General features: G+C 39.2%; 110 protein-coding genes (2 of these 110 running past the window's edge). 66 read left to right on the forward strand and 44 right to left on the reverse strand.

Features of this window, described 5'->3' with window-relative positions; genetic code table 11:
- Together betB and betI are read right to left on the reverse strand one after the other, a co-directional pair.
- Positions 1-815, reverse strand: the 5' portion of a protein-coding gene (gene betB / locus ACLBWE_RS07590) for a betaine-aldehyde dehydrogenase (RefSeq protein ID WP_447602070.1). Its footprint begins 658 nt before the window's first position; 815 of the gene's 1,473 nt are visible here — the first part of the coding sequence; the start codon lies at positions 813-815; the stop codon falls past the left edge of the window.
- Positions 808-1,431 (reverse strand): transcriptional regulator BetI, encoded by a 624-nt coding sequence (gene betI / locus ACLBWE_RS07595; protein ID WP_003653164.1) that lies wholly within the window; start codon positions 1,429-1,431, stop codon positions 808-810. Before betI ends, betB begins: the two co-directional genes overlap by 8 nt.
- Before the next feature lie 265 nt (positions 1,432-1,696).
- Here betI and ACLBWE_RS07600 point away from each other — a divergent pair, with 265 nt between their 5' ends.
- The 4 genes from ACLBWE_RS07600 to ACLBWE_RS07615 all read left to right on the forward strand — a co-directional run bounded on the left by ACLBWE_RS07600 (position 1,697) and on the right by ACLBWE_RS07615 (position 6,901).
- Entirely contained in the window at positions 1,697-3,319 is a 1,623-nt protein-coding gene (locus ACLBWE_RS07600) for a BCCT family transporter (protein WP_447602072.1), read from the forward strand.
- Positions 3,320-3,440: 121 nt separating this feature from the next.
- The gene (locus ACLBWE_RS07605; RefSeq protein WP_005048485.1) at positions 3,441-5,507 is read left to right on the forward strand and encodes a choline transporter; all 2,067 of its coding nucleotides are present in this window, start codon (positions 3,441-3,443) and stop codon (positions 5,505-5,507) included.
- 11 nt (positions 5,508-5,518) lie between these two features.
- The gene (locus tag ACLBWE_RS07610; protein WP_003653161.1) at positions 5,519-6,133 is read left to right on the forward strand and encodes a MarC family protein; all 615 of its coding nucleotides are present in this window, start codon (positions 5,519-5,521) and stop codon (positions 6,131-6,133) included.
- A gap of 252 nt (positions 6,134-6,385) precedes the next feature.
- A complete protein-coding gene (locus ACLBWE_RS07615; protein WP_003653152.1) occupies positions 6,386-6,901 on the forward strand; it encodes an acyl-CoA thioesterase in 516 nt (171 codons plus the stop codon).
- A gap of 114 nt (positions 6,902-7,015) precedes the next feature.
- Here ACLBWE_RS07615 and ACLBWE_RS07620 read toward each other — a convergent pair whose 3' ends face one another.
- Entirely contained in the window at positions 7,016-7,216 is a 201-nt protein-coding gene (locus ACLBWE_RS07620) for a hypothetical protein (RefSeq protein ID WP_209734852.1), read from the reverse strand.
- Positions 7,217-7,711: 495 nt separating this feature from the next.
- On the opposite strand from ACLBWE_RS07620, the gene ACLBWE_RS07625 reads away from it, so the two are divergent.
- Complete coding sequence (locus tag ACLBWE_RS07625; RefSeq protein ID WP_447602076.1) at positions 7,712-8,710, forward strand: CobW family GTP-binding protein; 999 nt, start codon at positions 7,712-7,714, stop codon at positions 8,708-8,710.
- A 44-nt stretch (positions 8,711-8,754) separates the two neighbouring features.
- Here the strand turns inward: ACLBWE_RS07625 and dctA are convergent, their stop codons facing one another.
- On the reverse strand, positions 8,755-10,017 hold the full coding sequence (dctA, locus tag ACLBWE_RS07630; protein WP_127494071.1) for a C4-dicarboxylate transporter DctA: 1,263 nt from the start codon (positions 10,015-10,017) through the stop codon (positions 8,755-8,757).
- Positions 10,018-10,204: 187 nt separating this feature from the next.
- Between dctA and ACLBWE_RS07635 the strand changes: the two genes are divergently transcribed.
- The 5 genes from ACLBWE_RS07635 to pgaD all read left to right on the forward strand — a co-directional run bounded on the left by ACLBWE_RS07635 (position 10,205) and on the right by pgaD (position 15,177).
- The gene (locus ACLBWE_RS07635; protein ID WP_127494073.1) at positions 10,205-10,735 is read left to right on the forward strand and encodes a YaeQ family protein; all 531 of its coding nucleotides are present in this window, start codon (positions 10,205-10,207) and stop codon (positions 10,733-10,735) included.
- Between the two features lie 86 nt (positions 10,736-10,821).
- Complete coding sequence (locus ACLBWE_RS07640; protein ID WP_016138973.1) at positions 10,822-11,160, forward strand: FKBP-type peptidyl-prolyl cis-trans isomerase; 339 nt, start codon at positions 10,822-10,824, stop codon at positions 11,158-11,160.
- A gap of 244 nt (positions 11,161-11,404) precedes the next feature.
- Positions 11,405-13,399: a poly-beta-1,6-N-acetyl-D-glucosamine N-deacetylase PgaB gene (pgaB, locus tag ACLBWE_RS07645; RefSeq protein WP_045434670.1), complete on the forward strand. Its 1,995-nt coding sequence runs from the start codon at positions 11,405-11,407 to the stop codon at positions 13,397-13,399.
- Positions 13,400-13,412: 13 nt separating this feature from the next.
- The gene (gene pgaC, locus ACLBWE_RS07650) at positions 13,413-14,669 is read left to right on the forward strand and encodes a poly-beta-1,6-N-acetyl-D-glucosamine synthase (protein ID WP_035364400.1); all 1,257 of its coding nucleotides are present in this window, start codon (positions 13,413-13,415) and stop codon (positions 14,667-14,669) included.
- A gap of 88 nt (positions 14,670-14,757) precedes the next feature.
- Complete coding sequence (gene pgaD / locus ACLBWE_RS07655; RefSeq protein WP_005042345.1) at positions 14,758-15,177, forward strand: poly-beta-1,6-N-acetyl-D-glucosamine biosynthesis protein PgaD; 420 nt, start codon at positions 14,758-14,760, stop codon at positions 15,175-15,177.
- A gap of 44 nt (positions 15,178-15,221) precedes the next feature.
- Here pgaD and ACLBWE_RS07660 read toward each other — a convergent pair whose 3' ends face one another.
- The 4 genes from ACLBWE_RS07660 to ACLBWE_RS07675 form a co-directional block, all read right to left on the reverse strand.
- A complete protein-coding gene (locus tag ACLBWE_RS07660) occupies positions 15,222-15,782 on the reverse strand; it encodes a TetR/AcrR family transcriptional regulator (RefSeq protein ID WP_447602080.1) in 561 nt (186 codons plus the stop codon).
- A 22-nt stretch (positions 15,783-15,804) separates the two neighbouring features.
- Positions 15,805-16,689 (reverse strand): alpha/beta hydrolase family protein, encoded by an 885-nt coding sequence (locus ACLBWE_RS07665; protein ID WP_447602082.1) that lies wholly within the window; start codon positions 16,687-16,689, stop codon positions 15,805-15,807.
- A 35-nt stretch (positions 16,690-16,724) separates the two neighbouring features.
- Positions 16,725-17,513, reverse strand: a complete 789-nt coding sequence (locus tag ACLBWE_RS07670; protein WP_447602084.1) for a crotonase/enoyl-CoA hydratase family protein — start codon at positions 17,511-17,513, stop codon at positions 16,725-16,727.
- Positions 17,514-17,709: 196 nt separating this feature from the next.
- Positions 17,710-18,654 carry a DMT family transporter gene (locus ACLBWE_RS07675; protein ID WP_447602086.1) on the reverse strand — a complete coding sequence of 315 codons (945 nt, stop codon included), beginning with the start codon at positions 18,652-18,654 and terminating at the stop codon, positions 17,710-17,712.
- A gap of 402 nt (positions 18,655-19,056) precedes the next feature.
- Between ACLBWE_RS07675 and pnuC the strand changes: the two genes are divergently transcribed.
- Both pnuC and ACLBWE_RS07685 read left to right on the forward strand, forming a co-directional pair.
- Positions 19,057-19,638 (forward strand): nicotinamide riboside transporter PnuC, encoded by a 582-nt coding sequence (gene pnuC, locus ACLBWE_RS07680; RefSeq protein ID WP_003653131.1) that lies wholly within the window; start codon positions 19,057-19,059, stop codon positions 19,636-19,638.
- 14 nt (positions 19,639-19,652) lie between these two features.
- Positions 19,653-19,952, forward strand: coding sequence for a hypothetical protein (locus ACLBWE_RS07685; RefSeq protein WP_447602089.1), 300 nt, complete (start codon positions 19,653-19,655; stop codon positions 19,950-19,952).
- 46 nt (positions 19,953-19,998) lie between these two features.
- On the opposite strand, the gene ACLBWE_RS07690 is transcribed toward ACLBWE_RS07685, so the two are convergent.
- Positions 19,999-20,811: an IclR family transcriptional regulator gene (locus ACLBWE_RS07690; RefSeq protein ID WP_003653128.1), complete on the reverse strand. Its 813-nt coding sequence runs from the start codon at positions 20,809-20,811 to the stop codon at positions 19,999-20,001.
- A gap of 273 nt (positions 20,812-21,084) precedes the next feature.
- Between ACLBWE_RS07690 and ACLBWE_RS07695 the strand changes: the two genes are divergently transcribed.
- From ACLBWE_RS07695 to ACLBWE_RS07760, 14 genes are all read left to right on the forward strand, one after another.
- Entirely contained in the window at positions 21,085-21,390 is a 306-nt protein-coding gene (locus ACLBWE_RS07695) for a non-heme iron oxygenase ferredoxin subunit (protein ID WP_003653126.1), read from the forward strand.
- A gap of 27 nt (positions 21,391-21,417) precedes the next feature.
- Positions 21,418-21,717: a recombinase-like helix-turn-helix domain-containing protein gene (locus ACLBWE_RS07700; RefSeq protein ID WP_004641721.1), complete on the forward strand. Its 300-nt coding sequence runs from the start codon at positions 21,418-21,420 to the stop codon at positions 21,715-21,717.
- 16 nt (positions 21,718-21,733) lie between these two features.
- On the forward strand, positions 21,734-22,801 hold the full coding sequence (locus ACLBWE_RS07705) for an aromatic ring-hydroxylating oxygenase subunit alpha (RefSeq protein WP_017388716.1): 1,068 nt from the start codon (positions 21,734-21,736) through the stop codon (positions 22,799-22,801).
- Positions 22,794-23,558, forward strand: coding sequence for an SDR family oxidoreductase (locus ACLBWE_RS07710; protein WP_069122453.1), 765 nt, complete (start codon positions 22,794-22,796; stop codon positions 23,556-23,558). Before ACLBWE_RS07705 ends, ACLBWE_RS07710 begins: the two co-directional genes overlap by 8 nt.
- Positions 23,559-23,569: 11 nt before the next feature.
- Positions 23,570-24,499: a VOC family protein gene (locus tag ACLBWE_RS07715; protein ID WP_447602093.1), complete on the forward strand. Its 930-nt coding sequence runs from the start codon at positions 23,570-23,572 to the stop codon at positions 24,497-24,499.
- A gap of 28 nt (positions 24,500-24,527) precedes the next feature.
- On the forward strand, positions 24,528-25,739 hold the full coding sequence (locus ACLBWE_RS07720; RefSeq protein WP_447602095.1) for an NAD(P)/FAD-dependent oxidoreductase: 1,212 nt from the start codon (positions 24,528-24,530) through the stop codon (positions 25,737-25,739).
- A gap of 42 nt (positions 25,740-25,781) precedes the next feature.
- Complete coding sequence (locus tag ACLBWE_RS07725; protein ID WP_005042319.1) at positions 25,782-27,005, forward strand: MFS transporter; 1,224 nt, start codon at positions 25,782-25,784, stop codon at positions 27,003-27,005.
- A 23-nt stretch (positions 27,006-27,028) separates the two neighbouring features.
- Positions 27,029-27,550: a cupin domain-containing protein gene (locus tag ACLBWE_RS07730; RefSeq protein WP_013198649.1), complete on the forward strand. Its 522-nt coding sequence runs from the start codon at positions 27,029-27,031 to the stop codon at positions 27,548-27,550.
- A gap of 36 nt (positions 27,551-27,586) precedes the next feature.
- Entirely contained in the window at positions 27,587-28,411 is an 825-nt protein-coding gene (locus ACLBWE_RS07735) for an alpha/beta fold hydrolase (RefSeq protein WP_447602098.1), read from the forward strand.
- Positions 28,412-28,426: 15 nt separating this feature from the next.
- Positions 28,427-29,221, forward strand: coding sequence for an SDR family oxidoreductase (locus ACLBWE_RS07740; RefSeq protein WP_447602100.1), 795 nt, complete (start codon positions 28,427-28,429; stop codon positions 29,219-29,221).
- 15 nt (positions 29,222-29,236) lie between these two features.
- Positions 29,237-30,028, forward strand: a complete 792-nt coding sequence (locus tag ACLBWE_RS07745) for an aspartate dehydrogenase (RefSeq protein WP_447602102.1) — start codon at positions 29,237-29,239, stop codon at positions 30,026-30,028.
- Positions 30,029-30,041: 13 nt separating this feature from the next.
- Positions 30,042-31,508, forward strand: a complete 1,467-nt coding sequence (locus ACLBWE_RS07750) for an aldehyde dehydrogenase (protein ID WP_447602104.1) — start codon at positions 30,042-30,044, stop codon at positions 31,506-31,508.
- 38 nt (positions 31,509-31,546) lie between these two features.
- Positions 31,547-33,187: a thiamine pyrophosphate-binding protein gene (locus ACLBWE_RS07755; RefSeq protein ID WP_017388723.1), complete on the forward strand. Its 1,641-nt coding sequence runs from the start codon at positions 31,547-31,549 to the stop codon at positions 33,185-33,187.
- A 155-nt stretch (positions 33,188-33,342) separates the two neighbouring features.
- The gene (locus ACLBWE_RS07760) at positions 33,343-34,509 is read left to right on the forward strand and encodes a hypothetical protein (RefSeq protein ID WP_447602106.1); all 1,167 of its coding nucleotides are present in this window, start codon (positions 33,343-33,345) and stop codon (positions 34,507-34,509) included.
- 91 nt (positions 34,510-34,600) lie between these two features.
- Here the strand turns inward: ACLBWE_RS07760 and ACLBWE_RS07765 are convergent, their stop codons facing one another.
- The gene (locus ACLBWE_RS07765) at positions 34,601-35,899 is read right to left on the reverse strand and encodes an MFS transporter (protein ID WP_017391718.1); all 1,299 of its coding nucleotides are present in this window, start codon (positions 35,897-35,899) and stop codon (positions 34,601-34,603) included.
- A gap of 238 nt (positions 35,900-36,137) precedes the next feature.
- Here ACLBWE_RS07765 and def point away from each other — a divergent pair, with 238 nt between their 5' ends.
- Positions 36,138-36,620 carry a peptide deformylase gene (def, locus tag ACLBWE_RS07770; RefSeq protein WP_447602108.1) on the forward strand — a complete coding sequence of 161 codons (483 nt, stop codon included), beginning with the start codon at positions 36,138-36,140 and terminating at the stop codon, positions 36,618-36,620.
- Positions 36,621-36,797: 177 nt separating this feature from the next.
- Complete coding sequence (locus tag ACLBWE_RS07775; RefSeq protein WP_004641747.1) at positions 36,798-38,120, forward strand: glutaminase; 1,323 nt, start codon at positions 36,798-36,800, stop codon at positions 38,118-38,120.
- On the opposite strand, the gene ACLBWE_RS07780 is transcribed toward ACLBWE_RS07775, so the two are convergent.
- Entirely contained in the window at positions 38,087-38,875 is a 789-nt protein-coding gene (locus ACLBWE_RS07780; protein ID WP_447602111.1) for an AraC family transcriptional regulator, read from the reverse strand. The genes ACLBWE_RS07775 and ACLBWE_RS07780 overlap by 34 nt on opposite strands.
- 105 nt (positions 38,876-38,980) lie before the next feature.
- On the opposite strand from ACLBWE_RS07780, the gene ACLBWE_RS07785 reads away from it, so the two are divergent.
- The gene (locus ACLBWE_RS07785; protein WP_017388728.1) at positions 38,981-40,201 is read left to right on the forward strand and encodes an MFS transporter; all 1,221 of its coding nucleotides are present in this window, start codon (positions 38,981-38,983) and stop codon (positions 40,199-40,201) included.
- A gap of 68 nt (positions 40,202-40,269) precedes the next feature.
- Here ACLBWE_RS07785 and ACLBWE_RS07790 read toward each other — a convergent pair whose 3' ends face one another.
- Positions 40,270-41,415 (reverse strand): aldose epimerase family protein, encoded by a 1,146-nt coding sequence (locus ACLBWE_RS07790; RefSeq protein ID WP_447602113.1) that lies wholly within the window; start codon positions 41,413-41,415, stop codon positions 40,270-40,272.
- 191 nt (positions 41,416-41,606) lie between these two features.
- Here ACLBWE_RS07790 and ACLBWE_RS07795 point away from each other — a divergent pair, with 191 nt between their 5' ends.
- Positions 41,607-41,993 carry a hypothetical protein gene (locus tag ACLBWE_RS07795; RefSeq protein WP_447602115.1) on the forward strand — a complete coding sequence of 129 codons (387 nt, stop codon included), beginning with the start codon at positions 41,607-41,609 and terminating at the stop codon, positions 41,991-41,993.
- A gap of 72 nt (positions 41,994-42,065) precedes the next feature.
- On the opposite strand, the gene ACLBWE_RS07800 is transcribed toward ACLBWE_RS07795, so the two are convergent.
- The gene (locus tag ACLBWE_RS07800) at positions 42,066-42,941 is read right to left on the reverse strand and encodes a LysR substrate-binding domain-containing protein (RefSeq protein ID WP_447602367.1); all 876 of its coding nucleotides are present in this window, start codon (positions 42,939-42,941) and stop codon (positions 42,066-42,068) included.
- Positions 42,942-43,125: 184 nt separating this feature from the next.
- Between ACLBWE_RS07800 and ACLBWE_RS07805 the strand changes: the two genes are divergently transcribed.
- From ACLBWE_RS07805 to ACLBWE_RS07820, 4 genes are all read left to right on the forward strand, one after another.
- Positions 43,126-43,875, forward strand: coding sequence for an SDR family NAD(P)-dependent oxidoreductase (locus tag ACLBWE_RS07805; protein ID WP_447602117.1), 750 nt, complete (start codon positions 43,126-43,128; stop codon positions 43,873-43,875).
- A gap of 77 nt (positions 43,876-43,952) precedes the next feature.
- Positions 43,953-45,254 (forward strand): MFS transporter, encoded by a 1,302-nt coding sequence (locus ACLBWE_RS07810; protein WP_447602369.1) that lies wholly within the window; start codon positions 43,953-43,955, stop codon positions 45,252-45,254.
- Positions 45,255-45,273: 19 nt separating this feature from the next.
- Positions 45,274-46,119, forward strand: a complete 846-nt coding sequence (locus ACLBWE_RS07815) for a transketolase (protein WP_312821588.1) — start codon at positions 45,274-45,276, stop codon at positions 46,117-46,119.
- Positions 46,120-46,129: 10 nt separating this feature from the next.
- A complete protein-coding gene (locus ACLBWE_RS07820) occupies positions 46,130-47,134 on the forward strand; it encodes a transketolase family protein (RefSeq protein ID WP_447602119.1) in 1,005 nt (334 codons plus the stop codon).
- 134 nt (positions 47,135-47,268) lie between these two features.
- Here the strand turns inward: ACLBWE_RS07820 and ACLBWE_RS07825 are convergent, their stop codons facing one another.
- The 3 genes from ACLBWE_RS07825 to metH all read right to left on the reverse strand — a co-directional run bounded on the left by ACLBWE_RS07825 (position 47,269) and on the right by metH (position 53,394).
- Positions 47,269-48,885 carry a hypothetical protein gene (locus ACLBWE_RS07825; RefSeq protein ID WP_213031214.1) on the reverse strand — a complete coding sequence of 539 codons (1,617 nt, stop codon included), beginning with the start codon at positions 48,883-48,885 and terminating at the stop codon, positions 47,269-47,271.
- Entirely contained in the window at positions 48,882-49,589 is a 708-nt protein-coding gene (locus ACLBWE_RS07830) for a hypothetical protein (protein ID WP_068930648.1), read from the reverse strand. Before ACLBWE_RS07830 ends, ACLBWE_RS07825 begins: the two co-directional genes overlap by 4 nt.
- A 118-nt stretch (positions 49,590-49,707) precedes the next feature.
- Positions 49,708-53,394, reverse strand: coding sequence for a methionine synthase (gene metH / locus ACLBWE_RS07835; RefSeq protein WP_447602122.1), 3,687 nt, complete (start codon positions 53,392-53,394; stop codon positions 49,708-49,710).
- A 464-nt stretch (positions 53,395-53,858) separates the two neighbouring features.
- Between metH and ACLBWE_RS07840 the strand changes: the two genes are divergently transcribed.
- Positions 53,859-55,490, forward strand: a complete 1,632-nt coding sequence (locus ACLBWE_RS07840; protein WP_003653086.1) for an inorganic phosphate transporter — start codon at positions 53,859-53,861, stop codon at positions 55,488-55,490.
- A gap of 164 nt (positions 55,491-55,654) precedes the next feature.
- Positions 55,655-56,989 (forward strand): D-serine ammonia-lyase, encoded by a 1,335-nt coding sequence (locus ACLBWE_RS07845; RefSeq protein ID WP_447602125.1) that lies wholly within the window; start codon positions 55,655-55,657, stop codon positions 56,987-56,989.
- A 46-nt stretch (positions 56,990-57,035) separates the two neighbouring features.
- Here the strand turns inward: ACLBWE_RS07845 and ACLBWE_RS07850 are convergent, their stop codons facing one another.
- The 5 genes from ACLBWE_RS07850 to ACLBWE_RS07870 form a co-directional block, all read right to left on the reverse strand.
- Positions 57,036-58,583: a hypothetical protein gene (locus tag ACLBWE_RS07850; protein ID WP_017391704.1), complete on the reverse strand. Its 1,548-nt coding sequence runs from the start codon at positions 58,581-58,583 to the stop codon at positions 57,036-57,038.
- A 554-nt stretch (positions 58,584-59,137) separates the two neighbouring features.
- On the reverse strand, positions 59,138-59,302 hold the full coding sequence (locus ACLBWE_RS07855) for a hypothetical protein (RefSeq protein WP_045434600.1): 165 nt from the start codon (positions 59,300-59,302) through the stop codon (positions 59,138-59,140).
- A gap of 107 nt (positions 59,303-59,409) precedes the next feature.
- Positions 59,410-60,414 (reverse strand): SUMF1/EgtB/PvdO family nonheme iron enzyme, encoded by a 1,005-nt coding sequence (locus ACLBWE_RS07860; protein WP_447602128.1) that lies wholly within the window; start codon positions 60,412-60,414, stop codon positions 59,410-59,412.
- Positions 60,411-62,087, reverse strand: a complete 1,677-nt coding sequence (locus tag ACLBWE_RS07865) for an arylsulfatase (RefSeq protein ID WP_447602130.1) — start codon at positions 62,085-62,087, stop codon at positions 60,411-60,413. Before ACLBWE_RS07865 ends, ACLBWE_RS07860 begins: the two co-directional genes overlap by 4 nt.
- Positions 62,088-62,255: 168 nt before the next feature.
- Positions 62,256-62,873: a rhomboid family intramembrane serine protease gene (locus ACLBWE_RS07870; protein ID WP_003653076.1), complete on the reverse strand. Its 618-nt coding sequence runs from the start codon at positions 62,871-62,873 to the stop codon at positions 62,256-62,258.
- Positions 62,874-63,031: 158 nt separating this feature from the next.
- On the opposite strand from ACLBWE_RS07870, the gene nfuA reads away from it, so the two are divergent.
- Together nfuA and ACLBWE_RS07880 are read left to right on the forward strand one after the other, a co-directional pair.
- Positions 63,032-63,670, forward strand: coding sequence for a Fe-S biogenesis protein NfuA (gene nfuA / locus ACLBWE_RS07875; protein ID WP_003653074.1), 639 nt, complete (start codon positions 63,032-63,034; stop codon positions 63,668-63,670).
- Between the two features lie 169 nt (positions 63,671-63,839).
- The gene (locus ACLBWE_RS07880; protein ID WP_447602133.1) at positions 63,840-66,104 is read left to right on the forward strand and encodes a TonB-dependent siderophore receptor; all 2,265 of its coding nucleotides are present in this window, start codon (positions 63,840-63,842) and stop codon (positions 66,102-66,104) included.
- 23 nt (positions 66,105-66,127) lie between these two features.
- Here the strand turns inward: ACLBWE_RS07880 and ACLBWE_RS07885 are convergent, their stop codons facing one another.
- Both ACLBWE_RS07885 and ACLBWE_RS07890 read right to left on the reverse strand, forming a co-directional pair.
- Positions 66,128-67,135, reverse strand: coding sequence for a hypothetical protein (locus ACLBWE_RS07885; RefSeq protein WP_447602135.1), 1,008 nt, complete (start codon positions 67,133-67,135; stop codon positions 66,128-66,130).
- Positions 67,136-67,161: 26 nt separating this feature from the next.
- Entirely contained in the window at positions 67,162-68,187 is a 1,026-nt protein-coding gene (locus ACLBWE_RS07890) for an alpha/beta fold hydrolase (protein ID WP_447602137.1), read from the reverse strand.
- A gap of 285 nt (positions 68,188-68,472) precedes the next feature.
- Between ACLBWE_RS07890 and ACLBWE_RS07895 the strand changes: the two genes are divergently transcribed.
- Positions 68,473-69,087, forward strand: a complete 615-nt coding sequence (locus tag ACLBWE_RS07895; RefSeq protein WP_003653067.1) for a carbonic anhydrase — start codon at positions 68,473-68,475, stop codon at positions 69,085-69,087.
- A gap of 32 nt (positions 69,088-69,119) precedes the next feature.
- Here the strand turns inward: ACLBWE_RS07895 and ACLBWE_RS07900 are convergent, their stop codons facing one another.
- Positions 69,120-69,743 carry an arylesterase gene (locus ACLBWE_RS07900; protein WP_447602140.1) on the reverse strand — a complete coding sequence of 208 codons (624 nt, stop codon included), beginning with the start codon at positions 69,741-69,743 and terminating at the stop codon, positions 69,120-69,122.
- A 44-nt stretch (positions 69,744-69,787) separates the two neighbouring features.
- Between ACLBWE_RS07900 and ACLBWE_RS07905 the strand changes: the two genes are divergently transcribed.
- Both ACLBWE_RS07905 and ACLBWE_RS07910 read left to right on the forward strand, forming a co-directional pair.
- The gene (locus ACLBWE_RS07905) at positions 69,788-70,480 is read left to right on the forward strand and encodes an ABC transporter ATP-binding protein (RefSeq protein WP_045434585.1); all 693 of its coding nucleotides are present in this window, start codon (positions 69,788-69,790) and stop codon (positions 70,478-70,480) included.
- Between the two features lie 3 nt (positions 70,481-70,483).
- Positions 70,484-72,943 carry an ABC transporter permease gene (locus tag ACLBWE_RS07910; RefSeq protein ID WP_447602372.1) on the forward strand — a complete coding sequence of 820 codons (2,460 nt, stop codon included), beginning with the start codon at positions 70,484-70,486 and terminating at the stop codon, positions 72,941-72,943.
- Position 72,944: 1 nt separating this feature from the next.
- On the opposite strand, the gene ACLBWE_RS07915 is transcribed toward ACLBWE_RS07910, so the two are convergent.
- Entirely contained in the window at positions 72,945-73,754 is an 810-nt protein-coding gene (locus tag ACLBWE_RS07915) for a rhomboid family intramembrane serine protease (RefSeq protein WP_447602142.1), read from the reverse strand.
- 76 nt (positions 73,755-73,830) lie between these two features.
- Here ACLBWE_RS07915 and mtgA point away from each other — a divergent pair, with 76 nt between their 5' ends.
- Positions 73,831-74,508: a monofunctional biosynthetic peptidoglycan transglycosylase gene (mtgA, locus tag ACLBWE_RS07920; RefSeq protein WP_447602144.1), complete on the forward strand. Its 678-nt coding sequence runs from the start codon at positions 73,831-73,833 to the stop codon at positions 74,506-74,508.
- A 105-nt stretch (positions 74,509-74,613) separates the two neighbouring features.
- Complete coding sequence (gene ppk1, locus ACLBWE_RS07925) at positions 74,614-76,695, forward strand: polyphosphate kinase 1 (protein ID WP_004641788.1); 2,082 nt, start codon at positions 74,614-74,616, stop codon at positions 76,693-76,695.
- A 59-nt stretch (positions 76,696-76,754) separates the two neighbouring features.
- Here the strand turns inward: ppk1 and ACLBWE_RS07930 are convergent, their stop codons facing one another.
- Positions 76,755-76,883: a hypothetical protein gene (locus ACLBWE_RS07930; protein WP_080026496.1), complete on the reverse strand. Its 129-nt coding sequence runs from the start codon at positions 76,881-76,883 to the stop codon at positions 76,755-76,757.
- A 57-nt stretch (positions 76,884-76,940) separates the two neighbouring features.
- Here ACLBWE_RS07930 and ACLBWE_RS07935 point away from each other — a divergent pair, with 57 nt between their 5' ends.
- Positions 76,941-77,531 carry an SPOR domain-containing protein gene (locus tag ACLBWE_RS07935; protein ID WP_447602374.1) on the forward strand — a complete coding sequence of 197 codons (591 nt, stop codon included), beginning with the start codon at positions 76,941-76,943 and terminating at the stop codon, positions 77,529-77,531.
- A gap of 29 nt (positions 77,532-77,560) precedes the next feature.
- Here ACLBWE_RS07935 and oxyR read toward each other — a convergent pair whose 3' ends face one another.
- The 4 genes from oxyR to rubA form a co-directional block, all read right to left on the reverse strand.
- Entirely contained in the window at positions 77,561-78,469 is a 909-nt protein-coding gene (gene oxyR / locus ACLBWE_RS07940) for a LysR family transcriptional regulator OxyR (protein WP_447602147.1), read from the reverse strand.
- A gap of 6 nt (positions 78,470-78,475) precedes the next feature.
- Positions 78,476-79,420: an esterase EstB gene (gene estB, locus ACLBWE_RS07945; protein ID WP_005042235.1), complete on the reverse strand. Its 945-nt coding sequence runs from the start codon at positions 79,418-79,420 to the stop codon at positions 78,476-78,478.
- A gap of 53 nt (positions 79,421-79,473) precedes the next feature.
- On the reverse strand, positions 79,474-80,655 hold the full coding sequence (gene rubB / locus ACLBWE_RS07950; protein ID WP_003653048.1) for a rubredoxin reductase RubB: 1,182 nt from the start codon (positions 80,653-80,655) through the stop codon (positions 79,474-79,476).
- A 94-nt stretch (positions 80,656-80,749) separates the two neighbouring features.
- Positions 80,750-80,914, reverse strand: a complete 165-nt coding sequence (gene rubA / locus ACLBWE_RS07955; RefSeq protein WP_000760495.1) for a rubredoxin RubA — start codon at positions 80,912-80,914, stop codon at positions 80,750-80,752.
- 435 nt (positions 80,915-81,349) lie between these two features.
- On the opposite strand from rubA, the gene ACLBWE_RS07960 reads away from it, so the two are divergent.
- Positions 81,350-81,790, forward strand: a complete 441-nt coding sequence (locus ACLBWE_RS07960) for an SRPBCC family protein (RefSeq protein ID WP_003653046.1) — start codon at positions 81,350-81,352, stop codon at positions 81,788-81,790.
- A 54-nt stretch (positions 81,791-81,844) separates the two neighbouring features.
- Here ACLBWE_RS07960 and ACLBWE_RS07965 read toward each other — a convergent pair whose 3' ends face one another.
- A complete protein-coding gene (locus tag ACLBWE_RS07965; RefSeq protein WP_045434567.1) occupies positions 81,845-82,333 on the reverse strand; it encodes a YqiA/YcfP family alpha/beta fold hydrolase in 489 nt (162 codons plus the stop codon).
- A 258-nt stretch (positions 82,334-82,591) separates the two neighbouring features.
- Between ACLBWE_RS07965 and lysS the strand changes: the two genes are divergently transcribed.
- The 5 genes from lysS (at position 82,592) to cysN (ending at position 88,685) form a co-directional block, all read left to right on the forward strand.
- Positions 82,592-84,121, forward strand: a complete 1,530-nt coding sequence (lysS, locus tag ACLBWE_RS07970; RefSeq protein WP_003653042.1) for a lysine--tRNA ligase — start codon at positions 82,592-82,594, stop codon at positions 84,119-84,121.
- 188 nt (positions 84,122-84,309) lie between these two features.
- Positions 84,310-85,755, forward strand: coding sequence for a capsule assembly Wzi family protein (locus ACLBWE_RS07975; RefSeq protein ID WP_447602151.1), 1,446 nt, complete (start codon positions 84,310-84,312; stop codon positions 85,753-85,755).
- 253 nt (positions 85,756-86,008) lie between these two features.
- Positions 86,009-86,140, forward strand: a complete 132-nt coding sequence (locus ACLBWE_RS07980; protein ID WP_080026499.1) for a hypothetical protein — start codon at positions 86,009-86,011, stop codon at positions 86,138-86,140.
- The gene (cysD, locus tag ACLBWE_RS07985) at positions 86,133-87,041 is read left to right on the forward strand and encodes a sulfate adenylyltransferase subunit CysD (protein WP_133746568.1); all 909 of its coding nucleotides are present in this window, start codon (positions 86,133-86,135) and stop codon (positions 87,039-87,041) included. Before ACLBWE_RS07980 ends, cysD begins: the two co-directional genes overlap by 8 nt.
- A gap of 30 nt (positions 87,042-87,071) precedes the next feature.
- Entirely contained in the window at positions 87,072-88,685 is a 1,614-nt protein-coding gene (cysN, locus tag ACLBWE_RS07990) for a sulfate adenylyltransferase subunit CysN (protein WP_348950280.1), read from the forward strand.
- 52 nt (positions 88,686-88,737) lie between these two features.
- Here cysN and ACLBWE_RS07995 read toward each other — a convergent pair whose 3' ends face one another.
- Entirely contained in the window at positions 88,738-89,286 is a 549-nt protein-coding gene (locus tag ACLBWE_RS07995) for a DUF2239 family protein (RefSeq protein ID WP_005042221.1), read from the reverse strand.
- Positions 89,287-89,508: 222 nt separating this feature from the next.
- On the opposite strand from ACLBWE_RS07995, the gene ACLBWE_RS08000 reads away from it, so the two are divergent.
- Entirely contained in the window at positions 89,509-90,021 is a 513-nt protein-coding gene (locus tag ACLBWE_RS08000; RefSeq protein ID WP_005042220.1) for a hypothetical protein, read from the forward strand.
- 40 nt (positions 90,022-90,061) lie between these two features.
- On the opposite strand, the gene ACLBWE_RS08005 is transcribed toward ACLBWE_RS08000, so the two are convergent.
- The 3 genes from ACLBWE_RS08005 to ACLBWE_RS08015 form a co-directional block, all read right to left on the reverse strand.
- Positions 90,062-91,399, reverse strand: a complete 1,338-nt coding sequence (locus tag ACLBWE_RS08005) for a CitMHS family transporter (protein WP_017391687.1) — start codon at positions 91,397-91,399, stop codon at positions 90,062-90,064.
- Between the two features lie 570 nt (positions 91,400-91,969).
- Positions 91,970-93,295, reverse strand: a complete 1,326-nt coding sequence (locus tag ACLBWE_RS08010; RefSeq protein ID WP_003653027.1) for a hemolysin family protein — start codon at positions 93,293-93,295, stop codon at positions 91,970-91,972.
- A gap of 110 nt (positions 93,296-93,405) precedes the next feature.
- On the reverse strand, positions 93,406-94,395 hold the full coding sequence (locus tag ACLBWE_RS08015; RefSeq protein WP_003653025.1) for a LysR family transcriptional regulator: 990 nt from the start codon (positions 94,393-94,395) through the stop codon (positions 93,406-93,408).
- Positions 94,396-94,982: 587 nt separating this feature from the next.
- On the opposite strand from ACLBWE_RS08015, the gene ACLBWE_RS08020 reads away from it, so the two are divergent.
- Positions 94,983-96,587 carry an isocitrate lyase gene (locus ACLBWE_RS08020; RefSeq protein WP_003653024.1) on the forward strand — a complete coding sequence of 535 codons (1,605 nt, stop codon included), beginning with the start codon at positions 94,983-94,985 and terminating at the stop codon, positions 96,585-96,587.
- 59 nt (positions 96,588-96,646) lie between these two features.
- On the opposite strand, the gene ACLBWE_RS08025 is transcribed toward ACLBWE_RS08020, so the two are convergent.
- Together ACLBWE_RS08025 and ACLBWE_RS08030 are read right to left on the reverse strand one after the other, a co-directional pair.
- Positions 96,647-97,117, reverse strand: a complete 471-nt coding sequence (locus tag ACLBWE_RS08025) for a copper resistance protein NlpE (RefSeq protein WP_375036995.1) — start codon at positions 97,115-97,117, stop codon at positions 96,647-96,649.
- 186 nt (positions 97,118-97,303) lie between these two features.
- Positions 97,304-97,627, reverse strand: a complete 324-nt coding sequence (locus tag ACLBWE_RS08030; RefSeq protein WP_005042208.1) for a hypothetical protein — start codon at positions 97,625-97,627, stop codon at positions 97,304-97,306.
- A 201-nt stretch (positions 97,628-97,828) separates the two neighbouring features.
- Between ACLBWE_RS08030 and ACLBWE_RS08035 the strand changes: the two genes are divergently transcribed.
- The 9 genes from ACLBWE_RS08035 (at position 97,829) to ACLBWE_RS08075 (ending at position 104,103) form a co-directional block, all read left to right on the forward strand.
- Entirely contained in the window at positions 97,829-98,704 is an 876-nt protein-coding gene (locus tag ACLBWE_RS08035) for an urease accessory protein UreD (protein WP_447602158.1), read from the forward strand.
- A gap of 100 nt (positions 98,705-98,804) precedes the next feature.
- Entirely contained in the window at positions 98,805-99,107 is a 303-nt protein-coding gene (gene ureA, locus ACLBWE_RS08040) for an urease subunit gamma (protein WP_002117495.1), read from the forward strand.
- Positions 99,108-99,118: 11 nt separating this feature from the next.
- Complete coding sequence (locus ACLBWE_RS08045; protein WP_447602160.1) at positions 99,119-99,427, forward strand: urease subunit beta; 309 nt, start codon at positions 99,119-99,121, stop codon at positions 99,425-99,427.
- 37 nt (positions 99,428-99,464) lie between these two features.
- Positions 99,465-101,165, forward strand: a complete 1,701-nt coding sequence (gene ureC / locus ACLBWE_RS08050) for an urease subunit alpha (protein WP_348950287.1) — start codon at positions 99,465-99,467, stop codon at positions 101,163-101,165.
- 72 nt (positions 101,166-101,237) lie between these two features.
- Positions 101,238-101,720: an urease accessory protein UreE gene (gene ureE / locus ACLBWE_RS08055; RefSeq protein WP_231763894.1), complete on the forward strand. Its 483-nt coding sequence runs from the start codon at positions 101,238-101,240 to the stop codon at positions 101,718-101,720.
- The gene (locus ACLBWE_RS08060) at positions 101,707-102,372 is read left to right on the forward strand and encodes an urease accessory UreF family protein (RefSeq protein ID WP_133746561.1); all 666 of its coding nucleotides are present in this window, start codon (positions 101,707-101,709) and stop codon (positions 102,370-102,372) included. Before ureE ends, ACLBWE_RS08060 begins: the two co-directional genes overlap by 14 nt.
- A 24-nt stretch (positions 102,373-102,396) precedes the next feature.
- Entirely contained in the window at positions 102,397-103,011 is a 615-nt protein-coding gene (gene ureG, locus ACLBWE_RS08065; protein WP_002117800.1) for an urease accessory protein UreG, read from the forward strand.
- Between the two features lie 9 nt (positions 103,012-103,020).
- Positions 103,021-103,590, forward strand: coding sequence for a HupE/UreJ family protein (locus ACLBWE_RS08070; protein WP_447602164.1), 570 nt, complete (start codon positions 103,021-103,023; stop codon positions 103,588-103,590).
- 57 nt (positions 103,591-103,647) lie between these two features.
- Positions 103,648-104,103: a hypothetical protein gene (locus tag ACLBWE_RS08075; protein ID WP_424613325.1), complete on the forward strand. Its 456-nt coding sequence runs from the start codon at positions 103,648-103,650 to the stop codon at positions 104,101-104,103.
- Between the two features lie 73 nt (positions 104,104-104,176).
- Here the strand turns inward: ACLBWE_RS08075 and rsmD are convergent, their stop codons facing one another.
- Entirely contained in the window at positions 104,177-104,722 is a 546-nt protein-coding gene (gene rsmD, locus ACLBWE_RS08080) for a 16S rRNA (guanine(966)-N(2))-methyltransferase RsmD (RefSeq protein ID WP_347018722.1), read from the reverse strand.
- The gene (gene mrdA, locus ACLBWE_RS08085; protein WP_347018721.1) at positions 104,722-106,734 is read right to left on the reverse strand and encodes a penicillin-binding protein 2; all 2,013 of its coding nucleotides are present in this window, start codon (positions 106,732-106,734) and stop codon (positions 104,722-104,724) included. The genes rsmD and mrdA overlap by 1 nt, the downstream gene beginning before the upstream one ends.
- A gap of 235 nt (positions 106,735-106,969) precedes the next feature.
- On the opposite strand from mrdA, the gene ACLBWE_RS08090 reads away from it, so the two are divergent.
- From ACLBWE_RS08090 to ACLBWE_RS08105, 4 genes are all read left to right on the forward strand, one after another.
- Positions 106,970-107,488 carry a hypothetical protein gene (locus ACLBWE_RS08090; RefSeq protein ID WP_447602167.1) on the forward strand — a complete coding sequence of 173 codons (519 nt, stop codon included), beginning with the start codon at positions 106,970-106,972 and terminating at the stop codon, positions 107,486-107,488.
- 59 nt (positions 107,489-107,547) lie between these two features.
- Positions 107,548-108,861, forward strand: a complete 1,314-nt coding sequence (locus ACLBWE_RS08095; RefSeq protein WP_133746558.1) for a hypothetical protein — start codon at positions 107,548-107,550, stop codon at positions 108,859-108,861.
- 86 nt (positions 108,862-108,947) lie between these two features.
- The gene (adk, locus tag ACLBWE_RS08100; RefSeq protein WP_003652994.1) at positions 108,948-109,601 is read left to right on the forward strand and encodes an adenylate kinase; all 654 of its coding nucleotides are present in this window, start codon (positions 108,948-108,950) and stop codon (positions 109,599-109,601) included.
- A 72-nt stretch (positions 109,602-109,673) separates the two neighbouring features.
- Positions 109,674-109,811 carry a hypothetical protein gene (locus ACLBWE_RS08105; RefSeq protein WP_003652992.1) on the forward strand — a complete coding sequence of 46 codons (138 nt, stop codon included), beginning with the start codon at positions 109,674-109,676 and terminating at the stop codon, positions 109,809-109,811.
- Between the two features lie 37 nt (positions 109,812-109,848).
- Here ACLBWE_RS08105 and nth read toward each other — a convergent pair whose 3' ends face one another.
- Positions 109,849-110,538: an endonuclease III gene (nth, locus tag ACLBWE_RS08110; protein WP_017391676.1), complete on the reverse strand. Its 690-nt coding sequence runs from the start codon at positions 110,536-110,538 to the stop codon at positions 109,849-109,851.
- Positions 110,539-111,330, reverse strand: coding sequence for an RnfABCDGE type electron transport complex subunit B (locus tag ACLBWE_RS08115; RefSeq protein WP_447602171.1), 792 nt, complete (start codon positions 111,328-111,330; stop codon positions 110,539-110,541).
- A gap of 272 nt (positions 111,331-111,602) precedes the next feature.
- Between ACLBWE_RS08115 and gdhA the strand changes: the two genes are divergently transcribed.
- Entirely contained in the window at positions 111,603-113,006 is a 1,404-nt protein-coding gene (gdhA, locus tag ACLBWE_RS08120) for an NADP-specific glutamate dehydrogenase (protein ID WP_447602173.1), read from the forward strand.
- Between the two features lie 55 nt (positions 113,007-113,061).
- Here gdhA and ACLBWE_RS08125 read toward each other — a convergent pair whose 3' ends face one another.
- From ACLBWE_RS08125 to rlmH, 3 genes are all read right to left on the reverse strand, one after another.
- Positions 113,062-114,171, reverse strand: a complete 1,110-nt coding sequence (locus ACLBWE_RS08125; RefSeq protein ID WP_447602175.1) for an META domain-containing protein — start codon at positions 114,169-114,171, stop codon at positions 113,062-113,064.
- A 168-nt stretch (positions 114,172-114,339) separates the two neighbouring features.
- Positions 114,340-115,116 carry a DODA-type extradiol aromatic ring-opening family dioxygenase gene (locus tag ACLBWE_RS08130; protein WP_270902927.1) on the reverse strand — a complete coding sequence of 259 codons (777 nt, stop codon included), beginning with the start codon at positions 115,114-115,116 and terminating at the stop codon, positions 114,340-114,342.
- A 116-nt stretch (positions 115,117-115,232) separates the two neighbouring features.
- Positions 115,233-115,343: the 3' portion of a 23S rRNA (pseudouridine(1915)-N(3))-methyltransferase RlmH gene (rlmH, locus tag ACLBWE_RS08135; RefSeq protein ID WP_003652981.1), read on the reverse strand. The gene runs 369 nt beyond the window's last position; only the last 111 of its 480 coding nucleotides appear in the window; the start codon falls outside the window, past its right edge; the stop codon is at positions 115,233-115,235.

A 115,343-nucleotide genomic window follows, 5' to 3' on the forward strand; every position in this document is an offset into this window, starting at 1 on the left:
TCTGCTGCGCGATTAAGGTTGGCATCTTCACAAATAATCAGTGGAGACTTACCACCAAGTTCCATCGTCACTTCTTTTAGCGTAGAACCAGCAGCGCTTGCCATGACTTTTTTGCCAGTTTCAACACCACCAGTGAATGAGATTTTTTCAATCACAGGATGTTCAGTTAACCACTGACCAATTTCACGGCCTGGCCCTTGAACTACGTTGAATACGCCGTCTGGTAAGCCAGCTTCTGTATAGATTTCTGCAAGTTTGAATGCAGTAAGAGGGGTGGTTTCACTAGGTTTGAAAATCATGGCATTGCCGGCAGCAAGGGCAGGGGCAGATTTCCATAAAGCGATTTGAATTGGATAGTTCCAGGCACCAATACCTGCAACCACGCCTAAAGGTTCACGGCGTGTATAAAAGAAACTTGATTCGCGAAGCGGAACTTGTTCACCCTGAATGGCAGTTGCAAGTCCTGCATAATATTCTAGTACATCTGCACCAGTCACAATGTCGACGGTAGATGTTTCGCTGTAGGCTTTACCAGTGTCTAGCGTTTCAAGACGGGCAAGTTCATCATTACGGTCACGTAAAATGTCGACTGCGCGACGTAAAATACGAGAGCGTTCCATGGCAGTCATGGCAGCCCAGATTTTTTGTCCTTGTTGTGCGCTTTGTACAGCAGCTTCAATATCTTGTTCAGATGCTTGCTGAAGAGTTGCGATCGTTTCGCCGTTGGCAGGGTTAATACTATTAAATGTTTTACCACTGGTTGCTTTAACGTAGCGTCCATGGATATACAGTTGTTGAACTTGTACATCACTCATTTTGTCTCTCCTGCAAAGGCTTGTTCGCAAATTGAACTTGCGTTTGTACATAATCGTAAGCAATGGAACGAGCAAGATTGCTGTCAAATTCGTTATGACGGCTTAAACTGCCTCGTAACCATAATCCATCAATCAATGCTGCCAACCCTCTAGCGGCAACACTGGCCTGTTGTTCATTCATTAACTTGAGAAAATAAAATTTCAAGTTGGAGTACAGACGTTGATCATTAATCTTTTGCAAGCGGCTTAAGTCTGGTACATGCATACTTGCAGACCAAAAGTCTAACCAGACCCGCATTGCTTTTTCATTTACCTGACTAATGTCAAAGTTAGAGTCGATAATCGCCTTAATCTGGCTCTCTGGATGCGAATCTGCTTCTGCTCTGTACTGTTCGGTTTTATGACGCAGAACATTCAGCATTTCTTGCATACAGGTATTGATCAACCCTTGTTTGTCGCCAAAATAATGGCTGACAATGCCGGTCGACAGCTCGGCTTTTTTTGCAATTTGTGCAATGGTGGTATTGGATAACCCCACTTCATAAATTACGTCGAGTGCAGCGTTCATAATTTCTTCACGTCGCACGTGCTCTGGTTTTACTCTGCGTTTTGTCATGTTTTTCCACATCAGCACTTTTAGTGGTGCTTTAAATTCAGCATGTTAACTTGCAGAGCATCATAGCACTTTTTTTATCATACTTGTTATTGATTGAACGTTCAATCAATAACAAGTATGATATGTAAAAATCAATGAATTTTTGAAGATTACCTCTAGGAATAAAGAGGTACAATCAAAGATTCTTAAGGATAGGATGATGCGCATAAGTACATTACTTATCACGTTATTTTGAGAAAATACACCGATTGCAAGGAGCAATAAGATGGTGTTGAAAAGTGATAGATATTCTTCAGACCATATTCGGTTAAATCGTTTTGTATTTTGGAGTTCGGCCATCAGTATTGGCATTTTTGGCCTACTTTTTGTGCTGTTTCCAGAAAAAAGTCAGTTTTGGTTGACCTATATACAAGAGCAAGTAAATCACTTTTTCGGGTGGTATTACATGCTGGTGATTGTGCTTTGTCTAGGTTTTGTGGCTTGGCTCGCTTTTTCAAAAGTAGGGCAGATTCCCCTAGGAAAAGACGACGACAAACCTGAGTTTAGTTATTTGGCATGGACTTCAATGTTGTTCTCGGCCGGCATTGGGATTGCGTTACTTTATTATGGCGTTGCCGAACCTGTTGATCACTTCTTGAGGCCACCAGAAGGTGAGGCTGGAACCATTCAAGCTGCACGAAATGCCATGACCTATAGCTTTTTGCATTGGGGAATTCATGGCTGGGTACTCTATGCATTGCTTGGAGTCACTCTAGGTTACTTCGCTTTTAGACAAGACCTGCCCTTAGCATTACGTTCAGCGCTTTATCCAATTTTTGGAGAGCGTGTTCATGGCTTGGTGGGAGATTTTGTTGATGGTTTTGGAATTTTAGCAACGGTTATTTCCTTGGTCACCAATTTAGGAATTGGTGCTTTGGTACTCGTATCTGGTATTTGTTATTTACTGCCGCAAATTCCTGATAACTCTGTGACCTTAATTGCTGCTGTTCTCATCATGATGTTTGTTGCCACGATTACGACAGTGGTCGGCATTGAAAAAGGTCTGGCATGGTTATCTCGTATTAATTTACGTCTACTGTATGCCTTACTTTTATTTGTATTTTTAACAGGTCCTACAAATCATTTATTAAATGGTCTTGTGCAAAATACGGGTGATTATCTAAGCAATTTTATTGGTAAAAGCTTTGATATGTATTTATACAACCAGAAGGCAAGTGGCTGGTTAGGTTCGTGGACAGTATTTTATTGGGCATGGTGGATTGCTTGGGCACCTTTTGTAGGCATGTTTATTGCCCGTATTTCAAAAGGACGTACGATTCGGGAAGTTATTCTGGGTGTATGCCTGATTCCATTAGGCTTTACGCTGGCTTGGATCTCGGTTTTTGGAAATACGGCAATTTACTTTATCTTGAACCAAAAACAGAAAGTTTTGGGTGATATGGTCTTAACTGATCCAGCATTATCTTTATTTAAGCTACTCGAATATCTGCCATTTAATCCTTATGTTGCTGGCATTGTTGTTGTAATTTGTTTCGTTTTATTTTTGACACCAGTTGGCTCTGGTACACTAATGATCGCTAATTTGTCCTCAAAAGGGGGCACCAATGATAGTGATTCACCGATCTGGTTACGCGTCTTTTGGTCTGTGGTAATTACCATTGTAAGTATTGGCTTGTTACTAGCCGGTAGTTTTAACTCCATGCAAAGTGCTGTGGTGTTATGTGGTTTACCATTTTCAGTCATTATTTTGCTTTATATGTTTGGCTTAGCCAAAGCGCTAAAGCAAGATGATTTTGACCCTCAATTAGTGAAAAAGCAGTTAGCTGTTTCAAAAGACATTTCGGTCCCATCGAACTGTGACCAGAATAAAGTGACTGAGGTTTTATAACCTCAACCGATCACATCTATATATTATTTTTTGCGTTTAAAGTCGTCTTTTCATTGTTTTAAATAAGAGTGAAAAGACGAAATTAAATATTTTGTTTTTATTTTTATTCCTTGAGGATTGTATGGCAACAGATAATCCAAGAGCAGTTGATGATTTAACATTATCTAAATCTAAAAAAGACCCGCTCAACCGTGTGGTTTTTTATTTTTCAGCTGTACTTATTCTAATTTTTTCTCTCGTCACGTTTTTGTTCAACGATTTTTCAAACCGAATCATGAACACCGTACTTCAGTGGGTAACTTCAACCTTTGGTTGGTATTACCTGCTTGCCGCAACACTATATATGGCGTTTGTGATTTTTATTGCCTGTTCAAGATATGGCAATATTAAGCTAGGACCTAAGCATTCAAAACCTGAGTTTAGTTTACTGAGTTGGTCTGCCATGCTGTTTTCGGCCGGTATCGGTATCGATTTAATGTTCTTCTCGGTCGCTGAGCCTTTATCTCATTATATGCAACCACCAGTAGGTGCAGCTCAGACTTATGAAGCTGCACGTCAAAGTATGGTCTGGACATTGTTCCACTATGGTTTAACTGGTTGGTGTATGTATGCCTTGATTGGCATGTCATTGGGATATTTTAGCTATCGTTATAATCTGCCGCTTACCATACGCTCTGCGCTCTACCCAATTTTTGGTCAAAGAATTAATGGTGTAATCGGGCATAGTGTTGATACGGCTGCCGTTATCGGGACAATTTTTGGTATTGCAACGACCTGCGGGATTGGGGTGGTACAGCTAAATTATGGACTACATGTGTTATTGGGGCTGCCAGAGAATATCTGGATGCAGTTTGCCCTGATTGCCATCGCAGTTGGTATTAGTATTATTTCGGTGACATCAGGCGTGAATAAAGGCCTGCGGATTTTATCTGAAATCAATATTTATGTTTCGATTGGCCTTTTACTGTTTATCTTGTTCTTGGGAAATACTGAGTTTTTACTCAATGCCCTTGTTCAAAATGTTGGTGATTACTTAAGTCGTTTCCCGTCTTTGGCCTTACAAAGTTTTGCGTTTGAACAGCCTAAAGAGTGGATGAGTAGCTGGACCTTGTTCTTCTGGGCATGGTGGATTGCGTGGTCTCCATTTGTAGGACTTTTTCTGGCGCGTATCTCAAGAGGGCGTACCATTCGTGAGTTTGTGTCTGGTACTTTAATTATCCCGCTTTTATTTACGATCACGTGGTTATCTATTTTCGGTAATAGTGCGTTGCACAGCGTTATTTTTGAAGGGAACCAAACCTTAGCTGCCACTGTGTTGGCGAATCCAGCTCATGGTTTTTATGATTTGTTAGCACAATATCCGGGCTTTACGTTTATTGCTTCAATTGCCACCGTAACAGGGCTTTTGTTCTATGTGACTTCTGCCGATTCGGGAGCGCTGGTTCTAGGGAACTTCACCACCAAGTTAACGCATATTGATAATGATGCTCCGCGTTGGTTGAGTGTGTTCTGGGCAATTGCGATTGGTTTGCTCACACTGGCAATGCTGATGACCAACGGGATTACAGCTTTGCAAAATGCAACCATCATTATGGGATTGCCTTTTAGTTTTGTGATGTTCCTTGTTATGGCCGGACTTTATAAGTCCTTAAGGCTTGAAGATTATAGGCAGGCCAGCCGTAGCATGAATGCAGCTCCAGTGGTTGGTAACGTTGATATTTTGAATTGGAAACAGCGTTTAACTCGAGTGATGCATCATCCGGGAACCACTGAAACTCTGCGCATGTTGGATACAGTTTGTCGACCGGCTGTTCAGGCCGTTGCTGATGAACTTATTAAGCAGGGAATGAATGTGGATGTGCAGCAAACGCTACTCGAAGATGAAGATACGCTTTACCATCTGGACTTCACAATTCATTTGGAAGAAGAACAAAACTTCGTTTACCAGATCTGGCCCGTACGCTATAGCGCACCGAATTTCAGTCAACGTGTGAAACGCGGTAAACAGTTCTATTACCGACTAGAAACGTATCTTTATGATGGTTCTCAAGATAACGACCTCGTTGGTTACGGTAAGGAACAGGTTATTAATGACATTTTAGATAAATATGAAAGACATATGACGTTCTTACATATTAATCGTATTAGCCCAGGGAACCGACCTTTGTTCCCAGATCCACAAGCTTAAGAGGACAATGCATGGCTTCTCCTTATCTACATTCTTTTGCTTTATTTTTCTCTTTGCTCAATCCATTTTTAATGAGCATTTATATGATTGGCCTAATCCGCCATTCAGAAACAAAGGTGTTTAATAAAGCACTGATTCAGGGAAGCTTGATTGCTTTTGTTGTGTTCATGCTATTTGCATGGGGCGGCGAAACAATTTTTAGTAAATATCTGAATGTACGTTTTGAAGCCTTCCAGATTTTTGGAGGCCTTATCTTTTTGGTCATTGGCTATCGCTATGTTTTTCAGGGTGCCGATACGATTGGTGAAATGCGAGGAGCGCCAGAACATCTGGCTGGCACCATTGCAATGCCATTTATGATTGGTCCGGGAACTATTAGTGCCGCTGTGGTTACAGGCATTGAAATGTCAATTGGTGAGGCAGCCTTAGTGATTGCCTTCACCTTATTTTTAACCTGTAGTATTTTGATTTTGATGAAATTTTCACATGATCATTTACGCTATAAACATGCCAAGCATATCGACCGCTATTTTGACATTGTGGGACGTTTATCTGCTTTATTAATCGGAACGATCGCCATTGATATGATTATTAATGGTGTGACAGGCGTTATTACTAAAGTATAGCGAGTGATCTGTAAGACCCTGCTATGCCATTAAGCGTGGAATAAAATGGCATAGCATGTTCTATAAAACTTTAAAATAAATGATGTAGCTATAAAAAATAACTTTAAAAATAATGCTTTAAAAAATTAGATTTTAAAAAACAATCAGAGATATTAAAAAATACAATGCCATGTTGTGGATTTAATCATGTTTTTTTTGTGAATTATCAACCATAATGTTGACTGAGCTTGTTTTAAGACACAGAGTTGAGCTATGCCTACATTAGATGAAATAACCACAGCAACTGATGATCAGTCTGAATTGACGATGTCAGTTTTGATGACGCCTGATATGGCAAATTTTTCAGGTAATGTTCATGGTGGTACGATTCTAAAACTACTAGACCAAGTCGCTTACGCTTGTGCGAGTCGTTATTCGGGTGGCTACGTGGTGACGTTATCTGTAGATAAGGTGAATTTTAAAGAACCTATTTATGTGGGGGAGCTGGTAACCTTCTTGGCAAGTGTTAACCATGTAGGCCGTACCTCAATGGAAGTGGGAATACGCGTTGAAGCCCAAAATATCCAGAAGCGTACAGTGCGCCATACCAATAGCTGTTATTTCACCATGGTTGCTGTTGATGAACAGAGCAAGCCATGTGAAGTGCCTCAATTAAATCTAAATACTGAGTGGAAACGTTGCCGCTTTGAAGCAGCCGAGCACCGTAAGGTTTTACGTCTACAAGAAAATCACAACCCATCTTGTAGTATGTATAAAAAATCTTCTTAAAAAAAAGGATCGAACCGCAGCATGGTTCGATCCTTTTCTTCTTTACTGAAATTCAGCATCCATTTTTCATTTCAGTAAAATTATCTCTGAGCTTGGAGGAGAGTGCTGAGAGAATTAACGAGCTGCAGGAGCAGCTTCAGAAGCAGAACCTACAGCATCAGATGCAGCATTTGCTGTGTTTGCTTGTTCTTGAGTTGAAACAACAACTTTCTCTTCACCAGCAGTGCTGTGTGCTTGTTCATGTTTAGAAGCAGCGAAAGTTGAAGCAGCAGTTAAAGCTAAAGTTGTTGCAAGTAGAGTCTTAGCTAATTTCATTTTATGGCATCCTTAAATTCATTAAAAAAGTAAATCAAACCTAATCGTTCATACCTACATGAAACGTGTATGGCTGAATGACTAAGCTAGGACACATGCTAAGCCGAGGTTTGGATTACATCAATTAACTTAACAATCTATTACGCCTATCTTAACAATATGAAATATACGGGCCGTTTATGTGCGGAATCTGTAAAATTAAAGGGCTTAATTACACCTTAAAATGTGTAAAAATATTTCTTCTTGAATGAAAAAAAACCAATTGTGTTACGTAAACCTAACACTCTGGCATGAATTGTGAATGCATATAAATAGAATATTCCGTTTGAGTTGTAATTATTAAAAGTTAATTTAGATTTTAAATGAGATGTAAGTCTCATTATTGGTTTGTTAAGTAAAAATTAAAAAATCATCAGCCAACTTTAAAAATCATTTACATGACAAAAAAGAGTGATATACCTAAAATGTTTTAGACCGTTCCAATTTGAGTGACTCGTGAAATTTATTGCCCAAAAAACTGTTCCTACCCATATTATTTCTGGTTTTTTAGGGGCGGGGAAAACCACGTTATTGCAGCATTTATTAAGTCAGAAGCCTAAAGATGAGGTCTGGGCTGTATTAATGAATGAGTTTGGGCAGATTGGAGTAGATCAACAACTCTTACCTCAAGATGAAGGATATGCAGTCAAAGAATTATTAGGTGGTTGCTTATGTTGTAGCAGTCAATTGCCTATGCATATTGCTTTAGCCCGTCTATTGAGTGAACAAAAGCCAGACCGACTATTTATTGAACCGACTGGTCTTGGGCACCCTTCGCAGTTATTTGATCAACTGACAGAGCCACATTGGCAAAGTAGTTTAGCTATGCGAGCATTAATTACTGTTGTAGATGGTAGCCGTTTACATGATACAAACTGGGTCAAGCAAAACCTTTATGAAGATCAGTTAAAAGCTGCTCAGATTGTTGTAGTCTCACATACTGATGTAATGACTTTTGAAGATGATCAGGCACTTGAGTTATTAAAAGAAGAATATCAGCCTTATCAACAAGAGTGGATTAAAACTGAACATGGTCAGTTAGCGTTAAATAAAATTGATGTGGTTGCTCGTTTAACCGAACGCTCTATTCAACCTTTACTTAAACTTCAAAAACAAATGACTGAAACTGAGGTCGTTAAAGAAATTCAGCAGTTACCTTATCATTATGTCGAGTCGGCACAAGGTTATATTGTCGCGGGTTGGAAATTGCCTAAACGCTGGAAGTTTGAGTTTTATGCTTTGCTCGATGTGTTATGTGCACAAAAAGATTGGCTACGAATTAAGGGAATTTTTAATACGGATCAAGGTTGGAAAACCTTTAACTTTAATCCGCAGCAATTTAATTATAAGTCTGGCGAAGAGGGCATTGATAACCGGATTGAAATGATTAGCCAACATGAACACGATTGGTTGGCATTTGAAACTGATTTATTGAATTGCCGAATTGAAGATTAGAGAACATTGAGAAAAAGATGATTCAATGTTCTCTAGAACGAATTTTAAGGTTTAGTATTTAGCACGGCTTTAGCTTGAGCATGGTCAATATCTTTTTCCCAATGCGCAATGACTACGGCCGCAACACAGTTACCAATCAAGTTGGTGCAGGCACGAATAATGCCAATGAACCAGTCGACTGAAAGTAGAAGTACTAGACCAATCGCAGGGAGGCTTGGAATCACTGAAAGTGTTGCTGCAAGAATAACTAAAGCCGAACCGGGAATACCGTGTGCACCTTTAGAAGTAATCAGTGAAACCAGCAAGATAGCCAATAGGTCGTGCGTAGATAAATCAATATTGCAGGCTTGCGCAATAAAAATTACCCCTAAAGTTAAGTAAATTGAAAACCCATCTAAGTTAAAAGAATAACCCGTAGGGATGACGAGACCGACGGTTGAATCCTTGATTCCCAGATTTCTGAGTTTTTTCATAATTTGGGGTAAAACAGAGTCAGAAGATGCTGTACCTAAAACAATCGCTAACTCATCTTTAAAATAAGCTACAAATTTGAAGATGTTGAGACCGGCAAGTTTTAAAATTGAACCTAAAACAACCACAACAAATAAAATGCACGTTGCATAAAACAGTAAAACCAAATAGCCCAATTGTAAGAGTGAGTCTAAACCAAACTTGGCAGTGGTATAGGCCACTGAACCAAAAACACCAATAGGCGCTAAACGAATAATCAGCCCCATAATTTTAAAGAAGACTTCAGAAAAAGCTTCAAGGGCCTGACGTACCAGCTCTGCCAAATGTTTAGGAATTAAAAGTAGTGCTACACCAAATAAAATAGCGATTAATAAAACTTGTAAAATATCGCCGTTTGCAAAAGCAGCAGTGAATGTTTTCGGAATAATATTAAGTAGAAATTCCGAACCTGTGTGCATTTCATGAGCACGTTCGGTATAGGTGCTTAAATCTTTTGCATCTAAATGGCTGATATCGATGTTCATGCCAACACCAGGTTTAAATACATAGGCCACAATAATGCCTAAAACTAAAGCAATACTGGTGACCACTTCAAAATAGAGAATAGTTTTTGCACCGACTTTGCCCATTTTTTTGATGTCGTTTGCACCATAAATACCGAGTACAACCACACAAAACACAATTGGTGCAATCAGCATCTTAATTAAAGAAATAAAACCATCGCCCAAGGGCTTTAAAGATAAGGAGAAATCATGAAAACCAGCTCCAACTGCAACACCAAGGAAGAGAGCACAAAGAACCTGTAAAAATAAACTACGCTTGAGCTTTTGCCACATAAGTCATCAATTTTAGGAAGAGGAGAATATCTCTTTTAAGCAAAAAGCCAGCCAACTCTAAAATAAGTGGAGCGTTTTGGAAGAATATGCAAATTTCACCATCGCGATGTTTTGCATTACTCAGTTTTTTTATAATTTTTAGCTAAAATCGAGTATCCTTAGCGCCAAATTTTGGAACATATTAATCATGGCGCTTAAAGCAACAATTTATAAGGCAGACTTGAATATTGCCAATATGGATGACCATATTTATGGTGATTACCAGTTGACGCTTGCCTTGCATCCTTCGGAAACTTTAGAACGTTTAATGGTTCGTTTAATGGCCTTTGCTCGTTTTGCAAGTGATGAGCTTGAGTTTACAAAAGACCTTTTTGAAACTGACGAGCCAGCGTTATGGCAAAAAGATTTAACGGGTCAATTAGAAACATGGATTGAAGTGGGCTTACCTTCAGAAGATAAAGTTAAAAAAGCGAGTGCACGCTGTAAAAAAGTTGCGATTGTTGTGTATGGCACACAAGTCGAAGAGTGGTGGAAGAGAAATAGCAAAATTAAAACGTTAAGTAACGTTCAGGTTTGGCAAATCGCACCTGCAAGCACAGCTGAGCTAGAACAACTCTGTGAACGTACCATGCAGCTACAGTTAAATGTGATGGATACAGAGTGGACTCTTTTAGGTGAAAAGGGTCAGGCAAATGTTGTGTGGACGCAGTTACAGTAAAATAGAAAAGCGCAACAAATTCTACAGATTCAATTGGTACACTAAGCACCAGTTGCTATTTAAAGATTCTGTTTAAGGGGTAAACCATGTCAAATGAATTAGAAATTATCGATTTAAAAGTAGGTGAAGGTAAAGAAGCTGTTAAAGGTGCTTTGATTACGACTCACTATACAGGTTGGTTAGAAGACGGTACAAAATTTGACTCTTCAATTGATCGCGGTAATTATTTTGAATGCGTGATTGGAACAGGCCGTGTCATTAAAGGCTGGGACCAAGGCATTATGGGAATGAAGGTTGGTGGTAAACGTAAATTAATCGTGCCTTCTCATTTAGCTTATGGTGAGCGTAAAATGGGTAAGATTATTCCAGCTAATTCTAATTTAATTTTTGAAATTGAATTGTTTGATGTCAAAACTCGTGACTAGCGAAAAACTTAAAGCCCTTTAGGGGGCTTTCTTGTTTATATGAGCTTTAAATATAAATACATTCATAATTTATATTTTAGCTTTTTGAATATTTAAGCTTATTTTCAGATTATTTGATTATAAATGCTGACTGAAAAACTGTTCATTTGTGGGCAGTGTGATATTAAGACCAAATTTCAGAAAGTTTGCGTCTTAACATCAACTTTCACATAAATAATCTATATTGTTATTGAGACGCTATTTCATGATTATCCGCTTTGCATCTCCTTTGTTGAATCTTACGCTTGGATTGGCCCTTACTGGCATGTCTGGTATGGCATTGGCTAAACCACAAAAAATTGATGCTTCAACACTTACGGTCATTGGCTATCATGAAATTACTGATACAAAAAATGCAATGATTCCTGAGTATGCGGTTACTACTCAACAATTTACTCAGCACGTTGAATGGTTGCAAAAGAATGGTTTCCATTTTATTACCGTTGATCAATTAATTCGTGCGCATCAAGGCAAATATCAACTGCCGACTAAGCCAGTATTATTGACCGTAGATGATGGTTATCAGTCTTTTTATCAAAATGCATATCCTGTTATTAAAGCAAAAAAGATTCCGGTTGTTTTGGCTGTAGTCGGTTCATGGTTAGAACCAAAAGCTGGTCAAAAAGTTGACTTCTCTGGCGAAGAAATCTCTCGCGATAAGATCTTAAGCTGGAATGAGCTTAAAGAGATGCAAGACAGCGGTTTAGTCGAAATCGCTAATCATAGCTATCATTTGCATCGTGGTATTACAGGAAACCCACAAGGCAACTCTGAACCTGCTGCGACCACACGTTTTTATGATGTTAAAACTCAAACATATGAGAACGATGCACAATATCAGGCACGAATCTATAACGACCTGAAAAAGAATAATGACTTATTAAAAGCGCATGGCTTACGTTCACCACGTATTATGGTATGGCCATATGGTCGCTATAATATGCAGACTGTTCAAATTGCAAAAAAATTAGGCATGCCAGTGACCATTACGCTTGATGATGGGGCGGACCATGCAAAACAATCTCTACAAAATATGAGCCGTATTTTGGTAGAAGGCGGAATGACAACTGATGATTTGGCTCAAGAAATTAAAAACCGTGAATTAAATTTAACGGATAATAATCGTCCGCAAAAAATCATGCATATTGATCTGGACTATATTTATGACCCAGACCCGAAACAACAAGAGCGTAATTTAGGACACTTGTTAGATCGAATTAATGGCATGGGTGTAAATACAGTTTATTTACAGGCATTTTCAGATCCGGATGCGAATGGTTCTGCTGATATGGTTTATTTCCCAAACCGTCATATTCCAATGCGTGCAGACTTGTTTAACCGTGTTGCATGGCAAATTCAAACGCGCACATCTGTAAGCCGTATTTATGCATGGATGCCGTTATTGGCGTGGGAACTACCAAAAACTGATCCTGTTTCTAAGGACTTGGTGGTGACTCAGCAGGAAAAAGCAGGTGAACACCTTAATATGGGGTATATCCGTTTAAGCCCGTTCTCAGCCGATGCACGTCAAACGATTCGTGAAATTTATCAGGATTTGGCAAAATCAACGCCATTTAATGGCCTCTTGTTCCATGATGACGTGACATTATCTGATTATGAAGATGCAAGCCCTGATGCTTTAAAAGCTTATGCGAAGCAAGGTTTGCCAACAGATTTAGCAAAAATCCGTGAAAACGATCAAGACTTGCAAAAGTGGACTGCATATAAGACAAAATATCTAGATGATTTTGCGATGCAACTCGTTGATGACGTGCGACAATATGAACCGTTCTTGGTGACTGCACGCAATTTATATGCTCAAGTTGCTTTAAAACCATATGCGGAAAATTGGTACTCTCAATCTCTTGAAGAGTCATTAAAACGTTATGATTTTACAGCTATTATGGCAATGCCTTATATGGAACAGGTCGATAATGCTGATCAATTCTATAAAGATATGGTTGATCGGGTAAAACAATACCCGAATGGCATCAAGAAAACCGTTTTTGAATTACAGGCAACCGACTGGCGTAAAAACGAAAAGGTACCTTCAACTGAAATGGCAGCAACAATTCATTCTCTTTATCAGCAAGGTGTAATGCATGTGGGATATTACCCTGATGACCCAATTAAAGATCATCCGGATGTTGACGTAATGCATAAAGCATTTGCTGAAAAATCATCTCGTCTTGTGCCGTAGTCGAGGCTGAAACATGACAATCTTTGCTGCAATATGGTCGCATGCCTTAAAATTCGTTTTTTATTACCCATTATTCATGTCGTATTTATGGATGATGGGCGCGATCATTTTCTATTGGAGAGAACGTCAGGCTCCGCCTTACGATCAACCAGCGCCATTAGAAAGTTATCCAAAAGTCGCTGTATTAGTTCCTTGTTTTAATGAAGGGGATAATGCAGAAGAAACCATTAGCCATGCTTTAAAACTGGACTATCCTCACTTTGAAGTCATCGCGATTAATGATGGTAGCTCAGACAATACCGGCGAAGTACTCGACCGTTTAGCAGAACAACATGAAAAACTTCGTGTTGTTCATTTGGCTCAAAACCAAGGTAAAGCCATGGGGTTGCAAGCCGGAAGCTTAATGACCGATGCCGAGTTTTTAATTGGTATTGATGGTGATGCTTTACTTGATCCACATGCAGCAAAGTGGATGATTCGTCATTTTCTTGAAAATCCGACTGTTGCAGCGGTGACAGGAAACCCACGTATCCGTACTCGCTCAACTTTATTAGGGCGTATTCAGGTCGGTGAGTTTTCTTCGATTGTAGGCATGATTAAACGTGCACAACGTACCTTTGGTCGTTTGTTTACCGTATCAGGCGTGATTACCGCTTTTCGTAAAAGTGCCGTTCACCAAGTCGACTATTGGTCACCAAATATGTTGACTGAAGATATCGATATTACTTGGAAGTTACAGCGTGCAGGTTGGGATATTGAGTTTGAACCGAATGCCTTGGTTTGGATTTTAATGCCTGAAACCTTAAATGGGTTGTGGAAACAACGTTTACGTTGGGCAATGGGTGGCGCACAAGTATTAATTAAAAATATTGATGTGTTCACCAAGCCAAAATTGAATTTTTTATGGCCTTTAATGTTTGAGCTTTGCTTAACATTAGTTTGGTCATATTTAATGCTAGCGATGGCTGTATTGTGGTTGGCACATTTTATTTTACCAGTACCAGCACTAGCCGTTGTGAGCTCTCCATTTTTACCGTATGGTAGCGGTATTTTATTGGGGGCAACTTGTCTAATTCAGTTTGCTTTAAGCAAATGGATGGATAGTCGTTATGAACCAAACCTAGGAAAAAATTATTTCTGGATGATTTGGTACCCGCTAGTCTTTTGGTTAATTACGATTTCGGCAACCATTGTGGCATTTCCAAAAGTCTTACGACGTGGAGATGAGAAACGAGCACGTTGGGTGAGCCCGGATCGGGGCATTCGTTAGATGAAATGCAAGAGTCATGAGATTTTAAAGATCGTGCTGTATTGATGTCTGGGGAAAAACCACAGCACTCCGTTAGGTAAAGAGAGAAATGAAGACAGATTCGTTGATTATTGATTTACGCCGTCAATTACCATGGCATAAACGCTATGCTTCTACAACAAGCACAGCCATGATGTGGGCGGTTTGGTTGTTGTTGTGGCGTCCGTTCGTGTTTGTATGGCTATTGGTTGAACTACAAAAAACTCATTTGGTACACCGCTTATTTAGTGCCTTTGGTTTAGGAATTGAACATGGCCTTACAGCATTAATTGCTTGTGCAATTTGTTTATTGTTGTGGAGCCATGTGCTACCTGAGCGTCGTGTCGGTGGTAGTGCGCTTAAAATGAAACAGACTGATGATTATGCACGCTATTTTGATTTACCTGAACATGAAATTGAACAGGGACGTAGCCAAAAAATTACAGTCGTTCACCACGATGAACTAGGTAAAATCGTTAGAGTTGAATAAGCCTTATTAATCAAATAAAGCCCACTTGAAGTGGGCTTTATTTTTTATGAACAGAGACATCCAAGAATACGTTGTTTGACTTGATTGATATAAAACTCATCATGGGTGACACGGTACATCAAGATCGCACCTTCATAATCAGCAATACTTTGTTTTGCTAAAATCTCTGCTTTATCTTCGGTCATGCACTTTGCAAAAATGGACTGGATTGAAAGTTGCCAGTCCTCAAAAATGCTGCGTATTTTGGCTAAAATTTCAGGTGAGCCATATGCTGCTTCCATAGAAATAATACCTATTAAGCAACCATTCACTCCTTGTGTAAAAAAATGAATAGCACGCTCATGCATTTGCTCAAAACGTTCAATTGCAGAGAGTTCAGAATTTACCGTATTTCCAAATAAAGAATGAATCAAATACTGATGAGTGCTATTGAGCACTTCAAGCAATAGTGCTTCCTTGTTTGGATAATAATAATAAAAAGAAGCTTTGGTTAGACCGCAAGCCTTTGCCAGCATGTCCATACTGGTGCCTGCGTAACCATAGGTTTTAAACTGCAAAGCACAGTGCTTGAGCAATTCTTCTTTCGCAAGTTTTTGCGGTCTCATCTTAAATTATCCAAAACATAAATCAGGCTTGTACCAAATCATCAAAAGTAGTACGGATTTTACTCCAGATCTGTTCGGCACCTTTTTTAAAGTAGCCCATGTGCCCAATTGTTTTCATAGAAACATCTTGAGGTTGAAGGCTGATGTATGTGACGGGAGCTTGTCGATAATGCTGCATAAATGCGCGACAAGAAGTGGGTAAAGCCCAATCATCATCAAGTGCCGATACTGCATAAATTGGTGTTTTGACAGAAGCATATTGTTCAATTAAATATTGCTGTTCGGGGTCAGCAAAAAAATACTTAGGATTTTTACACCACTTGCGCCACTGTTTATAAACATTTAGAGGTAGGTCAGAACCCATATTAAATTTGCTCCAAGGCAAATAACCTGTCACAGCAACGATAGGTGGAAACACAATATTCCAGACCACTTGAACTTTAAAACGTTCTTTAAGCGGCATATAGCCATGCCAGCCAGCCCCAGTGCCAAATGTGTAGCAGGCCAATAATTTATCATGATTAGGTAGTAACCCTAGCGCATGGCCACCATAGGAATGACCAACCATTAAAAGGGGTAGGGGTTCTTGTGATAAATATTCAATAGCACCTGCTAAGTCATATTGTCCCCAGTCTAAATAAGACATATCAAATCCTTTTAAAGATTTGGGACTCGATTTCCCCACACCTCGATAATCGAAGGTGAATACTTGATAACCATATTGCGTTATATATTCAGCAAAGCGACGGTAAAATTCATGTGGTACGCCAGTAGCTCCAGCAACGACAATATTGGCTTTAGCTGGTGTCGTCGTAAAGTAACGTGTGCCCTTGAGTTGATAGCCATCTAAAGCTGAAAATTGTACATTTTGGCTAAGCTGTTCGTTTGTTTGAGTTGCTAATTTCATTGCTTTTCTCTTTATTTTTCTTGCTTGATTAAGCCTTATTTACCTTTAAAAACAGGAGGTCTTTTTTGCAACATGGCAAAAACTCCTTCTTGCACATCTTCAGTTTTTAATAAGGGATGGAGATGACTTTGTAACTTGCTAAATGCAGCTTGATAACCTTCATTGATGGCTTCACGTGCAGAGGCAAGGGTGGCTTTCACCGCTAGAGGAGCCGCTTGAGCAATATGTTCAGCTAACTCGATGGCACGGTTGAGCTCCGTACCTTCAGGACAAATTTCTGTAATCAGGTTCATATCCAAGGCAGCTTTTGCATCAAAAGGGTCACCCGTAAGCAAGTAACGCATGGCCTTGGCCCAACCTGCGGCTTGAGTAAAACGTGCTGTTGCCCCACCAAAAGGTAAGATGCCGCGTTGAACTTCCATTTGCGCAAACTGAGTGTTTTCACTTGCTAAAGCAATATCTGCATTTAGAAAGAGTTCAATACCAGCGGTATAACAATAGCCTTGTACCGCAACAATTAAAGGTTTACTCAGTTTTCGACCCACAGTGCCCCAAGGGTTTACTTCTTCATCACTAAAATCAAAAACACCTGTAGCAAGCTTAGGTTGTAACTCTACGAGATCTAAACCAGCCGTAAAATGGTCGCCATGAGCAAATATTACTGCACAGCGCAGCTCATCATTATTTTCATATTCGGTGAGCGCTAGTGATAAATCTTTAATCAGGTGGCTATCAAAGGCATTACGTTTTGCTGCCCGATCTAGCCCAATTAAAAAAATATGTCCGCGAGTTTCACGGCTGACTTTTCCTTCTTGATTTGACATATCGTGATGTCCTTTATTTGTCTTTAATAAGTTTTTAAACGATCGTTTAAAAAGTGTCAAATACAATTTATAGACTACTTCGTAAACAAAAATAGAAGGAAGGGTCAAAATAAAACTAAACTTTTATTCTTAAGATTAATATAAATATGAGGGGGGAGAATAACCTGATCAGTGGCCTCAATCAGGTTATAAAACATTATGTTGGACGACGTGAATACATCAGTAATCCTAAGCATAACAGCGTTAAACCTAAAATAAGATGTGAGCTGAGCTGTTCATGGTTGAACCATGTCCCCCAAAATGTAGCTAAAACTGGGGTAATAATGGTAATGAGTAACACAGTGGTCGGTTGTAGGACTTTAATGAGTTGATAATAAAAAATCATGGCAAGCACAGATGAAAAGACTGCACTGTAGAGCACCGCTATTGAAATTTTAAGGCTCGGAAATTCATTTGGAAGATGTGACCAAAAGAAAGGTAACAGGCATATATAACCGACCCATGAAACAAGAGTAGCACCTGTCATTTGTGTAATTGGCGGAATATGTGCTCCGACAGATTTTACGGCAAAAGTCGACAATACATAAAACAGCATCGCAATCAGCTCTAACATAATACCAATGCGGTTGAGCTGAAAACCTGATGAAGACAGTCCTAAAGTAAAGCCCATCCCGATAAGAGCGATACCCAGCCCAAGCCACTGCCATGCCGAAAAACGTTCACGTCCCAATAAAAAAGAGCTGATGAGTCCAGACACTAACGGAGAAGTACCGTAAATAATTGAAATAATGGCAGAGGGGACTTTATCTGCACCCATATAGCAAAAGGCCATGGAACCAAATAAACCAATGGCTCCGGCACAATAACTTAAAATTGCTTTTTTACTAAAGATGAGTTTTAAACGAAAAAATCGTAGACAGAGTAAGGCGATTGGAATCGCCAAACTGAATCGAATAAATAACCCCCATGCCCAGTGAATTTCTTGTACTGTCCAGACTGCCGCGAGTGGAGTAAGCGACCAAATAATGACAACAGCAATAAATTGGCCGGCTGTAGCGAGGCGAGTTGGAGTTAAAGAGGGTGCTACAGCCGGCTGATTCTGCGGGGTAGAAATACTCTGTTGTTCAAATAACGGCTTCATATAAAGCTCCAGAAAGTTAGGTTTTTGTGTTTTAAAAGGGCATAAAAAAAGCCGCGTTTTATGGCGGCTTGTTATGAAAATCAGGGGGTATATTACAAATGGAATATCTTGATTTTCTCATCCAAAGCGCCAAATTGTCCAAAATATGGACGTCGCCAATCGGCCATAGAGACATTGACCTCTAAGGCATATAATTGGTGAGCCAGACATAGATGGGCGTTAGATAAAAACATGATAAGTATATTAAAATATAGATGATATTTTTATAACACAGAAATAGAAAAGTACAAATTATATTCAAGCATGAACCACAGATTTTTTGATTTCAAATTAGCAGTTTGCTTAACCTGATATTTTTCTCATAATACCCCGTCGAATTGATCTCTATAAGAAGCTGTTCTTATGTCACCTTTAGAAATTTTTGCAGTCTTGATTAGCCTAATTGGAGTTGGATTAACTGTTATTAGGAACATGTGGTGTTGGCTGTTTAATTTCTTTGCCTTTGTTTTATATGCTTATTTGTTCTACGAATTTAAGCTTTATGGTGAAACGATTTTGCAGTTCTTTTTCATGGTCGTAAATTTTTATGGTTTTTACTACTGGTTCAAGGGAAAGCAGCAAGATCATGACATTCGTATTGAACCGATTGCAGTTCAAAAAGCAATTTTTCAAATGATTATTGCAGCGGTAGGTGGTTTGCTCTTTGGTTTGATTCTTAAAAACTTTACCGATGCGGCTGTGCCAATGCTTGATTCGCAACTTGCAGCGTTTAGTTTACTCGCAACCTATTGGACTAGTCGCAAGCATATTGCAACATGGGTACTTTGGGTGTTCGTTGATATTATTTATGTAGGCATGTTTATCTATAAAGATTTATTTTTAACAGCCGCTTTATATGCAGCCTTTGTTCTAATGGCCGCTTATGGTTGGTATCAATGGGAAAAGGTTAAAAAGAAACAGAATTTATCTTCTGAGCCGATTTAGTTTGGAGAATGGTCATGTTGTTGAGCTTAGATGGTTATAAACAGCAACAGTTTGATCAAATTGCCGCCAAAATAATGGCAGAGCCAGAAAAATATATAGAATTTAATTCAGTGTCAGATTTTTATAATGCTGAATGGCTCAAGGATTTTCCACAAGGCACTCAGGTGTCTGCTACAGGGTTAGATGACGGTGCTGAAGAGTTTTATGCCGTTGTACAATTTAAACAGCAGTATTTAAAGTTTGATATTAAAGAAAACCATTCGACAGTTATTTTTCAAGATATGAATGGGAACGTATTTAAGCGTAATTTTTAATTTGTGAAATAAAATTGCAAAAAAAAGCGACTTAACGTCGCTTTTTTTAATAAATAAATTTTGAAATTTTGTTTGCTGTTTCAACGACTAGGCTTGCGATATCTTCTTTAAACGTTCTTTCATCATAAGTTGTAATTGGGCAACTCACAGAGATAACCGCTACCATTTTGCCATTTGACTGTTTAAAGATAGGTGCCGCACAGGCTGCCATATCATGATTATAATGACCCCAGCTCACCATCGTTTTTTGTGTTTTTACATAAACTAATCTTTGCAATAAGGTTTTTAAATTGGTTGGAGTCAGTTCAGAAAAACTATCCCAATCATCAAAGTTACGGTAACGCTGACGTACTTCAGTTTCAGGTAAATCGGACAATAGCATTTGACCAATCACGGTTGCATGAGCAGGCCAGCGAGTACCTAAGCTAATGTTGCTCGTGAAGGTTCCCATCGACTGAATATTATTTACAAAGACAATATGTGTGCCTTCTAAAATAGAAAGATGCACGGCAAGTTTGGTTTGATCACGTAGTTCTTTCATTAAAGGCGTCGATAAATCGAGCAATGAAAGTTTAGATAAACTGTTAAAACCTAATTCCATGACTTTTGAATCAAGTGCATAAGTTTTTTGAGAAGCTTTTCTTAAATAGCCACAAGATTCGAGTGTATAGATTAGACGAAATGCACTAGAACGGTTCACTTCTAAAATTTCAGCGATTTCTGTAATCGTCATTTCTTGTGCTTGTTGGTTAAATGCTTGCAAGATGGCTAAACCCCGTACAAGGCCGGGTACTAAATATCGATCATCATTTTTTGTTGTTTCTGATTCTTGCGAATCTTCTTCAATAGTTAGGCTCATTCGTGTCATTTTCCTATAAATAAAACAAGGTTCAATTTGGGGCATGCTGCTTTATTTTAGAACTATTGTAATTGTTAAAAATGCATAAAACAATTTTTATATTTAAAACTTTGTTTCTTGTTTGAAACGTAACAAAATATTTAAATTTTATTAAACCAATGAATTATCTATTTATTTTTACTTTGACAAAAAATGATCAAGGGTATTATGCTTAGCTCATGTTTTGAAAATCAAATTATGTTTTGTATATAAAACAAAATGAGGACGCAAGGTATGAGTTGGATCTCAATTTGTCAGCAGGGTGACGTTAGCGAAGATGAGCCGAAAGCCATCGAAATTGAAGGGAAGAAAATTGGCGTATTTTTCGTCGATGAAAATTACTTTGCGATTGAAAATGTTTGCCCTCATGCATATGCCTTATTAACCGAAGGATTTATCGAAGATCAAACTGTTGAATGTCCATTGCACGAAGCAATTTTTGACATTCAGACAGGTGAGCTAAAAAGTGGACCGGGATGTAGAAACCTATGTACGTACCCAGTTCGTGTTGAAGGACAAGATATTCAAATTCAACTCTAGTCCTCACAGGTACAAGGAAGCAGAACAATGAAGACATTTAATGAAAAGTTGGCTAGCTGGGTTCATGCAACGCCAGCAACCGATGCAGGTATCAACAATATTCAAATTCCTGGTCAATCTGAATTGTTGGTTTGGCAAACACGTTATAAAGAACCAACTGTTTACGAACAAGACTTTGTAAAGAACTTGATTCAGGCATTTTCTGCGGGCGCAACAGCATTAGATGACGTTGTTTCTGCACTGAATCAGCAGGGTTTCCGCTGTGAATCTGGTGATGAATGGACTTCTGCGAGCTTTACAGAAGAAATGCAACGTTTAGGTTATTAATTCAAGGAAGAATAAAATGAACGCAATCGTATCAGCTTCACAAAGCGCTGAAGAATATTTAGAACTCGGTTTACGTGATCAATGGCATCCGGTTTTAGCAAGTTGGGAAGTGGCTGCCAATCCGGTCGGAATTACCCGTTTGGGTGAAAACATTGTGGTTTGGCGTGATGCCGAAGGTCAGGTACACGCACTTGAAGACCGCTGTCCGCACCGTGGTGCTCGTCTTTCATTAGGCTGGAACTTAGGTGATCGAGTTGCTTGTTGGTATCACGGTGTTGAAGTTCGTGCTGATGGTGTGGTTGCAGATGTACCAGCCGTTCACGAATGTCCAATGACAGGAACCAAATGCTTAAAAAGCTATCCAGTTAGTGAACAGCATGGCGCAATTTTTATTTGGTTTGGTATCGACGCAAATGAACAGCCAAAACCGCTTGAGTTCCCAGAACAACTTGCAAGCGAAGAGTGGAGTGCGTTCCTTTGCCAAGCCGACTGGAAAGTAAACCATCAATACGCGATTGATAACGTGATGGACCCAATGCACGGTACATATTTACACGCGACATCACACTCGATGGCAGATGGTGAACGTACCGCAGAGATGAAGCACCGTACTACAGATAATGGCTTTGTTTTTGAAAAAGAAGGCCAAACTGGTGTGAACTTCGACTGGGTTGAATATGGTTCGACAGGTGCAAGTTGGTTACGTCTTTCAATTCCGTATCGTAAACAATTTGGTCCAGGTGGCGAGTTCTGGATCGTGGGATATGCAACTCCAATTGATGCCAACAATACCCGCGTATTTTTCTGGCGCTGCCGTAAAGTAAGTGGCTGGCAACGCAATGTATGGCGTTTCTTATATCGCAATCACTTAGAACAGTTGCATTGGGATGTGTTGGAACAAGACCGCATTATTTTAGAAAACCTCGCACCAAATGCTCGTGAAAGAGAATTCTTATATCAACACGATGTGGGTCTTGCACGTTTACGCCGTTTAATGAAGAAAGAAGCTGAGAAGCAATTAAAGAAAATTGCTGCACTAAATGCATCAAACCGTATCGAGATGCAGGAAGAAGCTCATGGCTAATGTAGCGTTGCTGCAAGGCAAAAAAGTTTTAGTGACTGGTGCTGCACGTGGTTTAGGGCGAGATTTCGCTCAAGCGATTGCTGAAGCTGGTGCTGAGGTTGTAATGGCAGATATTTTGTCTGAGCTCGTTCAGCAAGAAGCACAAGAGTTACAGAAACAAGGACTTCATGTTCATGCGGTCACCGTTGACCTTGCCGATGCGACCTCGATTGAAAATGCGGTAGCAAAAAGTGTTGAGCTGTTAAAAGGGTTAGATGGCCTTGTGAACTGTGCAGCGCTTGCAACCAATGTAGGTGGAAAAAATATGATTGATTATGATCCTGAACTTTGGGATCGGGTCATGAATATTAATGTAAAAGGCACATGGCTAATCAGTAAGGCATGCGTTCCACACCTAAAGCAGTCGGCTGCTGGCAAAATTATTAATGTTGCATCAGATACTGCTTTATGGGGTGCACCGAACCTGATGGCTTATGTGGCAAGTAAAGGTGCAATTTTTGCCATGACACGTTCGATGGCAAGAGAGTTAGGACAGTTCAATATCTGTGTCAACACATTGTCTCCAGGTCTGACTTTGGTTGAAGCAACCGAATATGTACCGCAGGAACGTCACGATTTATATGTCAACGGAAGAGCGATTCAGCGTCAGCAACTTCCACAAGATTTAAATGGAACAGCATTGTATCTACTGTCGGATTTGTCCTCTTTTGTTACAGGTCAAAATATTCCGGTCAATGGCGGTTTTGTCTTTAACTAAGGAGTAGTCAAATGATTACAGGGATTGAGATTTTAAAGTTTGGAGTTGAAGATAGAGCCGCTTCAAACAAGTTTTTAGCAGATTTTGGTTTAAACCAAAGTGCTTCTGATATTGAAGGCACTGATTTATATCAGACTCAAAATGGTAGCAAGATTTATCTATTTAATTGTGATGATGACCGTTTGCCACCTGCGATTGAACAAGGTTCAACTTTACGTGAAGTCACGTGGGGTGTTGATCATGCTCAAGACCTTGAAGACTTAGCAGGTCGCCTAGCCGATGTAAATGGTTTTAAGCGTTCTGAAAATACAGTTCAGTGCCTTGACCCAAATGGTATGACCATTCGTTTTGAACAAAGTTTTGTGAAAGATGTATCTGAACTTAAAACGGAAGGCATTAACCAATACGGCAATATTCAACGTGTGAATGCGGCAAGTCCTGTATATGAAAAAGGTCAACCTGTTGCGATTGGACATGTCGTGTTCTTCACACCAGATTTAGCAGCCACGGAAAATTTCTATATTGAAAAAGTAGGCTTTCATTTGTCTGATGCCTATAAAAATCGCGGTGCATTCTTACGTTGCCGCGGTAAAGGTTATCACCATGATTTATTCTTGCTCAGTGTTCCAAATAAACCTGCTGGCCTAAATCATGTTGCTTTTGTCGTACGTGATATCCATGAGGTGATTGGGGGCGGTTTAAATATGAATCGTTCGGAATGGTCAACCTTTATTGGACCAGGACGTCACCCAATTTCTTCAGCTTATTTTTGGTACGTCAACTCACCATTAGGCGGTGCATTTGAATATTACACCAACGATGATTATTTGACAGAAGAATGGCAGCCACGTGTAGAAGAACATCGTCTAGAGCTTTTCACCGAGTGGGCGATTGAGGGTGGTCTTGATGACACAACCCGCCGTCAGGTGAAGCCTGTTTAACAGGTATTGCTTTACAAGGAAGATGGCTATGGAAAAGATCGTAATTGTAGGTGCCGGACAGGCAGCGGGTTGGGCAGTAAGCACACTACGCCAAAATGGTTATGTGGGCGAAATTCACGTGGTTTCAAATGAAGATCAAGTGTTTTATGAGCGTCCGCCACTGTCTAAGCAAGTACTTTCAAAAGAAGCAACTTATGAAAGTTTGAATTTGTTTTCTAATGAGCAGGTTCAAGAGTTCAACGTTCAATGGCACAAACCGGAAATTGCGACAAAAGTCGATCGTGAACAAAAACAGGTTCATCTAGAAAGTGGTCAGGTTTTGCCCTATGACAAGTTACTGATTGCAACAGGAAGCCGTGCTCGTGTGCCAGTGAATACATGGCAGTTCATTCCAAATGTTGTGACCTTACGTAATGTGCATGACTGTGAACGCTTAGCCGAAATTTTAAAGCATGCAAAAAATATCGCTGTGATTGGCGGTGGTTGGATTGGTCTTGAAATTGCGGCAACTGCGCGTAAGCAAGGTAAAGAAGTTCATATTTTTGAATATGGCGACCGTTTATGTGCAAGAAGCGTGAGTCCTGAAGTTTCTGCATTTTTAAAAAATATGCATGAAACCCAAGGCACAAAAATTCATTTAGACAGCAAGAGCCTACATTTGGTTGAAGCACCTCATCAAAAAGTTGAAGTGGTGAATCATCCACAAAATAGTCAATTGTTTGACTGTGTGGTGGTGGGTGCGGGTGCCGAGATTGCTAAAGAGTTAGGTGTACACGCTGGCCTCGATGTGAAAGATGGCATTGTGGTGAACTGCTTTGGACAAACTTCAGATCAACACATTTATGCCGCAGGCGATGTCGCGATTCATCCGGGTTTGGGCTATTGCATTCAGTCTTGGGCAAATGCACAAAATCAGGCAATTGCCGCAGCGAAGTCGATGCTGGGGATTGAAACTGAATATACCGATATTCCTTGGCTCTGGTCTGATCAATATCACTTTAATATCCAGATATTAGGTACGTATCAACCTGAAAAAACGAAAGAGTTAGTGATTCGCCAAGGCGGTGAAGATCAGGTGAGTTATTTATATCTGGACCATGAAAATCGTTTGCTCAATATGATTGCCATTAATGATTCTAAACTGGTCAAACTGGCAAAACGTTGGATGCAAGCCAACACTGTTTTAGACCCAAAACTGTTAGAAGATTCTGAATTTAATGTCATGAAGTTAAAACCGTAAACATTAAATCTGGTTCTCATTACCAAATCGAAGGAATGACACATGAGTAATGAAGAAAAAAGTGGATTAAAGCATTGGGTACCTGCTTTTGTCCTTATGGTGTGCGTGGTACTGGCATTTTTCGACAAGATTAGTATTGCGGTTTTATTTTCAGATCCTCATTTCCAAAGTGCAATGGGAATTGCTGAAGATAAGGCCAAACTGGGATGGCTCATGACAAGTTTCTTACTTGCTTATGGTTTTTCATCAGTTTTTCTAAGCTTTTTGGGCGACATTTTTAACCCGAAGAAAATGCTGTTTTGGAGTGTAACTTCATGGGGTTTACTCATGTTTTGCATGGGGTTCACCACCAGTTATTCAGGCATGTTGATTTTACGCGTGCTGTTGGGTTTGGCAGAAGGTCCGTTGTTTGCCTTGGCTTATACCATTGTAAAACAGACATATACAGACCGTCAGCAAGCACGTGCTTCAACCATGTTCTTACTTGGAACACCAATTGGTGCATTCCTTGGGTTCCCAATCACGGCAAATGTTTTGGCACACCATGACTGGCATACCACTTTTTTTGTGATGGCTGGGTTAACGCTAATCGCTATTTTCAGCATTGTTTTCGGTTTGCGTAATTTGCAACTCAAGAAAACCGTCGAAATTGAAGGCGAGAGCAAACGTACCAATTTCAAAGGCCATATTGCCAATACCAAAATACTTTTGAGCAATAGAGCGTTCTGGCTGGTTTGTCTCTTCAACATTGCATTGATGACTTATTTATGGGGCTTAAATAGCTGGGTTCCTTCTTACTTAATGCAAGACAAAGGCTTCAACCTCAAAGAATTTGGAATGTATTCAAGCTTTCCATTCATTGCCATGTTAATTGGCGAAATCATCGGTGCGTTTTTATCTGACAAGTTGGGTCGCCGTGCAATTCAAGTCTTTAGCGGCTTATTACTCGCAGGCATTTTCATGTATGTGATGGTCATCATGACCGAGCCATTATTGATTATTGCAGCGATGTCTTTAAGTGCGATGGCTTGGGGTTTTGGAGTGGCTGCTGTATTTGCTCTGCTTGCAAAAGTAACGACCTCAAATGTAGGGGCGACTGCGGGCGGAATATTTAACGGTTTGGGTAATTTTGCAAGTGCAATTGCACCTGTACTTATCGGTTACATCGTGATGCAAACACATAGTTTTAATTTGGGAATTACCTTCTTGGCTGCTGTCGCTGTCATTGGGTCATTTTTCTTGGTTCCTCTTTTAAAACGATATTAATTCACTGTATAGGAGTTTAAAAAATGACTACACAACAATTCGAATCGTGGGCACAACCAGAAAATGCTTCTTTAGAAGATTGGTTAAACACGCGTATTGCTCGCTTTGAGACACGTAAATATGACTTTGAGGCTTTGAAGTTCCAAGCCGATTACGACCCGAAATATCGCCGTGCTCAAATGCGTTATATGGGTACAGGCGCAACAGGTGTTGCAAATGACGGTAACACTGTACCAGCAGAAAACTTTACGTTTTCGACCATGGTGTTGCCACCACAGTGTGAAGGTCCTTTGCACATTCACCACGACGTTGAAGAAGTTTTCTTTATGCTTCGCGGCGAAATTGATTTGTTCATTGAACACAACGGCGAGAAATTCGAGACCCGTTTAAAAGAGCGTGACCTGATTTCAATTCCACCGGGAATCTACCGTGGTCTATTTAACCCAGGTCAAGAAGATGCCTTGATGTGTGTGATGTTGGGAACAGGCAAACCGACGATTCCAAACTATCCACCAGAGCACCCATTGTCTCAAATCAAACGTTAAGCGCTTGATGATGTGAGTTAAGGGAAAGGAATAAAAATGATGACACTCATTGAAAAGTTAGCAGAATTTCCAGTTAAAACGGTGACTGTGCAAGGCCAGCAACAAGCATATCGAGAAGCCGGTCAGGGCGAATACCTCGTGCTGTTACATGGCATTAGTTCAGGTTCTGCTTCTTGGGTGAACCAACTTGAAGTGCTGTCTCATCATTTTCATGTCATTGCCTGGGACGCACCGGGCTATGGCAAATCAGATGAACTTTTAACTGATCAGCCGAATGCTACCGACTATGCAAAGCGTTTGGCAGCGCTGTTTGAAGTTTTAAAAATTGAAAAAGCAATTGTTGTTGGCCACTCATTAGGTGCCTTACAGGCGAGTGCATTTGCTGCACTTTACCCAGAACGAGTAGAGCATTTGGTGATCGCCAATTTGGCTCAAGGCTATCAACGTCAAGATGAACAAACACAAATTCAGGTTTTTGAAAAAAGACCAAAAATGTTGAAAGAGTTAGGCGCTAAAGGTATGGCAGAAAGCCGTGGGCCTCATTTGATTTATAAACAAGAGCCACAAGCCTTAGCTTTAGTTTCAGAGGTGATGCAACAGTTAACCCTACAGGGATTCACACATGCATCGTACTTACTTGCATATGACGAAATACGTAATTATTTAACAGATTTAAAAGTCCCATGCGCAGTGATTGCAGGGCAGCAAGATCAAATCACTCCTGCGTTAGGTATACAAGAGCTTGCTCAGGAATTGCAGTTGGAACAGCACTACATCATCCAAGATGCAGGACATTTAAGTTATGTCGACCAACCGCAAGCATTTAACCAAATTATGTTGACGATTCAGGAACAATCGTAAGAGAGATTAAGGATTATGAGCTTCCAAGTTGAAGGAAAAGTTGCAGTTGTTACGGGTGGCTCCTCTGGGATTGGGCTGGCTGCTGTTGAAATATTGGTTGCAGAGGGTGCAAAAGTAGCTTGGTGTGGTCGCGATGAAGAGCGTTTGAATGCGTCAAAACTCTATATTTTAGAGAAATATCCGCATGCCAATATTTTTACCAAAGCATGTAATGTGTTGAAAAAAGAAGAAGTTCAACAATTTGCCAAAGACGTAAAAATCAATTTGGGCAATGTTGATATGCTCATTAACAATGCTGGACAAGGCCGCGTTTCAAACTTTGAAAATACGCAAGATGAAGACTGGATGAAAGAAATTGAGCTGAAGTATTTCAGTGTTTTACATCCGGTTCGGGCTTTTCTTGACGACTTAAAACAATCGGCAAATGCATCGATTACCAATGTGAACTCTTTACTGGCGTTACAACCAGAGCCACACATGATTGCCACTTCATCAGCACGAGCGGCGTTGTTGAATCTGACACATTCTTTGGCTCATGAGTTTACTCAGTATGGTGTTCGTGTGAACTCGATTTTACTCGGAATGGTCGAGTCTGCGCAGTGGAAACGCCGTTATGAAACTCGCTCAGACTTAAACCAGTCATGGGAAGAATGGACAGGCAATATTGCTAAAAACCGCGGTATTCCAATGCAGCGTTTAGGCCGTCCTGAAGAACCAGCCCGTGCTTTAGTTTTCTTGGCATCTCCATTGGCATCGTACACCACAGGTGCGGCACTCGATGTCTCAGGTGGTTTTAATAAACATTTATAAATATCAGGTGCTGTCATGAAAAAGTTGATGATGATTGGTTTTGGCGCAATGGCAGCAGAAGTGCATGCTCACTTGCCTCAAGATTTGCAACTGAAATGGATTGTCGTGCCGTCTCGTAGCGTTGAAAAAGTTCAATCACAAGTGTCTTCAGAGATTCAGGTGATTTCAGATATTGAGCAATGTGATGGTGCGCCAGACTATGTCATTGAGGTGGCAGGTCAAGCAGCTGTGAAAGAGCATGCTCAAAAGGTTTTAGCGAAAGGTTGGACCATAGGTCTGATTTCGGTTGGAACTTTGGCTGATAGTGATTTTTTGATTCAGCTCAAACAAACAGCTGAAGAAAATAATGCCCATCTGCATTTACTCGCAGGTGCCATTGCTGGCATTGACGGTATTTCGGCAGCCAAAGAAGGTGGCTTGCAAAAAGTTACTTACAAAGGCTGTAAAAGTCCAAAAAGCTGGAAAGGGAGTTATGCAGAGCAATTGGTCGATCTAGATCATGTGACTGAACTTACAGTCTTTTTCAAAGGAACTGCTCGTGAAGCTGCGATGAAGTTTCCAGCAAACGCCAACGTCGCTGCAACAATTGCACTTGCTGGACTTGGAATGGATGAAACCATGGTCGAGTTAACCGTTGATCCAACAATCAACAAAAACAAACACACCATTGTGGCAGAAGGTGGCTTTGGGCAAATGACCATTGAACTGGTTGGCGTGCCGTTAGCAAGTAACCCGAAAACATCAACTTTGGCTGCGCTTAGCGTGATTCGTGCTTGTCGCAACAGTGTAGAAGCAATACAGATTTAAGAAGGATTTGATCATGGCAAAGGAAATTTATATTGCAGGTGAATGGCGTTTGGGCCGCGGTGCGGTCATCCAAAGCCTGTTTCCGGCAGATGAGTCTGTCAATGCAGAAATTTCGACTGCAACGCTTGAAGATGTGAATGAAGCGATTGAAAAGGCTGATCAAGCTTGGCGTCAACCAAGCTGGAGAAACAGCTTGCCTCATGAGCGCGCACGTATTCTCTACAAAGTTGCAGACATTATTGAAGCGCGTGTAGATGAATTGGCAAAATTACAAACACGCGATAACGGTAAGCCTTTAACCGAAACACGTGGTTTGGTGATGAGCGCTGCGGCGACTGCACGTTATGTTGCAGCGGCATGTGAAACGCTGAATGATGAGCTAACTACTCAACGTGCTCCAGACTTTATGACCATGAGCGTGCATGAACCTGTAGGCGTTGTGGCAGCAATTACACCTTGGAACTCTCCAATTGCGAGTGAAGTTCAAAAGCTTGCTCCAGCTTTGGCAGCGGGAAATGCAGTGGTGTTAAAACCAGCAGAAGCGACTTCACTCATTGCTTTAGAACTTGCCAAAATTTTTGAAGAAGCAGGTTTACCAAAAGGCTTACTCAGTGTGTTAGTTGGTCGTGGTTCGGTTATTGGTGATGCAATTGCTCAGCACCCGTTGGTTCGTAAAATCTCTTTTACAGGAGGAACAACCACGGGCCGTCATTTAGCGCATATTGCAGCGGAAAAACTCATTACCACATCGCTTGAGCTCGGTGGTAAGTCACCAACAATCGTTTTACCGGATGCCGATGTAGAACTTGCTGCTAAAGGCGTAGCGTACGGTATTTTTAGTTCGGCAGGCCAAGCGTGTATTGCAGGTTCTCGCTTGTTTATTCATAGCAGTCTTTACGATCAGTTTTTAACGCGTCTGGTTGAAATTACCAAAGGCTTACGTGTGGGCCATCCTGAACAGGCTGGTGTGCATTTAGGGCCACTCGTAAATGACAAACATTTGCAGTCGGTTGACCGCTATGTGCAGCTTGCTAAAAGTGAAGGTGGTCAGGTTCTGATTGGTGGTGAAGCATTAACAACTGGTGACTATGCCAAAGGCAGTTATTACTTACCTACCATTATTACGGGTTTAAGTAACAGTGCCCAAACCTGTCAGGAAGAAATTTTTGGTCCTGTTTTAGTCGTCATGAAATATGACAACGAACAAGATTTGATTGCCCAAGCCAATGACAGTTGTTTTGGTCTTGCAGCTGGCATCTGGACTGAAAGCTACCGTAAAGCTTGGCGTATTGCCCGTGTGTTAGAAGTGGGAACAGTGTGGATTAATACCTACAAAAAGTTCTCGATTAGTGCGCCGTTTGGTGGCTTTAAAGACAGTGGTATCGGGCGCGAAAAAGGCCGTTTGGGCATTTTATCGTACATGCAGCAAAAGAGTATTTATATGGGGCTGAATGAACAGCCTAACCCTTGGTGCGATTAATAGATTCAAGGACTGAAAACAAATTTTGAGGAACAGACATGACTGAACGTGTAAATGTAGGCGAAGCAATCGCAAGAGTTTTAGAAGCGCACCAAGTTGATAGTATTTATGGTGTTATTTCCATTCACAATTTACCTATTGCCGACGCAGTAGGACGCCGTGAAAAAATGCGTTTTGTTGCTGCTCGTGGTGAAGCGGGTGCGGTAACTATGGCAGATGCACACTCACGCTTTAAAGGCTTGGGTGTAGCACTGACCAGTACTGGTGCTGGCGCTGGTAATGCGGTGGGTTCACTGATTGAAGCGATGAATGCGGGTAGCCCTGTATTGCATTTAACAGGTCAGGTTGAGCGTGAATATCTTGACCGTGATGCAAGTTTCATTCACGAAACCAAAGATCAACTTACGTTTTTACGCGCATCAAGCAAAGCAGCATTTCGTATTACAAGTCCAGACAATGCAGTGGGCGTAATTCGTGAAGCCATCCGTGTGGCAACAACTGTTCCAATGGGGCCGGTAAGTGTTGAGTTGCCAATTGATGTACAAGCGGCAGAAATTGATTTGCCACTTAACCTTGGGCCAGTCAAAGCATTGCAATTGCCACAAGCAGATCAAGCTGAAATTGATCTTCTTGTGAGTGAAATCAAAAAAGCAAAACGTCCGATTTTTTGGATTGGCGGTGGGACTTTAAATAGTGTTGCTGAAGTTAAAGCAATTGCAGATTTAGGTATTCCAGTTGTGTCATCTACACACGGCCGCGGCGTATTGGCAGATGATCATCCACGTAGTTTAGGTGCATTCCACAACTCGGCAGCGGTTGAGCAGTTATTAAAAGATGCCGACTTAATGGTTGTATTGGGTTCTCGTTTACGTAGTAATGAAACCAAAACTTATTCGGTTGAGTTCCCTGAAAACATTATTCAGGTAGATGCTAATCCAGTGGCTCAGCAACGTAATTACAAAATTCGCAACTTCATTTGTGGCGATGCCAAAGATGTCTTAACACGTGTGTTGGAACAGCTTCAAGGTACTTCAAAGGTTGATGCCGATTACGATGCGGCTGTAGTTGCTGCAAAACAAGCTGCAATTGATGCACTGCGTAAGCAAATCGACCAATACGCTTTAATTTGTGATCACTTGCGTGCAGCTTTACCTCAAGACGGCATTTTTGTACGTGACATCACCATGTCAGGTAGCACATGGGGCAGCCGTTTATTCCCTGTACAAGCACCAAACCAAAACATTCACTCACTCGCGGGTGCAATCGGTTTAGGTCTTGCAACGGCAATCGGTGCTTCGGTTGCTAACCCTGACAAAAAAGTGATTGGTTTGGTCGGCGATGGCGGCTTAATGCTTGGCATTGGCGAAATTGCAACCATGGTGCAAGAAAACACCAACATGGTCTTAATGATTATGAATGACGGTGGTTATGGTGTAATGCGTGGCATTCAAAACAACTACTTTGGTGGTCGTCAGTATTTCAATGAATTGCATACACCAGACTACAAACTTCTCGGCGAATCTATGGGGGTGAAGAGCTGGAAAGTCGGTAGTGCAGATGAGTTTAAAACTGTCATTCAAGAGGCGGTTGCATTTGAAGGACCAACGGTAATTGAGCTCGATATGAACTCGATTGGACCATTAAACTTTGCGGGTCCACCGCAAAAGAAACTGTATTAACCAGTTTGGATGGTTTAGTACATATGCGATGGGAGCTGCTAAGCCATCCTTTTTTTAGATATATTTTTTTATCTAAAAAACAATAAAAACGAAGTTTTACAGGTAAAACAAATAAAGTTCCAGCAGGATGCTGGAACTCAATCAAGGATGTAGAGATGAAAAAGACTTCATTGATCATGGCATTCATTGCACCACTCGCTATGGGGATGAGTGCAAGTGCATTTGCAAAAGACTCATTACTTGAATGGAAAAGTGATGATGGAACTGACTCTTTAAAGTTAGGTGGGGTGGTTCGGTTAAATCAGCGCTATGAAGATTGGGAAGGGCCAAACCGTGGTTTTGGTAAGCTCTATTTTGATATTTTCAGGGTGGATCTAAAAGGTAAGTTTGATGATGCATACATCAATGCGAGCTATCTGTTCCAAGACCAACAGAAAACCTCGATTGAAAAAGCATATGTCGGCTATAACCTAGATGCCAATAACAGTATTGAAGCAGGTTTGGTCTATAAGCCATTTACCATTTATCCATACCCGCAAAATGGCTGGACCTATCACATTCCATTCTTTTTAGGTTATGGCAACAATATTGCACCGGGACTTAACTGGAATTATCACGACAAAGATTGGGATGTAAAACTCGGTTATTATCCGCAAATGCTAGAGACCAACTTGCGTTATTCACCTGAAAGTGCAACTTACGATGACTTGGAAGAAAATGCATTTCCATCTCAAAAGGCTTATCAAAATGAAAAGCGTAATCAGTTTAATACCCGCATTGTGCGTAAGTTAGAAACTGATTTTGGTAAGCAAGAGGTTGGTGTGTCTGGTGCGATTGCCCAGTTACATAATAAAGTCACCGATAAAGATGGCAAGTATTATGCGGTTGGTTTGCATACCGACAACAACTACAAGCGCTTTAACTTACAAAGTTCAGTCATTCACTATCAATACGATGCTAAAAATCCGGATGGTGTAAATAGTGATATGACTTTAATGGGCAATAATGGTTTTACACCTGCCTATTTCATTGCTTCGGAAGGAACGATTGCCAGTTTAAACCTTGCCTACACTTTACCTGTCACGAATATGGGCAAGCTAAAAGCCATTAAGTTTTATAATGACTATAGCTATCTCGATAAAAAACGTGATGATTGGTCAGATTCGCAAATGAACACTACAGGCATGATGTTTATAGCTTCACCATTTATGGTTTGGGCAGATTACACGTGGGGCAAAAACTCAAATATTATTGGTGGGGCGACCAACTCAACAGGCTATACCTCTGCCACATCACCCAACAGTGATAAGTGGTTATACTGAATTAACTTTAATATCGGTTTTACTTTCTAAAGTGAACAACATTAAAAAACCACGCAACTGGCGTGGTTTTTTATTTAATAGATAAGCTCTTTTAATATCTGGATTTTTCAAACTTATTCCAAAATACAAACGCAGTCACAAAGGCCAAAATGGTCAGCGCAAAAATATAATACATCGCACCAATATCACTATATTGACTAAGCCAATGGACTAAAGGCAACGTCATACCACCAACAATTGCATAAGATAAATTATAAGAAAATGAAATGCCCGAGAAGCGAACGGGTGCAGGGAACATTTTAACCATGCTGCTCGACACCATACCAACAGTACCTGAGCAAAGACCTAGCAACATATATAAGCCAAAAATGGTTGAATGTGCGGCGTGACCCAAACTGTTATAAAAAACTGCTGCTGTAAGTGCCACGGCAAGTGCACCAACCATCATCACTTTGCCACAGCCAAAACGGTCAGCAAAATAACCAGCCAAAATACAGCCCACCATTTGCATGACAATGGCTGCACTTTGCATTTCAAAAGTCTGGGCACGCTCAAAACCAAATGAACCAATCAATAAATTTGGCATGGCTAAAATCACCACCACCACACAGCCTGTTAAAAACCACGTAAATAACATCCCAATAACAACGGCTGTTTTATGTGTTTTTAACACTTGTTTAACTGGCATTTCTTTTGAGATTTCTTTACGTGCCTGCATGGCTTTAAACACAGGTGTTTCTTTTAAATAGGTCCGTAAATAAAGTGCTACCAGACCAAAAATACCACCTGCAATGAAAGGAATACGCCATGCCCAGTCATGGATTTGTCCTTCACTAAAATTCAGCGAAATCCATAAAGACATCAGCGCGCCTAGTAAAATTCCTAAAGACAGTCCGGCAGTTAATAAACCATTTGCCAGTCCAATTTTTCTTTCGGGAACGTGTTCCGACACAAATGTCCACGCGGCGGGAATTTCACCTCCAATAGCAATACCTTGCACCACACGCATGAGTAATAAAAGCAGCGGCGCCAAATAACCAATATTTTCAAAAGTAGGCAAAATCCCGATAAACAGAGTAGGCAGGGCCATCAGTAAAATAGAAAGCGAAAATAGTTTTTTTCGCCCAACTAGATCGCCAAAATGGGCCATTACAACCCCACCTAACGGCCTAAAAAAGTAACCTGCTGCAAAAATACCGTAAGTATTGAGCATGGCCCAAAAAGGACTAAGCGTACTTGGGAAAAAGAGGTCGGAAATGATTTTGGCGTAGAACACATAAATCACAAAATCGTAAAACTCTAAAGCGCCACCGAGTGAAGAAAGGGCGAGGGTTCGTTTATCTTCTTTATTCAGATAGTTCGCATCCTGCAACGTTAATTCTTGATCCATTTTTTACTTAATTGTTGTAATCGAAGTTTGAATATTAATGGAAAAGTGAATTAAAAGTAAATGGAGGAAATTTGTGCTATAGATGAGTGTAGATTGGGTTAACTAAGAAAAGACAAAATGGTTTAAAACTAAAAACGCTTTAGATTAAACAAAAACAGATGTAGGAATGACTTTTCTTTTGAGCCGTTCAGCGACACAATAAAACTTGTCATAGCTAGTTTAATGAGAGATTCAAGGGATGAGTGTAGTTTTACCTGTAGCTAAGCGCGGTGAAGACATTTTAAAACTGATTGCCGCGCCTGTCTCACCTAGTGAGCTGAACAGTGATTGGCTTTATGGGCTTGCAGCCGCTATGCATGCCACTATGCTTGAACGCAATGGTGTAGGAATTGCTGCACCTCAAGTCTATATCTCTAAACGAGTCATTATTGTGGCTTCTCGACCAAATCCACGCTATCCCGACGCACCTGAAATGGATGCGGTGGTGATGGTGAATCCTGAGATTTTAGAGTTTTCGAGTGAAACCCTCCTAGGTGAAGAAGGCTGCTTAAGCGTGCCAGATGAACGTGGACAAGTTGAACGCGCAGAAATGGTAAAGGTTAAATATTCAACACTTCAGGGTGAATTCGTTGAAACGATTTTTCACGGTTTTCCTGCTCGTATTGTTCAACATGAAGTCGATCATTTAAATGGAGTGTTATTTGTAGAAAGAATAATCTAATCTTCTGTTTAAAGTTTTGAAAAAGGTATAATGAGCTTGAAATAAAGAAGTCAACGGAATTACAATACTTATATCGTGATTTTTAATTCATTCAAAAAGTATAATTTTAATATTATCAGCAGGTTGTGCTGAAAAATTGCTCTAAAGCGCAAATCTCCTCATTTAAGGTTACGGACCATGAAAACCCCTCTCCCAGATTATTTGGCAAATGTGATAGAAGCCTGTGAGGTAGATAATAGCGGGCATCTAGCTGACTATATTCCAGAGTTGGCAAATGCAAATCCAGACCGATTGGCTTTGGCAATGTCTACGGTAGATGGTGAAATTTATTCGATCGGCGATGATGATACTGAATTCACCATACAGTCAATTTCTAAACCGTTTGTATATGCTTATGTTTTACAACAGCTTGGCATTGATGCGGTACTCGCTAAAGTAGGGGTAGAGCCTTCAGGGGAAGCTTTTAATGAAATTTCATTGGGTAAAGATGGTCGTCCGAAAAACCCGATGATCAACTCTGGCGCAATTACTGTACATTCATTGATTCAGGTCAAACATGGTCTACATAGTGCAGAAATTCTACGCCGTTTTATGAGCGAGCTTGCTGGTCGCGAATTAAGTTTTGATGAGTCTGTTTACGATTCTGAAGTCAAAACAGCCTATCGTAATCTTTCGATCGGTTATATGTTGCGAACTGTCGGAATTTTAGAAACTGATCCAGTCGATATTGTGAATGGTTACATTCGTCAATGTGCAATCATGGTTACAGTTAAAGATCTGGTACGTATGGGCAGTGTACTTGCCAATGGTGGGGTCGACCCTAAAACCGGAAAACGCTTATTGAACCGATCTGTAGTGAGACAAGTGCTCAGTGTCATGATGAGCTGTGGTATGTATGATGCCGCGGGTGACTGGCTTTCAACTGTAGGTATTCCTGCTAAAAGTGGTGTAGCTGGCGGTATTTTGGGGGTGTTGCCGGGTCAGGTCAGTATTGCTGCTTTTTCACCTCGACTAGATGAGCATGGTCATAGTATTCGAGGTATCGATATTTTAGAACGATTATCTCGTGACATGGGATTACATCTCATGGAAGGTACACCTTCTGCACAAACTATTGTACAAAGCCATTACCGTACAGGAAAAGATGCCTCATTAAGTGTGTATGTGCTTCGAGGTGTATTGAAATTTACCGAAGCTGAAATGTTGTTGCGTATTTTACAAGACGAGACAACTGATCAAAGCACAATCGTGATTGATTTGACCCAGATTTCGCTTATCCATGATGTGGGTAAACGTATGTTTTTAGAAGGCGTAGATCGTCTGATTGATGATGGTCATACACTCGTTTTGGTTGATCCTGAACAGCGATTAGATCATGCGAGAACCGGCAAAGATCGAGAACTGCATGTCTATCATGATTTCGATGATTTGCTCGAAAAGCATGACTTACCCGCAAAAAAAAAGACTTATAACGACATTGCCGCACTTCTAAATTGCTGAGGTGTTTTTCCGAGATGTCGTTTAAACATCGCACTGAATGCACTGGGGTTGTTATACCCCAGTGACTCGGAAATTTGAGCAATAGATTCACCATTCGCGATTTTACTCAAGGCAAGTGCGATATGCATTTGCTGGACCCATGCTCGATAAGACAGTCCAGTTTCTTTTTGGAACATGCGCATTAAGGTTCTCGAACTCGCGCCAATATCATCGGCCCAATCTGTTAAATCTTTTGAGTGATTAGGCGCGTGTAATAACGCTTGGCAAATTTTTAATAATCGCTTGTCTTTTGGCCACGGAATCTGGATAGGCAACAAATTGGCCCGATGGATTTCTTCAAAAATCAAAATTTGTAAAGAACGAGAAAGCTCTTGAGAGGTGACAATATTTGGAGTCTCCTCTTGTTCAATTTCATTCAAACGAATCAAAAGCTCATGCAAAAGGTTGCTCACCCGAATAATAAAGCAATGTTGCCCCATTAAAGCAGCTGCATTTATTTCAACTAACGCCGTATTTAATTTAACGTGACTCAATGAAATCACACTATGTTCGACATGGGCAGGAATCCATAACGCACACATGGGCGGCACAATCCAGACATTATTCGGTGTAAACACCTGAATGTTTCCTGTAGACGCATATAAAAACTGAGCGCGAGTATGCGTATGAGTCGGCGTGATTTCTCGGTAGGCATGCTCGGAAGATAGCCCAATCACAAGTTCAGACAAATCAGACTGAATAAGAGAATCGGACATAATCTATCCTAAAAATTGTCACTTATGCGATGATTATTGGAAGATAACTTTATAAGCGACAATTTACAATAAGCACCTTACTTAAAATATTGGAGTTTTTCAGGTATGACGTCTTCAATACAATTGAAAGATGGTATTGCCAATACCGTTGCAAATGATCAGCCTCAAGGAATGATTATTAAAATTGTAGGTGCTGTGGCGGTTGCACATTTACTGAATGATTTAATTCAAGCCGTGTTACCAGCCATCTATCCAATGCTCAAAGCAAACTTCTCGCTGAGTTTTGCTCAAGTTGGCCTGATTTCGTTTGTATATCAAATTACAGGTTCACTGCTACAGCCTTGGATTGGACTTTATACCGATAAACATCCAAAACCTTATCTTCTACCACTCGGAATGGTCGTCACATTTTCCGGCATTATCTTGTTGGCATTTTCACCAAGCTTTACTGTGTTGTTATGTGCATCCGCGCTGATTGGGGTAGGTTCTGCAACTTTTCACCCTGAAGCTTCACGTGTGGCTCGAATGGCATCTGGCGGGCGCTTCGGTACGGCTCAATCGACTTTTCAGGTGGGTGGAAACACAGGTACTGCCATTGGTCCATTGTTAGCAGCTTTGCTGATTGTACCGTTTGGACAGCATGCAGTTGCGGGCTTAGTTATATTTGCACTTTTAGCTATTTGGGTTTTATTTGGTGTAAGCCGTTGGACGATTGGTCATGCAAAAAATCAGGTAGTTACACGTGTAAACCAAGCACAGAGTAAATTACATGGTCGTAAGCTCATTATTGCCTTGAGCACCATTAGTGTGTTGATGTTTGCCAAATTTACCTACATTGCCAGCATTAGTAACTACTTCACTTTTTACTTAATTCAAAAGTTCCATATCAGTATCCAGACCGCTCAGTTGCATTTGTTTGCGTTTTTGGCCGCTGTTGCTTTAGGTACATTTGCAGGTGGCCCAATTGGTGACAAGATTGGTCGTAAAGCTGTTATCTGGGTTTCATTTGTGGGTATGGCTCCATTTGCATTAATGATGCCGTATGCAAACTTGTTTTGGACAACAGTCTTATCAATTATTACTGGTTTGGTGTTGTCGTCTGCTTTTGCTGCAATGGTGGTTTACGCACAAGAAGCTGTTCCGGGCCGTGTGGGGATGATTGCTGGTTTAATGTTTGGCTTAATGTTTGGGGTAAGTGGTATTGCCGCAGCAGGGCTAGGGCATTTAGCCGATGTTAACGGCATTGAATGGGTATTTGGTTTGTGCTCATTGTTACCATTATTAGGTTTCGCAACCGCATTTTTACCAAATACAAAGGTTAAATAAATGAAAAGACTCTCAGTCATATTAAACTGAGAGTCTTTTTTAGATAAATATAGTTCTAATTAAAAAGACTATTTTTGAATACCAAATTTAAATACGGTGACACTGTTATACGTTTGATTTGGGTTCAAACGAGTAGATGGGAAAGTCGGTTGATTGGGGCTGTCTGGAAAATGCTGTGTCTCTAATGCTAGAGCATCTGCTTGTCGATAAAGTACACCGTTTGCACCTGCAACATTTCCTAGTAAATGATTCGCCGTATACATTTGAACGCTTGGTTCAGTGGTTAGGACCTGCATAGACCGTTTAGATTTTGGGTCAACAACACTAGCAGCAAGATTTAATTTCCCTTGAGACTTTTGGTTAATCACCCAAGTTTGATCATAGCCATATCCATACGCCAATTGCTGATGATTCGCTCGAATATCTTTTACAATTGCTTTAGGAGTCCGAAAATCAAAAGGCGTACCTGTAACTGAAGCAATTTCACCTGTTGGTAAAGAATTTTGATCGGTTACTAATATACGGTCTGCATTGAGTTGTACCACATGATCGAGTACGCCATACGGGTTGTTCCCAGCTCCTGACAAGTTGAAATAACTGTGATTGGTGAGATTGACGACGGTCGGTTGATCAGTTTTTGCCTTATATTCAATCTGGAATTCATTTTGGTCTGAAAGACTGTAGATCACCTCTACATCTAACTTTCCGGGAAAACCTTGATCACCATTTGGACTGGTTAACTTAAGAGAAGCTTTGACGGTTTCACCTTTAGAAACGAGGGGTTTAACTTGCCAAACACGCTTATCAAAACCTGGATTACCGCTATGTAATGAATTCGGTCCATTATTTTTTTCAAGGTTATAAGTTTTTCCATCTAAGCTGAATTTAGCATTACCAATACGGTTCGCATAACGACCAATTAATCCGCCAAAATGAATGCCTTCCTTGGTATCAGTGACTTCATAGCCTTTTAGATCATCGAAGCCCAAAACGATATTATTTTGTTTACCTTGCGCATCGGGAGTCAAAATCTGTGTAATTACGCCACCAAAACTAATAAAAGATACAGAGACTCCTTTGTTATTGCTCATGGTGTATAGATCAACTTTTTGACCATCTTGAGTTGTTCCGTATGGTTTTACATTTAATGTGGCTGCATTCGCAATTTGTGCAAAGCTATAGATCGTAAAACTTAAAATTACTAATTTTTTCATGTTTATACTCTATTTTGTAATGGTAGGATATTGATGAATATAAGATTGATTTTTCATCTTTTTAATGAGTTTTTTATTATATGGTGTTAATGATTATTAACTCAGTTCATTTTAGGTATTGAACAAACTGACACCATTTAAGGTTATAAATAAATTAACTTTATTATCAAAATTCAACATTAAGCTATTTTATGCCTCATTCTGATTCGGCTTTAAAATTTTCACTCGGTCTTAATGGCCTATCATTTGACATAGACAACCAACATATTCAACTTGAACAGGGCTTGAGTTTTATTAATTCAAAAAGCATTAGCCATGGTGTGATTGATGAGCTTGCTATTGAAAAAATGATTTATTTTATTGAAGAGATCATAGAGTCTCAGCCACTCAGAAATCTAAATATAAGTGGGGTAGCTGTTACGTCTGATGCTGCCATGACACAACTCAGTGAGTTATTTTTTAGTGCAAAAAAGAAAATCAGCCGTATTGAGCTTGAGCACGGATTCAATAATTTTATTGAGCGTTTGAGCTACTACACAAGCCAAGTAGCCCCAGATCAGTTTTATGTTTTTACCTAGTTTGTATTTGTTCGAGAGATGATGCATCACCTAAAAGTTGAGGAAATTAAAATCATTTAAGAAATTACTTTCTCAATCTGCCAATTCATCATAAATCCAGTTTAAAAACAGCTCAATTTTAGGAATAAACTGGTGGGTTCGCGGGTAAACCAAATGATGAGCAGAAATAGGAATCGATAGCTCATCTGCAAAAACTCTAACTAACTTTCCGGATTCCAAATAATTTTGAGTGAGCAAATTACTTTCCAAAACAAATCCTAGTCCGTGTGTGGCTGCTTCAAGTGACATATAAGAGCGGTCAAAACTCAAAGTATAGGGAAACTCAGGAATGCTTAAGCCCTGATGCGCAAACCACTGAGGCCAAGTGACTAAGGTTGAGCGCGATAAAATCAGTTCTTTTTTTAATAAATCTTGGGGCTTATGCACTGGGCTACGCTCAAGTAACTTAGGCGATGCAAGCACTTCTAGCTTTTCATTACGAATGGTTCTGATTTCCACACCCGTCCAGTTAGGTAGACCATGGCGAATATCAATGTCGATCTTGTCACGAGTAAAGTGCAAGTTTTCATAAGAACACGACAGATTGACCTGAATCATTGGGAACTTTTCTTTAAATGATTCGAGGCGTGGCAGTAGCCAAAGTAAACCAAAACTTGGGGACGAATGAATATATAAACTGTCTTTAGGGCTTTTATCGGCGGCTTTTTCAGTGGCTAACATCAGGTTATGCAAGATGGTCGTGACATCCTGAAAATAGCGTTCACCTGACGGGGTAAGCGTCACACCACGGGCACCACGAATAAATAAACTCTGCCCAATCATTTCTTCGAGTTTGGCAATTTGGTGACTGACTGCTGAAGGGGTGAGATTTAAATTCTCTGCTGCCTTTGCAACATTGCCAAAACGCGCAGTTTGTTCAAAAGCCTGTAGTGTTTTAATTGAGGGCATCTGGTTGAAATTGTTTTCACTACTATCCATGAAATGATCCGTTTTTATCCCTAAAACTTATTTAAAAATAGCACAGGCATGAATTTTTTTCATGCCTTGTTGAATTCGAGATGATTGCTGGAACTTCTGAAAAAAGAGAATCTAAGTCCGAACTCAGGAAATAAAGCGTAAAAGAGGATTCAACATGTTACTACAAGGAAAAGTGGCATTAATTACCGGTGCAGCATCAGAACGTGGAATTGGGCGAGCAACCGCAGAAATCTTTGCCCAACAAGGTGCCAAAGTCATTATTGTTGATTTAGATATTGCTCAAAGCCAAAACGCTGCAAAAGCACTTGGTGAAGGACATTTAGGTCTTGCTGCAAACGTTGCAAATGAAGAGCAGGTCAAAGCAGCTGTTGAACAAGCTATACAACACTATGGAAAAATCGACATTTTAATTAATAATGCAGGCATTACCCAACCTGTAAAAACACTTGATATTCAACGCAATGATTATGACCGTGTTTTAGATGTCAGCCTGCGCGGAACACTCATTATGTCACAAGCTGTTATTCCATCCATGAAAGCAAATGGTGGCGGAAGCATTGTGTGTCTATCTTCTGTTTCAGCACAACGCGGTGGTGGTATTTTTGGCGGGCCGCATTATAGCGCTGCAAAAGCAGGGGTTTTAGGTTTGGCAAAAGCGATGGCTCGTGAGTTTGGCGCCGACCAGATTCGTGTAAATTCTCTTACTCCGGGTCTAATCCAGACTGATATTACGGGTGGTTTAATGAATGATGACCGTCGTCATGACATTCTTGCAGGTATTCCACTTAGCCGTTTAGGTAAAGCACAAGATGTTGCAAATGCAGCATTATTTTTAGCAAGTGATCTGTCAGCTTACCTAACTGGTGTAACACTCGATGTAAATGGTGGCATGCTGATTCATTAAAGCTTGCCATTTCAAAACTAAAAATAGAATGATGGTCACAAGAGGATACTGTGGCCAAATGTAAAGGGATTCGCATGATGGATACAGTATTTTCATCTGAAGTAGATACGGCAGTTCGTAAATCGGCGTATCGAAAAATTGCATTTCGGCTCATGCCATTTTTAATGCTTTGTTATTTTTGTGCCTATTTAGATCGAGTAAATGTTGGTTTTGCCAAGCTCCAGATGATGAGCGACTTACAGTTTAGTGAAGCTGTATATGGGCTAGGTGCAGGCATTTTCTTTATTGGTTATTTCCTATGTGAAGTGCCAAGTAACATCGTACTCCACAAAGTAGGAGCAAGACGTTGGATTGCCCGCATCATGATTACATGGGGCATTTTGTCAGGCTGTTTTGCCTTTGTTCAAACCGAATGGCAATTTTACACCTTACGTTTTTTACTGGGTGTTGCCGAAGCTGGTCTAGCCCCGGGCTTATTGCTTTACCTCACTTACTGGTTTCCGTCTTACCGCCGTGCACGCATGACTGTACTTTGGTTTATCGCGATTCCAATCTCGGGAATGATTGGTGGGCCACTTTCGGGTCTAATTATGGACCGAATGAGCGGCGTACATGGCTGGTTTGGCTGGCAGTGGATGTTTTTAATTGAAGCGATTCCTACAGTTGTCGTTGGTTTGCTCGTACTCGCTGTTTTAAAAGATTCCGTTCAAGACGCGAACTGGCTAACTCAAGGCGAGAAAAACTTGGTGAAGCAAGAGCTTGCTCAAGATAACCAGCACAAAGAAGGTCACGGTAGCATTAAAGAGTTTGTCGCGGATAAACGGTTATGGTTACTTGCAGGCATTTACTTTTGTGTCGTGATGGGCCAATACGCCATTACCTTTTGGCTACCAACTCTCATTCGTAATTCAGGCATCAGTGATAACTGGCATATTGGGCTACTTACGAGTCTTCCTTATATGTGCGCCATTGTGGTTATGCTTTTGGCAGGGCGTAGTGGTGACCATTTCCAAGAACGCCGTTGGCACTTAATTATCCCAATGTGTGCGGGTGCGATAGCACTCACACTTGCGACTTTGCTCGCTTCAAATCTGACACTTTCTTTAATTTTCCTCTGCATTGCAGCCTCAGGTGTGCTCACTGCATCTTCTTTATTCTGGATGTTACCAACCAACTTTTTGGGTGGTGTTTCCGCAGCGGCAGGTATTGCAGCAGTCAATAGCTTCGCCAATCTTGCCGGATTCTGTTCACCTTATTTAATAGGTTGGGTCACCACCAACACAGGCTCAAATGCAATCGGCATGTTCTTAATCACAGCAGTATTAATTTTCGGTGCCAGTTTGGTTCTGCGCGTTCCGGCAAAACTGGTCAATCGTTAATAAGGAATAGTAAATGACAATATTAAATGTTGATAAATCAGGCCAAATTGCCGAGTTGCAACAACGTGCCTACCACATTCGCCAACATGCTTTACGTATGGGGCAAGTACAAGGTCAAGGCTATGTTGGACAAGCTTTGGGTGCAGCAGATCTACTCGCAGTATCTTATTTCCATGCCATGAAATATCAGCCAGAAAACCCTGAATGGGAAGGTCGTGACCGTTTTTATCTCTCTATTGGGCACTATGCAATTGCGCTCTATGCAGCCTTAATTGAAGCAAACATTATTCCGTTTGAAGAACTTGAAACCTATGGGGCAGATGATAGTCGTTTACCGATGTCGGGCATGGCTTCTTACACACCGGGCATGGAAATTACAGGTGGTTCATTGGGGCACGGTCTTGGAATTGCAGTCGGCGCATGTTTAGGACTGAAACAGAAAAAGTCGGATGCTTTTGTTTATAACTTACTGTCTGATGGCGAGTTAAATGAAGGCTCAACATGGGAAGCGGTGATGTCTGCTTCTCATTGGAAACTAGATAATCTGATAGCGATTATTGATGTAAATAACCAACAGGCAGATGGACACTCAAGTGAAATTTTAGCTTTTGAACCAATTGTAGACCGTTGGCAGTCATTTGGTTGGTACACCCAACGTGTCGATGGCAACAATATGGAAGCTTTACTTGAGGCATTCGACCAAGCACGAAACTATGAGGGAACATGCCCGCGAGTCATTATTTGTGACACCAAAATGGGCAAAGGCGTGTCTTTCTTGGAAAGCCGTGAAAAAACACACTTCATTCGTGTTGATGAACATGAATGGGATGACGCTTTAAATATTTTGACCCACTACGGACAGTAAGGAATACACCATGAGCCAGTTAGCCAATCCTCCTAAGAAAAAACTAACCACTTCGGCAATGATTGCTTCTATTGCTGCCGAGGGTCAACCGACCAAACCAGCGCCATTTGGACATGCACTCAATGCCTTGGCAAAAGAGCGTGATGATATTGTGGGTTTGTCAGCAGATTTATCAAAATATACTGACCTGCATATTTTTGCTAAAGAAAACCCAGACAAGTTTTTCCAAATGGGCATGGCAGAACAACTTTTGATGAGCGCGGCAGCAGGACTCGCGCGCGAGGGATTTGTTCCTTTTGCAACCACCTATGCTGTGTTTGCATCACGCCGTGCCTATGACTTTATTTGTATGGCGATTGCGGAAGATAACCTTAATGTCAAAATTGTGGCGGCGCTTCCTGGGTTAACCACAGGCTACGGCCCAAGCCATCAAGCAACGGATGATATTGCGATTTTTCGTGCTATGCCAAACTTGATGGTCATTGACCCATGTGATGCCTTGGAAATCGAACAAGCTATTCCTCAGATTGCCGCTCATAATGGCCCCGTATATATGCGTTTATTGCGTGGTCAGGTTCCATTAGTGCTCGATAAATACAATTACCAGTTTAAATTGGGTAAGGCACAGGTGATTAAACCGGGTAAAGACTTACTCATTATCTCGACTGGTCTATTGACTATGCGTGCGCTTGAGGCAGCCGAAGAGCTTGAAAAAGAGGGTATTGAGGTTTCGGTGCTGCATGTGCCTACCATTAAGCCGTTAGATGAACAAACTATTTTGGATGAAGTCGCAAAAGGCGGACGACCTGTTTTAACTGCCGAAAACCATTCTGTGATTGGTGGTTTAGGGGAAGCAGTTGGCTCACTACTTTTAAGAAACGGGCAACATCCTCGTTTTGATATGATTGGTTTGCCAGATGCATTTTTAGATGCAGGGGCATTACCGACTTTGCATGATCGATATGGTATTTCAACTGAAGCAGTTATAGAGAAGATTAAATCGCATTTGAAGTAAAAGTAATTTCTGCTTGATGTAAGTAGTATTGAAAAGAAATCTCTTAATCTTAAAGGTTGGGAGATTTTATAATAATAATAGTAGTCAAATACTTTGCTCTTTAAAAAAAAGCAAAGTATTTAAATTGATTATACTTAGCCGGAGATATACTCAAGGATTTCAGCATTTGCAGCATTTTTCATTAATCTTGCTCTATGAGGGCCAACTTGATAAATATTAGCAATAAGTTCATCTTCAGATTTATTTAAAAGAACTTCCAAAGTAGTTATATTAGCGCCTTTTAATTTATCTCTTTGCCATAGTGTTAAAAGATCAAGTACATCAATAGGTTTTTGTAATAATGATCTTAAAGCATCTGAATAGTTTGTTTCACCTTCTGAATGAAGTGAAATACTATCATATCCTTGATAAGAAGGGCTATTCTTTCCAAATTCAGGGAATTTAGCAATATTTAAATTCTGGAAAAAATCTTTAGATATACTTGTCGGATTATTATCTATAGCAATAATACAACCATATTTTACTTCAAATCTATTACCTAATTCAGATTTAGTTGCCTTTATATAATTTTCTTCAACTTTAATAATTCCGGTATATGTTAGGAGCCTTAAAGCTTCGTGAACAATCATAGGCGAATCTTTATGAACCCAAAAATATATAGTAGTTTCATCCAAATTTCGTTCTTGTCGTGAAGAATTGTATTGGAGTATATTGGGGATAATTTTGTTTTCTAATAGATCTCTTCCCCAATCAATAATATTTTTATGACCCGAGTATTTATTTCCTAAGTCGGTATGTTCTGTCCAAATTTGATTTCTATAGAATGATTTAATTATAGTTTTTATTGAATTAGTATCAAATTTAGGAAGTTCTTGAATAGTCTTTAATAACATCCGGGGATTCCCTCCAGATGCTAATGCTAATGTATTAAAAAGTTCTTTATGTTGTTCTATATTTTTTTTTAAACTTTCGTCACATTGTTTGTAAACTATTTCTTGAAAGTAATCTAAGTAATCCGAATCTTTAATATTTCGTTCTAACTTTTTATATAGGCAATCATGAGTTGGTTCAAATGATTTTCCAAAATATGTCACTCCCGGGTAGATAGCAGCATTACAAATAATAAAAGGTGATCGCAAATCTTTAAAAAGGGTAAAGAATTGTCTTTGTTGTTCAGGCCTGAAAACATGAGCTGCTTCATCAAAAAAGAAATAAATATTTGTTAAGTTATTTTCTTCACAAATGTTATGGATAGCCTCTTTAACATCTTCAATATCTGGTAATTTCTCTGTATCAATATTTAAATTTTCTGTTTTATAAGAGTTTTCAAAAAATCCTACTAATTGCTTTAAGTTTGATATAACTTCATCTTCAGTATTACTAAAATCATTACTTAAAAGATTTGCAGAAAAATGAGAAACAAGTAATCCCTTTTTACGGAGTTTATTCATTAGACTTTTTAGCATTTTAGCCAACATCCAATGATAAAATTGAAGTGGGTCAGCAGAATTTATTAATGAGCTTTGACTAAAAGAGATAAAAACTGTAAGACATTGATGATTTTCTTGCTCGATTTCTTGTTCAGCAACTTTCATTAAAAAAGATTTCCCTGTTCCTCTTGCTCCTTCTAGTAAACAAGGCTCAGGTGATTTTAATGCACTAATAATTACTCTGTCTGTAGGATTAGTAACACTTAAGTTTAGTAGTTCTTCTGGCTTTATACTTTCCGTTCTTAAGAAAAAGTTATTCATTTGTTTTTTGCTCCCCCTAAATATTCACGAATTCTATCATTATTTCCTAATCTTTCATTTAAAAACTCACAAATTTCTAATGTCTCTTTTGTAAAGTCATTGGAGTATCTTGCAAATAAACAAAATAATAAAATTTCAGTTATTTCATCAAAATGATTAAAAAATTCTAATAGTAATTCACTATTGAAAGTTAGTTTTATTCCATTTTTCATCCAAGTCTGATGGTTACCATGAACGTATTCTGAAAGTTTTCTATAATTGTCTATTGCTTTTGCCCTTGCTTGTTTAATGTCTTCATTTAAACTAGGGAAGAATGCATTAATATATTTTTGTGAAAATATACCCGTTTCTTCATCAATAATTTTTGACCATTTAATATCAGAACAACCTTTTAACCATTCATAAAAATGAATTTTATCTATTGAAAAAAGAATTGATCCGAGACCTAATTCAAATCCTAGCCGTAATGTTGAAAATGCCTGTCTATATAGCCCTAGTGTTACACTTAAAATAGATGCTTCTAATTGACTACAAATATTAATCCAATTGTTTTTCTCTTTAATATCTGTAATATGTTGAGTAAAATCATGAATACACGTTACATAGAAATGTGATTTTCCTAGATGTTCTTCCAAAAGGATTGATTGATCAAAGATTAGATTTGACTCATTTTTTAAATTTTCAAAATATTCTTTAATATTCATGTCTTAACCAAGTAAAATAGAATGATTTTTAAATATTCTACACTTTATAAATGTTTTAAATACAGTACATTAGTCTAAAAAAATCCCCTCTAGCGAGGGGATTTTTTATTGCTTAAGCTTAAGCAATCGAATCATCTAAATTCGGCCCTAACCAACGTTTCGCCTCATCAAGTGTCCAACCTTTACGTTTTGCATAATCTTCAAGTTGGTCTTGAGAGATTTTACCCACGTTAAAGTATTCACTTTGAGGGTGCGAATAATAGAAACCACTTACTGAAGATGGTGGCATCATCGCAAAATGCTCAGTCAGTTTAGTGCCGATTTTGTCTGTAGAACCTAACCAGTCAAATAACACCGCTTTTTCAGAGTGCTCTGGACACGCTGGGTAACCTGGTGCAGGGCGAATGCCGACATATTTCTCTTTAATCAGTTCTTCATTGCTGAGCTGTTCATCAGCTTTATAGCCCCAGAACTCTTTACGAATGCGTTCATGTAAGTGTTCGGCAAAAGCTTCAGCAAAACGGTCTGCCAACGACTGTACTAAAATTGCAGAGTAGTCATCACCTTTAGCTTTGTACTCATTTGCCAATTCTTCTGCACCAAAAATCGATACAGTGAATCCACCTAAGTAGTCCTGTTGCTCACGGTCAGTACGAATGTAATCTGCTAAAGACAAGTTTGGTTTACCTGTGACTTTGTCAGATTGCTGACGTAAATGTTCAAATGTATGCGTAACATTTTGACCAGCTTCATCAAATACGCTGACGGTATCGGCGTCAGTGCGCTGCGCAGGGAACATACCAAATACAGCACGTGCATCAAAAAGGTTGTTGTTGATAATATCTTTCAACATTGCTTGAGCTTGGTTGTACAAATCTGTTGCAGCTTCGCCAACCACTTCATCTTGTAGAATTTTCGGGAACTTACCAGCCAAGCTCCAAGAAATGAAGAATGGTGTCCAGTCAAAATATTCAACCAATGTTTTAAGCGGGTAGTTTGTTAAAACTTGAGTTCCTAAAAGATTTGGTTTTGCTGGAACGTAGCTTTCATCAATTTTAAAGCCATTTTGAACAGACTCTGCATAAGTCAGTTTTGCTGCTTTTGGTTGTTTGTTGGCTAAGCGCTCACGAATTTTGGCATATTCAGCACGGTGTTCTTCAATGAATTTTCCACGCATTTCTTTTGAAAGCAGGGTAGTTGCAACACCTACAGCACGTGAGGCATCGGCAACATAAATCACCGCATCGTTATGGTACTGAGGGTCAATTTTTACTGCTGTGTGTGCTTTCGATGTCGTAGCACCACCGATCAATAAAGGAATGTCAAAGCCTTTACGTTGCATTTCTTTAGCAACAAACACCATTTCATCTAAAGACGGAGTAATAAGACCTGACAACCCGATGATGTCACATTTTTCATCAATCGCAGTTTGCAAGATTTTCTCACAAGGGACCATCACACCAAGGTCAACAATGTCGTAACCATTACAGCCGAGTACAACACCCACAATATTTTTACCAATATCGTGTACGTCGCCCTTAACAGTTGCCATCAGGACTTTACCTTTAGATTGGCTACCTGTTTTTTCAGCTTCAATGTACGGGTTGAGCCAAGCCACAGCTTGCTTCATGACACGTGCAGATTTCACAACCTGTGGTAAGAACATTTTGCCTGAACCGAACAAGTCACCGACCACGTTCATACCATCCATCAAAGCGCCTTCAATCACATCTAATGGACGTTTAGCTTTTAGGCGAGCTTCTTCGGTATCTTCGTCAATGTATGTGGTAATACCTTTGACTAATGCATATTCAAGGCGTTTTTCTACAGGTTCGTTACGCCATTCAAGGTTTTCGGCTTCACGTTGTGTTCCGCTATGACCACGGTATTTTTCAGCGACTTCAAGCAGTTTCTCTGTTGCGTTTTGACCAAATTCACCCTGATTCTGGTTTAAAACAACATCTTCAACCGCATCTTTGAGTTCTTTAGGAATATCATCATAAATTGCCATTTGACCAGCATTTACAATCCCCATGGTCATGCCTTGTTTAATGGCATGGTACAAGAACACAGAGTGAATTGCTTCACGGACAGGCTCATTTCCACGGAACGAGAATGAAACGTTCGATACACCCCCAGAAATCATGGCATGAGGTAAGTTCTGTTTAATCCAACCTGTAGCTTCAATAAAATCGACGCCATAGTTATTGTGTTCTTCAATACCTGTTGCCACTGCAAACACGTTCGGGTCAAAAATAATATCTTCAGCAGGGAAGCCTACATCGTTAACCAAAACATCATAAGAACGTTTACAGATTTCACGTTTACGTGCAGCAGTATCGGCCTGACCAGTTTCATCAAAGGCCATCACAATAATCGCGGCACCATATTGACGACAGAGGCGAGCTTTTTCGACAAACTCGTCATAACCTTCTTTTAAGGAAATCGAGTTAACAACTGGCTTACCTTGTACGCATTTTAAGCCAGCTTCAATGATTTCCCATTTTGATGAGTCAATCATGATAGGTACACGTGAAATATCTGGCTCAGAGGCCACAAGGTTTAGGAAATGCACCATCGCATTTTGCGAATCGAGCATCCCTTCATCCATGTTAATGTCGATAATCTGTGCGCCAGCTTCCACTTGTTGCTGTGCAACTTCTAAAGCTTCGGCAAAGTTTTCTTCACGAATAAGACGTAAGAATTTTTTTGAACCGGTAACGTTGGTACGTTCACCCACGTTTACAAACAATGAGTCGTCATAAATATTAAAAGGTTCTAAACCACTTAAGCGGCAAGCTGGCTTAGTTTCAGGAATTTGACGAGGTGCAATGTCTTTTACAGCATTGGCAATAGCACGAATATGGTCTGGTGTTGTACCACAGCAACCACCGGTAATATTGATCAAACCACTTTCTGCAAATTCTTTTAAGAAGGCAGCAGTTTGCTCAGGTGTTTCATCATACTCACCAAAAGCGTTTGGTAAGCCAGCATTTGGATGGGCAGAAATGAAAGTATCAGCAACATCAGACACAGTTTTAACGTGAGGGCGCATGGCATCTGCACCAAGGGCACAGTTAAAACCAATTGAAAGTAAATCACCATGGCGTACAGAGTTCCAGAACGCTTCGGCAGTTTGACCTGTTAAGGTACGACCCGATGCATCGGTAATGGTCCCTGAAATCATGAGTGGTAATTCATGACCAATTTGCTTAAAGACTTCTTTCACCGCAAAAATTGCAGCTTTACAGTTTAATGTATCAAAAACGGTTTCAATCAGAATGATATCTGCACCACCTTCAATCAGCGCATGAGTGGCCTCAATATAGTTTTCTTTTAGCGCATCAAAGGTAATGTTACGAAAGGCAGGATCATTTACATTGGGTGAAATTGAACAGGTACGTGATGTTGGGCCGAGTACACCCGCTACAAAACGAGGTTTGTCTGGTGTTGAATATTTTTCACAGGCTGCTTTGGCTAAACGCGCTGCTTCACGGTTAATTTCGGGAACAAGGTCTTCCATGTGGTAATCAGACATAGAAACACGTGTGCCGTTAAAGCTGTTGGTTTCAATAATGTCTGCGCCTGCATCAAGATAAGCTTCATGAATGCCTTGAATGATTTCTGGCTGTGTCAAAACTAAAAGGTCATTATTACCTTTTAAGTCATGTGCCCAATCGGCAAAACGCTCACCACGGTAGTCGGCTTCTTCCAATTTATGGCGCTGGATCATCGTTCCCATTGCACCATCAATAATCAGAATGCGTTTAGCAAGAAGCGCTTTTAGGGTGGCAAGCGTAGACATAGAAAACCCCGATCTTTTATATGAATTTAAAAATGCGGCGCTATTGTAACAGAATAGCAGCACAATTGATGATCTATGACGACCCACCATTCACCGTAAATTAGTCGTAAAAAAAAGTGTTTTCGAATAAAAAGAGGGCATTTTTTCATCAAATATTCATAAAATGATCATGATATTGAAATATTTCATCTCCAATATTCCGTTTTATGACAATTAAGCTGTTTAAAAAAACGTCATACAGGTAATTTTTTAGATATTTTTGCTTTAAAAATAGTCATAAATAAGGAAGATATAAATTGATTTAAATTATTGTATTTTAATAAAAAAATAAAATGGATCGAGGAAAGGTGCATCAAATGAGGTCAAAATATGAAAAATTGACTTCATCAGGCGCCGCTTTGTCATATAATTGTCATAATTTAATTTAAGAATACAGAGGATTTTTCTATCCTCTTACCGTCTGCATGAATTCTAATCTACCCCCTGTTTCGGATTCAAAACTTGCGGCAAACCTGCAAGTCAAATCGACGAATGTACATGTCCCGACACCTAAGTTCTTTATGCCGGTGTTTCTGACAATTATTGTTGCAACACTTATTTATATTGGATTTCAGGTGAGTGCTGATTTAGCGCATGTACCGCCTTTGAGTCTTTATTCGGTTATTCTTTTATCTACCGCACTCTTGATTGCTTTAGGCTTTGAGTTTGTAAATGGCTTCCACGATACTGCAAATGCAGTAGCGACAGTGATTTACACTAATGCTTTACCTGCACCGGTTGCAGTCATGTGGGCAGGTTTTTGTAATTTTCTTGGGGTAATGGTTGCAAGCGGCGCAGTCGCTTACGGCATTATTGCATTGTTGCCTGTTGAATTGATTATGAACATGGGTAGCGGTGCAGGTTTCGCAATGGTTTTTGCGCTTCTTATTGCTGCGATTCTCTGGAACTTAGGTACTTGGTTCTTGGGCATTCCTGCTTCTAGCTCTCATACTTTGATTGGTTCAATCTTGGGTGTGGGCATTATGAACCATCTATTGAGTGCATCGACTGGCGTAACCACCAGCGGTGTTGATATGGATCAGGTGATTAAAGTCGGTAAGGCCTTATTATTGTCACCTTTAATTGGTTTTGCTTTTGCAGCGATTGTATTCTTGTTGGTTAAAACTATTTTTAAACGCCAATTAGAGTTATTCCAGCCACCAGAAGGTAATAAACCACCACCAGCAATCATTCGTGCAATTTTAATCTTTACCTGTACAGGTGTAAGTTTTGCACATGGTTCTAATGACGGTCAAAAAGGTATGGGTTTAATCATGCTGATTTTGGTTGGTCTGGTGCCATTGGCTTATTCATTAAATAAAAACCTAGATACACAACAAGTTCAATCATTCCATCAGCTTTCTTCTCAAACTGCCGTACTTTTGAATCAAAATCAGCCAGAATTAACCGATGAAAAAGCACGTGTTATTTTGACTAAATATATTCAAACTAAACAGCAAACTCCGGAAGTAGTGCCTGCATTGGCAAGCATGACTGATCATTTGGGTGAGCGAGTTTCTAGCTATAGCAACTTAAAAGATATTCCAGAAGCTGCAATCAGTGAAATTCGTAATGACATGTATTTAAGTACAACGACGTTTAAGCGTTTGGATAAAGCAGATGCTTTACCAAAAATGGATCAGTCACAAGAAAAACTCGTGAAAGAATACCGTAGTAGCTTAGATTCATTCTTACAATACATTCCAACTTGGGTGAAAGTAGCAGTTGCTTTGGCACTTGGCTTAGGCACCATGGTTGGCTGGAAACGTATTGTTGTGACTGTAGGTGAGCGTATTGGTAAACATCACATGACTTATGGTCAGGGGATGTCTGCTGAGCTTGTAGCAATGAGTACAATTGCAGCTGCCGACGGTTTAGGTATGCCTGTTTCAACAACACACGTTTTAAACAGTGCTGTTGCTGGTACCATGGTAGCGAACAGATCGGGTTTAAACTTCAATACAGTTAAAACGATTTTATCTGCATGGGTATTTACACTTCCTGCAACAATCTGTTTGTCAGGCGGTTTGTACTGGTTATTCTTACAGTTTGTATAAAAGTATTTAAAAAATTAAAGCCACTGTTCACAGTGGCTTTTTTATTTGTTTCTTTTTAACGTTCAGTCTATTTTCATGTACATTCAATTATAAATTAACGAGTCCTTATAAAGCCTCAAGTAACTTCAGAGGCTAGGCTTAAAACTTTTATATCAGGATAGATTATGGATGCGGTTCAAATAGATCAGCTAAAACAACAATTTCCACTTATTGAGACACTGCAAGCCTATCAAGAAACATTTTGGTTTACACCTCATTGCTATCCTTTAAAAGAAGCTTTAGAAAAAGTTGGATTAACAGCCGAAGACGTAAGTAAAGCAGAAGCCCGATTAGAGCGTTTCGCACCTTATTTGGCAAAAGTATTTCCTGAAACTCAAGCACAACATGGAAAAATTGAATCAGAGATCGTTGAAATTGCCCATATGCAACAAGCACTTTCTTCAACAGAACAAGTGCAACTGAGTGGAGCATTCTGGCTGAAAAAGGATAGTCATTTACCTATTTCTGGTTCAATTAAAGCGCGTGGTGGTATTTATGAAGTCTTGGCTCACGCCGAAAAATTGGCACTTAAGGCTGGACTTCTCAAGTTGGAAGACGATTACAGTAAGTTAGATCAAGATTCATTTAGGGCATTCTTTTCTAAGTATCAAATTGCAGTAGGTTCTACAGGTAACCTAGGGCTTTCCATAGGCATTATGAGCGCCAAACTGGGTTTTAGAGTCACTGTTCATATGTCTGCTGATGCGAGACAATGGAAAAAAGACAAACTGCGTTCATTGGGCGTTAATGTTGTGGAATATGCCAGTGACTATGGAGTAGCTGTTGAAGAGGGAAGAAAAGCAGCAGAGCAAGATCCACATTGCTTTTTTATTGATGATGAAAACTCAACAACATTGTTTTTAGGTTATGCAGTTGCAGGAATACGCTTAAAACAGCAATTTGAGCAAAAACAAATTAAAGTCGATGCTGAACACCCATTATTTGTTTATTTGCCGTGTGGCGTCGGTGGTGGCCCTGGTGGGGTAAGTTTTGGACTAAAACTGGCTTTTGGTGAGCATGTGCATTGTATCTTTGCAGAACCCACCCATTCACCATGTATGTTACTGGGTGTCCACACAGGTTTGCATGATCAGATTTCAGTGAATGATATTGGCCTCGATAATGTAACTACCGCAGATGGGCTCGCAGTAGGCCGTGCTTCAGGTTTTGTGGGACGTGCTATGCAACAGTTAATTGATGGCTATTACACCATTCATGATGAACGTTTGTATGAACTAATAGCACTTCTAAATCAAACTGAAAATATTAAGCTTGAGCCTTCAGCAGTGGCAGGAATGATGGGTCCATATTATGTTCAGACGAGTCCTGATTATTTGGCTTTACATCAACTATCAGCTGAACAGTTGCAGCAGGCAACCCATGTGATATGGGCGACAGGAGGCGGTATGGTGCCACCTGATGAAATGCAAAAATATCTTTCACACTTTCAAAATAAATAGAAAAACTCAGAAAAAAGCCCAATTCTAGAATTGGGCTTTAATTAAACTATTTTTTAGATGATTTCCCAAAAGGTAGTTTTTCGGTTGCAAAGCCATAGATTGCAGCAAAAGGCAGGGCAGTTCTTGCTAAATAAGCAACACGCCACAATCCGCCGTGGTTGGCACCTTCCATCATAAGTTCAAGCGGATGGTCAAGCTCAGTTTCAGGATTCGCTACAGAAGACTCATTTCTTAAGTCATGAATCCAGATTGCAGCCATAATTGCATTGGTAGTTTCAGGGCTAAATGCTTCTACATCAAAAAGTTCTGCACCATTAAAAGCTGCTTTCAACAATGGATTTTTAGTCACAGAGTGAGTCGTTGTAGATGGAGCAATATTAATGCTCACGTGTTGTCCTTGATGGCGGGCCAAAATAGCACGCCATTGTTGAATGCGTTTTGCCAAAGCATAATTTGGCCCTTGTTCAACAACTAGACAGTCGGCAATGCCATAAGTTTTTCCATTTTCACAAGCAATTAAGTCTTGATATGGCGCTTGAAAAAAACGATTAAGCGAAAGAGCGGAAACACCTTTCACTGCCATTTTTTGTATTTTTGTGCGTGATTTAAACTTTTGTTGAGCAGCTTTAGCGACTTCTTTAGGAACTGCATAAACATCGGTTGGCGTACACATAAACATAAGGCTCGTATCAGACTTATGCTCGCTCACAAATTGCATGATGCTGTCCATTGCCATGGAAACACGAACATGCTTTTCGCCATCTAAATAAGCTATTGCGGCCAAATCTAACTTTTGTGGAAACTGAACTAACCACTGTGCAATTTCTGGTAATTGAGTCAATAAATTTGCACCCAATTTATCCTTTAACTCAGAAACTTTTGCTGATGAATCAACTGGTTCAACACTTGGTGCAATGAGAGTTGCGTTTCCTTGTTGAATCGTATTTAAAATTTTGCCCCAGACACGTGGGTTTGGTAAGTCGACAGCAACAATATTCGCTTTCCATTTGGCTAACCAAGGTAGAGGTCCTGCTTCTGAAGCTGCACCAAACAGCACCATGGTACGGTCTGATAAATCAAACCATTCTGGGTGAGCAATAGCTTCACGCAAAGCTTTTGCATGACTTGGTTCAATAATACCAGCCTCTTCCCAACGTTGAATCTGGTCCAGTAAGCTTTGCCCGCTTAGTTTTTGCCCTTTGTAAGGAACATACCATTCAGGTGCTGCATCACTTTCACCTTTAAGTTTTACTGTATGAAGTGGCGTAGATGAAGCAATATTAACCGCATCTTTTAAAAGGTAGTGTTTACTATCACGATAATAGTCAAAAATATGGTGAGCTTTATGCAAACCTTGCTTCGCAATAGTAATGGGGTGGTTACTATTAGAAATTCCTTGTTTAACAAGTGCTTTAAAATATATTGGGTAATTTTTTCGCCAGTTTTTTTCATTCAACACTTGTTGTGCGGTTTTATTATCTACAACAGATAAAGCCTCTGACAAAATTTCTTGGCCAGTAAGAGATGTGCTTTGTTTTTTTGTTGAGGCGTGTACTGGAAATTGTAGACCTTCGACTTGACTTGTGCTGGACATAAAATATCTCGTTATACGACTGGGTTAATATACAGATGTATACATTATCTATGCCAATGAAAGGAAACGAGTGGCAATAACTGACAAAATAATATTGATTATTTATGTGATGAAACATGGAAGAGAAAATTATTATGATAAATTCATCTCATTTTGGTCTTAATTTTTTTCACAATTTTAGAACATTTTTATAGACTTACGTTACATAAATGATTATTTTGTATTAAGCAAATACATCAGTTTTAGCCTGAAGGTAAAATGTTCAAAATGTATCAATAACACAGATACAGAAATGATTAAAAACTAGACTTTTTTCTTAAAGGATAAGAGAAGTCAGACGGAATAAGAAAGAATTGGGGTGAAACTAGATAGAAGACAGCATAAGATTGTCTTTTAAAAATCTTGGGGATATGGTGATTTTTTTACACCATAATTTTCTAGTTTCATCCCATCTATTTTTGGGTTGGAACCCTCCATTTTTGTACTCAATTTATCACTCGATTAAACCTTATTTGTTTAAAGAAACTTCAAAATTACTCTAAAAGAAGCTATCTTTAACAACGTCCTTTTTTCGCTTGTCCTGGTGGGCAAAAGTCTCCTGGGTGGTTGTGATAAGGTGAATCTGGATCAACCACAATACTACCTTCAGGTGTATGAACTGCACAGGCTGATAATGACATTGTGAAAATTGCTGCTGCACAGAGAAGTAATGTTTTCATCTTGTTCTCACTTTTTTATCATTCTCCATTTTACTATAGAAATATTTTGATTATTTTTCGATCTATTTTTGGTTAAGAATATATTTAATAATTCTGATTTAAAGAAACTAATCAGATCGTAAAATCGTTCGGAAGCCCACATGGGTTGCTGCTAAATCAAAGTCTTGCGGATAGCGGCTACTGCTACGATAACGTGAACAATAATTTTGTGCGCAAAGAAAAGATCCGCCTTTAATTACATATTGTGTACTGGTGATTTGTTGTTGTCTTAAATCAGAATAATTTCCCATATGCTGGTCATGAGCACCTTGATATGGAGATGATGTCCATTCCCATACATTTCCGATCATATCAAATAGTTTGAAATGATTTGGTGCAAAGCATCCAACGGGCGCAACATCTTTAAAGTGATCTTGATTCAGGTTTTGAAAAGGGAATTCACCTTGCCAGTAATTTGCTTGTGGATGTTGGTGTTCATCGGTAGGGGCTTGATGTAATGGTGTATCAGTTTTTGAATTTGCTTTAGCTGCATATTCCCATTCTAGTTCTGTTGGTAAATCACGTCCTAGCCAGACCGCATAATGTTCAGCATCATTTTTACTCACGTATCGCACAGGTTCGTTAGGATGGGGAGTAGCACCTTTACTACCATTTGGAGTTTTCCATGTATAGCCCGATTTTAGTTGCCACCATTGCTGTGGATGTTGAGGGTCTGGTGAAAAAACAGCAGCCTGCTTTTGTTTTTCGGCATCGGTGATATAACCTGTTGCTTTTACGAAACTAGCAAACTGCGCAATGCTGACTTCTGTCTGATCAATCCAGAATCCTTTGACTTCCCGTTGTTTTTTTCCAAAATTAAGTTCATCGGGATAGGCTTTCTCAGAACCAAAATTAAAATGTCCATTAGGAATTAAAACCATTCCAGCTGTAGATTGTTTTAGCCAACCTTGAGGTAGTCCAGTGTAGTTTTTACATTTCTCAATAGAACCCAAGTCAGCTAACGAGGTTTGCTGCTGAGACGATGGTGCGGGTTCAGAAACTTGTGAAGATTGACTACAGCCTGCCATAAAAGACAGGCTGATGGTCGTAACTAAAAATAATTTTAATCTCATTTGGCGTTATATTCCTGCACACCATTTTTTTCAGTATATTTCTGATAGACCGATAAGAGTTCTTGCACTTTAGCAGGGTAAAGCTGAGCAACGTTCTGTCTTTCCCCTCGATCTGCTTTAATGTTGTATAGCTCCCAAGTTCCTGTACCTAATTCAGGGCGCCCTTGAAGTGCAATTTTCCACTCGCCTTGTTTTGCATATTTACTACCATGTAATTCATCAGCAAAACTAAAATTTTCGGGGCGAATCGTAGTGGTTTTATTTTCAAGTAAAGGTTTCCATGAAATCCCTGATGGCGTGTTAATGGTACGACCATTGTATTGGCCTTGAGGTACTAGAATATGAGCATATTCTAGTAAAGTTGGGAAAACATCGAGTACTGATGCAAAGCTATGATTCGTTTCTTCTGCTTTTTTCTGATTTGGTAATTTCACGATAGCAGGGGCAGTAGTTGCACCTTCACCAGCCGTATCCTTCCATAAATGGAAAGGTGCAGCACTAACCTCAGCCCAACGTGGTCCAATATAGTGATACGAAGTCGGTGTACCTACATTTGCTACAGAGTTATCAAAGCCAGATTCACTGCCATATCCTCCACGTACAAAACCTTCTGCACCATTGTCGGAAACAAAGAAAATTAAGGTATTGTCATAAAGATTATTTTGTTTGAGGTATTGAATAATTCGGCCCACATTGGCATCGAGATTTTCTACCATACCTGCATAGATTTCCATTTTACGGGCTTCTAGTGCTTTTTGTTCAGCAGTTAATTCATTCCATTTTCCATATTTTTGTGGAGCATTTTGAGTTGCAATCGGTTCGGCTGCTTCAAAGTTTGCCGGAATAATGCCAAGCTGTTTTTGGCGCGCGATACGCGAATTACGAATTGCATCGTAACCAACATCGTAAACTCCGCGATATTTTTCACGGTATTCCGCAGGTGCCTGAATTGGCCAATGAGGCGCTGTATAGGCAGCGTAAGCAAAGAACGGTTTGCCACTATTTTTGCCTGAGTCTAAATAGCTAAGTAATTTATCGGTAAAATAGTTTGTCGAGAAAAAGTCATCAGGCAATGCTGAAACAGGAATAATTTGCCCATCTTCCGTATAGGTCGAATTTCGCTTAAATGCACTTGGCGCTTGCTTAAAGTGGTGATCTAGGCCTTGTAACAAGGTAAATGAATGATCAAAACCTTTTGCATGGGCATTCGTTTCAGGGGTTAGCCCTAAATGCCATTTACCGCTGATATAAGTACGATAGCCATTATCTTTAAGCACTTGTGCAATCGATAGCGAACGCTCATTCAAATAGCCCTCATAGCCGGGCTGGCCCTTTAAATGTTCTGGCGTGAGTTCAGCCATTGCACCAATACCAGCTAAATGGTGATCAGTACCTGAAATCAGTTGAGAACGTGTTGGGGAACAGGTCGGGGCGGTGTGATAGTCAGTTAAAAGGCGACCTTCCTGAGCTAGGCTATCAATATTGGGTGTACGAATTTCACCACCGAAGGCTCCTAAATCTGAATAGCCTAAGTCATCAGCCATAATAAATAAGATATTGGGCTGTTTAGGAGTGCTGACTACATTTTCTTGTTTATCGTTGTCATTACATCCAGCCAAAGATAAGCTAAATAAAGCAATGGAAAGGCTAGATAAAATTGCTTTGTACTTCATTGTATCATCTGAATTATTAAAAGATTTGGCATGAGTTTAATCAGATGGTTTTTGCAATCAAAACAAGGAAAAGATCAAAGAAAATCAGAAAAAAGACTGAGAATTTATGGTGATAAATAAATGAGAAAAAAAGAAAAGCCCATTACGGGCTTTTTTTGAGTGCCTGACTTAGAACGGAATACGAGTCAGTTGATCTAAGAAATGCGGAATCACCTTAGGTTCGATCAAAATGGTTACAAGGACCCCGTAAGCTGCACCCCATAAATGAGCACTATGGTTGATATGGCTATTACCACGTTTACCAGCCCAAATGCTGTACGCTACATATAAAACAGCAAAAATAATGGCTGGTACTGGAATGAAGAATACAAAAATCAGCTTCCATGGTTGAAATAGAATATAAGCAAATAAAACAGCTGAAACGGCACCAGAGGCGCCGAGGCTTGCCCAGTTTGTATCATTTCTATGTTGTAAATAGCTCGGTAAAATTGCAAAGATTAAACCGCCTAAATAGAACAAAACAAAACCCATGTCATAAAAATATTGGCGATAAAAACTTTCAATAATGCTGCCAAAGAAGAACAGGGTAATCATGTTAAAAAGTAGATGTGTACCATCTGCATGGATAAAGCCATGAGTAATGAAACGATCAAATTGCCCACGTTGCATTGCAGGTGGCCAAAAAATCAAACGATTCATCACGTTTTGATTGCTAAAAGCAAGTAAAGAGACAATGACCGTAATAATAATAAGGGTAATGGTATGGTTAAACGGCAGATGCAACATAAGAAATATTTAAAAAATGATCAATATTGAGCCCAATAATGCCATTAAAAACTTCAGTTGAAACCCTGTTGTGTATAAATCCGACAAATTTAGTTGATTTTTTTTAAATCTACCTCATCTTCGGTTAATATAAAGGCATCAGCTTGAGGAATATTGTTATGTCGACTGAGAACACCAACACTGCTGTTGCAGAAGAAATTCCAAACCTTTTGATTACACCATCTGCACAAGAGTATTTGCACGATTTATTGACGAAGCAAAATACTCCGGGAATTGGCGTTCGAGTTTTTGTTGAACATCCGGGTACGCCACGTGCAGAATGCTGTATGGCATATAGTGCACCAGAAGAAGTAATCCCAACGGATTATAAACAGGACTATCCAGATTTCCCTGCATATATTGATGCGCCATCTATTCCTTATCTTTTAGACGCCGTAATTGATTACAATAAGGACCGTTTTGGTGGGCAGTTAACTTTCCGCGCGCCAAATTCTAAAGTTCCACGTGTTGGTCCAGATGCATCAATTGAAGAGCGTATTACTTACATTCTTCAAGCAGAAATTAACCCAGGTCTTGCAGGCCATGGCGGGAATTGTAGCTTGGTAGAAGTACAAGATAATCCAGAACATGGTTTAACTGCTGTATTGAAATTTGGTGGTGGTTGCCAAGGATGTTCTGCAATTGACGTTACCTTGAAACAAGGTGTAGAAACGACGTTAAGAGAGCATATTCCAGAGCTTCAACGTGTGGTTGACCAAACTGACCATACACAAGCTGAAGGTGCTTATTTCAAATAATTAAATTATTTGAAAAGTGACATAAAAAAGCCTCGAAATGAGGTTTTTTTATTATTCAATATAAATAATGATAATTATTATCAATATCATTTGTAATTTTATTTAGATTTGTTACAATGCGGAACTTAAAATGAGAGATGTTTAATAAATCAATATATTGGGAATACTTATGTCGAAGCGTATTATCCAGTCAGTGCTTTCTGTTTCAGTACTGGCAAGTATGATGTCTATGGCTTATGCTGCAAAAAATGAGCAAGAACAAGCTGAACCAGCATTAGAAAAGCCTGCTGAACCTGTGAAATTGGAAACAATTTTTGTAACAGCTGAAGAGCAAGTAAAGCAATCGCTCGGTGTATCAGTGATCACCCAAGAAGATTTAGAAAAACTTCCAGTTCGTAATGATATTTCAGATTATGTACGCCGTATGCCTGGTGTAAATTTAACTGGAAACAGTGCAACAGGGCAGCGTGGTAATAATAGACAAATCGACATTCGTGGAATGGGTCCTGAAAATACGCTCATTTTAGTGGATGGAAAACCTGTTAACTCTCGTAATTCAGTTCGCTATGGTTGGAAAGGGGAACGTGATACACGCGGTGATTCAAACTGGGTTCCAGCAGAAGCAATCGAATCGATTGAAGTTTTACGTGGACCAGCGGCAGCTCGATATGGTTCGGGTGCAGCAGGTGGTGTAGTCAACATCATCACTAAAAAAGTGACGAATGAAACCCATGGTTCGGTAGAGCTCTATACTTCACAACCTGAAGACTCTAAAGAAGGTTCATCAAATCGAGTTGGCTTTAATTTAAGTGGGCCAATGATTAAAGATGTTTTGTCATATCGTTTATATGGTAATTACAATAAAACAGAAGCTGACGACGTCGATATTAATAAATCAATTGGAAGTACGGCAGCTGGGCGTGAAGGCGTTAAAAATAAAGATATTTCAGGCCGTTTAGCTTGGCAGGCAACAGATCAACAAACTGTCTTGCTCGATGTCTCATCTAGCAAGCAAGGGAATATTTACTCTGGCGACTCTCAGTTAAATGCAAATGCTGAAGCAGATGCGATTCTTTCTGAACTTATTGGTAAAGAAACCAATACGATGTACCGTGATAGCTATGCTTTAACACATGAAGGTGATTGGTCTTGGGGTAAAAGTAAGTTAGTTGCTCAATATGATAAGACTCATAATAAACGTTTGCCTGAAGGCCTTGCTGGAAGTGTAGAAGGAAAAATTAATAACCTTGATGATAAAGCCACTTCAAGATTAGAAACTCTTCGGTTAAATGGTGAAGCCAATATTCCTTTTGAATATTATGTACCACACGTATTAACACTTGGTACTGAGTGGGTTGAAGACAGATTTAAAGATAATATTTCGACAAATCAGGGTACAGACAGCAGCGGTTCAGGTTATGGCGATCAATTAGCTAAAGGCAATCGCAGTAAAATGGAATCACGTATTGCTTCTGCATATATCGAAGATAACTTGAAACTCACAGACAGCACAGATGCTGTGTTAGGTTTACGTTTCGACGACCATAGCAAATCTGGCTCTAACTGGAGCCCAAGCTTAAACGTTACTCAAAGACTCAATGATTATTTCACCCTAAAAGGTGGGATAGCAAAAGCTTATAAAGCACCAAACATGTATCAAAATGCCGAAGGGTACTTACTCAGTACAAACGGCAATGGTTGTCCAGCCAATATTGAATCGCGTTGTTTATTACAAGGTAATGGTGATTTAAAGCCAGAAACTTCGGTAAACAAAGAGTTAGGCATCCAGTTCCAAAAAGACATTGTCAACGCGAGCTTAACGTGGTTCCGTAATGACTATAAAGATAAGATTGTGGCAGGAACGAATGTTGTTGGCACTGTAGATGGCTCAAGTACCAATGCAAATACAGGAGCTGTGACCAACACGAAGTGGAATATCTTACGTTGGGAAAATACGCCTAAAGCATTAATTCAAGGTTTTGAAGGAAGCTTAGGGTTAGACTTTGGCGATATTCGTTGGACCAACAACTTTACCTATATGATGGACTCGAAAGATAAGCAAACGGGTAACCCATTATCTTTAGTTCCTAACTATACAATTAACTCAATTTTTGATTACGACATTACAGATCAGTTAGATGTGAATTTTGTATTTACTCAATATGGCCGTCAAAAATCGCGTCAGTTTGCCGAAAATAGAATCGAATCTGGCATTGGTTCAGGTGGAACAAATTCTGCGATTAAGCCAAGCACTGTAAAAAGCTATAGTACGGCTGGAATTAATGTTGGTTATAAAATTTCAGACAATATTAGTACGCGTGTTGGTGTAAGCAACTTGTTTGATAAACAAATTTTAAGAGACAGTAATTCGATTAGCCAAACGTACAATGAGCCAGGTCGAGCTTATTACGCCTCTTTAAAATATTCATTTTAATCCATAGTAATAACAAAGGCGCTTTAAGCGCCTTTGTTATTTAAAATATCTAATGCTTTTTCAGAATAATAAAATTTCTCTAGGTAAACACGAACACGTCTTCTTAAATGACCAGTTGTGACTAATTGCTGTAATACCGGCACAAGTAACTGAGTCAGTTCATGTTGAATTAAGCTTTCATCAATATTGAGGTCACGAAGTAGCAAGTCAAAATTATGTTCCTGATTTCGAACATACCACGTATAAATACCATCATGTACTTGTTGTTTCAAATAAGAAGTCTGGCGAATGTGATCCCAAATCTGATGTCCTAAACCCACAGTTTTTGATAAATCTTGAACTTCCACATAGTTCTTTAAAACGGAAAGCGGCATGGTTTTAACTTTATGCCAAATATTTGCCTGAAAATGGTAGAGCTTATCATTGTCAAAATGTTGGTTTAAAACACGCTCACTCATTTGAGTGAGTTTTAAAATATTCTTTTGCAAATAATGATGAATCGTGTCATCCAGATTTGAGTCGGTTACGGTTTCTAGAACCGATTTACCCATCTTCATAAAACGACCTACACCTGGCACCCGTTTTGACATCGACTCATCTAAATAGTCATGCATTGTTTGTTGAATAAGCTGTGTTAGAAGTGCTGAAAATGCAGGATTATTCACAATCGTTTTAATTAGCTTCTTACGATGCTGATCTTTACTTGCAATGTATTGCGCAATTCCATCAATTGTTAAAACAGGAATAACATCTTCAATTGTTGTACTGTCATTAGCAGGATGAATCAGTGCAAAACGGATATGTTCTGCAATTTGTTCAAGTAGGGAATCAGAAGCAGGGGTGTCTAAAATCTGCTTTTGAATCAGCTGCTGAATTTGTTCGAAAGTCCAGAGGTGTTGTAGTTGCCGACTACCCAACCAATGATAAAATTGCTCAAATTCTTGTTGGATAACATGGGGCTGAGCAAATTCCTCATCTAAAAAATCAAGATGAGCTTCAATGAATTTTTCTATAAGCGGTTGGGTAGACATAAGGTCTCACAAGTCCGAAGTTTTATTTAAGGTGTAGTCGCTTTTGGCGACTGATTTGTTTCTACTTTCAGTAAAAACGGTACATATTGTTGAATAACCAGCTGCTCAGCTTCCAAAATTGGCATATGGCCAACATTTTCTAAAATAACCGGAGGTTGGGCATTCTTTAAAAGTCGTTTTAGTTCACTTGCTACTTCGACATTAATAATCTTATCTTGCTTGCCCCATACAATCAGTGTCGGTGCATCTATTGTTTTTGTGAGAACTGCAAATGAGTCTGGCGTATAGACTTTATTGAGGGCAATAAGCTGATCGACCAGTTTCTGCGTTTGAGGTGCCTGATTAATCATGAGCTTTTCTTGAGCTTCTAAAAATTCTTTTGGAATAAATGGTGGATTAAACATGGTTTGCTTTAACAAATAATTAAAGTCACCCTTTTTAGATACTAAAAGTTGTTTTAGGTAAGCAGGATCTTTTAGATAAATTGTATTGGCAGAACGGAAAATACCGCCACTATCAACTAAGAATAGGCTTTTGGTTTCAAATGGATATTGTCCAGCATAGAGTAGGGCAATTGAACCGCCAAGTGAGTGGCCAGCAATATGAATAGGGCCTTTTAAATTTGCAGCTTCAACAAAACGACGTAATTTTTCGGCAAGATTAGGCACTGAATAATCAAAGTCTTGTGTAACTACGGTTTCACCACTTCCTGGTAAGTCAGGAATAACGACATGGTAATTTGCTGTCAGATAACGGGCGACACGGTTCCAGTTATCACGGCTACCTCCTAATCCATGGATGAGTAACAACGTAGGTTTAGTGGTAGACCCACCTTCACTATATGACCAAGTTATATCACCAACTTTTAAACTTTTACTTTGTAAACCTGCCCAGCTTCGTTCTTGCTGCAAAATATTTTGAAAGCTTATATCAATCGTATCGGCAGCTTGTGTCTGAGAAATACTCATTATTGTTGTAAGGCTGCAGGCTAAGGTAAATGCTGCAACGGTTTTTTTTAGAACAGTTTTTTTTGATGCGGACAGCGTTGTCATAAGATTTCATCCTTGATGCATAAGCGAGTTTGAAAATTATTGAAAAACTTTGCCAATGAGTCATTTGCTAAATGATTAAAAGGAGGAAAATTATAGTCAATCCATTTGCTAAAGTATGTCTATTTTTTCACTCAACAGCAGTGAATGTGCAGTAAATTCTCCATTCAAATAGAAGAAGTATTTTAAAAATTTTTGATGGGAAAGGATTTAATTTTTTGTCAGTGACATTCAAATTTTGACACATTAAAATGATTTCCAACCTTGAAAAAACAATGGAAATATAAAATGCCTACTGCGCAAGAAGTTTTAGATCGTCTGAAAGCTGGTAATCAACGATTTGTAAATGGAAATACTTCCCTTGCAAAAACCTTATCTCATCATGAACGCGCTGAAATGGCAAAGGATCAAAATCCATTTGCGATTGTATTAGGTTGCTCAGATTCTCGTGTTCCAGCAGAAATGGTATTTGACCAAGGTCTTGGTGACTTATTCGTAATTCGTGTTGCTGGTAATGTTGTGGCACCTTCACAAGTCGGTAGTGTTGAGTTCGCAGCAGAACGCTATGACTGTCCGGTTGTAGTTGTATTAGGACACAGCCATTGTGGCGCGATTCAAGCGACAATTGATACGTTAATGAACCCTGATCAACCACCATCATCTAACTTAATGTCGATTGTGAACCGTGTTCGTCCATCAGTTGAAATTTTAATGCAAACTGACTTAAAAAATGATTTGAAAAAATTATCATGCCATGCAGTACGTTCAAACGTTTTTGCTTCGGTAAATCAATTACGTCATGGTTCAAGTGTCCTTGAAAGCTTGATCGCAAAAGGTGAGTTGATTGTTGTTGGTGCAGAGTATTCATTAGAAACTGGTGAAGTTACTTTTTTTGATTTCTGATCATAATAAAAATATTTAAAACTAAAAGGTGCCTATAGGGCACCTTTTATGTATGGAAAAGCTAAATTAAGTAGTTTTGACTGTGCTTGCGCATTTGGATGAATCAAATCATTTTGCATCAGCTGTTTTTGACCAGCGACACCATCTAGAAAGAACGGAAGCAATTTCACCTGATATTTTTGGCTTACAACTTTATAATTATTTTCAAAAGCTTTGCTATATGCAGCCCCATAATTTGGCGGAATTTTCATACCAAAAATAACAACTTTGGCTTTTTGTTTTTGGCTTAATTGAATGAGCTGATCCAGATTTTTTTGAATCATTTGAGGTGGTTGCCCACGCAAGCCATCATTTCCTCCTAATTCAATCACGACTACATTTGGCTTATAGGTCTGCAATAATTTAGGTAATCGTGCCAAAGCTCCGCTTGTTGTTTCACCACTAACACTTGCATTGACCACTTTGTATTGTTTGGGATACTGTTGGTCTAAACGTTTTTGCAGTAATTGTACCCAACCTTGTTTGGGATCAATTCCGTAACCGGCACTAATACTATCTCCTAAAATTAAAATAGTTTTCGCCGATACAAGCATAGGCAGCATACTTAATGAAATGAGCATGATGCTTTTAGAACCAATCAAAAAAGATTTATACATTTGTACTTCGACTCTGATTCTGAATACATAGGACTTTTCACATCATGCCACAACCCATCATTGCTGCCCATCAAGTTACACAAACTATTCAGATCAACCAAAATCAGTTTACGATTTTAAAAGATATCGATTTAGAGATTTTTGAAGGGGAGCAGGTAGCAATTACGGGACGTTCCGGCTCAGGTAAATCAACCTTACTCGGAATTTTGGCTACTCTTGATCAACCATCTGAAGGAGAAGTGTGGCTATGTGGTCAAGCAGTACATGAGTTAACAGAAGAACAACGCGCTCAAATTAGAATGCAGCATATTGGTTTTGTATTTCAGTCTTTTCAGCTTTTACCTCAGTTGAGTGCGCTTGAAAATGTCATGTTGCCCTTAAGGCTGCGTAAAGATTTCGATTATAAAACCGCAGAGAAAAAAGCGTTAGATTGGTTGCATCGAGTGGGGCTTGGTCGTCAGGTAGAGCAAACTCCTAAAGTCTTGTCTGGAGGGGAACAGCAACGTGTAGCGATTGCGCGCGCACTTATTGCAGAACCACAAATTATTTTTGCAGATGAACCGACCGGAAACCTAGATGGTCAAACAGCTCAAGAAATTGAAAATCTGCTTTTTGATTTAAATCGAGAGTTAGGGACAACCCTTATTTTGGTTACACACGACCGTAACTTAGCAAGTCTTTGTCAGCGCCATGTTGAGTTAGATGATGGCCGATTAAAGACAGTACAGGGTGGTTAAATGATGCGTAATCTTCTAAAACCACTTTTACTTCAAAGTTTCCGCACGGGTGGTCTATATCTACTCATTATTGCTCTTTCACTTGCGATTAGTGCCACAACCGCTCTGAAGTTTAGCAATGACCAAGTTAAAAATGCTGTCAGTTTACAGGCTTCCCAAATGTTGGGTGCTGACTTAGTTCTGTCGAATAACGAACCGATAGAACAGTCATGGAAAAAAAGAGCAGAGCAGCTTGGTTTCAAGCAAACCAATGTCACTATTTTTAGTTCTATGGCCCATACACAAGATCAGTTTGTCATGGTCAACGTGAAAGCAATAGAGCCTTTATTCCCACTAAGAGGCCAGCTTGAAATTGAGCCAACTACGCAAGGGATTCAGTCTGGTGAGGTGTGGTTAAGCCAAAGGGCGGCAGATTTATTAAAAGTAAAACTGGGTGATGCTGTTTCTATTACGGATGGTACATTTCGTTTTAGTGGTGTGATTGTACGTGATTCAAATCAAGAGTTAGGTTTCTCTGGCTTTTCTCCCACGGTTATTATCCATCAAGCTGATATTGCTAAAACTCATGCAATTCAGACAGGCAGTAGAATTGACTATCGTTTATTAATGGCGGGTAAACCAGAACAGGTACAGACTTTTGCTAAGCAGTTTAAACAACAACATCAAACCACTAAAGATCTAGACGAAACAGCGGGTTTACGGTTACGCGATGCAAGTGAGTCGAATAGCAGATTATTACGTCCACTTGAAAACCTTGATACCTTTTTGCAATTGGCCAATATTTTAACGATTTTATTGTGTGGTATTGCCATCGCTTTAACGAGCCAAAGATATGTTCAACAAAACCAAGATCACATTGCGCTCATCCGGTGTTTAGGTGGAAGTAAATTCCAAATTTTATTGGCATATATTGGATTACTTTGTGTTGTTAGTGCGATTTCGATTGTTATAGGAAGCTTACTGGGGCTGATATTGGGCTATGGCCTACTTCAACTCATGTTGCAATTGGTTCCTCAATTGGAATTAAATTTTTCGGTAGTACCACTTTTGCTTGGGCCTTTACCAATTGCGATTTTTACAAGTGTAATTGTTTTGCTTGGGTTTATCTTGCCAAGCATTTGGGAGCTTTTAAATACCCCACCAATCCGAGTTATTCGTGAACAAGCAAAATCTCGAAAATCATTATTTTTTATGTTTTTTGCCGGCATTACTAGCCTGATCGTTTTTAGTTTGGTGTTGAGTGAAAACTTAATGCTCAGCATTATGGTTTTGGCTGCGATTATCGTTCTTTGTATTTTGCTTTACACCGCTGTCTGGTTATTGCTTCGTAGCCTAAAAAAGATGAAAAATCGCTTGTCTTTTTATATTCGTTCTCCTTCCCAAAGTGCATTACAGATTACTGCTCTAGCTTTAGGATTAAGCCTTATTACAGTGTTAAGTGTATTAAGAACTGATTTATTAGAGCGTTGGCAGCAACAACTTCCTGAAGGAACCCCGAATCAATTTGTATATGGTTTACCTCCATTTGATTTAAAAGCTTTTGAACAACAGTTGAAACAAAATGGTTGGCAAAGCACGCCTTTATATCCCAATATCCGCGGTCGATTGCTAGCAAAAAATGAAGTGCCTTTTTCTGAAGAAGCCATAAAACAAAATAATTCTTTACGTCGTGAGTTAAATCTAACGCAGTCTAATCAATTACCGAATGACAATGCCATTACAAAAGGTCAAGCTCAGTTTAGTGGTGTAGGGCAAGTTTCTGTTGAAAACAAAACGGCTGAAAGTCTTGGTATTAAAATTGGAGATAAGCTTACCTTTAGTTTGCCGGAAGGCAATTTACAGGCCAAAGTTGTTAATTTTCGAAGTGTAGAATGGGAAAGTTTTAGTCCTAACTTTTTCTTTATTTTTTCACCGAAAACTTTAGATGAAAATGCTGGAAGTTATTTAGGCAGTTTTTATGTGCCTAAGCAAGACCAACCCAAAATGATCAATATCATTCAGCAATTTTCGAATACGGTATTTATTGACGTTGATCGAATTTTAGATGAAGTAAAGCGTTTAATGAATGTTTTAGTGAAAATTGTGACCGTGCTGGCGGCTTTGGTGGGTTTCTCTGGGGTTTTAGTACTGGTTGCATGCTTAAACTTATTAATGGATGAGCGACGCCGTGAAGTTGCTTTGTTACGTTCATTTGGATTGTCTAAGAATAAAATGAAGCAGATGCTCAGTCTTGAAGTTGGATTTTTAGGATTGTTAGCAGGCATAGTTGCCTGCTGTTTTGCAGAAGTGATTAGTGCTATTGCAAGCTATAAAATGAATATGGCAATACAGTGGCATGTTGAAATATGGCTGATTTTACCAGTTGGCATGATGCTGGTTTGTGCCCTGATAGGCCGTTATCGACTAGGCTATCTTTGCAACTTACCACCTTTACAAAGCTTAAGAGAACTAAACCAGCTGTAGCTTAAGGAATAATGCCGGGGTTCTGGATGATGATTTCATGCCATAAAGGAAGTAAAGGTGAGTTGAGTTGTACACAGTACATATAAAAACCACTTGTAATTACAACTGCTCCTAATAAGCCTAGAAGTTTGAGCGTATTTTTAAATTTGCTGACATAACTTAAGTACCACATCAGCGCAAGAAATGCCCCAATAATCATGCCGCCAATATGCGCGGCATTATTAATTCCCGTTGCGACAAAACCAAAAATAAGGTTGATTGCCATAATCATTAATAATGCTTTTTTATCGAGTATGTAGGCTTGATGAGGTAGCGGTGGAAATAAAGAAAGTACTGTTAACGCAGCACCTAATCCCATCACAGCACCTGAAGCACCTGCACTGACATGGGGAAGTAAGCTCTGGTCAAAATGTTGCAGCAATTCATGTCCATTTTGAATGGTCATATAACTACTTAAAAGGCTACCAAATAAGCCAGCGAGTAAGTACATCCCGATAAAATAGAAGCGACCAAATAGTGACTCAGCAACATTACCGAAAATATACAAGGCCCACATGTTAAGCATGAGATGAACTAAACCAAAATGAAAAAACATGCTGGTAAATAAACGTTCGGGCTGCCCAGAAAAAGTAAGTGGTGTAAAATCAGCACCCCAATGAATAGCATCTTTCATGGCTGGGTCACTAATATCGACGCCAGAGACAATTTGCCAGACAAACAAACCTACATTGATTGTGATGAGTAGGGCAGTCAGCCACCAATTTTGTACATTGAGTTTACGATTAATGTGCGGAGGCTGATATTGAGTCATGCTATGCTTTTGTTATATATGAACATGCTTTACAGCTTAACATGAAAAAAGTTGAATACAGGAGATCAGGACGAACATGAAAGCTTTTATTGTTCGCGTGTTGTTAATTTTTATTGGGGCGATTCTCCTTATTCAACTTTGGATTTTTTCGAGTTTGGTCTGGTGGCGGACACATGAAGTGGATACCACCATGTTCATGCGAATAGATTATTGGTCTGATACATCAGAGCCAATCATCCATAAGTGGCTTGATTATGATGATATTAGCGACAATTTCAAACATGCGATTTTAGCGGGTGAAGATGCAAAATTTATCCATCATCATGGTTTTGACTGGCAGGGTATTCGTTTTGCCCTTGAGCGAAATAATGAAGAGGGTGAAGTTGTTGCTGGCGGTTCTACAGTCTCTCAGCAATTGGCAAAAAATCTGTTTTTATACAATAAGCGTTCGTTTATTCGTAAAGGTCAAGAAACAGTCGCGACTTGGATGATGGAGCGAATGTGGACAAAACGCCGAATTCTTGAGGTGTATATGAACTCGGTTGAATTCGGCAAAAATCTGTATGGTATTGAAGCAGCCGCTCAACATTATTATGGTAAAAGTGCTAAAAGCCTAACGCGTGAACAAGCTGCTTTCTTAGCCGCGTTATTGCCTGATCCGAAATATTATCAAGATCACCGCAACGATCATAAACTACAATATAGAAAACGCGTTATTTTACGTTATATGAATAGCACCCAGATTCCTGAATAATGCTGTTTTAAAGATGTGTTAATTTTTTAGTTTTTACCAAATTGTCATATTTTTGCAGCATACTGGTTTATAGAGATTTTGGCTGGATAGAGAATTGAGTTAGACATGAATACAGCGATTACACCAACAACGACCCCAATAGAATATAGTTATAATGACCGTTATATCAATCGTGAATTGTCTATTCTTGACTTCCATTTGCGTGTATTGGAACAAGCGGTAGACCCTTTACATCCCTTACTTGAGCGAATGAATTTCTTACTCATTTTTTCACGTAATCTCGATGAGTTCTTTGAAATTCGTGTTGCCGGAGTGATGGAGCAATTTTCTCTAGGCAATGAGAGTCGTAGCCCAGATGGTCTTACGCCAAGACAGGTCTTACAAAAAATCTCTGAAACTGCTCATGCTGCGATTGAGCGTCAATATCGTATTTTAAATGAGCAAATCTTACCTAAGCTACGTGAAGAAGATATTTGCTTCTTACGTCGTGGTGAGTTAACTCCAGCCCAGTCTGCTTGGGTAAAAAAATATTTTCAGGAACAAGTTGCACCTGTATTAACACCAATTAGCTTAGATCCAGCACATCCATTTCCTCGCCTTGTGAATAAAAGCCTGAACTTCATTATCACTCTTGAAGGTAAAGATGCTTTTGGTCGTCAAATTGATTTGGCTGTTGTACCTGCACCACGTTCATTGCCTCGCGTTGTACGACTACCAGATGAATTGACAGGTGGTAAAGAACATCATGTGATGTTATCGGCAATTATTCATGAGCATGTGTCTGATTTATTCCCAGGAATGACAGCAACTGGATGTTACCAATTCCGTGTTACACGTAATGCAGACTTGGCATTGAATGAAGATGTTGAAGACTTAGCTAAAGCATTAAAAGGTGAATTAAGTTCACGTCGTTTTGGTCGTGCCGTTCGCTTGGAAGTAACCCATAATTGTCCACAACATATTTATGAGTACTTACTGGAAGAGTTCGATTTAACCGATGAGCAATTATACAAAGTTGATGGTCCGGTAAACTTAGCTCGTCTGGTTTCAAATTTTAAACGTCCTCATTTGCGTTATGACTCGCATACGCCAGTTGTGCCTAAAGTGTTTAAAAAGACCGAGAGTATTTTCTCGGCAATGCAAAAACAGGATATTTTACTGCATCATCCGTTTGAATCTTTTGCGCCAGTTATTCAATTGCTACGCGAATCTGCACGTGATCCGCAAGTATTAGCAATCAAACAGACGCTATATCGTAGTGGTGCTGATTCTGAAATTGTGCAAATTTTGGCTGAAGCGGCTCGAAATGGAAAAGAGGTTATTGCAGTTATTGAGTTACGTGCTCGCTTTGATGAAGAATCAAATATTGAAGTGGCGAACGTTTTACAAGAGGCTGGGGCAGTTGTTGTTTATGGCATAGTTGGTTATAAAACTCACGCCAAAATGATCATGGTGGTGCGCCGTGAAAACAATAAACTGGTGCGTTACGTTCATTTAGGAACAGGTAACTACCATGCGATGAATGCTCGAATTTATACAGATTATGGTCTCATGACCACAGATAAAGATCTGTGTGAAGACGTACACCGTATATTCCAAGAATTGACTGGCATGGGCAAAATGGCGAAATTGAAAAAGCTATTACATGCACCATTTACTTTACATGCTCAGCTCATTAACTTTATTGATGAAGAAATTGCTAATGCTAAAGCAGGACGTAAAGCTCAAATCATTGTTAAAGTGAATGCGTTAACCGAAGTTCAGCTAATCAATAAATTGTACGAAGCTTCTCAGGCGGGTGTTCAGATTGACCTGATTATCCGTTCGATTTGCTGTTTACGTCCGGGTTTGCCTAACTTATCAGAGAATATTCGAGTGCGTTCAATTGTAGGACGTTTCCTTGAGCATACGCGCGTTTATTACTTTAGTAATAATGGTGATGCACGTATTTATTGTTCAAGTGCAGACTGGATGGACCGTAATTTATTTAATCGTGTTGAAGCATGTTTCCCTGTTGAAGACCCTGCGTTGAAAAAACGTATTTATCAACAAGGTTTGGTGAACTACTTACAAGATAATCAACAGGCATGGCTGTTACAAGGTGACGGTACTTGGATTCGTGCTGAGCCAGCAGAGGGTGAAAAATTGCATAATGCTCAAAGGGCATTATTGGAAATCATTAAATAATGAACTCTCAAGATTAAATAAAAGCCGACATTTTGTCGGCTTTTTTAATTAACTGAAATTCAAAGTAATTTAGTTAGTTTTTCTAAATGGTTGCTGGATAAACGACAATAATTTGAAGCACTGCAATATGTTTTTAAAATATGTGATTTTTTACATAAAACATTGAATTTTAAAAATATACAAATCACAAAAAATCTACTTTAATACGGCGCATTAAATATACTTAACTTTGGTAAATGAATAAGATGCAATGCTTTATTAGAAGTTTACTTATTAAAATACTTTTGGGGATAATGCCAGTGACCGCCTATGCAGATCAGAAGTGTTATGGGGATATCATAGTATTTCAAAGATTTGATGATCCAGCAATATATCCTTATTTTGTAAATTCTTCTAATGATAAAGCGAAAAAAAGTGGGGACAAAAATAAAACAATAGTCATCCAAAAAAGAAAACCAAAACAAGATGAGTTATTAGCCCAAAAGAAAATTGAAGACGTGCATACAAAAAAAGTAGAAGAAAAGAAAAAATTTGACAGTAAAAAGCAACTTGATGCAGCTATCGCTAAAGAAATTTTGGAAAATGGTGAAAAGAAATGGATGGTACAAGTTGCATTGGCGGCTAATCAAAATAAGGCAAGTACGATTCAGTCACAGTTAGAAGCGAAGGGGTACAAGGTTGTAACCAGCGCAACCACTAAAGGAATACGAGTTATGGTAGACCCTGTAAATGACTATGCCATAGCACAAATTATTAGAGAAAAAATTATCGCTGATAATAGTTTGAATATGCCATCTGCTTGGGTGTTTAAGTGGGCATCTTTAACACCTCAGTAAAATAAAAAGGAGTCCGAAGACTCCTTTTTTTATTCGTGTAATCTTGTCGTGATTTTCTGCATAATTTGTAGTAATACATCGAACTCACTTTGCAATGGTGTACTTTTACGAGTCACTAGCGCTAAAGTACGGCTCGGTGCATCTTCGATTGGTTTTGCAGTAATCTGATCATTAAACTTGATCATACTATTTTCAATTGCAATTTCTGGTAAAAGCGTAAAGCCTAAATCAGAAGAAACCATTTCAACTAACGTTGGTAAAGAGCTTGCTTTTAAACGGTTGTCGTTTTTACGCTCACCGATAGGGCACGCACTCAAAACGTGGTCACGTAAACAGTGGCCTTCCTCAAGCAAGATTAGTCTTGATAAGTCAAGATCATCTAGAGATTTTGCTTGAAGAGCATTCATATCTTGTTTACTACATACAAGGTACAAATTTTCTTTCGAAATTTCAGCGACTTTTAGACCTCTGGTGTCAAATGGTAGAGCAAGAACGATCATGTCTAGATTACCGTGTTCTAGACGCTCTACAATTTTTTCACTTTGTGCTTCATGCAAATGTAGCTGAATTTTAGGTAGCTGCTGATGCACTTCATTAAGTAAGCGTGTCAGGATAAAAGGTGCAATGGTTGGAATAACACCCAAATGCAAATCACCCGTTAACGGCTCACTCATTTCACGGCTCAAACGCATTAAATCTTGAGCATCTGCTAGTAGTACACGGGCACGAGCAACGACTTGTTCACCTAAAGGTGTTAAACGCACATTCTGACGATCACGTTCTACCAGAACGCCACCTAATAACCGTTCAAGCTCCATGATGCCGCCTGATAACGTCGATTGAGTGACAAAAGAGCGGCGTGCTGCTTCAGTAAAATGCAAAGTTTCCGACAACGTAACTAAATATGATAGCTGTCTTAGTGAGGGTAATGCAGCCATAGTGTCCTAGTCTGATGATTTAAAATGATGCGCAAATAAACCGCTAAGTTGTGGAATAAAATGTGCAGGGATATCATGCCCCATTCCATCAATTAATTCAAACTTAGCACCGGAAATTGCTTTTGCTACAGCCTTACCGTGGCTAGGGGGAAGTAAGCGATCGCGAGAGCCATGTAAGACTAAAGCGGGTTGCTTAATTTCACGGTCCAGTTGTAGTAAGGAGCCTGTACATAATATTGCTAAAAACTGCTGAAGTACACCAGCAGGATAGTAGCTACGTTGATAAAGCTTACGCGCAGTTTGTATTGCTTCAATCTGGTTGATATAACCAGGTGAACCAATCAGTTGAAATAGTTTTAAACTATGATTAACAATACCTTCTTCGTCACGCGACTCAGGTTTACCGATTAAACTCAAAAGCTGTTTCGGAAAAGGTGGTGGTAAAAAAGGCTGGTTATTGCTTGTAAACATGAGCCCTAATTTTTCAACCTTTTCTGGATATTTTGCTGCAAGAATTTGAGCAATCATCCCACCCATTGATGCACCAATCACATGCGCTTTGTTCACGCCTAAACGATCAATGAGCATAGATACATCGTCTGCCATATCATGCAGAGTATAGGGCGCACCCTGATTAGTTAGCCCCAGTGCAAAGCGGCCCATCAATTTGACGGTATTTAAACGTTTACCTTCATGACGTACTTTTGAAGAAAGGCCAATATCACGGTTATCAAAACGAATAACACGAAATCCTTGATCAATCAGCGATTTACAGAAGAAATCTGGCCAAAAAAGCATTTGAGCACCAAGGCCCATAATCAGCAAAATGGTTGGATGTTCTGGTTTTCCACCTACTTCTACATGTAACTCAATTCCATTGCCTAAGTTGACTTTGGTTTCTTGCATGAAAGATGTGTACGGTGAAATGTTAAACTGTAAGGCGCTATTCATGTTATTCATTCCTTAAAGGAATACTCTCTAAGTGAGTATTCCTGATACAAACCTTATGCTTGGGCTGGAATAAGATCTGGGACAAGCTTTGTCAAAGTTAAGCGTTGTTTACCTGCGGTTGCACCTAGCAATACAAAACCACGCAATGTTCCTTCATTGTCAATTGCTTTGGCAAGCATACCATCGTCGAACTCTTCTGTTTCCCAATTCACTTCTACATCAACCGGAGCTGGTAAAACTGTAAGTGGAGCAGCTGGCGTTTTTACTGCAACTGGCATAGCAGGGTAGTGCACAGCAGTTTGTTGCCCACTGAGTGTTTTTGCGAGAGCACGAGCCTGTTGCATAATCGGCATAACATATGGAAGTAAAGTACCATTTACCTCTGCGCAATCCCCAATTGCATAAATGTCTGCTTGATTTGTTTCCAGTAAACTATTGGTAATAATTCCACGGCTCGTTTGAATATCTGCACTTTGAGCAACTGAAATATTTGGCTGTAGGCCAATCGCAGAAAGAACAATGTCCGCAACCAGTGTTTGTCCGTTTGCGAGTGTTATCGCATAATCTTCGCCATTATTAATTTTGCTAACTTTTTCAACAGTGGTTCCGAGTGCAAATTTTACTCCAGCTTCCTCAAGATTTTGCTGGAAAGCAGAAGCAATATGTGATGGAAGTAAACGACCTAATGGTTGCGGTGCTAAATCAATGACAGTGATGTCATATTCACTATGAAGTAAGTCGTTGGCAAACTCGCAACCAATTAAACCTGCACCTAAAATAACAACGCGTTTGTCTTTACGCTGAGCTAGATTTTCACGAAAAGCGCGGTAATCAATGAGTGAATTCACAACATGAATGTCATCGCTACCATCACCTGCAATTGCAAGGCGAATTGGGTTAGCACCCACGGCTAAAATCAATTTTGAATAGGGTTGTTGTGAAGTTACACCATCTTTTTCAAGAACAAGCTCATGACGTTCAGCTAAAATTTCTTTCACAAAGGTAAAAGGCTCAATACGCATATTGAGTTGAGTACCCATTTTTGTCGCATCGCCTAAAGGAATTTGTTCAGGTGCTTTTTTACCTGCAAATGCATTTGATAATGTTGGCTTTGCATAGTTCACTGCATCATCCGCACAAATCATCACAAGTTCTTGCTCTGGGCTAAGCTTACGGAACTCACGTGCTAAGGTATAACCCGCCATGCCTGATCCGATAATGACGATAGGATGCATTTTTTTCTCCAGAGTTAGAATTATTTATTTAATACGGTGATTAGTAATATTCGTAAAAAAGACCATGTCAATCATGGCCTTTTACTTTACGTTCTTAGATTTCGATCATTTCGAAGTCAGCTTTTGAAACGCCGCAATCAGGGCAAGTCCAGTCATCTGGAATATCTTCCCATTTTGTTCCAGCTGCAATGCCGTCTTGTGGCCAACCTTCCGCTTCGTCATAAATCCATCCACAAACGATACATTGATATTTTTTCATGAGACTCTCCGCACTGATAAGTTTGCTCAAAGCTGCCTTTCAGTAAAACTATTCCATCTATTAATAATGTAACTACGATCCGGTCAATAATAACCAATGTGCCTTTGATCGGATATCAAATTTTTACGCAGTTCTACATTCAAAGTAAAGTAAATAACGGAGTTTAATCATTCGTAAGCAAAGATGAATGGCAGGTTAGGACAAATAAGTGGTTATTTAGGCAAAACTTCGCCATAAACTAATAATAACTAATGCATTCTTAAAATTAATTTTATTGATGAAAATATCTTGAAATAAAGAGCACCTTATAATTTAAAAGATTCATCTCATACGAAAGCTAAATAACAACAAACTATGATGTGACAGAATGTCATTATTAAAACCCAAAATTAAAATTTGCTGTCATTAAGACGGTATAAATCAGGGAAGTGAAATATGGAAAATTTAGTATATGAAGTAGAAATTGAGGCGCCTATAGAAAAAGTATGGGACATACTTTGGAATAGCGAGACATATAACGCTTGGACGAAATTCTTTGCGCCGGATTCCTCCATGCGTACCGACTGGCAAATAGGTGGTAAAACTTATTTTCTTGACGGTGAAGGAAATGGCATGGTTTCAACGATTGAACAAATGCAAAAACCGGAAATATTAATTTTTAAACATTTAGGAATGATTAAGGAGGGTAAGGAAGATTTAGAAAGTGAAGAGGTTAAAGGGTGGAGTGGTTCCTTAGAAAAATATTTTCTAACCCAAAAAGATAATATCACCACTTTAAAAGTTGAATTGGCCACCTTACCTGAATATATGGGCATGTTGAAAAGTGGCTTTGTTCAAGGTTTTGAGGTAGTTAAAAAAATGGCAGAAGCAAAATAGAGCTTCGTTTATTTACGTATCAAACCGTTTTTTCAAAAATCAAACTATATAAATCTAAGCCAAATATTTTTTATAAATTTTCATAATGAGATCATTAAGTCGTGAAGGATAGGCCAAGCGATGATGTCCACCTTCAAAAGTTTCAATATTCATATAAGGGGCAAGTTTTTCTTGAACGTGATACATATCAAGTTGCTCATCTCCTAACTCTAAATAAGCCATTTTAGGGTTAGAGAGAGTGAGTTCATCTTCAGAAAGTTGAGGATAGTCAGCCCGAAAGTTAGGTGTAAGACTTGGATTCGCCACAATAACAGCTAATTTATGTTGAGCAGCAGTTTTCAGCGCCCAATAGCCTCCAATGCTATGGCCTACCAATAAGTCTGGTTTGATCGTCTGAATAACCTGATGGTAAAAGTACTCAACAGAGGCATAACTTAAGTTACGATAATCGACGTCAATACAAAATTTTTCAGGATGTAAAATGGCATGGAACTTTGTCGATTCACGCGAAGAATCCAAGCCATGTAAAAATAGAATTTTCATTATTTACGACACAATCTCATTGATAAAATAAAAGGTAAATAGGACCTTTTGAATATCGAGGTTATTTGGATTTTTTTATATTTTACTAAATGCTTTAAAAAATGATCTTAGCGATTGGTCTAAGTCATTTTGCCTTTAAAAAGTAGTGTTCGGTTTTATAAAATTGTCTTTTTTCATTTTTGTTTGATTGAAATCATTCGAAAAACTCCCGCAATCTGTTAAGATATAGCACTTAATTTTTACTTAATCGAGGCAGAGATGACGCAACAAAACGATCAATCGACTTCTGAACCAACTATTTCCGAAAACGATTTAATTGCACAGCGTCATGCCAAATTAAAGCAAATCCAAGATGTTGCGAAGGAAACTGGAAAGAGTCCTTGGCCGAATACGTTTAAGCGTGAACATTACGCTGCTGATCTACAAGAACAATTTAAAGATCAGTCGAAAGAACAAATTGAAAGCGCTGAGCATGTTTATGTAAAAATTGCTGGTCGTGTCATGTTAAACCGTGGATCTTTCATGGTTATTCAAGATATGACAGGTCGTATTCAGTTATATGTTGACCGTAAAGGTTTACCAAAAGATATCCTCGAGACCATTAAAGGTTTAGATCTTGGTGACATTATTGCTGCAGAAGGTTATATCGGACGCTCAGGAAAAGGTGACTTGTATGTTCACCTTGAAGGTTTTGAGCTTTTAACGAAATCGCTTCGCCCATTACCAGATAAATTCCATGGTTTAAATGACACAGAAGTTAAGTATCGTAAACGTTACCTTGACTTAATTGTGAATGAAGAAACACGTAAAACTTTTGAAATCCGTGCCAAAGTCGTTGCTGGAATTCGAGCATTTTTAAACAATGAACGTTTCATGGAAGTTGAAACGCCAATGATGCATGTGATTCCGGGTGGCGCATCTGCACGTCCGTTTGAAACACATCACAATGCTTTGGATATGCCATTATTCTTGCGTATTGCACCTGAGCTTTATTTAAAACGTTTGGTTGTTGGTGGTTTTGAGCGTGTGTTTGAAATTAACCGTAACTTCCGTAACGAAGGTGTTTCAACACGTCATAACCCTGAATTTACGATGATCGAGTTTTATCAAGCTTACGCTGACTATAAAGACTTGATGGCATTAACTGAAAATATGATTGAAAAATTGGCCTTGGATATTTTAGGTACAACTGATGTGCCTTACCAAGGTGAAGTGTTTAGCTTCAAAGGGCCATACAAAAAAATCTCTATGTTTGATGCGATTTTAGAGAATAACCCACAGTTTACGCCAGAAAATGTTGGCGACCGTGAGTTTCTTGCTCAATTCATTCGTGAAGAATTAAAAGAACAAGTTAAGCCAGGTTTTGGTTTAGGTAAGCTTCAAACTATCGTATTTGAAGAAACAGTTGAAACTAAACTACGTCAGCCAACATTTATTACTGAATATCCAGCTGAAACATCTCCACTCGCTCGCCGTAATGATGACAATCCGCATGTTACCGATCGTTTTGAGTTTTTCATCGGTGGTCGTGAATTGGCAAATGGTTTCAGCGAGTTAAACGATCCAATTGATCAGGCTGAGCGTTTCCAAGCCCAAGTTGCAGAGAAAGATGCTGGTGATGATGAAGCTATGCATTACGATGCAGAGTTCGTTGAAGCGCTTGAGTATGGTTTACCACCTACAGCGGGTGAGGGTATCGGTATTGACCGTTTGGTCATGTTATTTGCCGATGCACCAAGTATTCGTGATGTAATTTTATTCCCGCACATGCGTCGTAAAGAAGGTTAATCTTCTAAAGGTAATAAAAAAGGCAGTATTTATACTGCCTTTTTTATTACTTATATATCTCAAAAACTTACCTATCTACACTAATCTTAAGATAGCGTTAAAAAATGTAATTGCACAGTTTAACAATTGCAAAGTTGTGATAAAAAATTTAAGGTGTTGCTCATAAATAACTTTGAGAATTGGCTGGCATGTTTCTAAGAAAAACACTTTCGATTGCAATATTGGCAACTGCTTCATCCGCTATTTTTGCACAAGGTTTAGTGCTAAATAATGAGGACTTACGTACAGACTTAAATTGGTTGAATCAACAAGGTGTTATCAAGATTAGCACCTCAACTTGGCCGTTAAGTGGTGATGAAATCCAGAGAGCACTCTCTCAAGCACAAGTGACGCATCCAGCTCAACAAAAAGTTATTAATTCAGTTCTTGATGCATTAAAAGCAGATAACAATACGGTTAAAGTGGGCGCTTTTGCTGAAACTGATAGCAAAAATATTCCACAAGCATTCGGTGATAATCAAAAAGCTCAATATCAAGGTTCTTTAGAGTTTAATGCAGGTGGTGAAAACTGGGATGCAAAAATCCGAGTAAATGCAGAAAAAGACCCACAAATTGATAATGGGCAAGATGTGAATGTTGAAGGCTCATATGTGGCGGGTAAACTTTGGAATCAGTGGGTAGTTGCGGGTCAAATTCCAACATGGTGGGGTCCTGGGCATGATGGTAGCTTAATTCGTGGTGATGCTAGCCGCCCAGTTTATGGTGTAACGGCACAACGTGCTGTACAAAATGCTTTTGATACAAAATGGTTATCTTGGATTGGACCTTGGCAATATCAAGCTTTTGCTGGTCAATTAGATGACTATAAATCAGTTCCTGATGCTAAGTTAATTGGCTTGCGTGTAACTGCACAACCATTGCCATATATTGAGTTAGGCGCATCGCGTGCTATTCAATGGGGTGGTGATGGACGTCCTGAAAGTTTTAGTTCTTTGTGGGATGCATTTGTCGGCAATAAAGATAATGGCGGAACTGGTGAAGCAGATCCATCAAACCAAATTGCTGGCTTCGACGGCCGTTTATTATTACAACCGCTATTCCAAGTTCCAGTTAGTATATATGGACAATATGTAGGTGAAGATGAAGCGGGCGGTTTACCTTCTAAGAAAATGTACTTAGCAGGTGTGGACTATTCATCTAGCTACAATAACTTGCCTTATCAACTTTATGCAGAATGGGCGGATACACGTACTAATGGTGATGTAAGAGGTATCTCTTATGCGCATTCAACTTATAAAGATGGTTATTACCAACATGGTTACCCATTAGGCCACGCGATGGGTGGTGATGGACAAATGTATTCAGTGGGTGGTGATATCCGCTTTGATGTCATGAACCGTTTAAGCGGTCGTGCTATGGTGGTTAAAGTCAACCAATCTAACTTGGCCATCAATAAAGCGTTCTCTAAAGATGATGAAATTAAAGCACTTGATTTAACTTGGACGCATTACATCAAACCTGATCTTCCATTAAAAATTAATGGCTGGGTAAGTGATTCTGATCTAGAAGGTAATGATGCAGGCGCATCTATTGGTATTGAAATTCCATTAGAACGTAAAATGTTCGGTTTCTAAGATTAGATTATGTTTTAGAAAAGAGAAGCTATTAAGGCTTCTCTTTTTTATGGTTTTTAGAGAAATCTAAAGAGTAGAACATGATTTGCTTAAGTTGGCTGCACAAGCTACGATTGCAAAGTTGTGCAAGTGAATCAGCATATTATATGTATATGATGAAATCGAATATCAATATGAAAAAACAAGCAAAAGGAATCGGTTTTAAATCACTATAATGCATAACTAATGCTATAAGCCATATAAAGGCTTGTGGTTGGATTATTTATCACGAAAAATTGGAGTTGTTATGGCACTCGTTCCTCCACATGGTCTTCTACGTGGTGGTTTAATACCACTTCTAGATTTTATGGGCAAAATGGATAGAGAAGGACGTGTTCATGACTGAATCAAGACTCACACATCTCAAGCAACTTGAAGCTGAAAGCATTCATATTATCCGTGAAGTTGCTGCTGAATTTGAAAATCCGGTAATGCTTTACTCAATTGGTAAAGACTCTGCGGTAATGCTTCATCTTGCGTTAAAAGCGTTTTACCCAGCTAAACTTCCATTCCCACTATTACATGTAGATACTGGGTGGAAATTTAAAGAAATGATTTCATTTCGCGATAACATGGCAAAAACGTATGGCTTTGATTTAATCGTTCATCAGAACAAAGAAGGTCGCGAAGCTGGCATTAATCCATTTGATCATGGTAGCTCAAAATACACAGATATTATGAAAACCCAAGCTTTGAAACAGGCTTTGGATAAATATCAATTTGATGCTGCTTTTGGTGGCGCACGCCGTGATGAAGAAAAATCACGTGCGAAAGAACGTGTTTATTCATTCCGTGATAGTAAGCATCGTTGGGATCCGAAAAACCAGCGTCCTGAACTTTGGAATCTTTACAATGGTAAAGTGAACAAAGGTGAAAGTATTCGTGTATTCCCTTTATCTAACTGGACTGAGTTGGATATCTGGCAATATATCTATTTAGAAAATATTCAAATCGTTCCTCTTTATTTCTCTGCTGTTCGTCCAGTAGTAGAGCGTAGTGGTACGTTAATCATGGTTGATGATGAACGTATGCGCTTAAAAGAAGGTGAAGTTCCACAGATGAAGTCTGTACGTTTCCGTACGCTTGGCTGTTATCCATTAACTGGTGCAGTTGAGTCTGAAGCAGATACGTTACCTGAAATTATCCAAGAGATGCTTTTAGCCACTAGTTCTGAGCGTCAAGGTCGTATGATTGACCATGATGAAGCGGGCTCAATGGAAAAGAAAAAGCAAGAAGGCTATTTCTAAGACAATTTCTAAATTTGTGGAGTTTGAGCAATGTCTCATCAATCAGAATTAATCAGTCAAGATATCTTGGCCTATTTGAAGCAACATGAACAAAAAGACCTTCTGCGCTTTTTGACTTGCGGTAACGTAGATGATGGTAAAAGTACTTTAATTGGACGTTTACTCTACGACTCAAAATTGATTTATGAAGATCAATTGCAAGCTGTAACGCGCGATAGTAAAAAAGTAGGAACCACAGGTGATGCGCCAGACTTGGCATTACTTGTAGATGGTTTACAAGCTGAGCGTGAGCAGGGTATTACCATTGATGTGGCTTACCGCTATTTCTCGACAGAAAAGCGTAAGTTTATTATTGCTGACACACCTGGGCATGAACAATACACCCGTAACATGGCAACAGGTGCATCAACAGCTGATCTTGCAATTATTTTGATTGATGCGCGTTATGGTGTGCAAACTCAAACTCGTCGTCATACGTTTATTGCTAGTTTACTTGGTATTAAAAATATCGTTGTTGCTATTAATAAAATGGACTTGGTTGAGTACTCTCCTGAACGCTTTACTGAAATTCAGATTGAATATGATGCTTTCGTAAGCCAATTAGGTGATCGTCGTCCAGCCAATATTCAGTTTGTACCGATTTCTGCTTTAAATGGTGATAACGTAGTAAATGTTTCTGAGCATACAGCTTGGTACAAGGGTCAAACCTTGATGAGCATTCTTGAATCTGTGGAAATTAGTCGTGAATCAAACAAACACGAATTCCGTTTCCCTGTTCAATATGTGAACCGTCCAAACCTCGATTTCCGTGGTTTTGCTGGTACTGTTGCTTTGGGTGAAATCAATGTTGGTGATGAAATCGTTGCATTACCATCAGGTAAGCGTTCAACAGTTAAAGAAATCGTTACTTTTGACGGAAATCTAGATCAAGCTGTTGCGGGTCAAGCTGTAACATTAACGTTGAATGATGAAATTGATATTAGCCGTGGTAACGTTCTAGTACGTGCAGGCGAACAACCATTAATTTCGCGCAGTGTTCGTGCTTCAGTGGTGTGGATGAATGAACATCCGCTCGTGAAAGGTAAGTTGTACAACGTTAAGATTGGTACACAAACTGTTCCAGCAAAAGTGACTAATATTCACTATCGTGTGAATGTGAATACGCTTGAGCATACTCAGGTTGAAGAGCTTGAGTTAAATGCAATTGCGGACGTTGTTGTTGAGTTTGATGCACCAGTCGTATTTGACCAGTATCAAGATTCACGATACACAGGTTCATTTATTTTCATTGATCGTTTAAGCAATGTAACGGTTGGTGCGGGTATGGTTGAGTCTGCGGTAGAGTGGACTGCGTATAGTAATCCTGTTACTGCTGAAGACCGTGCTGCACGTTTAGGCCAAAAGCCAGCAGCAGTTCAAGTTTCTGCAAAAGCACTCGAGCAAGCTCAAGTCATCGAAAGTTCGTTAATTCAGCAAGGCGTAGTTGCTATTGCTAAAGTTGATTTAACGGAAGAACAAGTTGCTTTGCTCCGTCAAACTGGCGTAACTGTTTTGACTACTGTAGCTGAAGGTACTGATACTAGCATTACTACTGAAAATGTAGATGAGTTGGTTGAACAAATTATTGCATTAGTCCGTCTTTAATAGGCTGAATTGATTTTGAAAAAACCCGCGTAAGCGGGTTTTTTTATTGGATTTAGAAAATACTTTGAGTTTTTAAAGTTAAATATTCTCTTAAATCTTTAGGATAGCTCTGAATCATCTTTAAAAATATATCTCGATCGCCTTGATATAAGGCGCGTGTTGCTTCTTCGTAATTTGGCATATTACCCAACATGGCAGACATAAAACGGTCGATGGCTTGTTTAGCGAGCATAATATTACCTTCAGAATTTGGGTTATTTAACTCTTTATCAATTAACTTACGAATTACTGCTGATGCACTCGCACTTTGTTGATCTAACCAATCCCAATGTTTTTTCTGTAAAGTGATTTCACGAGAAATTACTCCGAGTTTAGGTCGTCCAACTTTTTTTATTTCTTCCGGTTCAGCATAACGTTGTTGAAATTCTTGTTCCGAACCAGAAAGATCAAGATCAATTTGTTGACCTGTTTGATCGTTAAAAATCAGAATATTTTCCGTTGGTTTCGGAAGATCTTTAAGTTTTTTTGCAAGTTCAACTAGGGAGTCACTCGCAATAAGCGTACTTCCAGTGAAAGCAGTATAGGTAATTTTAGTATTCATTTTAGCCGCATATTTTTATCTGGGTAAAATAATATTATCAGGGTAAAATTAATTTAGCAAATAATTAAAATTATAACCAAAGAATTATTTGATTTTATGAGTGTAGTCTATGAAGTTAGGACTATAAAAATAGTCAAGATAATAGGCTATTTAAAATTTTACTCTGCTTTAGTGGTGCTTTTATGAGAGAATATGCCTTTAGTTGTATGTATAAGGACTCCTATGTTTGAGCAATCTCCTGAATCTTTAAGCGATATCGAAATTTTAGACATTTTACAGTCTATGAAAAAAGATAAGCTAGATACGGAAGCAAATGAGATTATCCGTAATGGGGGGAAAGCTGGGCGTCAAGAAGCACATAAACAGGCTTTAGTTGCATTGAATGCAAACTTTGAAGAAAAGTTTGTAGAAGCTGCTACGCTGGCATTAGGCTTGAATTCAGGTCAAGCGAAAAAGATTCGTTATAAAAAAGACCGCATCCGTATTTTTAAAGCACGTGGTATTGATTATTTAGCTATTGATGGTGCAGAAACCGCTCAGGTTTTAGCTCAAGTTGCTCAAGCGATTAGTCGTGAAGACGCGATCGTGACTGAAGGTCTACACAATATTTTTCCATTTTGGAAAGAAGGTTGGCCAATGGTTCAGTTTGATAATGCTTATAAAATTTTAGAAGAAGACATTACATTGCATTTTAACATTGTGTTAGATCACTTAATTGAATATGTACAGAAATAAAAAAAGCCCCGATTGGGGCTTTTTTATTGCATATGAATAATTAAAGCGTGCTAAAGAGTGGGAAAACACCAATCACTAAAGCAGTACCCATTAATACCATACACGTTATGAATGCCCACTTTAAAGTGAATTTTTGATGGTCGGCAAAATCGACTTTAGCAAGACCACATAACAAATAGGTTGATGGAACAAGAGGTGATAGTAAGTGTACAGGTTGACCTACAATCGAAGCGCGAGCAATCGCTTCTGCACTAATACCATAATGTGAAGCGGCTTCAGCAAGAATTGGTAAAACACCATAGAAGAAAGCATCATTTGACATAAAGAATGTCAACGGCATACTCACTAAAGCAGTGATTGGTGCAAGATATGGACCCATGCTTGGAGGAATCATTGCGACGAACTCTTTAGACATCGCCTCAACCATACCTGTACCAGATAAAATTCCTGTGAAAATGCCTGCTGCAAAAATTAAGCCCACAACAGCTAAGACACTATCTGCATGCATTGCAATGCGCTTTTTCTGCATATCAACATCAGGGTAGTTAATAAGCATTGCGATACAGAACGCTATCATGAACAACACAGACATAGGCAAAATGCCTTTGATCAAAGCAATCATAAGAAGGATGGTAAGCACCATATTTACTTTGCGTAAATGTGGGCGGGTCGCTTCAGGATCTTTCGATACAGTAATATTGTCGCCATGGTGAGTTTCAAGCTCAATAACGCCTAAACGTTTTTGCTCGTAACGACCATATAAGTACGCCAAGAAAAATAACCAACCAATACTAATGACCATAGGAATGATCATTGGTACGAAAATGTGGCTTGGGTCAATTTGCAGGGCGCTTGCAGCACGAGCTGTAGGGCCACCCCATGGTGTTAGGTTCATTACACCGCTACATAACAGCATAAGTGCAGTCATGATGAGTGTATTCATTCCTAAGCGTTGATAAAGTGGCAACATTGCAGCCACACAAATCATATAAGTTGTTGAGCCGTCACCGTCTAAAGAAACCATTGTGGTTAAAAATACGGTTCCCATTGTGATTTTTAAAGGATCACCTTTAACCTTTTTCAAAATCCATTTAACCGGTGGATCGAAAAGACCTGCATCGATCATTAAGGCAAAATATAAAATTGCGAATAAAAGCATTACGCCAGTTGGCGCTAATTTTTTGATGCCTTCTAGCATCATCTCACTGAGACCTTTGAGTTCAATGTGACTCAAACTTTCAAAGTAGTGACCTAGGCCCCAGGCAATAAGAGAAAAAATAAATGGGATGAGAATTAAAGCAATAATAGGGCTTAAACGTTTGGACATGATTAAGTACATGAAGCACAAAATCATGCCAACACCAAGTAATGTCAGCATACAATCAATCCTTTGCCTATAGTTTTACTGAACAAGTTTATTCAAAACTCTGACCTTGGTTATTCTTATTAATTTTTATTAAAAAGACAAATAATATATTTAGTTTATTTGGTTAATATATATTCAGTTGGATAGGTATATTTGGACGAAATACTGAACATATATATTAAGATTATAGTAAGCATATAATAAATGTAATTCATTATAATGGATTATAAAGGTTTTATAAAAATAAAAATTATATGATATTTTTTAAAATTATATGTAGTTTGATGGTTGAAATGAGAAGAAGAACCATTTAAAGGCTTGCTTTGAGCTAAGTTACATAAGTTTGATGGCAATGTAAATGGGGATCTAATCGCTTCATGTTAATTGCGATATATAGATTATTCTATTATTTTTCAGTATTTAAGATTTAATGTAAGTGATAATTTAAATAATATTATTTTTAGATTAAAAGAGCAAATTGAATTTATAGATCTAAAATAATTATTACATATATTTGAAAAATTTATTTAGATTAAAAAAAATACCCCACATAAAATTGTGAGGTATTTAAATTAATATAAATCAGTTTTCATCAATTGATGAATGTACTTCGCTTTGTTCTAAAATTCGAGTTACAAGGAGTTGGTCAATTTTAAAATTATCGACATCGACTACTTCAAACTTGTAGCCACCGAATTCTACAAAATCTGCTGGACGTGGAATTTTGCGTAGGCGGTACATCATGAAGCCTGCTAATGTTTCATAATTTTCTTCATCAGGCATTTCATCAATTTCAAGTGCGTGTCTTAGGTCATCAATTGGTGTACTGCCATCAATTAACCACGAGTTATTATCGCGTTTAATGATTTGTTGATCTTCTTCAATTGGAGTTACCCAGTCGCCCATAACCGTAATCATAATATCGCTTAAGGTAATAACCCCTACAACAAGCGCATATTCATTTATAACAACCGCAAACTTTTCTTTGGTAGAGCGGAAGCGATCAAGTAATTCTGATAGGGTTAAGGTGTCCGGAATCATCAGGACAGTACGAATGGTTGTTTCGTTCAATTGTGTTGGAGATTGATTATTTAAAATACGAACAAGAAAGTCTTTGGCGTCGACGTAACCAATGACCTGATCAATATTTTCATTACATACCAAAAATTTTGAATAAGGATACTCTGCTAATTTTTGACGAATGCTATCTTCATGTTCATTTAAGGTGAAATAAACAACATTTTCACGTGTTGTCATACTGGAAGGTACGTTGCGTTCTTCTAATTCAAAAACATTCTCGATAAAGTGATGTTCTTGTTTTTGCAGTACACCTGCCTGCGCACCTGCATCCATTACTGCTGAAATATCATCAAAAGTAATGTTGTCTTCTCGTGTTGTATTCACTTTAAATAAACGGAATAGCAAGTTGGCAATTGCGTTAATTCCCCAAGCTAAAGGTTTACAAACCTTAATAAAAACCTGAATTGGATTAATAACACTAATTGCAATTTTTTCGGGTGCAATCATAGCCAAACGTTTTGGCATAAGATCGGCAAATAAAATAAAGAGTGATGTTACTAAAGTAAAGGATAGGGCAAAACCAATCGTTTGTGTCCAAGGACCTGCGTAGAAACGGTCAACTAAAGTCACGAAATAGGGACGAAAAGCAGCTTCACCCAAAATACCGCCTAAAATCGCAACTGCATTCAGACCAATTTGAGAGGCTGCAAAAAAGTCAGCAGATTGTTCTTGTAAATCTAGTACTTGTTGGGCGCGTTCTTCACCAGCTTCGGCTAGAATTTTTAACTTAACTTTTCTGGCACCAGCGAGTGCAATTTCAGTTAAAGATAAAAAGCCTGCTCCGATGATAAGCAGTACGATGATAATGATATTTTGAAAGAGACTCACAAATCACCTGAGATTCATCATTATTATGACTATGTTTTAACATAAAAAAGCGCTGAGGTAATCAGATTGATTGCTCAGCGCCTGAAATCGACAATTAAATTAAAATTTATTTAATAGTGAGAAAATTGTGAATTATTGGTTAGAAATTCACGGTTTTCCTCTTCAATCATTTGACGAGCAACAAATAAGATAAGTTGGCGCAACCAGCGATGAGCAGGGTGATGATGTAACAACGGGCACCAAGCCATTTTAAGTTCGAACTCTGGAATATAAAAAGGAGGATCCTTTATAACCAGTTTAGGGTTCTGTGTTTGTAGACGTGCCATCCGTGTTGGTAATGTGGCAATAAGGTCTACGTTTTGAGCAAGTAAAGCTGGCATTTGGTAGTGGCGAGTAAATACAGAAATTTTACGACGTTGACCAATACGTTCTAATGCCTGATCAATCCAGCCTAAACCACCTTGTTTATCAGGGTTTACGCCAAAACCGACACCCATACCTGTTTTAGAAACCCAGATATGTTGTGCATCTAAATAGCTTTTTAAATTTAAATGAGTTACAGCAGGGTGTTTATCGTTAAGAATACAACTGAAACTATCACGCCAAACTAAAACCTGATGGAAACTTTGTGGTATTTCATTAAATCTATTAATTGCGAGATCAACTTTACCTTGTTCCATGTCTCTATAAGACACATCACTTGGTGTAAGAAAATCAAGAACAACGTTTGGAGCTTCAGAGCGGAGCGCTTTAACAAGACGAGGAACTAAAGTTGCCTCGGCATAGTCCGATGTCATAATGCGGAAAACACGATTACTTGTATAAGGGCGGAATTCGGTACGGGGTTCCAAAATCATGGAGAGATCAGCAAGCGCATCACGAATACGAGGTTGTAATTCAAGAGCACGTTCTGTTGGAGTCATCCCTTCAGAAGAACGGATAAGAAGAGGGTCATTAAATAAATTACGTAAGCGACGTAAAATATTACTCATTGCAGGCTGAGTTACCCCAAGCTGTTCGGCCGCGCGCGTAACATTTTTTTCACGAAGAAGTACATCAAGATATATTAATAGATTAAGATCTACTCGCTCCAGATTCATAAAAAAAATACCGAAAATAAAACCCTGAAATTGTTTCAAATTATGCCATATCTAATAACTATTGTGTGAAAAAATGATGAGAAAAACGACATTTTTTGTAGGAATTAAGTAGGGGTAAAAAGTACTTCAAAGGCTGGATTTTATTATCTTTGCTACATTTTTAAGTATGAAGGTGACAAATAGAATATATTTATATATAACTTATTACTTTCTAGCATGGAAGTTGACTTTTTACATTGGCAAAAATAGCCTAATTTGCAATTGACTTTTAAGGTTAAAAATGGGTGGGAAAACTTCAAAAATTGTATAAAAATAAGACTTACTAAGTTTTTAGAATAAAAATCTATACTCCTTTAGAGTGATTTTATTTTTATAAACAAAGTGTTAATGTTTTTGGTTTTATCTATAATATCGGTTTATCGGTACATTTTTTAAATAAATACTGAAGATTAATAAAGGATATTGGATTAATTGATTGGCTAAGTCTAAGCTGTGTTCATGAAGAAGCAGCTGGTGTCATAAGAAATTTAAGTACATGACTCTAGGCTTCAATCGATGAAATCCTAAAATGAATACAGGACAATATCATGACTACATATCAAACAGCGATTGATGCAATCCGCGAACTAAAAGCAAAATTCGGTAGCACTTGGCGCGATATTAGCCCAGAAGATGCTGCACGTATGCAAATGCAAAACCAATTCAAAACTGGTTTAGACATTGCTAAATATACAGCTGCGATTATGCGTCGTGATATGGCTGCTTATGATGCTGACTCTAGCAAATACACTCAATCATTAGGTTGCTGGCACGGTTTTATCGCACAACAAAAAATGATTGCGAACAAAAAATACTTCGGTACTACTGAACGTCGCTATATCTACCTTTCTGGTTGGATGGTTGCTGCTCTTCGTTCAGAATTTGGTCCACTTCCTGACCAATCTATGCACGAAAAAACTTCAGTACCTGCATTAATCGAAGAAATCTACACTTTCTTACGTCAAGCTGACGCAAAAGAATTAAACGATTTATTCCGTGCGCTTAAAAAAGCAAACGAAGCTGGTGATACTGCTAAAGCTGCTGAAATCACTGCTCAAATCGACGGTTTCCAAACTCACATTGTGCCAATTATTGCTGACATCGATGCTGGTTTTGGTAACGAAGAAGCGACTTACTTGCTTGCTCGTAAAATGATTGAAGCTGGGGCATGTGCGCTTCAAATCGAAAACCAAGTATCTGATGCTAAACAATGTGGTCACCAAGCTGGTAAAGTAACTGTTCCACATGAAGATTTCATCTCTAAAATCCATGCATTACGTTATGCATTCTTAGAAATGGGTCTTGATGACGGTATCATCGTTGCGCGTACTGACTCTGAAGGCGCTGACTTGACTCAAAAAATCCCAGTGGTTAAAGAGCCAGGTGACATTGCTTCTCAATACATCGGTTTCTTAGACACTGTTGAAATTGACATTGCTGATGCTCAAGAAGACGAAATCTTGATCAAACGTGATGGTAAATTACACCGTCCTAAGCGTTTACCTTCTGGTTTGTATCAGTTCCGTGCTGACACTCAAATTGACCGTGTTGTACTTGACTGTGTATCTAGCCTTCAAAATGGTGCTGACCTTCTTTGGATCGAAACTGCGACTCCAAACGTAGAAGAAATCGCTCACATGGTTAACCGTGTTAAAGAAGTTGTTCCAAATGCGAAGCTTGTTTATAACAACAGCCCATCATTCAACTGGACTTTAAACTTCCGTCAACAAGCTTACGATCGTTGGGTTGCTGAAGGTAAAGACGTTTCTGCTTACGACCGTGCTAAATTAATGAGCGCTGAGTATGATGCTACTGAATTAGCTGCTGATGCAGACGCTAAGATCCGTACATTCCAAGCAGATGCTTCTCGTGAAGCGGGTGTGTTCCATCACTTGATCACACTTCCTACTTACCACACTGCTGCTCTTTCTACACATGAGCTTGCACAAGGTTACTTCGGTTCTGAAGGTATGTTGGCTTATGTTGCTGGCGTACAACGTAAAGAAATCCGTGGTGGTATCGCTTGTGTGAAACACCAAGCAATGGCGGGTTCTGACATCGGTGATGATCACAAAGAAATCTTCTCTGGTGACAATGCACTTAAAGCGCATGACGATGCTAAAAACACAATGAACCAATTCGCTGCACACTAAGAATTGATTTCAAAAAAAACCCGCTCAAATGAGCGGGTTTTTTTATCATTAATAAATAATTATTTTTTCAATACATAGTGTTCAGCTAAAGAACCTTCAACTTTCTTACCATCCATATCTAAAGCAGTTGCCGTATTTTCACCAATGAAGAATTTACGATTTTGTCCTTTATCATCTAAGGTAATTACAGAGGTATTATCTTTATCAAAAGTAAACGTACCATGTGTTTCAAATGGATTTTTATCACCTTTGCCAAGATAAGTTTCAGTCAATTCATAAGTTTTATCATCTTTTAACTCTAACTCAGTTTTAATGCCTTCACAGTCTGCACATGGAAGAGTGCCTTTATATGTACCGTCCCAATCTAGTGAGTTTTCAGCTGTATGAGCGGTATCTACTGCATTGTTATTTGATTCAGTAGTTTGTGCAGGAGCAGAGGCTTGTTGTGTTGTATCGGCTTTATTTTCGTTTTTGCTACAAGCAACAAGAAGGGCACTTACAAGTGCAACTGATAATAATGTTTTTTTCATGATGATCTAAACCTCGGAAAATAAATAAAAAAGCAATAAATAGGCTATGAAATATGAGAGCTTAATAAAAGTTTAAGTATGTAATTTAATTTTAACAAAAGGTAAAGTGAGTAAATTTTGAATAATTATTAAAACAAAAATAAAAAGGAGGTATTCACTAAAACGATTTAATGAATACCTTATAAATTACGGTTGTGCTGAAACTCCACCTAAGGAGTCGCATGCTGATTTATAGAGTTGGTATTGTTGCTTTAAAACCTCATCCAGCGGCATGTCGAATAATTCTTCACCATTTTTGTAGCTCTCTACGTATGAAGTTGCTTTTTCTTTGCTTACCGCTAAAGATTGCTGGTAGTAAGAATTAATCGAGCTTGTTGCAAGCTGGCTTGTCTCAACATTTTTACATTCGAAATTGTGCAGGATCTTTTCTGCACGTTTGACCTCACTAGATTGGCCAAAAATACACCCAGTTAAAAAGACAAGTGGGGTTAACACGAAAAAAAGTTTCATGGAGAGCAAGTATGGAAGCAACGGTGGGCGCTATTGTATAAACAATTCCATAAGTTACTGTGGTTTTATGTTAGACATTGATGATTTTTTAACTCATTAAAATCGAAAAATTGTATCTAATTTTATCAGTCGGCTTATTTTCATATTTGGTGCGTATTTTGCTTATAAGTTTAAGCACTTATTTTGAACATATGAACCAGAATGAATCAGGCACAACCGTTTCCAAAAAACTCTTCAGCACCATTTTGGTATGCACAACTCGAGCTCGGTTTTTGTTTTGAAAATTCACGCACCATAATGAGTCATAGAAAACATCATGGCCCTGTTAGGGTGCAAAAAATGCTCTGGCCTGAAAGAACAGGTGTATGCCATGCGATTATTGTACATCCACCAGCAGGAATTGCAGGAGGAGATCATCTTACTTTTGAAATTGAAACCAAAGATCAAGCCCATGCGGTAGTGACTACTCCCGGAGCGGGGAAATGGTACAAAACCAATGGGAAACAAGCTTTTCAGCATATTCATTTGCATGTGAAAGATCAGTCTATTTTAGAGTGGGTTCCACAAGAAACGATGCTTTTTGATGGGGCTTTAGCGCATTCAGAAACTCATATTCATCTTGATAATGCTGCAAGTTTTATTGGATGGGATATGTTGGTACTTGGGCGACAGGCACGTGCTGAGCGCTTTGTTCAAGGGAGTTATTACAACCAGTTTAAATTGTGGCGCGAAAAAAAATTGTTGGTTGCAGATACATTGTATTTTGAAGGAGAAGATCGTTGGCTTAGTTCATGTTTAGGTATGAACAATCAAGCTGTGATGGGAAGCTTTTGGGCAGCCGCTCCCGAGAAATATCGTTCATCATTTTACTTAGAACAACAGTTAGAACTCATTCGAGAATTAATGATGCGTATGCAGGCACCTGTCACATTAACCTTATTGGATGATGTGGTTTCGGCCCGTTTTTTGGGAAATGATGTCCGACATTGTCATGATGCTTTTGCAGCTATACGGGCTAAATTGCGTCGATATTGGTTTGATTTAGAAGAAGAATTTCCAAGAATTTGGAAAACCTAAGTTACGTTAAATTGCGTATTTAAAAAACAATTAAATTCAGTATGCTACTTTTGAGCACGTATTTTGCTTAAAGAATATAAATGAAATTTAGGAAAGAGATATGGAACTCAATCCAACAGAAAAAGATAAATTACTGATTTTTACAGCAGGGCTGGTTGCTGAGCGACGTAAAGCGCGTGGCTTGAAACTGAATTATCCTGAAGCTATTGCTTTTATTTCAGCAGCTTTACTTGAAGGTGCACGGGACGGTATGACGGTCAGTGATTTAATGCATTACGGTACAACCTTATTAAAGCGCGAAGATGTAATGGATGGTGTGCCAGAAATGATTGCTGAGGTTCAGGTCGAAGCAACTTTTCCAGATGGCTCGAAATTAGTCACTGTCCATCAGCCAATCGTATAAAAGGAACGCTTATGATCCCCGGCGAAATCATTACTCCAGATGCTGATATTGAACTGAATGTTGGGCGGCAAACTTTAAAAGTTATCGTTGCCAATATGGGAGATCGGCCTATTCAGGTGGGTTCACATTTTCATTTTTATGAAGCAAATGATGCACTACAGTTTGATCGTGAAATGGTGAAAGGCTTCCGATTGAATATTGCGGCTGGTACAGCAATTCGTTTTGAACCGGGACAAACTCGGGAAGTTGAACTTGTTGCTTTAGCTGGTAAGCGAGAAGTATATGGTTTCGCAGGCCGCATTATGGGTAAGTTGGATTAGACATAACAACGATAATGAAAGAGATGAGTATTAAGTTATGAAAATGTCACGTCGTGCATATGCTGAGATGTTTGGTCCAACAGTCGGTGATCGTATTCGCTTGGCTGATACAGAGCTCTTTATTGAAGTTGAGCAAGACTTAACGATATATGGTGAAGAAGTTAAATTTGGTGGCGGAAAAGTCATTCGTGATGGGATGGGGCAGTCACAGCTTTTGGCCAATGAAGTTGCTGACACGGTCATTACCAATGCTTTAATTGTGGATTGGTGGGGAATTGTTAAAGCTGATGTAGGTTTAAAGAATGGTCGCATTTGGAAAATAGGAAAAGCTGGAAACCCTGATATTCAACCAGACATTACGATTCCTTTAGGGGCTGCAACAGAAGTGATTGCGGGTGAGGGACAAATTTTAACAGCAGGTGGTATTGATACTCACATTCACTGGATTTGTCCTCAACAAGTTGAAACTGCGCTTATGTCTGGTACAACGACAATGGTTGGAGGTGGTACAGGACCAGCAGCAGGAACCTCTGCAACTACCGTGACTCCGGGACCTTGGCACATTGCTACCATGTTACAGGCCATTGATGATTTGCCGATGAATATTGGCTTATTAGGCAAAGGTAATTTAAGTTTACCAGACCCAATTCGAGAGCAAATTAAAGCTGGGGTGATTGGTTTAAAGCTGCATGAAGATTGGGGTTCAACACCAGCAGCCATTGATAACTGCTTGAGCGTGGCAGATGAGTTTGATGTGCAGGTCGCGATTCATACAGATACTTTAAATGAAAGTGGTTTTTTAGAAGAGACTCTAGCCGCATTTAAAAATCGTACGATTCATACCTACCATACCGAAGGTGCAGGTGGTGGGCACGCACCAGACATTTTAAAAGCGATTGGACAAAGTAATGTTTTGCCATCTTCTACTAATCCAACACGACCTTATACGATTAATACCATTGATGAGCATTTAGATATGCTGATGGTATGCCACCATTTAGACCCAGCAATTGCTGAAGATATCGCTTTTGCAGAAAGTCGTATTCGCCGTGAAACGATTGCAGCTGAAGATATTCTGCAAGACTTAGGCGCGATTGCCATGATGTCATCTGACTCTCAGGCAATGGGCCGTGTGGGGGAAGTCATTTTACGTACTTGGCAAACTGCCCACAAAATGAAAATTCAACGCGGCCCTTTAGAGGGTGATAACGAGTTTCATGATAATAATCGGGTTAAACGTTACATTGCCAAATATACGATTAACCCAGCAATTACACATGGTTTAAGTCATGAAGTTGGTTCGGTTGAAGTTGGAAAACTTGCTGATTTGGTGTTGTGGAAACCTGCCTTTTTTGGGGTGAAGCCATCTATGATTATTAAAGGCGGCATGATTGCAGCAGCACCAATGGGTGATATTAATGCTTCAATTCCGACACCTCAACCAGTGCATTACCGTCCAATGTTTGGCGCCTATCCACGTGGTGTGCACAACACCTGCATTACCTTTTTATCTCAAGCAGCGATTGATGAAAAAGTTGCTGAAAAATTAAACCTTAAAAAGTTAATTAGTCCATGTAAAAACACGCGTGCGATTAGCAAAACCGACATGAAACACAATACATATTGTCCTGTTATGCATGTACATCCCGAGACTTACGAAGTGCGTGCAGATGGTGAATTATTAACATGTGAACCTGCTGAAGTATTGCCAATGGCTCAGCGTTATTTCTTGTTTTAATGAGTTTTACAGAGGTGATTTGCCTCATTAATTTATACATATGAATGAAATAAATAAGGAGAGAAGAGCTAAATGAAAATCTATACACAACGCCTTGAACATATTTCTCCTGATCAGACATTTGAAACGGTTGAACTGACTTTTGATACCCGCCAAAAATCACGGTTTCGAGCGGCTTTAGCGAGTGGCGTAGATATTGGTGCCGATTTACCACGTACTGGCATTTTGCGCAGTGGTTCATATATTGCAACTCAACAAGGTGATGTACTACGTGTTGATGCTAAGCCTGAACGTTTAATGCAAGTGATTGCTGCAACCGATTTTGATTTGCTTAAAGCAGCCTACCACCTCGGTAACAGACATGTACCATTAATGCTGACACCTACTGCTTTATATTTTGAGCCTGATCATGTACTTGCAGAAATGGTAGAGGGCTTAGGTCTGAAAGTGACAGAGATTGATCATCCATTTGAACCTGAAAGCGGTGCCTATGCACAGCATAGTCATGATCATCGCTTAAGCCCAATCAAAGCTTTGCACCATGTCCATTCATAACGCGGCGCAATTACTTCAATTACTGACATTGTCTTCTACGGCATTGCCAGTTGGGGCATATTGTTATTCACAAGGTGTAGAAACAGCCATTGATATTGGCTTAATACACGATGAAACGTCGGCAATTGCTTATTTCGAAGAAGTGCTTGAAATGCTGTTAGTACGCTTTGAGCTGCCAGTACTGAAACGTCTCATGCAACATCATGATGACCAAGATCAGTTTCTGGTTTGGGCAAATTTATATAGAGCAAGCCGAGAAAGCAAAGAGCTTTTAGCGGAATCTCAGCAGCTGGCATTTTCTTTAAATGCATGGATTAGAGATGTTTTAAAAAAAACTGTTGAGGTTAAAAAGCAGTTTGGTTTTGTGCCTGTCTATGCACAGCTCTGTGGTCGACTTGAGCTTAAAGACGTTGATGTGCTCACAGCCTACACTTTTACTGTTCTAGAAAATCAGGTTCTGGCTGCGGTAAAAACCGTACCGTTAGGGCAAATGGCTGGACAAAGAATTTTATGGCATTTACATGGTTTGGTACCACAGGCGATAGAGAAAGCCTTAAAACTTAATGATGAGCAATTGAGCAGCGCTTTACCTCGTTATGCCATGCTGAGCATGAAACACGAAACACAATATTCACGGTTATTCAGATCTTAAGTTTAGGAAAAAAGGATAAAAATCATGACAGAACGTAGTCCATTACGAGTTGGAATTGGTGGGCCGGTGGGTTCGGGTAAAACTGCGCTTACTCTTAATTTATGTTTAGCCTTGCGTAATAAATACAACATGGCTGTGGTAACGAACGATATTTATACCAAAGAAGATTCAAACTTTTTAACCCGTAACGAAGCAATGTCGCCAGATCGTATTGTGGGTGTAGAAACAGGGGGATGCCCACACACAGCAATTCGCGAAGATGCTTCAATTAACTTGGCCGCAATTGATGATTTGTGCGAAAAATTCGAAGGCTTAGAACTCATTATTATTGAAAGTGGTGGTGATAATTTAGCGGCAACATTTAGCCCCGAACTTTCTGATTTAACGTTATATGTAATTGATGTAGCCGGTGGCGAAAAAATTCCACGTAAGGGTGGGCCGGGCATTACCAAATCAGATTTACTCATTATTAATAAAACTGACCTTGCGCCAATGGTTGGTGCAAATCTTGATGTGATGGATCAAGACGCGAAACGGATGCGCGGAGAAAAGCCGTTCTTATTTTCAAATATGAAAACACAAGATGGCCTTGAAGAAATTATTCAATTTATCGAGAAACAAGGGCTGTTTAAAGCTTAGGGAGAGATTATGGACTTCATAAAAAAATGGGGCATAGGGCTCCTTGCATTGCTACCCACACTTGTAATGGCACACCCTGGACATGACCATCAACATTCGGGTTTTATGGCGGGTTTTATTCATCCATTTACTGGTTTAGATCATTTAGTGATGGCCTTAGCTTTCGGTGTTTTACTCTGGTCAGCAGCTAAACAATGGAAAATTGTGGGTGTAATGACTTTGAGTGTTACCTTAATTATTGGTTTTTTAATCGGTGCTCAAGGCTTAGTACCTGCAAATGTTGCTGAATATGGGATTATTGCTTCTTTGATTGTTACAGCAATTGCACTATGGACAAAATCAAATCGTGTTTTACCAATTGCTGCGGCATTACTTGCAAGCTTTCATGGCATAGCGCATGGTGTTGAGTTAGCACATGCAGGGCATGTCGTTGCATTAGTAACAGGCATGGTTATGGCTATGGCTTTAATTTATTGTGGTGGATTGGCATTAGGTGCTGAACTTACACGATATGTGCCTTATGGTAAAAAAATTGTAGGCGCTTGTGCGGCAATTGTGGCAGTGATTGGGTTAAGTTAATTAAAACCTTGCAAAAAAAGGTAGCTTTAAGCTACCTTTTTAGATTTGCAAAATAAAATGTGTGTGCATAAAAATATTTATACTGTTTTTACAGCAATTATTATCTTTTATAGTGGATATGTTCAGGCCTATGATTTTTTTCAACCAGAAAGTGATTCTACTTTCCTAGATTCAGACCAGTTGTTAGATCAATCAGATTTAAACTTGGAACAAAGGCGGTTAGCCATTGAGCATGATGATGAAGTTAATAACTATAATGTGCTCAAAAATGAATTTTATTCAAATGAGCGTTGGGTGATTTATAATTATACAGCCTATGATACGGGACAACTTCAGAACAAAAACATCAATGGTTTAACGAATCATCTTAATATTCAAGACTTATACATTTCAGTTGGATATGGAGTTAATTATAGTGTTAATCCAAGACTGAAAATTGGTTATGAATATATTTCGAGTTTTCCTTATGATCGAGGTCAACTCATACGATTTTTTACGATCTATTTATTTTGAAATACAAAATGAGAATAATCTAATTCAAATAAATAGATCCGGTAAATTAATTCATCATAAAAATGCTACATGATTAAATTTTCTGATAAAGCCCTGCGTGGACTGTACCCGCTTTGGTGGTTTTAACTTGTTGCCATGTTGAAGGAAGGTGAAGCTGAGATAAATCTCGGTCAGCTTCAACGTAAATATATCCATTCTTTTTAATATGCGGTTCTGCCAAGTTCGAGAGTTCTTGCCATAAATCTAGACTATAAGGTGGATCTAAAAACACCACATCGAACTGTTCTTTCAAACGGGGTAGAGCTTGTTGAGCAGTTGCATTGATTAAATGACAGTTTTGAGCTTTTAATAGCTCAACATTATCTTTTAAAAATCGTGCCTGAGTCTTGTCTGGTTCAATCATATAAACTGACGCAGCACCACGTGACAATGCTTCAAAACCTAATGCACCAGAGCCTGTGCACACATCAAGGACATGCGCATTTTGAATATCCCACATGAGCCAGTTAAACAAAGTTTCACGTACTCTGTCTGGAGTTGGGCGTAAACCATCAATGCTAGCAAAAGGAAGTACTCGTCTTTTCCATTTGCCGCCAATAATACGTAATTGATTTTTCATTATTCGTCGACCTCATTAGTTGCAGGACGAGCTGGTGTAGCTTGTGGTGTTGATGCTGCAGGTGCAGTTGAGGTAGTTGCTGCTGGACTAGAGCTTTCACCGCCGCTAGAGAGTTCACCTGGCTTAATCCCAGCTGTCATCAGTCCACCATTGACTTGATGGTTTGCTGGTCGAATTGGATTTTTCTTACGAGTTAGTAACCAATAATCAAAAATAGGTCTTGCCAGTTGGGCAGCAGAACCACCATGACGACCATTTTCCCAAATCACGGCAATCGCAATTTCTGGTTTGTCAGCAGGTGCAAATCCAACGAATAAACCATGGTCAAGTTGGCGTTCGCTTAGGGCTGATTCATTGTAACGTTTACCCTGTGCAATACTTTTAACCTGTGCAGTTCCTGTCTTTCCTGCAATTTGGTACAAAGGAGTACGAATGCCTCGGCCAGTACCTGATTGAATTACATCAATCATGGCATCGCGCATTTGAACCCAGTCTTCATCCGTTCCGTTGAAGTTGATTTTGCCATCAGGTGCATTACGTACAGTAAATGGTTTTGCACCATGAGTTGCACGTAAAACGTGAGGGGTGACATGAGAACCATGATTGGCTGTAATTGCAGTAGCCATAGCAAGTTGTAATGGTGTAGCTGTAAACGCACCTTGCCCAATACTCACAGAAATAGTTTCACCTTTCATCCATTTGGCTTTGCGAGTACGCATTTTCCATTCAGGATTTGGATAAAGACCTTCACTTTCACTTGGTAAGTCGACACCTGTTTTTTGACCGAATCCAAATTGACGCATCCATTGGTTCATTTGATCAATACCCATTTGATGGGCAAGAATATAAAAATAGGTATCACATGACATAATAATGGCTTTATGCATGTTCACGATGCCATGACCAGATTTTTTCCAGTCGCGGAATTTATGAGAATCACCAGGTAAATGGAAGTAACCTGGGTCAGAAATTGCTGTTGACCAGTTTACAATCCCGTAGTGTAAACCGCCCATGGCTTCCATTGGTTTAATGGTAGACCCAGGTGGATATGCACCTTGTACAGCACGGTTATAAAGGGGTTGATCTAAACTATCACGTAAAGAACTATAATCTTTATGGTTAATACCAGTCACAAATAAATTAGGGTTGAAACTTGGACTAGATACTAAAGCCAGAATTTCGCCAGTACGAGGGTCGATGGCGACAATGGCACCACGACGGCCTGCGAGCTGTTGAGATGCAACCGCCTGTAAACCATAATCTAAAGATAAATAGAGGTCATTCCCGCGAGTGGGGTCTTTACGGCCTAAATGGCGCAATATATTACTATGGGCATCTGCTTCAACAGATTCATAACCCGGTGTTCCGTGTAACAAATCTTCATAGCTTTTTTCAACGCCAATCTTTCCAATCAGGTTGGTTCCCGCATATAAATCTTTATCAATACTTTTTAATTCTTTATCGTTAATACGCCCTACATAACCAATCACATGAGCAAATAACTCACCATGTGGGTAATAACGGGTCATTTGCGTTTCGATTCTTACGCCGGGAAACTTATATTTAGCTTCACTGAACTTGGCAATATTGGCTTCGGTTAGATTAAGTTTAATCGCGACACGTTCAGTTTTTCGAGCAGTTTTTATACGACTTTTGAAACGGTCAATATCTTCTTGTGTTAGATCTAAAATAGGCTGTAGCTGCTCAACAACATGGTCGGCATCTTCCACATCTGTTTTACTTAAAGTTGCTGTAAAAACAGGGTAGTTGTCTGCCAGCAATACACCATTTCGGTCATAGATATAACCACGAGCAGGTGGAAGTGGCTGCAAGCGAATTCGGTTTTTGTCAGATGCAGTAGAGAATTCGTCGTAGTGAAAAATTTGTAGATAAGCGTATCGGCTAATTAATACTAATAAGCAAATGATAACCAGACCTACGGCAAAAAAGATTCGTCCTCGATAAATGCGCTTTTCTTGCTGGATATCTTTTAAAGGAAAGTGCTGCTTCATAAGGATCGACTTAATGACATAGGGTAGAAAAATAGCTGCTTATTCTAACGCAAGAGAGCTTAAAATATTGCATAATTTTCAAAGTTTCATTGCATTTCCATAAGATACTTTTTGACTTTGCAGACAACAAAATTGTAGATACTTGTATATAAGAAGCAAAATAATTCTGTTAAAGTCTCTCATTCAATAGAATAGGGTTGTTCTCACCATACGATTAGGGAAAATGGAGAAAATAATGAGAAAAATTTATCCCTTACTTGCAGTTTTGACGGTAAGTAGTTGGGCTCATGCTCAAGACTATTCGTTTCTTTCAGAAGCAAAATTAGCAGGACATACGGCATCTACGTGGAATGTGGGTGCAGGTTTTACACAAAAATTATTACATCTAAACGGCGAATGGGTAAACCCTTATGGTATTGCCTATGCAAAAGTTGGTGCATTTTTGAATGGTGACAAAACTGCTGGTGGCCAAGTCGGGTTTCGCTATCCTTATTATCTTACCGGCACAGATAAAAATGGTTACTATATCGGTTTTTATGCTGGGCATCTCGATAGTAAAGAGGTAGATGGTGATTATAAATCCCGTTTAGGCGCTGGTGTCGATTTGGCTTATGTATTGTTGAATTCAGAAAGAATTAGTACTTTTAGTGTGGGTATTGGTGCGGCGGAAAAATTAACTGACCAAAATGGAAATGTTGCCGCGGATACTAAACCACAAATTCAATTTTCTTATTCTCTAAGTTTTGGTTTATAAAAAAGCAGTTTATTGTTAACTCGCCATAAGCAGAGCACAAATAAATACGAGAGTCTTACATGTTAGAGTACGTCAGCGGATTGTGGCAGACCTTTTTACACAGACCTGATTTTTGGGCCGTTTTGAGTATTATTCCAGTCACTGCCTTTGTTACATGGGCACACGTGTGGATGGCTTTAAAAATGGTGTTTTACCCAATTAAATTTTGGGGTTTCCACTTAGGTCCATTACCAGTAGGTTGGCAAGGTATTGTGCCACGTAAGGCTGGACGTATCTCAGGTATTATTACCGACAATACTTTATCTAAATTAGGTTCATTGCGTGAATTTTTAGAAGCAATGGATCCTGAAGATATGGCACGCATTATTGGTGAGCAGGTTGGGTTTGAACTTGAACATCTTATTGATGAGGTCATGATCGATCGTAATGCTGTACTTTGGGAAAACTTACCTTATTCAATTAAACGCCGTATTTATGCTCAGGCGCATAAGCAATTACCAGGCGTGTTAAGAGAATTAGTGACTGAGCTGACCATGAACGTCGAGTCACTGGTTAATATGCGTGAAATGGTGGTGAGCCAGATGGAAGGTGATCGCCGTTTGATGGTACGTATGTTTTTAAAAGTTGGACAAAAAGAAATCAACTTTATTTGGCATATTAGCGCTTTAATTGGAATGTTCTTTGGTATTTTCCAAATGATTGTTTGGTTTGTCGTACCTTGGCACTGGACAGTCCCGTTTTGGGCTTCAATTTGGGGGTTTTTAACGAACTGGATTGCAATCTGGATGGTGTTTAACCCTCTTGAACCACATTATATTCGTTACCCACAGATTTTTAGGTTAACAAAAGATCGTAAGTTTCCTTGGATTGTACCGGTTCTTCGAATTGGGACCTATAATTTCCAAGGTGCTTTCATGAAGCGTCAAGAGGAAGTCTCTGATGTGTTTTCAAGCGTAGTAACAGAAGATTTGATTACGTTAAAATCGATTATGACCGAAATGATGTACGGGCCGCGTAAAGATAAAACCCGCCGTATTGTGAAGCGTCATATTAACGAAATCATGGAAACACCGTTAGTTCGTACATCTTTACAGCTTTCTTTAGGGCCAAGAGAGTACGCAAGGTTAAAGACGGACTTGATTGATCGTTCAATTGAAATTACGATGGGACCCGTATGTGACCCAGCGCTGAACGCAAGCCGGGCACAGAAGATTTTTCAAATGTTTAAAGAGCGTATTCGCGAACTGACACCAAAAGAGTTTCAGAATTTATTGCGTCCTGCATTTCAGGAGGATGAGTGGATTCTTATTGTACTAGGTGGGGTAACCGGATTTATTGCTGGTACAATACATTTGTTTGTGGCTTTCTTATAATTCGACGTCGGGCAGGATCTATTGAAGATTAATGAGACTTTTTCTGCCAGGCTTCACATTCATTGTTTTAAATGAGGATGTTTTTTATGCGCATTATCTTACTCGGACCACCTGGGGCAGGCAAAGGGACTCAGGCTCAGTTGATCTGTAAGCGCTACAATGTCCCACAAATTTCAACCGGTGATATGCTCCGTGCTGCAATTCGTGAAGGTACTGAATTAGGTCTAAAAGCTAAAAGTGTAATGGAATCTGGTGGTTTGGTTTCAGATGAACTTATTATCGGTTTAGTAAAAGAACGTATTGCTCAACCTGACTGTGCAAATGGCTGCATTTTCGATGGCTTCCCACGTACTATTCCACAAGCTGAAGCTTTGGAAAAAGAAGGGATTAGCATTGATCACGTGATTGAAATTGATGTTCCTGATGAAGAAATCGTACAACGTCTTTCTGGTCGTCGTCAGCATCCAGCTTCTGGCCGTGTTTATCATACAGTTTACAACCCACCTAAAGTGGAAGGTAAAGATGATGAAACTGGTGAAGATCTTGTTCAACGTCCAGATGACCAAGAAGAAACGATCCGTAAACGTTTAGCGTCTTATCATACAGAAACCGAGCAATTGGTTGGCTTCTATCAAAGCCGTGCTGCATCTGGTGAGAATGCACCGACTTATGACAAGCTTAATGGTTTACGTACAATTGAAGATGTACAAACAGACTTGTTTAATATTTTAGATAAATAATTAAAATATTATTTGTGACAAGGAGCTCTCATCATGAGGGCTCTTTTCTTTCATTCAGTGCAGGAGAACAATATGAAAATCATATTGATTTTGGTGGTATTGCTAAGTCTGGCACTCGTCATATTTTTGGGTTATCAGAGCTATAAAATGCTTAGGCAGGTACAAAAACAAGCAAAAGAAGAGCGTAATCAGAACAAGCGTCTAAAGTAAGTTTGATTGGGTATGTTACCTATACCCAACCATATTTTTAAGCTTCAATATTTTTAATAGTAATTTGTTTTTGCGCACCAAATTCGAAACGGTCGGGCCAGTTGCAAACATCTGCAACCACACATTCTGCACATTTAGGTTTACGGGCTATACAACAATAACGGCCGTGTAATATGAGCCAGTGATGTGAATCTAAAATAAATTCTTTAGGAATGACCTTAATTAAGCGGTGCTCAACTTCAAGTACATTTTTACCTACGGCTAAGCCAGTTCGATTTCCCACTCGGAAAATATGTGTATCGACTGCCATAGTCGGTTGTCCAAAAGCTGTATTTAAAACAACATTTGCAGTTTTACGCCCAACACCCGGCAAGGCTTCTAAGTCTTTTCTGTTGCTTGGAACTTCGCCGTTAAATTGTTCCATTAAAATCTTACAGGTTTTAATGACATTTTCGGCTTTGGCGTTGTAAAGACCAATTGTTTTAATATATTCCTTTAAGCCATCTACGCCCAAGTTATAGATTTTCTCAGCGGTGTTGGCCACAGGGTAAAGTTTATCAGTTGCCTTATTCACACTCACGTCGGTAGCTTGAGCTGACAACATAACAGCAATAAGTAACTCAAAAGAAGATGAATATTTTAACTCGGTTTGAGGTGACGGCCGTTGTTCGCGAAGGCGTTCAAAGAAAATTTGAATCTGCTTTTTCGTCATATTTTTGACAGCCATTCAGACCTCCTGTAGTTGCATGAGTTGCTGTTGTAATTCTTCGAGTTGAAGACGCTTTTTAGCATCTTCACGCACACCTAGCTGTTTTTCCAGTTTCTTAATTTGGGTGCGGATTTTGGCTAACTCAATTGTAGTTTTTGCATCAGTTAACACGGCTTCTTTAGGTTTCTCGATGAGCTCAATTGAAGGTAGTTCATCAAGTACCTGAGAGAACTGAGCAAACAGTTGCGTGTCAATTTCAGCGCGTACCACAGGACCTTTACGGTGACTGCGACGCTTTTCTTCACGTTGAATATGTGAGTAGTAGCGTTGCCTTAAATCATTTTGTTCTGCGGCACGCTGTTGTTCATTTGGTAAGGCTTGCGTGTCCTCAACCAGATCAATGCAGTCTACTGGACAAGGTGGAATGCATAACTCACAACCCGTACATAAGTCGGTCAAGATGGTATGCATGAGCTTACCACTGCCAATAATAGCATCTACAGGACAAGCACTAATACATTTGGTGCAGCCAATACATTCATCTTCACGAATAATCGCTTTCATTCGCTGCGGGCGACCATCTGTTTGTACAGGCCATACGCTACTTTCAGCGGTTAATGGAGAGCGATTGAGTAGCTTTGCCAGTGCATCAGCAACAGGTTGTCCACCTGGAACACATTTATTTGCTTCTTCACCTTCAGCAATCGACTTTGCGTAGGGTAGACATCCATCACGATGTCCACATAGACCACATTGTGTTTGTGGTAATAACGCATCAATCTCGCGTATGAGAGAAATAGATGAATTCATAGTGGGCAAATAGCTTGGTTAAAACGATGCGATAATGAAGAAAAACCTAAGTAAGGTCAATGGATTTTAACGAATTTATCGGGTTTTTAATTGACCTAAAATGTAGCTAATATTGCACAATAATAGATCAATAAAAGTGAAGAGTTAAATTACTATTTCTTATCTTTGAGTAGTTTTTCTAAAAATAAGTTTTTGATAATTAAGATGAATAAAATAATTTAAAATAACTATTGTTAAAATTGATGGAAAGGGATTTAATATTTTGCTGCTAAATGATGCATTTAATAATGTATTGCACCAATTTAATTCATGACTATGCTGAGGACCGTGCATTGAAATACAACAATCTGAATGAATTCCTGAATTACGTGCAAGCGCGTGATCCGCATCAACCTGAATTTTTGCAAGCTGTCGAAGAAGTCATGATGAGCTTGTGGCCATTTATTGAAAAAAATCCAGAGTATGCAGAGCAGGGATTGTTAGAACGCCTTGTTGAACCAGAGCGTGTGATTCAATTTCGTGTTTCATGGATGAATGATCAAGGTCAGACTCAAGTTAACAGAGCTTTCCGTGTTCAATATAATTCAGCAATTGGTCCATTCAAAGGTGGAATGCGTTTCCATCCATCGGTCAATCTATCAATTTTAAAATTTTTAGGTTTTGAGCAGACTTTTAAAAACTCACTTACAACCTTACCAATGGGTGGGGGAAAAGGTGGTTCAGATTTCGATCCTAAAGGTAAATCTGATGCTGAAATTATGAGATTCTGTCAGGCATTAATGATTGAGCTATACCGTCATTTGGGTCCGAATACTGATATTCCTGCGGGAGATATTGGCGTGGGCGCGCGTGAAGTCGGTTATATGGCAGGCATGATGAAAAAGCTGAGTAACGACACAGCATGTGTCTTTACTGGTAAGGGAATTTCATTTGGTGGTAGCTTAATGCGCCCAGAAGCAACTGGCTATGGTACGGTTTATTTTGCAGAAGAAATGCTAAAAGCGCGTGGCCAGTCTTTCGTTGGTAAAACAGTCTCTGTTTCTGGTTCGGGTAATGTTGCGCAATATGCGGCAGAGAAGGCCATGTTCTTAGGGGCAAAAGTTGTTACTTTATCTGACTCTAACGGAACTGTTTATGTGAAAAATGGTTTTACAGATGAATTACTTGATGAAGTGATGAATCTTAAAAACGTTAAGCGTGGCCGTATTTCCGAGTTTGCTTCTAAACATGGTTTTGAGTATTTTGAAGGGAAAACCCCTTGGCATATTCCTGTAGACATTGCTTTGCCATGTGCGACGCAAAATGAATTAACAGGTGATGATGCTAAAACGCTTATTTCTAACGGTGTAATTTGCGTGGCTGAAGGCGCTAATATGCCATCTACACTTGAGGCAGTTGAACACTTTATCAAAGCCAAAATTTTGTATGCGCCAGGAAAAGCATCTAATGCAGGTGGTGTCGCAACGTCTGGTTTAGAAATGTCTCAAAACGCAATTCGTTTAAGCTGGACACATGCTGAGGTTGATGAGCGTCTACATGCAATTATGAAAGACATTCATGCTAATTGTGTAAGATACGGTACAAAAGAAGACGGTACTGTTAACTATGTTGATGGCGCCAATATTGCAGGCTTTGTAAAAGTAGCTGATGCAATGCTTGCTCAAGGTATTTTCTAAGAATAGAAATAAAAAAATCCGATGCATAAGCATCGGATTTTTTTAGTCTAAAAACTTATTTTTTAGGTTTTTTAACTAACTCTTGCTCTACAACCATATCTAACACATCTGCTAGGCTAGATTGGTCTGCTGCTGGATTTTTCACTTCAAAACGTTTTACACGTAAAATTACGCGTTGGTCTGGATTATGTTCAAAACCTTCAATTTGACCATAATATAATGACCAGTTTTTATCAGCGTAAGTTTTAACACCTTTGTCATCATATTTAATTTCACGAACTTGCATACATGTTTGTGGTGCTACACCAGTACATGATTTAGTTTGTGGAGCAACTTCTAGGAAAATAGTTTTCCCTTCAGATTGATATTTTGCTTCAGGTGTCATTTTACCAGTAAAGGTATATTTTTGACCTTGCGCATCAGTTACCGTTAATGTTGGTTGATCAACATTTGTTGTATTAAGCTCAAATGGAATTGCACGCTTTTGGAAGAGGCTGCTAGAAAATTGTTCCTGTTTCATTAAAGCAGGTTCACAAGCCATCATAGTTGACATTACGTCAGCCGTTACAATCGTATTATTTTCAACTTTCCAAGTTGTTCCTTGGCGGTTACAACCTGTTGCGATAGATAAACGATCATTGGCAAAGTTAAGAACGATTGGTTTTTTTGTATTTTCAGGTTGATAAGACCAAGAATAATCTGTTAAAGCTTGAGTATTAACTGCTTTTTGACCTTGGAAAATGTGCTTTTGACCAGTTTTATCTGTCACGCTTAAAATCACCTGACCATTATTGTTGCTAATTTCGATTGGTAATTTTGCTTCATTAAAGATGCTAGTAGAAAGTTGTTCTTGTTTCATTAGATCATCTTGGCAAGCCATCATCGTTGAAACAAGGTTAGAAGTAACAAGTTGGTTACCTTCAACTTTCCAAGTACCACCTTGGCCATTACAACCTGTATTGATTGCTAATTTGCCATCTGCATTAAAGTTAAGAATAAGTGGTTTAGAAGCTTTTACATTTTGATAAGTCCAAGCATATTCACCTAAAGTGGCTGCAAGGTTTTGTTGTTGCTCAGATACAATCGGAGCTGGAGTATTTGTAACTGTTTGACACGCCATCAAAGAAAAAGGTAATAACGCAAGAATTAAATATTTAATTTTCATTTAAAAACTTCAAGTAAAAAAACAACAGCAATAAGCTTAAAACATTCTTAAAAAAAGAAAATGTAAACATTTGATTGTTTCGGTTTTTAAAATGTATAAGTTTGTAAGTTATTCTAATTTTCAACAAAAATAATGGTATACCCCGAAAAACGGGGTATTTGCTAATAATTAATCAAAACGATAGATATCCATGCCTAGTGAGCCCATTGTGAAGCTGCTGTGAACAATCGTAAAGCGATTGCCTGTGCCCATAGCAAAAAACAAAGGCGCAAAATGTTCAAGGGTAGGATGATTACGTTTTACATAAGGCAATGACTGCCATTCCAGTACACCATCATAATCTTGATGGGTAAGTTTATTAACAACAGCATTTCTAAAAGTTGAAGCCCATTCAGGAACTTTAGAGTTGTCTCCTTGCCAAGATAACTCTGCAAGATTATGGGTAATGCTGCCTGAACCAATGAGTAGAACTTGTTTGTCACGTAAAGGTGCGAGAGTTTGTCCTATACGATAAATTTCTTGTGCGCTTAAATTGGTTGGCAAAGAAATTTCGACTACAGGAATATCAGCGTCAGGGTACATATGCAATAGAGGCATCCATACACCATGGTCACGAGGACGTGTACTATTCGCATGGGCAACAAAATGAGCATCTGCCAGTAGTTTTAAGATTTCTTCGGCGAGCGCTGGCTGCCCAGGTGCGCTGTAGCGAATTTCATATAATTCTTTAGGAAAGCCGCGGAAGTCATGCCATGTTTCAGGACGCGTCGCAATACAAACCTCAAGTGCTTTACTTTCCCAATGTGCTGACATCACAATGATTGCCTTTGGTGTAGGAAGATTTGCACCTAAACGATGTAGAGCAGGTCCTACTTGTTCTGGGTCAAGTGCAAGCATGGGTGAACCATGTGAAATAAACAGTCCAGGAAGGGTTTGTAGTTCCATTGCATTACACCTGAGTTGAAAAACAGAATAATAGATAGTCATTATGCCAAAATCAGGACATGTTAAAAGTATCCTGATTTCAACGGATTGTTCCTAAAATGAAACGGTTGTTGTTTTTATGCACGGTGATAGGGATGATTATGATTAATAGTCATCGCTCGATATAGTTGTTCAATTAATAAAACCCGTACCAAAGGATGTGGCATTGTTAGTTTTGAGAGTGACCA

It is taken from the genome of Acinetobacter sp. M5A5_2a (assembly GCF_053345265.1).

What these genes read in the sequence shown, in the direction of transcription:
- ACLBWE_RS07690 (WP_003653128.1), bottom strand. Translation starts at nt 20,811, where the DNA reads ATGAGCCTAACTATTGAAGAAGATTCGCAAGAATCAGAAACAACAAAA.
- mrdA (WP_347018721.1), bottom strand. Translation starts at nt 106,734, where the DNA reads ATGAAGCAGCACTTTCCTTTAAAAGATATCCAGCAAGAAAAGCGCATT.
- ACLBWE_RS08090 (WP_447602167.1), top strand. Translation starts at nt 106,970, where the DNA reads ATGAGAAAAATTTATCCCTTACTTGCAGTTTTGACGGTAAGTAGTTGG.
- dctA (WP_127494071.1), bottom strand. Translation starts at nt 10,017, where the DNA reads ATGTGGCAAAAGCTCAAGCGTAGTTTATTTTTACAGGTTCTTTGTGCT.
- ppk1 (WP_004641788.1), top strand. Translation starts at nt 74,614, where the DNA reads ATGAATACAGCGATTACACCAACAACGACCCCAATAGAATATAGTTAT.
- ACLBWE_RS07765 (WP_017391718.1), bottom strand. Translation starts at nt 35,899, where the DNA reads ATGGATCAAGAATTAACGTTGCAGGATGCGAACTATCTGAATAAAGAA.
- ACLBWE_RS07870 (WP_003653076.1), bottom strand. Translation starts at nt 62,873, where the DNA reads ATGTTGCATCTGCCGTTTAACCATACCATTACCCTTATTATTATTACG.
- ACLBWE_RS07735 (WP_447602098.1), top strand. Translation starts at nt 27,587, where the DNA reads ATGATGACACTCATTGAAAAGTTAGCAGAATTTCCAGTTAAAACGGTG.
- pgaC (WP_035364400.1), top strand. Translation starts at nt 13,413, where the DNA reads ATGACAATCTTTGCTGCAATATGGTCGCATGCCTTAAAATTCGTTTTT.
- ACLBWE_RS08095 (WP_133746558.1), top strand. Translation starts at nt 107,548, where the DNA reads ATGTTAGAGTACGTCAGCGGATTGTGGCAGACCTTTTTACACAGACCT.
- ACLBWE_RS08035 (WP_447602158.1), top strand. Translation starts at nt 97,829, where the DNA reads ATGAATCAGGCACAACCGTTTCCAAAAAACTCTTCAGCACCATTTTGG.
- adk (WP_003652994.1), top strand. Translation starts at nt 108,948, where the DNA reads ATGCGCATTATCTTACTCGGACCACCTGGGGCAGGCAAAGGGACTCAG.
- ACLBWE_RS08060 (WP_133746561.1), top strand. Translation starts at nt 101,707, where the DNA reads ATGTCCATTCATAACGCGGCGCAATTACTTCAATTACTGACATTGTCT.
- estB (WP_005042235.1), bottom strand. Translation starts at nt 79,420, where the DNA reads ATGAATAGCGCCTTACAGTTTAACATTTCACCGTACACATCTTTCATG.
- ACLBWE_RS07700 (WP_004641721.1), top strand. Translation starts at nt 21,418, where the DNA reads ATGAAGACATTTAATGAAAAGTTGGCTAGCTGGGTTCATGCAACGCCA.
- ACLBWE_RS07895 (WP_003653067.1), top strand. Translation starts at nt 68,473, where the DNA reads ATGCCTACTGCGCAAGAAGTTTTAGATCGTCTGAAAGCTGGTAATCAA.
- ACLBWE_RS07915 (WP_447602142.1), bottom strand. Translation starts at nt 73,754, where the DNA reads ATGACTCAATATCAGCCTCCGCACATTAATCGTAAACTCAATGTACAA.
- ACLBWE_RS07800 (WP_447602367.1), bottom strand. Translation starts at nt 42,941, where the DNA reads ATGCCCTCAATTAAAACACTACAGGCTTTTGAACAAACTGCGCGTTTT.
- ACLBWE_RS07830 (WP_068930648.1), bottom strand. Translation starts at nt 49,589, where the DNA reads ATGAATATTAAAGAATATTTTGAAAATTTAAAAAATGAGTCAAATCTA.
- ACLBWE_RS07885 (WP_447602135.1), bottom strand. Translation starts at nt 67,135, where the DNA reads ATGTCTACCCAACCGCTTATAGAAAAATTCATTGAAGCTCATCTTGAT.
- ureE (WP_231763894.1), top strand. Translation starts at nt 101,238, where the DNA reads ATGAAAATCTATACACAACGCCTTGAACATATTTCTCCTGATCAGACA.
- ACLBWE_RS07880 (WP_447602133.1), top strand. Translation starts at nt 63,840, where the DNA reads ATGTCGAAGCGTATTATCCAGTCAGTGCTTTCTGTTTCAGTACTGGCA.
- ACLBWE_RS07665 (WP_447602082.1), bottom strand. Translation starts at nt 16,689, where the DNA reads ATGAAATTAGCAACTCAAACAAACGAACAGCTTAGCCAAAATGTACAA.
- cysD (WP_133746568.1), top strand. Translation starts at nt 86,133, where the DNA reads ATGACTGAATCAAGACTCACACATCTCAAGCAACTTGAAGCTGAAAGC.
- ACLBWE_RS07695 (WP_003653126.1), top strand. Translation starts at nt 21,085, where the DNA reads ATGAGTTGGATCTCAATTTGTCAGCAGGGTGACGTTAGCGAAGATGAG.
- ACLBWE_RS07740 (WP_447602100.1), top strand. Translation starts at nt 28,427, where the DNA reads ATGAGCTTCCAAGTTGAAGGAAAAGTTGCAGTTGTTACGGGTGGCTCC.
- betI (WP_003653164.1), bottom strand. Translation starts at nt 1,431, where the DNA reads ATGACAAAACGCAGAGTAAAACCAGAGCACGTGCGACGTGAAGAAATT.
- ACLBWE_RS07705 (WP_017388716.1), top strand. Translation starts at nt 21,734, where the DNA reads ATGAACGCAATCGTATCAGCTTCACAAAGCGCTGAAGAATATTTAGAA.
- ACLBWE_RS07605 (WP_005048485.1), top strand. Translation starts at nt 3,441, where the DNA reads ATGGCAACAGATAATCCAAGAGCAGTTGATGATTTAACATTATCTAAA.
- ACLBWE_RS07900 (WP_447602140.1), bottom strand. Translation starts at nt 69,743, where the DNA reads ATGTATAAATCTTTTTTGATTGGTTCTAAAAGCATCATGCTCATTTCA.
- ACLBWE_RS07785 (WP_017388728.1), top strand. Translation starts at nt 38,981, where the DNA reads ATGACGTCTTCAATACAATTGAAAGATGGTATTGCCAATACCGTTGCA.
- pgaB (WP_045434670.1), top strand. Translation starts at nt 11,405, where the DNA reads ATGATTATCCGCTTTGCATCTCCTTTGTTGAATCTTACGCTTGGATTG.
- ACLBWE_RS07670 (WP_447602084.1), bottom strand. Translation starts at nt 17,513, where the DNA reads ATGTCAAATCAAGAAGGAAAAGTCAGCCGTGAAACTCGCGGACATATT.
- ureG (WP_002117800.1), top strand. Translation starts at nt 102,397, where the DNA reads ATGACAGAACGTAGTCCATTACGAGTTGGAATTGGTGGGCCGGTGGGT.
- oxyR (WP_447602147.1), bottom strand. Translation starts at nt 78,469, where the DNA reads ATGGCTGCATTACCCTCACTAAGACAGCTATCATATTTAGTTACGTTG.
- ACLBWE_RS07820 (WP_447602119.1), top strand. Translation starts at nt 46,130, where the DNA reads ATGAGCCAGTTAGCCAATCCTCCTAAGAAAAAACTAACCACTTCGGCA.
- ACLBWE_RS07905 (WP_045434585.1), top strand. Translation starts at nt 69,788, where the DNA reads ATGCCACAACCCATCATTGCTGCCCATCAAGTTACACAAACTATTCAG.
- ACLBWE_RS07635 (WP_127494073.1), top strand. Translation starts at nt 10,205, where the DNA reads ATGGCGCTTAAAGCAACAATTTATAAGGCAGACTTGAATATTGCCAAT.
- ACLBWE_RS07715 (WP_447602093.1), top strand. Translation starts at nt 23,570, where the DNA reads ATGATTACAGGGATTGAGATTTTAAAGTTTGGAGTTGAAGATAGAGCC.
- ACLBWE_RS07965 (WP_045434567.1), bottom strand. Translation starts at nt 82,333, where the DNA reads ATGAAAATTCTATTTTTACATGGCTTGGATTCTTCGCGTGAATCGACA.
- rubB (WP_003653048.1), bottom strand. Translation starts at nt 80,655, where the DNA reads ATGCATCCTATCGTCATTATCGGATCAGGCATGGCGGGTTATACCTTA.
- ACLBWE_RS08075 (WP_424613325.1), top strand. Translation starts at nt 103,648, where the DNA reads ATGTGTGTGCATAAAAATATTTATACTGTTTTTACAGCAATTATTATC.
- pnuC (WP_003653131.1), top strand. Translation starts at nt 19,057, where the DNA reads ATGTCACCTTTAGAAATTTTTGCAGTCTTGATTAGCCTAATTGGAGTT.
- mtgA (WP_447602144.1), top strand. Translation starts at nt 73,831, where the DNA reads ATGAAAGCTTTTATTGTTCGCGTGTTGTTAATTTTTATTGGGGCGATT.
- ACLBWE_RS07600 (WP_447602072.1), top strand. Translation starts at nt 1,697, where the DNA reads ATGGTGTTGAAAAGTGATAGATATTCTTCAGACCATATTCGGTTAAAT.
- ACLBWE_RS08070 (WP_447602164.1), top strand. Translation starts at nt 103,021, where the DNA reads ATGGACTTCATAAAAAAATGGGGCATAGGGCTCCTTGCATTGCTACCC.
- nfuA (WP_003653074.1), top strand. Translation starts at nt 63,032, where the DNA reads ATGTCGACTGAGAACACCAACACTGCTGTTGCAGAAGAAATTCCAAAC.
- ureA (WP_002117495.1), top strand. Translation starts at nt 98,805, where the DNA reads ATGGAACTCAATCCAACAGAAAAAGATAAATTACTGATTTTTACAGCA.
- ACLBWE_RS07610 (WP_003653161.1), top strand. Translation starts at nt 5,519, where the DNA reads ATGGCTTCTCCTTATCTACATTCTTTTGCTTTATTTTTCTCTTTGCTC.
- ACLBWE_RS07995 (WP_005042221.1), bottom strand. Translation starts at nt 89,286, where the DNA reads ATGAATACTAAAATTACCTATACTGCTTTCACTGGAAGTACGCTTATT.
- ACLBWE_RS08030 (WP_005042208.1), bottom strand. Translation starts at nt 97,627, where the DNA reads ATGAAACTTTTTTTCGTGTTAACCCCACTTGTCTTTTTAACTGGGTGT.
- ACLBWE_RS08020 (WP_003653024.1), top strand. Translation starts at nt 94,983, where the DNA reads ATGACTACATATCAAACAGCGATTGATGCAATCCGCGAACTAAAAGCA.
- ACLBWE_RS07825 (WP_213031214.1), bottom strand. Translation starts at nt 48,885, where the DNA reads ATGAATAACTTTTTCTTAAGAACGGAAAGTATAAAGCCAGAAGAACTA.
- ACLBWE_RS07675 (WP_447602086.1), bottom strand. Translation starts at nt 18,654, where the DNA reads ATGAAGCCGTTATTTGAACAACAGAGTATTTCTACCCCGCAGAATCAG.
- ACLBWE_RS07640 (WP_016138973.1), top strand. Translation starts at nt 10,822, where the DNA reads ATGTCAAATGAATTAGAAATTATCGATTTAAAAGTAGGTGAAGGTAAA.
- ACLBWE_RS07910 (WP_447602372.1), top strand. Translation starts at nt 70,484, where the DNA reads ATGCGTAATCTTCTAAAACCACTTTTACTTCAAAGTTTCCGCACGGGT.
- ACLBWE_RS07760 (WP_447602106.1), top strand. Translation starts at nt 33,343, where the DNA reads ATGAAAAAGACTTCATTGATCATGGCATTCATTGCACCACTCGCTATG.
- ACLBWE_RS07960 (WP_003653046.1), top strand. Translation starts at nt 81,350, where the DNA reads ATGGAAAATTTAGTATATGAAGTAGAAATTGAGGCGCCTATAGAAAAA.
- ACLBWE_RS07810 (WP_447602369.1), top strand. Translation starts at nt 43,953, where the DNA reads ATGGATACAGTATTTTCATCTGAAGTAGATACGGCAGTTCGTAAATCG.
- ACLBWE_RS08105 (WP_003652992.1), top strand. Translation starts at nt 109,674, where the DNA reads ATGAAAATCATATTGATTTTGGTGGTATTGCTAAGTCTGGCACTCGTC.
- ACLBWE_RS07780 (WP_447602111.1), bottom strand. Translation starts at nt 38,875, where the DNA reads ATGTCCGATTCTCTTATTCAGTCTGATTTGTCTGAACTTGTGATTGGG.
- ACLBWE_RS08015 (WP_003653025.1), bottom strand. Translation starts at nt 94,395, where the DNA reads ATGAATCTGGAGCGAGTAGATCTTAATCTATTAATATATCTTGATGTA.
- ACLBWE_RS07620 (WP_209734852.1), bottom strand. Translation starts at nt 7,216, where the DNA reads ATGAAATTAGCTAAGACTCTACTTGCAACAACTTTAGCTTTAACTGCT.
- ACLBWE_RS08000 (WP_005042220.1), top strand. Translation starts at nt 89,509, where the DNA reads ATGTTTGAGCAATCTCCTGAATCTTTAAGCGATATCGAAATTTTAGAC.
- ACLBWE_RS07795 (WP_447602115.1), top strand. Translation starts at nt 41,607, where the DNA reads ATGCCTCATTCTGATTCGGCTTTAAAATTTTCACTCGGTCTTAATGGC.
- nth (WP_017391676.1), bottom strand. Translation starts at nt 110,538, where the DNA reads ATGGCTGTCAAAAATATGACGAAAAAGCAGATTCAAATTTTCTTTGAA.
- rubA (WP_000760495.1), bottom strand. Translation starts at nt 80,914, where the DNA reads ATGAAAAAATATCAATGTATCGTTTGTGGATGGATTTATGACGAAGCG.
- ACLBWE_RS08115 (WP_447602171.1), bottom strand. Translation starts at nt 111,330, where the DNA reads ATGAATTCATCTATTTCTCTCATACGCGAGATTGATGCGTTATTACCA.
- ACLBWE_RS07890 (WP_447602137.1), bottom strand. Translation starts at nt 68,187, where the DNA reads ATGACAACGCTGTCCGCATCAAAAAAAACTGTTCTAAAAAAAACCGTT.
- ACLBWE_RS08025 (WP_375036995.1), bottom strand. Translation starts at nt 97,117, where the DNA reads ATGAAAAAAACATTATTATCAGTTGCACTTGTAAGTGCCCTTCTTGTT.
- pgaD (WP_005042345.1), top strand. Translation starts at nt 14,758, where the DNA reads ATGAAGACAGATTCGTTGATTATTGATTTACGCCGTCAATTACCATGG.
- metH (WP_447602122.1), bottom strand. Translation starts at nt 53,394, where the DNA reads ATGTCTACGCTTGCCACCCTAAAAGCGCTTCTTGCTAAACGCATTCTG.
- ACLBWE_RS07775 (WP_004641747.1), top strand. Translation starts at nt 36,798, where the DNA reads ATGAAAACCCCTCTCCCAGATTATTTGGCAAATGTGATAGAAGCCTGT.
- ACLBWE_RS07685 (WP_447602089.1), top strand. Translation starts at nt 19,653, where the DNA reads ATGTTGTTGAGCTTAGATGGTTATAAACAGCAACAGTTTGATCAAATT.
- ACLBWE_RS07845 (WP_447602125.1), top strand. Translation starts at nt 55,655, where the DNA reads ATGGATGCGGTTCAAATAGATCAGCTAAAACAACAATTTCCACTTATT.
- ACLBWE_RS07710 (WP_069122453.1), top strand. Translation starts at nt 22,794, where the DNA reads ATGGCTAATGTAGCGTTGCTGCAAGGCAAAAAAGTTTTAGTGACTGGT.
- ACLBWE_RS07615 (WP_003653152.1), top strand. Translation starts at nt 6,386, where the DNA reads ATGCCTACATTAGATGAAATAACCACAGCAACTGATGATCAGTCTGAA.
- ACLBWE_RS07755 (WP_017388723.1), top strand. Translation starts at nt 31,547, where the DNA reads ATGACTGAACGTGTAAATGTAGGCGAAGCAATCGCAAGAGTTTTAGAA.
- ACLBWE_RS08130 (WP_270902927.1), bottom strand. Translation starts at nt 115,116, where the DNA reads ATGGAACTACAAACCCTTCCTGGACTGTTTATTTCACATGGTTCACCC.
- ACLBWE_RS07805 (WP_447602117.1), top strand. Translation starts at nt 43,126, where the DNA reads ATGTTACTACAAGGAAAAGTGGCATTAATTACCGGTGCAGCATCAGAA.
- ACLBWE_RS07745 (WP_447602102.1), top strand. Translation starts at nt 29,237, where the DNA reads ATGAAAAAGTTGATGATGATTGGTTTTGGCGCAATGGCAGCAGAAGTG.
- ACLBWE_RS07725 (WP_005042319.1), top strand. Translation starts at nt 25,782, where the DNA reads ATGAGTAATGAAGAAAAAAGTGGATTAAAGCATTGGGTACCTGCTTTT.
- ACLBWE_RS07660 (WP_447602080.1), bottom strand. Translation starts at nt 15,782, where the DNA reads ATGAGACCGCAAAAACTTGCGAAAGAAGAATTGCTCAAGCACTGTGCT.
- ureC (WP_348950287.1), top strand. Translation starts at nt 99,465, where the DNA reads ATGAAAATGTCACGTCGTGCATATGCTGAGATGTTTGGTCCAACAGTC.
- ACLBWE_RS07860 (WP_447602128.1), bottom strand. Translation starts at nt 60,414, where the DNA reads ATGAGATTAAAATTATTTTTAGTTACGACCATCAGCCTGTCTTTTATG.
- ACLBWE_RS07720 (WP_447602095.1), top strand. Translation starts at nt 24,528, where the DNA reads ATGGAAAAGATCGTAATTGTAGGTGCCGGACAGGCAGCGGGTTGGGCA.
- ACLBWE_RS07750 (WP_447602104.1), top strand. Translation starts at nt 30,042, where the DNA reads ATGGCAAAGGAAATTTATATTGCAGGTGAATGGCGTTTGGGCCGCGGT.
- rsmD (WP_347018722.1), bottom strand. Translation starts at nt 104,722, where the DNA reads ATGAAAAATCAATTACGTATTATTGGCGGCAAATGGAAAAGACGAGTA.
- ACLBWE_RS07790 (WP_447602113.1), bottom strand. Translation starts at nt 41,415, where the DNA reads ATGAAAAAATTAGTAATTTTAAGTTTTACGATCTATAGCTTTGCACAA.
- ACLBWE_RS07730 (WP_013198649.1), top strand. Translation starts at nt 27,029, where the DNA reads ATGACTACACAACAATTCGAATCGTGGGCACAACCAGAAAATGCTTCT.
- ACLBWE_RS08005 (WP_017391687.1), bottom strand. Translation starts at nt 91,399, where the DNA reads ATGCTGACATTACTTGGTGTTGGCATGATTTTGTGCTTCATGTACTTA.
- ACLBWE_RS07935 (WP_447602374.1), top strand. Translation starts at nt 76,941, where the DNA reads ATGCAATGCTTTATTAGAAGTTTACTTATTAAAATACTTTTGGGGATA.
- lysS (WP_003653042.1), top strand. Translation starts at nt 82,592, where the DNA reads ATGACGCAACAAAACGATCAATCGACTTCTGAACCAACTATTTCCGAA.
- ACLBWE_RS07855 (WP_045434600.1), bottom strand. Translation starts at nt 59,302, where the DNA reads ATGAAAACATTACTTCTCTGTGCAGCAGCAATTTTCACAATGTCATTA.
- cysN (WP_348950280.1), top strand. Translation starts at nt 87,072, where the DNA reads ATGTCTCATCAATCAGAATTAATCAGTCAAGATATCTTGGCCTATTTG.
- ACLBWE_RS07850 (WP_017391704.1), bottom strand. Translation starts at nt 58,583, where the DNA reads ATGTCCAGCACAAGTCAAGTCGAAGGTCTACAATTTCCAGTACACGCC.
- ACLBWE_RS07975 (WP_447602151.1), top strand. Translation starts at nt 84,310, where the DNA reads ATGTTTCTAAGAAAAACACTTTCGATTGCAATATTGGCAACTGCTTCA.
- ACLBWE_RS07865 (WP_447602130.1), bottom strand. Translation starts at nt 62,087, where the DNA reads ATGAAGTACAAAGCAATTTTATCTAGCCTTTCCATTGCTTTATTTAGC.
- def (WP_447602108.1), top strand. Translation starts at nt 36,138, where the DNA reads ATGAGTGTAGTTTTACCTGTAGCTAAGCGCGGTGAAGACATTTTAAAA.
- ACLBWE_RS07840 (WP_003653086.1), top strand. Translation starts at nt 53,859, where the DNA reads ATGAATTCTAATCTACCCCCTGTTTCGGATTCAAAACTTGCGGCAAAC.
- ACLBWE_RS08125 (WP_447602175.1), bottom strand. Translation starts at nt 114,171, where the DNA reads ATGAAAATTAAATATTTAATTCTTGCGTTATTACCTTTTTCTTTGATG.
- gdhA (WP_447602173.1), top strand. Translation starts at nt 111,603, where the DNA reads ATGATGCATTTAATAATGTATTGCACCAATTTAATTCATGACTATGCT.
- ACLBWE_RS08045 (WP_447602160.1), top strand. Translation starts at nt 99,119, where the DNA reads ATGATCCCCGGCGAAATCATTACTCCAGATGCTGATATTGAACTGAAT.